Genomic DNA, 115343 nt, shown 5'->3' on the forward strand with positions numbered 1-115343 from the left:
ACCCTTTGCATGGATCCGCACCACTTGCAAGTGGTGCGGATCCATGCAAAGGGTGCGGCTGGGTTGGGTCAGCGGGTGGTGGCGGTGGTGTTCAGGGCTTCCACGGCCGAGACCAGGGGGGCCAGTTCGGGGTCCGCGGCGGCTTGGCGGAGTTCGGAGGACAGGGCGTCGTCGTGGGTGGGGCGGGCCTGTTCCAGGAGTGCCAGGCCGGTGGCGGTGACGTCGGTGTAGATGCCGCGCCGGTCGTCGGGGCACAGGTAGCGCTGGAGCAGGCCGCGGTCCTCGAGGCGGGTCACCAATCGGGTCGTCGCGCTCTGGCTCAGGGCCACCGACTCGGCGACCTGGTTCATCCGCAGATGCCCGCCCGGTCCGCTGTGCTGTCGGCTCAGCACCACCAGCAGCGAGAATTCGCGCACGCTCAAGCCGTGACCCGACTGTAGGGCGCGTTCGATGCGCGATTCGATGCGATCGTGCAGCACCGACAGGGCGTACCAGCCGTCGGCGAGGCCGGTGAGCGCGGCGTCCGCGGTCATGTGTTCCTCCTGCGTGGGGTCCGCCTCCAGGATAACCATCGCCCGAAACAACATGCGCTTGCATTTAACAAGCGTGTGCAACTATTGTCTACGCCTGTAATACTCGCACGCATTGCTTTGGGAGGCGCATCCATGCCGCTCGCACTGCTCGCCCTGACCGTCGGGGCGTTCGCCATCGGCACGACCGAATTCATCGTGGTCGGCCTGCTCCCGGGAATCGCCGACGGCTTCGGCGTCTCGATTCCGACCGCCGGGTGGCTGGTCAGCGGTTACGCGCTCGGCGTGCTGGCCGGCGCGCCCGTGATGACCGGACTCGGCACCCGCGTGTCCCGCAAGCGCATGCTGTTGATCAGCCTGAGCCTGCTCATCGGCGGTAACGCGCTCTCGGCGGCCGCACCGAGTTTCGGGCTGATGCTCACCGGGCGGATCGTGGCGTCGCTGGCGCACGGGGCGTTCTTCGGGATCGGATCGATCGTCGCGGGCGGTCTGGTCCGGCCGGATCGCCGGGCCGGGGCGATCGCGATGATGTTCACCGGTCTGACCGTGTCGGCGATCGTCGGCGTGCCGCTGAGCACGCTGCTGGGTCAGCACTTCGGCTGGCGGCTGGCGTTCGCGCTCGTCGCGGTGGTCGGGGCGATCGCCTTCGCCGGGGTGGCCGCGCTGGTTCCCGATCAACCCGCCCAGCCCGGGGCCCGGCTGCGGAAAGAGCTTGCGGTGCTACGTAATCCGCAGGTCGTCCTCGCCATGGCGATGACCGTGCTCGGCTTCGGCGGCGTCTTCGCGGCGCTCACCTATCTCGCGCCGATGATGACCGATGTGACCGGGTACGCGGAGAGTTCGGTCACCTGGATCATGGCCCTGTTCGGCGTCGGCTTCCTCATCGGCAATCTGCTCGGCGGCCGCTACGCCGACCGGCATCTCATGCCGATGCTCTACCTCACCCTGTCCGGCCTCGCGCTGGTGCTGGCCTTGTTCACCGTCACCGCGCACAACAAGTTCGCCGCGGCCGTCACCGTAATGCTCATCGGCGCACTGGGTTTCGCGACGGTTCCACCTCTACAGAAGCGGGTCCTCGACTACGCCGCCACCGCCCCCACCCTCGCCTCGGCCCTCAATATCGGCGCCTTCAACCTCGGCAACGCCCTGGCCGCCTGGCTCGGTGGCCTGGTCATCGACGCGGGCTTCGGCTACCCGGCCACCAATTGGGTCGGCGTCGCCCTCTCCGGCAGCGCCGTCATGCTGGCCGTCCTCTCGGGGCTGTTGGAGCGAGGCGAATCGCGCGAGCCTTCGAGCGAAGACCTTGTCGGCGTTGGCAATTGATCGGAGCGAGTAGGCCCTTGCCCGAAAGCGCTTCGGGCACAAGCGGTTAGCCGCCGAGCCGAGGCACACGGGGCGGGGCCAGGGCGGCAGCGGAGATCCGGCCGAGGGCACAGCGCAGGTCCAGACGACGAACCGTCAAGGGCGAGAAGAAGATCCGAGACGACGACAGGACCCAAGACCTAACGGGCGCGAAGCCAGCCCCTTACTCCACCGTCACAGACTTCGCCAAGTTGCGCGGCTTATCGATGTCATACCCCCGCGCCTGAGCCACCTCGGCGGCGAACACCTGCAACGGCACCGTCGACAACAACGGCTGATACAGCGTCGGCGCCGCCGGAATCTCGATCAGGTGATCGGCGAACGGCCGGACGGTGTCGTCGCCCTCCTCCGCGATCACGATCGTCCGCGCCCCCCGCGCCTGGATCTCGCGAATATTGCTGAGCAGCTTGGAGTGCAGCACCGCCCGGCCCTTCGGGGAGGGCATGACCACGATCACCGGGAGGCCCTCCTCGATCAGGGCGATCGGGCCGTGCTTGAGTTCGCCCGCGGCGAAGCCCTCGGCGTGCATGTACGCCAGTTCCTTGAGTTTGAGCGCGCCCTCGAGCGCGACGGGGTAGCCGACGTGGCGGCCGAGGAACAACACCGTGGACTGATGCGCGAACTGCCGCGCGATGGCCCGCACCTGGGGCGCGGTCTCGAGGACCCGCTCGACCAGCTTCGGCATCGCCTCCAGTTCGGCGAACTCGCGGGCCACCTCGTCGGGGTACTTCGTGCCGCGCGCCTGGGCCAGGGCCAGGCCCACCAGATAGTTCGCGGTGATCTGCGCGAGGAACGCCTTGGTCGAGGCGACGCCGATCTCCGGCCCGGTGCGGGTGTAGAGCACGGCGTCGGACTCGCGCGGGATCTGCGCGCCGTTGGTGTTGCAGATGGCCAGCACGCGGGCCTTCTGATCCTTGGCGTGCCGCACGGCCTCCAGCGTGTCGGCGGTCTCCCCGGACTGCGAGATCGCCACCACCAGCGTCGAACGGTCCAGAACCGGGTCCCGGTAACGGAATTCGCTGGCCAGTTCGACCTCGACCGGCAGCCGGGTCCAATGCTCGATCGCGTACTTGGCCAGCAGGCCCGCGTGATACGAACTGCCACAGGCGACCACGAAGACCTTGTCGAATTCGCGCAGCTCCTGATCGGCGAGCCGCTGCTCGTCCAGCACGATCCGGCCCTCGGCGAAATGCCCGATCAGGGTGTCGGCGACGCCGCCGGGCTGCTCCTCGATCTCCTTGAGCATGAAGTAGTCGTGCCCGCCCTTCTCGGCGGCGGCCAGATCCCAGTCGATGGTGAACGGCCGGGTCGACACGCCGTCCTCGCCGTGGAAGTCGGTGACGGTGTAGCTGTCGGCGGTGATCACGACGGCCTGGTCCTGACCCAGTTCGACGGCCTCGCGGGTGTGCTCGATGAACGCCGTCACATCCGAGGCGATGAACATCTCGCCCTGGCCGACCCCGACCACCAGCGGCGTCGAGCGCCGCGCGGCCACGATCGTGCCGGGATGATCGGCGTGCGTGAAGACCAGCGTGAACGCGCCCTCGAGCCGCCGCAGCACGGCCAGCGCGCTGCCCACGAAATCGCCCGCGGTCGGACCCGCCGCGTAGGCGCGCGCGACCAGATGCACCGCGACCTCGGTGTCGGTGTCGCTGCGCAACTCGACCCCGGCCTCCTCGAGTTCGCGCCGGAGCGGGACGAAGTTCTCGATGATGCCGTTGTGCACGACCGCGACCTTGCCGGTGGCGTCGCGATGCGGGTGGGCGTTGCGGTCGGTCGGCGCGCCGTGTGTGGCCCAGCGGGTGTGGCCCATGCCGGTGCTGCCCGCGAACGCCGCGGCGCCCGACGCGCCGAGTTCGGCCTCCAGATTGGCCAGGCGACCGGCCTTGCGCTCCACCGCGATGCCGCCCGAGCCGTCGAGGATCGCCACCCCCGCGGAGTCGTATCCTCGGTACTCCATGCGGCGCAGCGCGTCCACGACTACGCCCAGCGCGTCCCGGTAACCGACGTAGCCCACGATTCCGCACATGGGTACTCAGCGTACTGGGCGGCGGCGCGGACGCGCATCGGACGGCGACGCGCGGTGTGTGCCGGGGTGATCGGTTAAGTTCGAGTCCGTGTCGGCGTCTGTGAAATCGCTCCTGAGCTCTCTGGCCGGTCCCGGACCACACCGGGTCATGCGCGGCAACCTGGGCATCACCGGTCAGCCGGGGGTGGTGTTCACTCCCGAGAGCGGGCTGAACCTGCCCGCGGTCGTCTTCGGTCACGGCTGGCTGACCGGGGTCGGCAACTATCGCAAGCTGCTCGAGCACCTCGCGTCCTGGGGTTTCGTCGCGGCCGCCCCCGATACCGAGCGCGGGCCGATTCCGTCACATCTGAACCTCGCGACCGATCTGCTCACCACGCTCGACATCTGCAACGGAGTTCGCCTGGGCGACGGCAGGATCAGCGTCCACCCCGACCGCCTCGCCCTGGCCGGACACGGCATGGGCGCGGGAGCCGCCGTCATCGCGGCCGCCCAACGCAAGGTCGCCGCCGTCGCCGCCCTCTACCCCGCCCCCACCGCCCCCTCCGCCGAATCCCTCGCCCCCGACATCGACATCCCCGCCCTCATCGTCGCCGGAGCCGCCGACCTCGACTCCCTGAGCTGCAACGCCGTCCCCCTCGCCGCCGCCTGGGGCGGCCCCGCCATCCTCCGCACGATCGACAAGGCCTCCCACAACGGCATCATCGAGGGCCGCCGCGCCCTAGCCGCCCTCGGCGCCAGCAAACACGAACCCCGCACCGAACGCACCACCCGCGGTTTGCTGGTCGGCTACCTCATGCACCAACTCCTCGGCGACAAGACCTACAAGCCCTTCGCGGACCCGGAAGCGGTTGTGCCGCATACGGAATTGGTCGATCCGCACGCCGCGCCGGAGCCGGAGGTGGAGGCGCCGTCGAAACGGCAACTGTTGCAGGCTGTTCAGTTGTTGCGGAAGTAGGGGCGATTGCCTGGTGGGGGGTGGGGCGGTACGGTCAGGGCAGGTGAAGGGGGGCCGATCCGGTCGTCCTGTGCGACAGTCGAATCGAGAGGGTGCGATGAGCAGGTGGGGAAGTTCGATTCCCGGTGCGGTCGCGGCGGCCTTGGTCGTGACAGTGACCGGATGCGGATCGCACTCCGACGGTCCTCCGACGGCTGATTCCCCGCAGGCCTCCTCGACCAGGCTCGCGCCCGCGCCAACAGCATTCGATCCGTGCTCCATTCCGCAGTCCGTGCTCGACACGGAGCAGCTGCACAGCCGGATCAGCGCGAACTCCGATGGCAGCGGCGGTACTCAGTGGCGCGGTTGCCAGTGGGTTGTATCGGACGGCTATTCGACCTCCATCCGAACGACCAACATCACGTTGCAGATGATCCGCGAAAATCACGCATTCACCGTGGCGGAAGAACTCACGATCGGCGGGCGCCCGGCACTGACCTACCACGACAACGACGAGCCCGACACCAAGCACATCTGCATCCTCAACGTCGAGCTCAAGGGGGGGAGCGTGGAGTTCTCGCTGAACAACCCGGCCTCGAATCGGAAGACCGGGAACATGGACACCTGCGAACTGGGGAAGAACCTCGCCGGTAAGGTCGTGCCCCTGATCCCCGCATCCGCCTGAGGCGGCCGAGTTTGCGCCGCTCTGTCGCGGGAGGAGACCTGCAATGACCGATGACATTCCCTCGGCACCAACGCCGTTGGCCGCGCTGATCAAAGAGGCCGAGGCGGGTAACCTCAGGGTCCGATTCGACTCCGATGTGCGTTTGAACGCCGAGGAATTCGCCTACATCGATCGCGACTGCACGGCCTTCAAGGACTCGATCCGGCACCTGCAACAGGTCGCAAGAGACATTGCCCATCAAGAACATTGGGGGCTTGGCGAGGATCAGGACATTCTGACGTCGGCTCGCATTCTGGTCCAACGATTCCGAACGAAGGCGGGCCCCGTGAACGGGAAGAGCGACGCGGGCGGCAACAACTTGCAAGACATTCTGGAGCAGCACTACAAGATCGTCGACGACCTCCAGCAACTGCACCGCACGATCGCGCAGAAGTACATCGAAGCGGATCAAGAGTTCGCGGCCAGATACAACGAAGTGACCGCGAATATGCCGCCCAGCAAGATTCTTCCTGGCTTGGTACAAGGACCGATGCAGCAATCGGACGGTAAATGGCGATGACGATCCCGAACGAACCCCCACAGATATCCGGCGGCGAAAACCCGGACGCCCTCGAGCACTGGGCGATCTATCGAGCCTTCAGCCCACAGAACACGTCCGACGCCTACACCGCGGCCGGGAACTATCTCAGGCTCGCCACGACCTGGGAAGCCACCGTCACCGAATTCGCCACGCGCATACGCCGTTCCAGTGCCGCCGCTTGGGAAGGCCCCGCGGCCGAAGCGTCCCGCCAGGCCATCGACACCTACGCCCAACGAGCCCTCGACTTGGCCCCAGCCCTGAGTGCCTTGTCCCAAACGGTCACCACCGCCGTGACCGGCATAGACAACACCAAAGCCAACGTAGCCGAACCCCACAACTCCGTAGGCTGGCACTTCTGGAACCCCGACGGCTGGGGTAACGGCCCCCGCTCCCGCAAGTCCATCGACGCCGCCCGCGATCACGCCCGCGAGGCGATGCGCAACTACTACCTCACCGATTTCAAGACCGCCGACAGCCGGATCCCCGTGCTGCCGCAACCCGTCAGCCCCACCAACCCGCTGTACACGGCCGAGATCGGAGGGCGCAGCGGCGGCACCGACGACGGTGGGGGTAAGCCCAATTCGGGGCCGAATCCGGGGGAGAGCGGGGGTCATTCGGGTGACGGTCCCGTTCCGGGATTGGACGAGGTCGATCCCGGGCGGGACGCTCCGAATCCGTCCGGCGATCACGCGACGCCGACCGATCCCGCCTCGGTTCAGCCCGGCGGTACCGGCATCGATCCCGCGTCCGCGACGGGCTCGGATCATGGGGCCTCCACTCGGCCCGCCGGAATCGGTTCGGGCGCACCGGGTTCCGGTGGCGGGGGCGTGCCGGGTACCGGCGGCTTCCCCGGCGGGGGCGGGGGCTCGGGGGGCGGATCCTCGGTCAATGCGCCGGGCCGGAGCGTGCCCGGGGCGCCGGGAGTCGGCACACCGGCGGCGGCCGCGGCCGCGGCGCGGGCGGGGAACCCGGGGACGCCCGGGATGGGCCTCCCCGGAATGCCCGGCGGCAGAGGCAAATCCGAGGACGACGAGAACACGCACGACACCCCCGACTGGCTCAAGAACATGGACAACACCGAGGAGCTCCTCGGGAAGCCACCCCGGACCATCCCGGGCGGTGTGATCGGCGGCGACCACGATCAACCCGAACCACCGCAGCGGTAGCCGCACGACAGGACAAACACGAAATGCCCGAATGGGATTGGGACCCGGATGATTTCGCGGTCCTGTGGTACAGCGACGCGAACGATCGGTTTCCGCCGCTGATCTCCTACACCAGCCGATTCCCCAGCAACGACGAGGTGGCCGCGCATCGGACGGCGGTCCGCGCGCGCTACGACGCCGAGGAGACCGAACTCATCCGGCGCGCCTTCCACACGCTCACCAATTGCGAGCTGCGCGTCGAGATCCTCGGCAGCTCCACGACTCTCGGCAAGGGGGTGCCGCGCGAGTACCGCATCGTGGGCGCGCGCGACGCGAATCACGCGGTGCTGGTGACCCAGACCGCGGGCGACGACAGTCACGGCCGCATCCGCTGCCGCCTGTTCCCCACCGAGCAACTGGCCCCGCGGCTCGCGCACATCCTGCCGACGTTCCCGGCGGGGACCGCGCAACCTGCGACCTTCCACCTCGCGGACGCCACCGACGCCGCCGGATATCGGCGGCTGGCGAAGCGCCCGGCCGACGGCGGCGGGGCGGCGGGTCTGCTGGCCGGATACCTCCACAACGCCGCCGAGCCCTGGTACACCGCCCAGTGGATCGACGTCGCCGACGACGGCCGCTATCTCCAGCAGTGCACCCGCGAACATCTCACCGTCCGCCCCGCCGGCACCGCGGACCTGACCGCCCTGTTCTCCGGCTGGTTCGATCAGGCCCTGCGCCGGCTGCGCGACGACGCGGACGAACCGTGGTGAACGGCTACGCGGAAACCGTTGTGACGAGCGTGGATTCGACCGGCGTCGGCGCGGCGGTGAGATCCAGTACGGGGCAGTGCTTTTCGACGGCCCGATGCAGTTCGGCGTAGCGGTCCGCCGATTCGGGTCCGGTCACGCGCACGGTCAGCCGCACCTTCTGGAAACCCGGCCGCACCGCGTCGTCGAGTCCGAAGAAGCCGCGCACATCCAGATCGCCCTCGGCCTCGATCGCGAGATCGGCGACGGCGATGCCGAGCCGCTGCGCCCAGAACCGGTAGGTGACGGTGTGGCAGGCGATGAGCGCGGCGAGGTAGACCTCCACCGGATTGGCCGCGGTGTCCTCGCCGCCCAGGCTCGGCGGCTCGTCCACCCGCACGGTGTGCCGCCCGGCCGTGACCACGGTCCCGACCGCGCCCTCGGGCCGGCCCGACGCGGCGAACACGACCGCGGCGTTGCCCGGATCCTGCGCGACCGCCCGCGCGGTCGCCTCGGTGATGTCGTTGAGCGCGTTACCCGCATCTGTCGTCATCTCGGTGAGGCTAGGACGACGAGCCGGGCGCGAGGAGGGTTGTCGTCGCGCTGAGCGAAACGCGCTACTTGCCGATGTGGCCCTGATCGGTGCGCACCCACTCGGTGGTGCCGTCGGGGTTGTGATGGAATTCCCATGCGGCGTAATCGCCGTCGTCGTCGACGATCGAGACGTGGTCGGCGGTGCCGTCGTGGTCCATATCGGTCCAGACCTCCATGGCGTGCGCGCCGTGGACCGTCTCGGTGTCGGGGATGCCGTCACCGGTCAGGTCCTGCGTCGGATCGTGCAGTTCCACCGGGCCGAGGCCGCCGAGGTCGGAGTGCGCGTCGGCGTTCGGCAGATCAAGGCCCGGCAGATCGCCTGATGAGATCATGTGCGGCTCCTCGGGGACGTGCGTCGAGATGTCTGCCCATCCTATGCGAGCCGGGCCACCCTCAGTACTTCGGAATGATCACCCACAGCACGAGATACACGATGAACTGCGGCCCGGGCAGCAGGCACGACAGCACGAACAGCAGCCGCACGATGCCGGCGTTCCAGCCGAAGTACCGGGCGATGCCGCCGCAAACGCCCGCGATCCACTTGTCGTCCGGCGTCCGGGTGAGGCGGCGGGTGGGGACGGTCATCGAATTCTCCTTCTGTCGAGGTACTCCTCCACTGTGCGCGAGGGCCGCCCGACGCCGCATCGGGCAGGGGACCGATCGGCACCCTGATTTCCGGCGGCCCGGCCTCAGGGTCGCACCCCGACCCCGGCACACTGTCGAGGTGACCACTCTGCACGCACGCGGGCTGTCGGCCGGGCACGGCGAACGCACCCTGTTCACCGAGTTGGATCTCGTGCTGGCGCCCGGCGACGTGATCGGGCTGGTCGGCATGAACGGCGCGGGCAAGTCCACGCTGCTGCGCATGCTCGCCGGGCAGCGCCCGCCCACCGGCGAGATCGTCCTCAGCCCGCCCGACGCCACCATCGGCTATCTCGCGCAGGAACCCGAACGGGTCCCCGACGAGACCGTGCTGGGTTTCCTGTCCCGGCGCACGGGAGTCGCCGCGGCGCAACGGATCATGGACGCCGCCGCCGAACGGCTCGCCGACGGCGGCGCGGACGACTACTCCCCCGCGCTGGAACGCTGGCTGGCCCTGGGCGGCGCGGATCTCGAACAGCGCGCCGCGGAGGTGGCCGCCGACCTCGGCCTGATCGACAGCCTCCCGCACGGCCTGGACACCCCGATGACCGTGCTGTCCGGCGGTCAGGCCGCCCGCGCGGGACTGGCGTCGGTGTTGTTGTCGCGCTTCGACATCCTGCTGCTCGACGAGCCCACCAACGATCTCGATCTGGACGGCCTGGCACGGCTGGAACAGTTCGTCGCGGGGGTACGGGCGCCGCTGGTGATCGTCAGCCACGATCGAGAGTTCTTGGCGCGCACGGTGAATCGCGTCGTAGAGCTGGATCTCGCGCAGCAGCAGGTCGGCAGCTACGACGGCGGCTACGAGTCCTATCTGGCCGAACGCGAGATCGCCCGGCGGCACGCCCGGGAGGCGTACGAGGAGTACGCCGGCACCAAGGCAGCGCTGGAGAACCGCATGCAGACCCAGCGCAACTGGCTCGAACACGGCGTGCGCAACGCCCGGCGCAAGGCCCGGGACCCGCGAAAGGTGGACTCCGACAAGGCCGGTCGCAAGATGCGCGCCGAATCCACCGAGAAGCAGGCGTCGAAGGTGCGCCAGACCCAGCGCCGCATCGAACGCCTCGACGCGGTGGAGGAGCCGCGCAAGGAGTGGGAGCTGCGCATGTCCATCGCGGCCGCCCCGCGCAGCGGATCCGTGGTCGCGACGCTCACCGGCGCCACGGTGCGCCGCGGCGACTTCACGCTGGGACCCGTTACCGCGCAAGTGGATTGGGGCGACCGCATCGTGGTCACCGGCGCCAACGGCTCGGGCAAGTCGACGCTGCTGGGGTTGCTGCTGGGCCGGGTGCGCCCGGACGAGGGCACCGCCACCCTCGGTTCCGGCGTGGCGATCGGCGAGGTGGATCAGGCGCGCGGGCTGTTCCGCGGCCCGGCCACCCTCGCGGCGACCTTCGGCGCGCAGATCCCCGACTGGCCCGACGCCGAGGTCCGCACGCTGCTGGCGAAGTTCGGCCTGCGCGGCCCACATGTGTTGCGCCCCAACGAGTCCCTGTCGCCGGGCGAGCGCACCCGCGCGGCCCTCGCGCTGTTGCAGGCGCGCGGGGTCAACCTGCTGGTGCTCGACGAACCCACCAACCATCTCGACCTGCCCGCCATCGAACAGCTCGAGCAGGCCGTCGAATCCTTCCCCGGCACACTGTTACTGGTCACCCACGACCGCCGGATGCTGGACACCGTGCGCGCCACCCGCCGCTGGAACGTCGAGCACGGACGGTTGTCCGAGGAGCCCTGACCTCAGCCCGCCGCGATCGGGGTGCGGTTGGCGATGATGGTGAGGGTCCGCGAGTCCTGACCGCATCCGGCCGCGATATCCGCGATCAGGGTGCGGCCGCGATGGCCCTGGCGGTGAAGGTCTGCGAGTCCTGACTCTCAGCCCGCCGCGATATCCGCGATCAAGGTGCGGTTGGCGATGGTCCTGGTGGTGATGATCTGGGTGAAGGTCTGCGGTTGTTCGTCGGGCTTCTGCTGGGTCAGGCGGACCTCCCACTGGCCCTCGTCGCCCGCCCGGGTGATCTGCACGCAGTAGCGGGTGCCGACCGGAATCTGGTTGATGCCGCGCTGAATCTCCTCGGCGGTCCGCACTTTCGCGTCGTCGGCGACGACCGCGCGCGCCGCGAAACCGGACCGCTGTACGTAGTAGGCGCGTTCGAAGGCGAGGATGGTGTCGGGACCGCTGCCGGTGCCGCCCGGATCGGTGCCGGAGACGATATCGGCGGTGCGGCGCTGTTCGCAGCCGTCGGCCGCCACCGAACCCGCCGGGGCGGCCGAGGTGGGCGCGGCGGACGAGGCGGCCGGAGTCGACGTGTGCGCGGGGACCGGCCGGGTGACGGTGGCCGCGGGCTTGGCGCGCTTACCGGTGTGAATGACGGTGAGCAACACCGCGATCACGACCACGCCGAGCCCGATCATGACCATGGCCGCGATCAGTTTGTCGCCGCGCCGATTGTCCCGCCGGGGTCGGCGCGGGTGGCGCAGGCGCGGGCCCGGGTTGCCGCCCGAGCGGTCGATGAGGGTGGGGACCAGCGCGGACTTGTCGACCAGATCGTCCGGCGGATCGTAATCGTGGGAGCGCGGTCGCTCACGCGGATCGTGGTCCTCGTCGTCCTCCGGCGCGAGCGCGGCACGCCGGTCGTCGGGTCCCGAATCCAGCCACTGCTCCCAGTCGCCCGATTCGTAGGCCGACTCGTCGGCGATCGGAAGTGGTTCGGGCGCAGGCCCGTTCGGCTCCTCGCGGCGGCGGGGCGCCCGGCGGCCCGGACGCTTGCGTTTGCCGCCGCGCCGCGCGGGAGTGCGCAGCATCGGCAGTCCCAGGTCGAACGGATTGCCCTGCCCGGATTCGTGGTCGCCCGGATCAGATCGTGTCATCGCCGAAGTCGCCGATGACGGCGGCCGGAACCATCTCCTCCGCGACATTCGCGGGCACCGTCACGCCGAGCTGGCCGTCGCCGCGCGGCTTGTGTTCGGAGTCGTTGCCGGTGCTCGGCGGCATCGCCAGGCCGCCGGTGACACCGGGCTGACCGGACTGGCCGGGCTGACCCGAATCGGGCGACACCGGGGCCGGGGCGGCCACGGGCGGATCGGGATTCGGCATGGGCGCGGGCGCGGGTTCGCTCGCCGCGGCGGGCGGGGGCGCGGCCGGTTCGGGGTCGGGGGCGGGCACCGGTTTGGGCCCGGCGGGCTGACTCTGCGGCGGAGTCGGCGAGACCGGAAGCACCGCACCGGGATTGGCGGTGCTCGGGGTCGACTGCCCCGAGGAGGCGCCGCCGCCCGTGCCGCCGAAGTCGAACACCTTCGATCCGCCGTCGGAGGAGGACGACGCGGCCCCGGTCGAGCTGTCGCCGTTGGTCGTCGAGCCCGGATGGATGAGTTCGGGCACGGCCTTGTCGACCACCTTGTCGACCGACGCCGCGACGGTGTCCATCGCGTGCGTGCCGACCTCGGCGATCTTGTCGATCAGGTGGGTGCCGATGTCCACGCCCGCGTTGATCGCGGCCGTGCCCACCTGCACCCCGGCCTGAATCAGCTGCTGCTGCAACTGAAGTTGCGCGGCCTGGGCCGGATCCAGCGGCACGCGGTTCGGCGCGGCGCCGTACTGGGGCGTGTCGTACTCGTAGCCGGTGCCGCCGTCGCTGTAGGTGCTGGGCGTCGTGTAGGTCGGCGACGGGGACGACGAATCCGACAGCCCCGCGGGCTGGGTCACGGTCAGCGGACCCATGTCCGACAGGCGCTGGCTGTGCCCGTCCATCTCGGTGCGAGCGGACTGGACGGCCGAAATGGCGTCGCGCAGTGCCTGAGTCGCGCGGGTGATGACGGCGTCGGTGTCCGGCGCGGCGGTGGCATTGCCGAGGATCGTGCGGGCGTCGCGCCGGAAATCGGCGATGATCCGATCGACCTGCTGGGCCGCGCGGGCGCTGGTGGCGTGCGCGTCGGACAGCACGGCCAGATACGCCGGACCGCGATCGGAGATGTCGCCGATCTGGGTCTGGGTGGTGCGCAGGGCGGGCACCGCGGCGTCCGCGCCCGCGCCGACCCAGGTGGACTCGACCGCGTGCACGCCCTCGCGATGCGGGGCCTCGGTGTCGGCGGCCTGCGCCGAGGAGTTGGACAGGGCGGCGGCGATGGTCTCGTCGGGCGCGGCGCGGCCGGTGCCCAGCGAGGCGCGCAGCTGCAACAGCGGACGGACCAGGGTCGCCACGATCGGCGGATCGACGGTGGGATCGGTTGTGGTGGTGGGTGATTGGACGACCGTCTCGGTCGGCCGCCGCCGCAGCACGGACCTCATGCGATCACCTCACCGGTGTTCGCGATCGCGCCCGCGGAGGCGTCGTCGGTGCCCTGGGCGGCCGTGCTGCTCTCGCGCAACACCTGACCGTAGGCGGCGACGAGCTGGCTCGCGGTCGACAACGCCTGCGCGTGCTCGGAGACCGCGGCGGTGAAACGGGCCGCGAAATCCGCGCCCACCAAACCGAGGTCGGCCGACAACCGGCCCGGATTCACCGCCCCGGCCGCGGTCGCCGAGGCCGAGGCGAGTTGGCGCGAGACGGTATCCGCGATGGCGGTGTAGGTAGCCATTGCCGCCGGATCGAGCTTCAGCGTATTCACTGTTCCCCCTCACGGAACCCAAGCTTGCGCTGTCGCAGAGTGATTAGCGTCCACCATACTTCGTGGTAGGAGGCGGTGCTCCCGATCTCCTCCAGTGTCACCCACCACCGGCGAAAATTCCATTCCGGACTTTCGTCCGGTTACAGGGACGCCACCCGTTTGGCCAGGTCGTCGGCCAGCGAACGGGCGCGATCCTGGTCGGTGGCCTCGACCATCACCCGGACGAGTTGTTCGGTCCCGCTGGGCCGGAGCAGGACTCGGCCGGTCTCGCCGAGGACGCGTTCGGCCTCGGCCACCGCGTCGCGGATCTCGGGGGCGGACGCGACCGCGGTCTTGTCGGTGACGGGGACGTTCACCAGCACCTGCGGCACGGTCCGCAGCACGGACGCCAATTCGGCCAGGCTGCGGCCGGTTTCGGCCATGCGGGCCATGAGTTCGAGGCCGGTGAGGATGCCGTCGCCGGTGGTGCCGTAGCGCGGGAAGACCACGTGGCCGGACTGCTCACCGCCCAGGGTGAATCCGCCGCGGCGCAACTCCTCGAGCACGTAACGGTCGCCGACGGCCGTGGTGCGCACGGTGATTCCGGCCTCGCGCAGCGCCAGATGCAGGCCCAGGTTGCTCATCACGGTGGCCACCAGCGTGTCGTGCGCCAGCTCGCCCGCCTCGAACATGCCCAGCGCCAGGATCGCCATGATCGCGTCGCCGTCCACCACCGCGCCGGAGGCGTCCACGGCCAGGCAGCGGTCGGCGTCGCCGTCGTGGGCCAGACCCAGATCCGCGCCGTATTCGCGGACCGCGCGCGAGACCTGCTCGAGATGCGTGGAGCCGCAATTGTCGTTGATGTTCACGCCGTTCGGCTCGGCGTTGATCGCGATCACCCGGGCGCCCGCCTCGCGGTAGGCGGCCGGGCCCACGTCCGAGGCCGCGCCGTTGGCGCAGTCGACGACGACGGTCAGACCGTTCAGCTCGCGACCGGCGGCCTCCACGAGATGTTCGACGTAGCGTTCGTGCGTCCCGGCGAGGCTGTAGTGCGCGTCGACCCGGCCGTCCACGCCGGACCCGCCGAGCACCCGGCCGATGCCCGCGCCCGTGGGGCGGCGGAAGTCGCGCTCGCGCACCAGTTCCTCGATGCGGTCCTCGATCGCGTCGTCGAGTTTGTGGCCGCCCGCGGCGAAGATCTTGATGCCGTTGTCGGGCATGGGATTGTGCGAGGCGGAGATCATCACGCCCAGGCACGCGTCGTATTCGGCGGTCAGATAGGCCACCGCGGGCGTCGGGAGCACGCCCACCGAGAGCACGTTCACCCCGGCCGAGGTCAGGCCCGCCGTGACGGCGGCCTCGAGCATCTCGCCGCTGGCGCGCGGGTCGCGGCCCACCACGGCCACCGCCCGCCGCTCGCCCCGGCTGAGCACCTGCGCCGCCGCGGCCGAAACATGAAGTGCCAGTTCAGGACCCAGCGATTCGTTGGCAAGCCCGCGGACCCCGTCGGTGCCGAACAAACGTCGCATTCCCTCGCCCTCGCGTTGGTTTCGGTGTCGATACAGCACGAGAGCAGGCGCCCGACGATTCCGAAACATTCGGCGCGGGCGCCTGCTCTCGTACAGGTAACGGGACGACCGTACCCTTCCGGCACCGGCTGGGTGCCGGAAAGGGCCTTGCGCCCGTCGCAAGATCAGCGCTTCGAGTACTGCGGGGCCTTGCGGGCCTTCTTGAGGCCGTACTTCTTGCGCTCGGTCGCACGCGGGTCACGGGTGAGGAATCCGGCCCGCTTCAGGGCGGGACGATCCTCGGGGGTGACCTCGATCAGCGCGCGGGCGATGGCGAGGCGCAGCGCGCCGGCCTGACCGGACGGGCCGCCGCCGACCAGGCGGGCGTGCACGTCGAAGGTCTCGGTGCGCTCGACGGTGACCAGCGGGGACTTGACCAGCTGCTGGTGCACCTTGTTCGGGAAGTAGTTCTCCAGGGTGCGGCCGTTCAGGGTGAACTGACCGGAACCGGGGACCAGGCGGACCCGGACCACGGCCTCCTTGCGGCGGCCGACGGTCTGCACCGGGCGGTCGATGAGCACCGGGGCGGGGGCGAAGCCGGGCTCGGCGTCGGCCTCGTAGCCGTACTCCTCCTCGACGACCTCGGCGGTCGGCTCGGCGACGATCTCTTCGTTGAATTCCTCGGGAGCGGTCACTGGGCCACCTGCTTGATCTCGAACGGAACGGGCTGCTGAGCGGCGTGCGGATGCGTCGGGCCCGCGTAGACCTTCAGCTTGCCCGCGATCTGGTTGCCCAGCTTGTTCTTCGGGATCATGCCCTTGATGGCCTTCTCGACCACGCGCTCGGGGCGAGTCTCCATGAGCTGCCGGACCGACCGCGACTTCAAGCCGCCCGGGAAGCCGGAGTGCGTGTGGATGAACTTGCGATCGGCCTTGTTACCGGCGATCGCGATCTTGTCGGCGTTGATGATGATGACGAAGTCGCCACCATCCACATTGGGGGCGTAGGTCGGCTTGGTCTTGCCACGCAGCAGGTTGGCTGCCTGCACGGCAAGGCGTCCGAGCACTACGTCGGTGGCGTCGATGACGTACCACTTGCGGGTCACGTCACCGGCCTTCGGGCTGTACGTAGGCACAGTGCATCCCTTGTCTGTCGGTTCGGCTGCCGGCCGGGCGTGAGCGGTCGAGCGACCCCGGCGGCCGGTGGAGACCCGGGACTCGTACGACGGCACGATGGAACCGCGCCGTACCGCACGCCAGCGGATCACGATACCAGCGAGGCCGGTGTCCCCTGAAATCAGCCTGGTCGGGCTCGCGTGGACGGCCTGTGGGACGCCCGGGGACGGCCCTGGTCGGGCTCGCCTGGACGCCTGTGGGACGCCCGGGGACGGCCCTGGTCGGGCTCGCCTGGACGCCTGTGGGACGCGCGGGGACGGCCGCGTGCACGGGAATTCAGATGCGCGTGGGCGGGCCCTGATTGGTGACGCCCGGGACGGTCGGCACGAGGTAGCGCAGGTTGTCCACGCCCAGGTGGGCGCAGTCCTTGTCGCCGATGGCGTGCGGGCCGGTGTTCGGTCGGGCGTACGGGGTCAGCGCGCAGTCGGGGGTGCGGGGCGGGACCCGCGAGGCCCGCTGCACCGAGGGCCAAGCGCCGAAATCGGAGCGGATGTCGAAGGTCACGGACCGCGCGTCGAAGGCGGCGGCCCCGGCAGCGGTCGGGGCCGCCTCGACCGCCGCGCCGGTGCGGGTGTCGACGGCGGCCGTCGCGTCCACCGGATCGGCGAGGTGGTCGAGTTCACCGCCCGCGTGCAGGGCGACCGCGGCGAGCGCGACGACCCCGACGATGGCCGGGGTGCCGAACAGGTTGTCCCGCACCTTGCCCCAGAGCTTGCCCTTGCGATGTTCGTCGTCGTCCTCCGCGGGAGCGTCCGCGACCGGGTTCGGCGGCCGGGTGAACCGGCTCGCGTACGCGCCCAGTCCGCCCAGCTGCTCCCGATCGACCCGGGTCGTGGGCTCCTCCGCCGACTCCCGTGCCGCGTGCCGACCCTCGGCCGGGGGCGAATCCGCTTGCCGCCCAGCGCTTTCCGGAGTCCCGACGTGCCGGGGCCCCTGATCGAGCACCGGCCCCTGCGGCGCGCGCACACTGTGCCGCCCCGAAACCTGGCCCGGCACACCGGGATTCGCGACCTCGGGCCCGACCACGGCATGCCGCCCGCTGTCGGTCACGCCCGCCGCACCCGGAAACCCTCCGGTCGGCCCGGCACCCCCGTACCCGAATCCGGGAATCCCCGTCGCTCCGCCACCGGGGCTCCCGGCCGGACCCGTGAAGCCCTGCCCCGGGGGACCGACGACCCCGGGCCCGGGTGCGCTCGGCGGCGCGGTGGGACCGACGACCCCGGGGCCGGGTGCGCTCGGCGGCGCGGTGGCACCGCCGTAACCCTGCCCCGGCGCGGGGGCACCGGCACCGCCCGGACCCGTCGTTCCGTGTGGCGGAATCGGATTCGGCGGCGCGGGCGGATACGGGTTGTCCGGGGATTCGCTGTCGGTGACCAGCAGATGGGCCGAGCCGAGGGCGAGGGCGTGCATGGGATGGTCGGCGACGCGCAGGCGATGGCCCAGATGGTTCTGAAAGGCCAGGCGCAGCGCGTCGTTGAAGCACACGTTCCCGGTGAGCAGGACCGTGGACGTGTCCGCGCCGATCGACCGGGCCGCGGCCATGACCTCGATGACCAGGTTGTCGGCCGCGTGCGCCTCGCGCATGGCCTCGGGCGCGATGGGCACGCCGACCGATTCGGTGGGCTGCTCGTCGTCGCCGTGCACCGCGACCACCAGGCAGATCCGTCCGTCGGAGTAGACGCCGGTCGCGCCGATCGGGCGGCGGCCGGGCTCGGGCGGATGTACCAGGCCCAGCGCGCGCACGTACCCCGACAGCGCCACCGACTCCGGCAACGGCTCGGTGATCACGTCCAGCAGCTCGACCAACCGGCAGTACTCGTCGACCTTCTCGTCGGGCCAGTCGTCGGGATACGGCAGCGCCACCACCGCGGGCTTACCGCGCAGATACTTGCCCACCGCGGCCAGCGGGTTGTACAGCCGCGCCCGGAACACCAGTTCCACCGGCCAGGTCGCGCCCGCGATGCGAATCTGCTGATGGCCCAGCACGTCCCGCACATCGGAGACGGCGATGCCCAGATCCGAGCGCTGCAGATCCACACCGGCGGTGTGCAACCGGCCGGACGCGTCCGCCAGCAGGTACGCGGGTGGCGTATACGTGCCCTCCAACTGGACCGGGCGAATCGGTATGCCACCGCCCCCTGCTGCCACGGACACCACATCCCAGCCGAGATGCACTGCCCCAACTCGAGCCGTCACACGCACTAGTGTGCCTGCCGTTCGCGAGACGTGCGCGACGGGGCAGCCGGGCGGCCGGTCACGTCGCGGACTTCCGCAACCGCAGCCGCGACCAGGTGAGCAACGACAGGATCGTGGTCAGCACCAGCAACATCGCGATGTCGAGCAGCCAGAAGGCGGGCTTGTGCTGCCACAGCGCGTCCGGCTGCGCGCCCGCGAACAGGCCGCGCAGGTCCACCGTCGACGCGCCCGAGGCGAAGCCCCAGCGCGAGGGGAACAGATACGACAACTGCTCGAGCACGATCCGGTCGGTCACCGGGATCATGCCGCCCGCCATCACCAGCTGGCACATGATCACCACCACCAGCAACGGCATCACCTGCTCGTTGGACTTCGCGATCGTCGACAGCAACAGGCCGATCACCACACACGTCACGGCCGTGAACGCCAGATCGATGTAGAGCTCGACACTGCCCGAAGGCACGATCGCACCCTTGCCCGGCGGATTCTTGCCCGCCAGCACGATGCCCACGAGCACCGCCGACTGCACCAGCGCCGCCACCCCGAACACCATGATCTTGGCCATGAGATACGCCGACGGCAGCAACCCCACCGCCCGCTCGCGGTGGAAGATGGGCCGCTCACCCACCAGATCGCGCACGGTCAACGTCGAGCCCATGAAGCACGCCCCGAGGATGAGCACCACCAGCAACTGCTGGGTCTCCCCACCGCCGCTGGGCACCATCGATCCGTCCGGCAACGGCACCAACGGCCCCGGCGCGAACCCGTTCTTGCCCGGCACCACCAGCGACAGCACGCCCAGCACGAACGGCAGCACCACCAGGAACGCCAGATACCCCCGATCGGCGAGGATCAACCGCACCTGCCGCCGCGACAATGTCGAGAACTGTTTCCACGCACTGGATTTCGGTGGTTGCCCGGCCACCCCGCGCGGCGCGGCCGGTGGCGGCGGCGGCACCGCGGCGGCCTGCCGGGACCGGTAGTTGGCGAAGGCCCGATCCGGATCGGCCGCGACCCGTGCGAAGATCTCGGCCCAATCGCTGGTGCCGAGGAAGTGCCCCACCGCGCCCGGATGCCCGCAGAACGCGGTCTTCCCGCCCGGCGCGAGCAGCAGCACCTGATCGCACATGTCCAGGCACGCCACCGAGTGCGTGACCACGATGACCGTGCGCCCGGCGTCGGCCAATTCGCGCAGCATGGTCATCACCTGCCGGTCCAGCGCCGGATCCAGACCCGAGGTCGGCTCGTCGAGCAGCAGCAGCGCCGGACCGGTGAGCAGTTCCAGCGCCACCGACGCGCGCTTGCGCTGACCGCCGGAGAGCCGATCGACGCGGGTGTCGGCGTGCTCGGTGAGCGAGAGTTCCTTCAGCACACCGTCGATGACCCGCTGGCGATCGGCCTTGGTGGAGTCGGGCGGCAGCCGCAGTTCGGCGGCGAAGCCCAGCGCCTGGCGCACGGTGAGCTGGCGGTGCAGCACGTCGTCCTGCGGGACCATGCCGATGCGGCTGCGCATGGCCTCGTATTCGGCGTGCAGGTTGCGGCCCTCGAAGGTGACCACGCCCGCCGACGGATGGGTCGTTCCCGCAATGAGTTTCGACAGCGTCGACTTACCCGCGCCGGAGGGGCCGATGAGCGCGGTGAGGGTGCCACGCCCGGCGGCGAGGTTCACATCGACCAGCAGCTGTTTGTTGCCCTCGACCGCGAAGCCGACGCCGTGCACGTTCAGACCCTGTTCGGCGACCGGCTTCTTGCGGTGCACGAGTTTGCCGTCGGTGACGACGAAGTCGACATTGCCGATGGTGACGATGTCGCGCTCGCGCAGCGCGGTCCGCTGCTCGCGGCGGCCGTTGACGAAGGTGCCGTTGGCCGAGCCGACGTCCTCGATCACCAGGCCCTCGGCCGCCTTCACCAGCCGCGCGTGCTTGCGCGAGGCCAGCGGATCGTTGACGACGATCTGGTTGTCGCTGGTGCGGCCGATGGTGAGCCCGCCCGCCGGGATCTTGTCGGCCCGCGCGATCGGGGCCGTCGAGGCGCGCGCCCGCAGCGGCGGCAGCGCGGAGCTGTCGGCCTTGGCGGTCATGTTGAAATTCGGGATCGGCTGCGCGGTGGGCCGTTGCGGCGGAACACGATTCGGCGGCACGGGCTGCGGACGCTGTTCGGGCGGGGTGTGCGGGCGCGCCTGCGGCGGGACCGGGGTGCGCTGCGGCGGCGCGGGCCGTTGCGGCGCACCGGAATCCGGGCGGCCCACCGCGGCGGGCAGCAGATGCAGCAGCGGTCCGGAGATGGCGTCGCCCAGCCGGACCAGGGTGGGGCGGTCGATGGGGACCGGTCCGGTCAGCCGTCGCGCCTCCACGAACACGCCGTTGGTGCTTCCGTTGTCGGTGAGCACCCACCCAGTACCCTGCCAGGCGAGCGTCGCGTGCACGCGCGAGACCAACGGGCTGTCCACGAACAGCGTCACCTCCGGCGCGCGGCCCATGGTGACGCGTTGCGTGGAGTCGAAGACGCGGTCGATTCCCTCATGGCGCACGGTGATCTTCTGCGCCGCCGGTGATGCCATGTGGCGGACTATATTCGATACTCCTGACACAGGTGTGGGTCGTCGGTGCCCGCAATTATCCTGTCGGAAGTCCGAAACCCACATGTGACCGGCCCGGGGAGGGGTGGATGTTGGCGAGGAGCCAGACCATGGGTGTGCTCGCGATACTCGTGCTGGCGGCCGCCCTGCTCTCCGGCTGCACCCGCACGACGGACGGTCGCGCGGTCTCGATCTACGACGACCCGTTCCAGGTGGGCGGCCTGCCCACCACGAACGAGCCGAGCGGCCCGCGCCCGGGCGTCCCCGATTCCGCGCTCACCGCCACGGGCGCGGACAACGGCGAGTTCGACAAGCTGGCCCTCAACGCCATCGACGACATCCAAACCTATTGGCAGGGCGAATATCACAACGAGTTCGACGGTGAGTTCACCCCGGTCACCAAGTTCTTCTCCTGGACGGCCAAGGCGCCGCGCAGCCAGGAGACCCAGTTCTGCAAGGAGACCACCTATCACCTGGTGAACGCCGCGTACTGCCGCCTGGACAGCTCGATCGGCTGGGATCGCGGCGTGCTGCTGCCGATGATGCAGGACAGCTTCGGCAAGATGGCCGTGGTGATGGTGCTGGCCCACGAGTACGGCCACGCCATCCAGACCATGTCGCGCATCGTGTCGGCGAAGGATCCGGTGATCGTCAAGGAGCAGCAGGCCGACTGTTTCGCGGGCGCGTTCATTCGCCATGTGGCCGAGGGCAAATCGCGGCACTTCACCATCAACACCGCCGACGGCCTGAACAGCGTGCTGGCCGCCACGGTCGCGATCCGCGACGCCAACCCGGGCGATCCGGAGGCCGTGCACGGTTCGGCCTTCGAACGCGTCACCGCCGTGCAGATCGGGTTCACCGACGGACCCAAGGCGTGCAAGGCCATCGATATGAAGGACATCAACCGCCGCCGCAAGAATCTGCCCGAGGCCCTGGCCGCGGACACCGGCACCCAGGATCAGGCCGAGATCAGCAAGGACAATCTGGTCACGCTGAGTCGGCAGATGGCGGCCATCATGCCGGTCCCGCACGCGCCGACCTACGACTATCACGGCGCGAAACTGCACTGCGCCGACGGCGCCGACACGGTTCCGGTCACCTACTGCCCGGCCACCAACACCATCGGCACGGACATCCCCGCGCTCGCCGAACGCGGCACCGCGAGCACCTCCGACCAGGAGGGCTTCCCGACGCGGGTGACCGGCGACTACGACGCCTTCGTCGTGTTCGTCTCGCGCTATACCCTTGCGGTCCAAGGCAATGCGGGCCAACGGCTCACGGGCGCGAAGACGGGACTGCGCGCGGCCTGCCTGTCCGGGGTGATCACGGCCAAACTCTCCGACACCAACCACACCTTCAAACCCGGCGACCTGCGCCTGACCGCGGGCGATCTCGACAAGGCCGTCTCCGGCCTGCTCACCGACGGCCTGGCCGCCAGCGATGTCGAGGGCAAGACCGTGCCCAGCGGCTTCTCCCGCGTCGACGCGTTCCGCGCGGGCGTCCTCGGCACCCAGCAGACCTGCGAGGCCCGCTACACCTGAGTGGTGGGCACGCTCCCGCCGTACCCGTCACCCGAACGGCGGCGGCGCGGCGGGCTCGAAGCGCAAGACCCGGTTGCCGAGCATGATCTCCGCCCCGTGGGTCAGGGCCAGAGGTTGGTTGGGCTGCAAGCGAATCCAGTCGTGGTAGCCGGGCAGGCGGGCGCGGGTGCCGTTGGTGGAGCCGCGGTCGACGACCAGCACATCCCAGTTCACCAGGTGGACCTCGGCGTGCACGCGGGACATGCCGCCGGACACGTCATCGATCTTGAGCGGCATCAGGCCCCGCTGGGCGGCCTCGGAGGTCTCGGGCTCGCGACCGATCACGGCGTCGGCGGCCAGCATGTAGGTCATGCCGTCGTCGAGGACCAGCACGCCCAGCGGCGGCCGGACGACCTCGGCGGGCTGCTGGGTCTGATCCACCGGCATCCCGCACACCGTGCAGAACGCCGACCGCGGATCGCTGGGATGGGCTCGGGCGCATTTGAATCCGAGCACCTTGACCGTCAGCGAGGTGGCCTTGGCGGTCGCCTCCAGGCGGCGTTCGAGTTCGGGATCGGGCCGGGGCGCGGGATTGGTCCCGGCGTGCGCGCCGCCGGGATCGGGCTGGGTCTGCGGAACCGGCTGGCGCGGTTCGGGTTCGGGCCGCGGTTGCGGCTGGGAGCGATGCGCGTCGGGCATCGCCTCGGTGGGCAGTTCGGTGAACGACTGCTCGGGCGGTTCGGGACGGCGATGCGCGCCGCCGCTGTCGGCCGGACGGTGCCGCGCGCGCGGCCGCTCGGCCTCGAACCACACGACCGCGCCCGACGCGGTGGCCACGCCCTCGACCAGTGAGCCGATGCCGCGATCGGGCAGTTCCGGTACGCGCCCCTCCTCATCCACGAACAACGCGGCCGCGCGGTCGGGTTGCTCGGCGACCCGATCCACCGCGAAGGCCGCGTCCACGCCGCGGAAGTACTCGGTCCCGCGCGCGCCCGACAGCAGGGCACTCACGCCGCCGTGCAGGAAGATCGCGATCCCACCGGAGTCCGCCCGGGACAGGATGCCCAGCTCGATCGGCCGCCGCGGCGACAGCTGCTCGGCCTCGCGCATCAGCCAGCGGGTCACCTCACGCGCCACCAGCCGTCCCGGACCGCCCTCGGTCTGCTCGGACACCTCGGCGACGAGCCGGGCCAGCTCCTCGGCGGCCAGCACGGCCGTCGAATCCGCGTGCGCCGCACCGGGTTCGCGATGGGCCACCAGCACCAGCGCCCCGGCCACCCGGACCGCGACATGCGTGCCCGCGACGATCTCGACCTGCCGATCCATCAACGGAATCGGCTCCCGGGACACAGCTGCGGGGTCGTCGCCACACCGATAAGGTTAAGGCAATCGGCGATCGCCGGTGCTCGAGCGCCCGCGCTCCGGTAATTTGTGAGCGAGGCACCGCGAGGGACGGGGACTGGTCCATGGACCGCTGCAAGCGCACATCATTGTTCGTCGTCTGTCTGGCCGCGGCCGGGTTGCTCGCCGGATGCGGCATGAAGGGCACCCCGGCGGCGGGCGAGATCGACGTCCGGCATCTGGACGTCGGCTCCTATCCGGTCGATCGACATCGGTACGACCAGACCGCCAGCGGGAAGGGCGCATTGCTCGAGGGGATGCGGATGTCGCAGGCGGTGGTGCCGACCGTGCGCATCGATCCCTCGCTGTCGGTCGGCGAACAGGGCCGCGTGGTGCCCGACAGCGCCGACGCCACCGACCACTTCCTGGCCGGGGTGTCCAAACCCGTGCTCGACCGCCGCAACATGATCGTCGGCTACATCGCCGCGGGCGCGGACCGGCCCACGTCCGGCAACGGGCCCACGCCGGGCGCTACCACGGTCACCAATCTGGTCATGCGATTCCCCGATGCCGACGCCGCCCGCGCGGCCGCCCGCGAACTCGAGGATGTCGACTTCGCCGTCGCGCCTGACCTCAATCGCAAACTGCCGCTGCCGAAGTACCGCGACGCGTTCGTCCACTACCGGCCGGGCGTGGCGAACGTCGGAACCTTCATGGCCTACAAGGAATTCGTGATCTCGCTGTTCATCGAGCGCCCGCGCTCCGAGGAACAGGATCTGCTGGCGTGGGTGCAGAAGACGCTGGACGCCCAGGTGCCCGCGCTCGATCAGTTCACCCCGACGCCCAAGGACCGCCTCGACGCGCTGCCGGTGGATCCGGAGGGCATGCTCGCGCGCACCCTCGTGCGGGACCGGTCCGCGCGCACACCCGATCCGGACAAGTTCGCCGTCTACGGTTCGGCGGCCTTCGTGCAGATCGCGGCCGACGAGACCGCCCGGCAGCGGCTGGTCGACGACACCGGCATGGACGCGCTGTCGGTCGGCGACAACAACTCGGTGCTGCGCGTGCGCGACACGGCCGCGGGCCAGCGGCTGATCACCGGGCTCATCTCGGTCGCGGGCTCGGAATACGATCCGACCGACGCCCCCAAGGACGTCCCCGGCGCGAAGTGCGTGCAGCTCAACAGCACCGGCGATCTGCAACACGAGCCGAAGTTCCGCTGCTACGTGCCCTACAAGCGTTACGTCGCGGTGATCACCAGCAACGATCGCGCCGACGCCGATCAGCGGACCGCCGCCTCGTACGCCCTGCTGGCCAACAGTCTGTGAGCACGGTCGACGTCGTCCTGACCGAGACCCGCTTGTGGGCGCGCGGCGAGGCGACGCATTGGGACGGCGTGCCCTCGATCGTCCCGACCAGCGACCGCGCCGGTTTCGTGGTGGGCCCGCCGCTGCGTCCCGCCGACCCGGCCGTGTCCGTGGTCGGCCTGGCCACCGCGGACCGGATCGCGTTCGCCCCGATTCCGCCGACGACCACCGACGCCCTGGCCATGGTGCTCGGCGCGGTCCTCACCGACCTGCGCCTGCCCGGCCCCTGCGAACGCCTGACCCTCGCCATCCCCTCCGAATGGGGTATGCGGCGGCGGCACGCCCTCGAGACCGCCGCACTCCGACTCGCCGCAACCGTGACCCTCGAACCGCTGGCCGTGCGCGTGGCCGCGGCGAGCGGAAGCACCGGCCAGCAGCAGCGCATCGCGGTGCTCGAACCGGCCCCGCTGACCACGACGGTCAGCCTGGTCGGCCGGTCCGGACAACAGATCTGGCTGGAGTCCCGCGAATTCGAGCCCACCGTGGGCGCGGCGGACCTCGGCGAGGACCACGGACCGGATGCGATGGCGGCGGCGGTGGCCCGACTGCTCGCCGGTCGCGCGCCGAATTACGTTGCGGCACTGGGTATTCCGGACATCGAAACCCTGACCGCTTTGCGCGAGGCGGTCGCCCGGCAGTGCGGATTCGCCGTCGACGTCCGCGCGATCACCGGCGGTGATCTGCTCGCGGGCACGGGCTTCGATCGCGCCCGCGACGGTTTGCCCCCGCCCGTCGACCGACCCGGTTCGCTGCGCGAGCGGGCCGCTGCCGCACGGACACGAAGACGCGATTCGACACGCGCGGCGCGTGCGGGACACGACGCACCCCCCGAACGAGTGGGGCCTGACGACCACGGGCCGAGTGCGACGCCGCGGCAAGGCGATTCGCTGCGCGACGGGCCGCAGGGTACCGGACTGTCCTCCGACACCGGGCTGCCGCAACAGGATTCGTGGGCCGCTCGGCCGCCGCGACAGGTGGTCTCGCGCGAACGAGAGTCGGGTACGCGGCCGCAACGCGACTCGCTGCGCGATCGGGCACGGGCCGCGCGGTCGCCGCGGGAGCGTCGCTCGCTGTTGATCGTCGGTGTTCTGGTGGGCGCGGTGGTCGTGGCGGCGGCGGTGACGGCAGTGGCCTTGGGCGGCAAGCACACTCGCGAATCCGCCGCGCCGACGCCCTCACCGTCGACCGCGCCGACGGTTCCTCCCCCGACCGCGCAGCCCGTCCTGCACACGACCGGGCGGGTGCGGGTCGCGGTGCCGCCCGGCTGGCATGTCACCGCCGAATCCGAGTCCCGTACCGAACTGACGGCCGACGGGTCCACCCAGCGCGTCGTGCTCGTGCAGCAGGCGTTGGATCCGGCCTCGACCCTGGCCGATGTGCGCGCGGTGCTGGAAACCCAGATCCAGCGCCGCCCGCCGGGAACCTTCGGGCCGCTGCGCGAGGACGCGAGCGTTCCCGGGGTTCCGGCCCTCGCCTACGACGAATTCCCCAGCGACGGAACGACCGTCCACTGGCGGGTGATCGTCGGCTCGGCCCTCCAGGTCAGCGTCGGCTGCCGCACCGTGCCCGAGGCGTGGGCGGCGTTCGCGCCCACCTGCGATCGCCTGCTGCGCGATCTGCGAATTCTCGGCTGATCAGGCCGCGCGCAGGGTCAGCACCGTGATCTCGCTCGGGGCGAAGACGCGGAAGGGCGGTCCCCAGAAGCCGGTGCCGCGACTGGTGTAGAGCCGGGTGCGCCCGTGCTCGGACAATCCGGCCACGACGGGCTGATCGAGACGGACCAGATAGTGGAACGGCCAGATCTGGCCGCCGTGCGTGTGTCCCGAGATCTGAAGCGCCACACCGGCTTTCACCGCGTCGGTGATCTGCTTGGGCTGATGGGCCAGCAGGACCACCGGCAGGTCCGGCTCCGCGCCGGACAACGCGGCCGCCAGATCGGGACCGTGGCCGGGCACGGTCACCCCGGTCGGATCGTCGATACCCGCCATCACCAGCCGATCGCCGCCGCGCTCGACGACGCGATGCTCGTTGTGCAGCGGCTGCCAGCCCAGACCCGTCATGTACTCGATCCAGCCGGGCGCGTCGCCGTAGTACTCGTGATTGCCGGTGATGTAGAACCGGCCCAGATCCGCCTCCACCTTGCCGAGCGGATCGACCTGCGCGCGCCGCCGTTCCAGCGGACCGTCCGCGAGATCGCCCGCGTGCGCGACGATATCGGGCCGCTGCGCGTTCACCGCCTCGACCACGCGCTCCGACCAGCGCCGCCGATTCAGCGGCCCGTAATGGGTATCGGTGATCACCAGCAGCCGCAGACCGTCCAGTCCCGCACCGAGACCCGCGATCGGCACCGGCACGGTCCGGATCCGCGGCACCCGCCGCGCCTCCACCGCGCCCCAGCCCAGCAGCGCCGCCGCGATCGCCAGCACCGCCACCGCGACCACCCGCGAGCGCACCGGATCCTCGACGCCCGCCACGATCAGCACCGCGCGGGCGAGCGCCCCGAACACCGACCAGCTGAACAACACCCAGATCGTCCCCAGCAGCGTGTCGCCCACCACGGCCGCCGTGTCCGAATGAGTTCGCCCGTGCCCCAGGATCATCGAGCCCGGCAGCGCGAGGAAGGCGAGCAGGAACACCGCCGACCCGATCCACAACGACGAACCGCTGGTCGTGGTGTAGACGAGCAGCCACCACGGCACGGCGAACAACAGGGCGGGAATCGCCACGAACAGCGCTACACGCGGAACATATTTCACCGATCGACGATACCGATAGTCGAATCCGGCGAGCCGATCCGGACACATCGGTACGGTGGTAGGGCTCTCGCGCCGCGCGAAGGAGTCGCCCTGTGACCGGTTCGTCAGTCGTGGCGGGCGCCTTCGCCGCCGCCGAACGAGTGGTCGTCGTGTCCCCGCACTTCGGCGACGCCGCGCTCGCCCTCGGCGCGCTCATCGCCGCGCAGGCCGAATCCGGCCGGGAGGTGGAGGTTCTCACCGTCTTCACCGGCGGCCGCGACGACGCCCGGCACGACGGCCGCCGCGACGCCTTCGCCGATCTGGTCGTCCGGCGCGCCGAGGACGACCGCGCCCTGCGCATCCTGGGGGCCCGCACCCACCGATTGGGTCTGTTCGGCCGCATCTTCCGCGAGCCCCCGCCGCTGCGCCCGTTCGGCCTGTTCCACACCCCACGCGACATCCTCGCCTGTCCCGAGATCGCCGCCGTCCGCCACGGCCTCGAGGAGGCCCTCGCCCGCGGCTCGATCGTGCTGGCCCCCTTGGCAATCGGCAACCACGTGGACCACGTCCTGGTCGCCCTGGCCGCCCTCGCCCTGACCCCCTCCCCCCGACTCCTGTTCTACGAGGACTTCCCCGCCCTCTCCGAACGCTGCCGCCGCCGTCACCCCGTCACCCGCCTACACCCCTTCCGCCTCCGCGACACCCCCGGCTGGGCCAACCCCCGCCTCGCCTACCACCTCGCCACCCGCTCCCTCCTCCCCACCGGCCCCGACCCCCTCACCACCCTCCACCGCCCCGCCCACCCCGAAACCTGGTCCTGCACAACCCTCCCCACCACCCCCCACCACGAATCCACCCAATTCCGAGCCCTGACCGAACACCGCACCGACCTGACCCCCCTCGGCGGCCCCCACCGAGTACAAGCCCTCATCCACCGCTCCCACACCCGCCGCGGCGGCGACCTCATCTGGCACCACCACCCCCCTGCCCACTAACCCAGCCGCACCCCTTATTCGAATCCGCACCCCTTGCAGGGCCCCGAAACGGGTGCGGATCCGAATAAAGGGTGCGGCTGGGTTGCTGTACAACGTCTGGGCCGCTGCGGGTCTGGGGCGGGTGGGATTTGAATAGAGGGTGCGGCTGGGTTGCTGTGCACCGTCCTGCGGGTCTGGGGCTTGCGGATTCGAATAGAGAGGTGCGGCTGGGGTGGCGGGGTAACGTCTGGGCGGGTCCGGCGGGGCGGCCGTCGGAGGGTTGCGGAGGGAGGGTGGTCGTGGTCGGTCGGGTTCGTCTGGTGGTGGCGGGAGTCTTGGCGGTCGCCGCGCTCGTGTGGGGGGCGCCAGGGGCGACGGCCGAGGCCGAGCCGTGGTTCTATCGGCAGCGGGTGGAGTGGACGGCGTGCGGGGACCGGGCGCTCGATGACGCGGGCGCGCAGTGTGCGGGAATCGTTGTGCCGCTGGACTATTCGCGGCCGGACGGGCGCACGCTGACCGTCGGGATCTCCCGGCTGCCCGCGACCGACCCGGACCGGCGGGAGGGCATCCTGCTGTCCAATCCGGGCGGGCCGGGCGGGCCGGGGCTGCGGATGTGGCTGAACCTCGGTGCGAGCCTCTCCCCGGAGGTGCGGTCGCGATACGACCTCATCGGAATGGATCCGCGCGGCATCGGGCGATCCGATCGGGTGAACTGCGCGGTGCCGCTGCCGACCATGTTGTTCTCGGCGGGCTTCGACGTCTTCGGCTACGCCCGCGACACGACACTGGCCGCCGCCCTCGCCGGTTCGTGTCTCGCGCCGGATCCGGAGAAGGTCCGCTACATCACCACCCGCAACACCGCCCGCGACATCGATGTCATCCGCGGCGCGCTCGGCGAGCCGAGACTCAATTACCTGGGCGTCTCCTACGGCACCTATCTCGGCGCGGTCTACACCCAGCTGTTCCCCGAACACAGCGGCCGCATCGTGCTCGACAGCAATGTCGACCCGGATCGGTACTGGCTCGGCATGTTCCAGGACATGGGCCCGGCCAACGAAGCGGGACTGGACGATTGGGCCGCCTGGGCCGCCCGCCACGACGCCGACTACCACTTCGGCACGACCGGCCCGCGGGTCCGCGCGTTCGTCGAGGACGTCATCCGCCGCGCGGCGAGCCACCCCATCGCGTCCGACGGCTACCTCGTCGACGAACACACCGTCCCCATGATGCTGCTCGCGCTGCTGCTGAACCCGCGGCTGAATCCCGATCTGGCCGAGGTCGTCCGCATGGTCGCCGACGGCGTCTCCGGCCTGCCCCTCGACATGGAACGCCTCAAATCCAAGATCAGCGCCGCGGTCCCCCTCGAAACCTCCGGCATGGCCGCCGTCATGTGCGACGACCGCGCCGCCCCGCACGACCCCGCCTGGTACTACGCCAACATCGACCGCGCCCGCCCCACCCAGCCCGTCTTCGGCGCCTTCGCCAACAACATCACCGCCTGCGCCTTCTGGCCCGACCCGCTCGAACCACCCACCGACGTCCACAACGACGTCCCCGTCCTCATGCTCCAGGCCACCCGCGACACCCGCACCGCCTACGCGGAAGGTCTTGCCCTGCACCGCCGCCTGTCCGCCTCCCGCCTGATCACCGTGGCCGACACCAGAATCCACGGCACCTTCCGCGTCGGCCTCAGCCACTGCGTCAACGACCACGTCAACGCCTACCTGTCCACCGGCACCCTCCCCACCGCCGACACCACCTGCCAGCCGGACCCGTCCTACTTCCCCGACTAACCTGACGGCCCCCAACTCGCCCCCTGAACCCGTTCAACGGCTGAAGTAGTATGCCGCGAGACCTAACGAGAGGGGGAGGGCGTGCGGCCTGACAGGGAAAACGGGCGCCTCCGACGGCTGGCAGCGCGGGCGGTGATGTCCGCGGGGATGGTGGCGACGGTCGGGTTGTCGGCGTGCGGATCGGACAGTTCGGGGGCGGGGGTGAGTGATCCGGTGGTGGATCTGGGGCAGTTGGATGTGGGGAAGTACTCGACGCAGCCTCGGGATCTGGGGGTGCCGAACAACGAGGGACTTGCGCGGTTCATGGAGGCCGAGCGGCTGGGGAACGCGATGCCGCTGCCGTACGACATCGACCCCAATCTCAAATTCGGCGTACCCAACACGCACGCCTTTCTGGACACCGACAATTCCCACCTGAGCCCGATGTTCCACTGGCTGCACGAACAGGGATTCGCCGATGCCGCGAAGAACTACATCTCCGGCTTCTCGACGTTCAGCCAATCCGACGCCAACCGCGTCTGGTCCTACCAGTTGGTGAACACCGGGCTGCTGTTCAAGGACGAGAACTCGGCCCGCGACGCCGCGGCGGCGCTGTCGCAGACGGAGTTCTACGGCGACGGCCCGGTGGAGCCCGCGCCGCTCGACAAGCACCCCAATTCCGTTGCGCGCTGGCAACCTTCGTCACAGTCCCTCGCCGCGTGGACCGCCAGTGGACGCGTCGTCCTGGTGACCATCGTCTCGCACGTGGAGAATTCGATGATCGGCGCATCCGATCTGCCCTTCCTCACCGCCCTCGCGCAGAAGGCGATCGATACGACCACCGACCGCCTCCGCGACTATCGTCCGAATCCGCCCGACGCGCTGATGACCGTTCCGGTGGACTGGGACAATATGCGCGGCCGCGCATTGCGGCGACCCGACGGCGATTCCTTCGAGAACGTTCCTGGCGTCTACGACCAGCACGGCGCGCTGAACTTCGTCGACAACGCCGAGACCGCCGGAAACCTGTACCGCGAGTTCGGCGTGGACCGCGTCGCCTTCGACGGCACGATCCTCGTCCGGACCCGGGACGCGGACGCGGCCCGGAAGATGTTCGCGAAAACGGCGACGCCGGAACGGTTGTCGCGCTCGGCGGACGCCCCCAAGAATCTGCCGAACGCGAAATGCTTCCAGTACAAGGGCCCGGAGCCATACGCCCGATTCACCTGCTACGTCCGATACGACCGCTTCACGGCCACCGCCGTGTCCCAGCAGCTCCTGGACGCGCAGCAGCGCATCTCAGCCCAGTACGCCATTCTCGCCAGCAGCAAGTAGGACGCCGATATGCGATTTCTCCGAAGGGCCTCGTTCGCGGCGCTGGCATCGCTCGTCGCCATCACGGCGGCCGGATGCGGCAGTACCTCCGGCACCCCGAGGGCGGCCGAGATCGACGTGCGGAAACTCGATGTCGGCAAATACCCGACGGACCCGAACGACTTCCGCTACAAGTACTTTCCGGGCCTCGACTCCGGAAAGGAGCTCGCGGCCATGCGGCTCGCCGACAAGGTCGTCAACGGCGTCGACATCGACCCCAAGCTGACCAACGGGAACGCCGACGGCATCGTCCAATCGAGCGACTGGTATTCGTCCACCATCCGCGACAGCGTGGACCCCATCCTGGCGCGACACGACATGCTGTACGGCTTCGCCTCCTCCACCGCGGATCATCAGGATTCCAACCACGCGCGTGACGGCGATATCTCCGTCGACGTCCTCGTCCTGCAATTCCCGGACGACACCCACGCGACCGACGCCGCCAAGGAACTCGAGGCGGCCGATTTCGATGTCGCCCGGGACCTGAACCAGCCGGTGGCGTTGCCGAAATATCCCACCGCGACGTCACATTGGCGACCGGGCATCCGGACCATGGGCTCGTGGATCGCGCGCGGCTCGTATGTGGTGCAGATCTTCGTTCGCACTCCACGAACCGAAATATCCGACCTCGTAGCACTGGCCCAGCGCACCTACGACGTACAGTTGCCACTGTTGGATTCGCTGCCGCCGCTGTCAAAGCGCGATGTCCTGCGCATGCCCTACGACCCGGAGGGCATGCTGCGGCGGGCGTTCACCTCCACGGACGTGTACAGCCCGTCGATTCCCCTGACGATGGTCATCAGCGGCCGGGCGTTCCTGCATTTCGGCAACAGCGATATCAACGGCACGAAGAGCGATTTCGACAAGTTCGGGATCGATCTCATCGGCGTGATGCGCCGCGACTCGATCGTGACGCGCACCCGCGACGCCGCCGCCGCGCAGGGCTACGCGGACAAACTCAGGAGCGCCGTGACACTGCGGGTCGACGCCCCTCCCGGCGTCCCGGACGCCTTCTGCTCGGAGGATCCACAATCGAATCAATCGTCGGCCTCCGCCGAGGACCGCTTTCGCTGCATCGTGCACTATGGCCGCTATGTCGCGAAGGTGCAGAGCGCCCAGCTGCTGGATCTGCATCAACGCGCCGCGGCCCAGTACGCCATGCTCGCGAACAGCTGGTGAGGACAGGAGATTGTCAGAATGGCGATGAGCCCCGGCACCGTCATCGGTGGCTATCTCATCCAGAGCGTGCTCGGCGCGGGCGGGATGGGCACGGTCTATCTGGCCAAGCACCCGAGCCTGCCGCGGATGGACGCGCTGAAGGTCCTGAGTCCGCACCTCGGCCAGGACAACGAGTTTCGCGGCCGCTTCGAGCGAGAGGCCAATCTCGCCGCGGGACTGGACCATCCGAACATCGTCTCGGTCTACAACCGGGGCGAGGAGAACGGTCAGCTGTGGATCGCCATGCAGTACGTGCGGGGCACCGACGCGTCCGCGGTCCTCGCCCGCAATCCCGCCTCGATGACACCGCTGCGCGCGCTGCGCATCGTCACCGAGGTCGGTAAGGGCCTGGACTACGCCCATCGCAAGGGGCTGCTGCACCGGGATGTGAAGCCCGCCAACTTCCTGCTCTCCGAGGGCGAGGATGAGGAACGTGTGCTGCTCACCGATTTCGGTGTTGCCAAATCGTCCGAGGACGCGACCGAACTCACCCAGACCGGCAGCTTCGTCGCCACCATCGCCTACGCCGCCCCGGAGCAGCTGTCCGGCGAGCGGCTGGACCATCGCGCCGACGTCTACAGTCTGGCGTGCTCGTTCTACAAGCTGCTGACGGGCCAGAACCCTTATCCCGCAACGCAACCCGCGATGGTCATGATGGGTCACCTGCATCAGCCGCCGCCGCGGGCGACCGCGGTGAATCCGGCGCTGCCACCGGCGATCGATCAGGTGTTCCAGCGGGCCCTGGCCAAGAATCCCGCCGACCGGTACAACTCGTGCCGCGAGTTCACCGACGCGTCTGCCCAGGCCCTTCTACACGGCATCGCGCCGACCTCCGAACCCAGCTGGCCGCGCTACGCCGTCCCCACTACTTCGTCACGGGCCCCATCCGGCCCGGTGGATCCGATTGCGCCGGAGCCTGTTCCGCTCACCGTCGAACCCCCGAAGCGGAGACGACGGACGGCCGCCCTCGCCGCCGCGGCCCTGGTGGTCGCGGTGGCGGTCGGCGGCGGGGTCTGGGCGTGGGGTGGTCAGGGCTCGAACCCGTCCACCAACGCCACCGCGACGACACTGGCCCCGATGGACCAGGCGCGCAAGGACAATCCGGCCTTCGAGGGCACGACCGTCACCGCGGTCGATCTCACCGGCGCTGACTCCTACAACAACCAGGTCAAGGTCTACCTGAATCCGTCCGACCAGATCGGTTTCTTGCAGCACCTCGGGTTCAACTACAACTCCACCTACAGCCGAACCGGAGACGAGCCGACGCCTCGCGAAATCGACAAGTTCTCCTTCTCCGGGACCGTGACCACCGGCTACATGCTGTTGTTCCGCAGCGACGCCAACGCCGGTGGCGGCGGCTTCACCGGATTGCCGTCGGCCATCTCCAACAGCCGGGCCACGATCATCGTCATCGACGACCCCGCCACGGTGAACGCGTTCCGCAACTGGAACGCGGATTCGGAGAAGGTCATGCTGGACAAACTGCTGCCGATACTCCACTCGCGCATCAAGTGAGAAACGTTCGGCCGCACCGGGTTACGGTACGGCCGAACGCGTGGGAGATCTCAGCCGAGCAGCAGCTTGGCGGCGAGGATATCCGTATCCTGCATGCCCGCACCGGAATCGACGGTCTTGGTGCCGAGCTGCGCGAGGGTCATCATGAGTTCGTCGGACTGCTGACGCCAGTTGCTCTGCACCTGGTCGAACGCCGCGGCGGCGTCGCTACCGGTCCAGTGCGACGTCACGAAGTCGCGGAACTTCTTCTCCATGTCCTCCAAGGAGGACATGATGTTCATCGCCTCGGCCTTCAGGCCCGTACCAGCGTCATTGATCGCGCTGAAGTCGTAGGAAATTTCGCCGAAATCCATTTCGAATCCTCCAAGTAAAGTTCAGATTGTCCGGCCTGCGGTATCGACTACGTCATGCGCAGGATGCCGGGCCCGGGGGCGGCATCCGGAACGTTGCTGCCGACGCCGCTCAGCTGGCTCAGGCTCTGCTGCTCGATCTGCGAGTACTGTTCGCCGACCTTCTTCAGATTGTCGGCGTTCTGCAAGAGGGTCTCGTTCATCTTGTTCGCCGCCGTGAGGAAGCGCTCGAAAGTGGCCTGGAACGCGCTTCCGGCACCACCCTGGAACGCTGCCCCGTTGAGGGTGTGAGCATGGACCGAAGATTTGTTGATCATCGTCGCGATCGCGTTGTGCTGCGTGTTCATCTCCTGGACGAACCGCTCCAACTCCGCGGCTTCGGCATGGAATGGCATGTGGTGACTCCTTCGAATCGCTCACCGCGGGATGCGGTGGGCAAGTGGTCGAGTTCTTCTGATCCTTGGACGCATGGGTCGCGTCTCTGGTTCCCTCCGTCGTATTCCGGTCACCCCTGACCGCGAACGAAGGGCTCGCATGACCTCGGGCATGCGGTACGGATGTCGTGTCACGTCCCCCTCTCACATGTCGATAGCCGATCGACTTGGTCTAGAGCGTGCCATCTCCCTCGGAAAACCGCCAGCGTGTTCATGGTGCGGCGGTCCATGCCGTCTGGATGAGGTGGTTGCCCGAGCGTGTCACAAAAGTTCCACGGCCGGGCGGCATTTCGCTGGGTCGGACGGTGCTGAGCAGCATGCCCTCGTCGCGGTTGCCGCTCATGATCAGGCCCGCGGTGCCGACGTCCTTCATCCGGGAGATCAGGGGTTCGTACATCGCGCGCGAGGCGCCGCCCGAGCGGCGGGCGATGATCAGGTGGAAGCCGATGTCCTTGGCCTGGGCCAGATATTCGGTGAGAACCGACAAGGGGTTGCCCTGCGAGGTGACGACCAGATCGTAATCGTCGACGATGACGTAGATCTCGGGGCCGGACCACCAGGACCGATCGCGCAGCTGCTGCTGGGTCACGTCCGGGCCGGGCAGGCGCTGGCGCAGGATCGCGACCAGCTCGCCCATCATCGTCTCGAGCATCTGGGCCGACGGCGCGTATCCGGCGACGTGCCTGCCCTCGACCACGCCGAGCAGGGTGCGCCGGTAGTCGCCGATGATCAGTTTCGCGTTGTCGGCGGTGTTCTGCTCGACGATGCCGCGAATCACGGTGCGCAACAGGTTCGTCTTGCCGCATTCGCTGTCGCCGAACACGAGGAAATGCGGTTGCTCGACCAGGTTGAGGAACACCGGCGCGAGTTCGGCCTCGTTGATGCCGATCGGGATCTGGAGGTTCTTCACCCGCGGATCGAGGCCGTTGGGCCAGCCGCCGAGGAAGTGCAGCAGCTGTTCGCGCGGCAACTGCTCGGGCAGCATGCGCACCGCCGGCGCGCGGCGGCCCGGGGTCGTGCGCGCGATCGCCTCGACCGCTTGGGCCACACCGGAACTCAGCGAGTTCGGATCGGAATTGCCGTCGACCCGCGGCAGCGCCGTGAGCATGTGCAGGGTCTCGGGCGTCATACCCCGACCGGGTCGGCCGATCGGCACCAGCGAGGCGTTCTTGCGGCCCAGATCGGAATCCATCGGATCGCCGAGCCGCAACTCGATGCGGGTGCCGATCTGATCCTTCATCGCGGGCCGCGCGTCGGCCCAGCGGCTCAACGAAAGCACCAGGTGCACACCGTAGGACAGGCCCTGCACGGCCAGCGCCTGGATGGCGGGCTCGAGGGTGTCGAAATCCTGCCGGATGCTGAGGAATCCGTCGATCACCAGGAACACGTCGCCGAACGGATCCTCGTGCACGCCCGCCGCGGCCGGACTGCTCGCCGGATCGCTCGCGCGCAGCCGGCGGAACTCGACCATCGACTCGATCCCCAGCTGCCGGAACCGCATCTCGCGCTGCCGCAGCACCGAGGTGATCTCCTGCACCGTGCGACTCACCTTGTCGCGGTCCAACCGACCGGCCACCGAACCCACGTGCGGCAACCCCTCCAGGCTGCCGAGCGTGCCGCCGCCGAAGTCCAGGCAGTAGAACTGCACCTGCTCGGCGGTGTGGGTCATCGACATCGCCATGATCAGGCTGCGCAGCGCGGTCGACTTACCCGACTGCGGACCGCCGACGACCGCCACATTGCCGCGGCTACCGGACAGGTCCACGACCAGCGGGTCGCGCCGCTGATCGAACGGCCGGTCCACGATGCCGATCGGCGCGGACAGGGTGGCGACGAGATTGTGCTCGCCGGTGAGGACCGACCGCGGAATGAGCTGGTCCAGCGTCGACGGCTCGTCGAGCGGCGGCAGCCAGATCTCGTGCGCGGGACGGCCGTGGCCCCGGATCCGCGAGACCAGCATCTCCAGATTGGAGGTCTTCTCGCCGTCGTCCGCGGCCTCGGTGATCACGATCTGATCCGGCACCGGAATGCGGTCGCTGGGCCGGAACGGCACCTGGTTGGCGGTGAAACTGCGTGCGTTGATATCGATCTCGCCCCCGGCGATGCCCGCCTGGGTGACCTCGCGCTGCGAACCGCCGCCGATGTAGGGGCCGGACACGTAGGCCGCTTGGAAGCGGACGATCTCCCCGGCGTCGGTCTTGAGATATCCGCCGCCGGGATTGTTGGGCAGGTTGTAGGCGTCGGGCACGCCCAGCACCTGACGAGATTCGTTGGCGGAGAACGTCTTCAGGCCGATGCGGTAGGACAGATGCGTTTCCAGCCCCTTGAGCCTGCCCTCCTCCAACCGCTGCGAGGCCAGCAGCAGATGCACGTGCAGCGACCGGCCCAGGCGGCCGATCATCACGAACAGGTCGGCGAAATCGGGGTGCTGGGCGAGCAGTTCGGAGAACTCGTCGAGCACCACGAACAGCGCGGGCAGCGGGTCGAGATCCGCGCCGGCGGCCCGCGCCTCCTCGTATTCGGAGACGTTCTTGAAGTTGCCGAACTTACGCAGCATGTCCTGGCGGCGGTTCATCTCGCCGCGCAGGGCGTCGGCCATACGGTCGACGAGATCGGCCTCCTCCTCGAGGTTGGTGATGACCGCCGCGACGTGCGGCACCCCCTCGAGCCCCAGGAAGGTCGCACCACCCTTGAAGTCGACCAGCACCAGATTCAGCTGATCCGGCGAATGCGTCGCCAACAGCGAGAGCACCAGCGTCCGAAGGAATTCCGACTTACCGGAACCCGTCGCGCCGATGCACAGGCCGTGCGGGCCCATACCGCCCTCGGCGGCCTCCTTGATGTCCAGATACACCGGCAATCCGTCGGTGCCGACGCCGAACGGCACCCGCAGCCGATCGCGGCCGTAGCACGGCTTCCAGGCGTTCTCCGGATTGAACGTGCCGATATCGCCCAGGCTCATCAGCTGCGCCCACGACGAGATGACCTCGGCCTCCTCGGCGACCGCGGTGTCACCCCCGCGTTGCAGCGCCACCCGGAACGGCGCGAGCCGCCGGGCCACCTGTTCGGCCTGCCGCGCGCTGATCCGATCGATCAACGCGAACCGCTCCATGTTCCCGGTGGCGCCGCGGCCGACGCACTCACCGTTCTCGACCACCATCTGAATCCCGCGCGAAACCGCCAGGCGCGGAGCGTAATTGCACAGATCGATGATCGTGACGCCCTCGTACCCGGATTCGCGCAGATGGTCCTCCTCGGCCTCGAGCAGGCCGCCGTCGACCACGATGACGATGTGCACCAGATTCTGGTTCGCGGGCTGGTTCCGCGAATACCGAACGCGGTTGTGCAGCAACGGGTTCAGCCCCGCGGCCAGGGCGCGCACCGAACCGTAGACCATGCGCTGGGCGCCGACGCCGTCCTGCGCCTCCGGATGCTGGTTGTGCGGCAGCCATTTGGTCCACTCCCACTCGCGCGAGGTGTCGGCGCCGCAGACCACCGCGACCAGCACCTGGTCGGGGGCCTGAAACATGCACAGCTGCAACAACATCGCCCGGGTCATGTCCCGGGCCTGGGTCCGGTCGCCGTTGAGCTGGATGGTGGCGAACCCCTTGACCGCGATGGCGGTCGGCAGATCCGGCACCGTGGAATGGGTGCGCACGAAGCGCCGCAACGACACCGCCGCGATCGGCTCGAGCTCCTCGACCGGCCCGGTCTCGGGCGCGACCAGCCGGGTCGCCAAACGCTGCCCGCCCAAACCGATTCGGGCGTGGCAGAAGTCCTTGTCGCCGGGGCGGCGCTCCCACATGCGGCTGGTGCCCGCGAGCATCCAGATCAGGCCGGGCTCGGGATGACTCCACTCGACGGCCGCGCGCTGCTGGGCGGCGGTCTCGTCGACATCCTTGCGCACCTGGTCGAGGTAACGCAGATAGTCCTTGCGATCCTCGTTGGCCTCGGCCGCCTTCTGCCCCTTCCCGCCCTGACCGGCGAACATGCCGACCATCGAGAAGATCATCATCATCGGGAACATCATCGACATCGGATTCGACGCGATACCACCGCCGCGGGTGAACATCAGCGCCATCATCCCGACCATGCCCACCACCATGACGACGGGCATGAGCTTGCCGAACAGGCTGCCGGGTACCGCGCGGGGGATCTCGGGAGGCGGCTGCAGCGTCACCTCACCGCCCGGAGAGCGCGGAACCTCCCGGCGTTGGCGGCGCTGGAACCGGACTGTGCTCATCGACTGAAGTTCCCCCTTCGGCGACTGTACTGCGGCCTCAGTGTAGAGGGCGCCGCCGACATGTCGTACAGTTCGGGCAGCATTCTGCACGGACGGACCGCGCCTCCGCAAACCGGTGCGCTTGCGGAAACACGAGGTAGAGACGAGGTTGGGGGAAGCGTGACGCACGCGCGACTGGATCACATCGAGGAAGATGCGAGCCGCGGCATCGTCCGCGCGCCGGACCTGGCCCGCGTCACCATTCTCGCCAAACACACTCAGGTCGATATGGCCATTCCGGTGGATGTGCCCGTCGCACTTGTCATTCCGAGCGTCGTCGACATGGTCGCCCAGCACAGTCGCACCAACGAATTCGACAACACCGGCGAACAATTCGAACCCGCGGAATGGGTGCTCGCGCGGATCGGTCAACCGCCCTTTTCCAATTCGCTGAGTCTGGGCGAACACGGTGTGCGCGACGGCGAGTTGCTGATGTTGGAAAGCGCCGATCATGTCGCGCCCACACCGCTTTTCGACGACATCATGTACAACGTCGCGATCGCCGACACCGACCATTTCCGATCGTGGTCGCCGACGATCGCGCGCGTCACCGGTTCGGTGATCGCGGTGGCGACGATGCTCGTCGGCTGCACCGGCCTGCTGGCCGCACCCGACGCGCTGCCCGGCTGGATTCCCGGTTCGGTGGCGGCGGTCATCACGATTCTGCTGGTCGTCGCGGGCACCGTGCTCAGCCGCATGTACGGCGACAAGGCGACGGCCCTGGTGCTGGGCGGCTGCGCGCTGCCGACCGCGTTCACCGCGGGCATGTTGATCGTGCCCGACCATTACGGCTGGGCGAATCTGCTGCTCGGCTGGGTGCTGGTGGGCGCGACCGCGGTGCTCGCGTGGCGGGTCAGCGGCGTGGGCCTGGCGTTGTTCATCGGCGTTACCACGTTGTCGGTCTTCGCGATTCCGGCGAGCCTGGTGGGTCTGCTCACCGCGCAGCCGAACAAGGCCATCGGCGCGGTCGCGGCGGCGGTGGCCCTCGGCGCGCTCTCGCTCGCGCCGCGGGTGTCGATGCTGCTGGCCAAGCTGCCGCTGCCCCCGGTGCCCGCCCCCGGCACCCCGATCGATCCGACCGAGGACGATCCCGACGACCATCGCGCACTGCCGTCGATGGAGGCGCTGCGCGCGAAATCCGAACGCGCCCGGATGTATCTGGCCGGTCTGGTCGCCGCCACCACCCTGGTCACGGCGGTCGGCGCCCTGGCCGCCACGGACCCCAAGGCCGCCGACCCCTACTGGCCCGGCATCGCCCTGGCCCTGGTGTGCGCGGCCGTGCTCATGTTCCGCAGCCGCACCTACGCCGGCGCCGAACAGGCCGTCGTCCTGATCGCCGGGGGCGCGGCGATCCTGCTGCTCATGATGATCGGCGCCGCCGTCACCCTCGACCAACCCCTCGCCGTCTTCGGCGCCGCGATGGTCATGCTCGTCGGCGCCCTCGTCCTCGGCATCATCGTCCCCAACCAACAGGCCACACCCCCGATGCGCCGCGCGGTCGAACTTTTGGAGTACGGCTTCGTGGCCGCCGTTGTGCCGCTGGTGTTCTGGGTGGCGGAACTGTACGCGATCGTGCGCGCGCTCTAGATCGGGGTCGAAGATGTTCGGGGGCAGCGGAATTCGAACCGGTCAGCGGGTCGCGGCAGGGGTTCTCGCCGCGACGGTCGTGGGTCTGTCCGCCGGGGTCGGCGCTCCCGTCGCCGCTGCCGGCGGACCTCGGCCCATCGACCCGGGCGCGCTACCGCCGGACGGCCGCCCCGCACCGCCGAAACCGTCCGAGCCCACCGATTCCTGCGTCACCACCTTCACGACGACATCTCCCGGCGTCCCGCCCGCTCAGGCGTACCTCGGCCTCGACGCGGCGTGGCAGTTCACCCGGGGCGAGGGACAGACGGTCGCCGTGATCGATACCGGCGTCGCCCGGCATCCGCGCCTGCCCAATCTCGACGCGGGCGGCGACTACGTCGGAACCGGCGACGGCACCGAGGATTGCGACGGCCACGGGACGGTCGTCGCCGGGCTGATCGCCGGTCAGCCCGCCGCGGGCGACGGATTTTCCGGAATCGCGCCCGCGGCGCGAATCATCACCCTGCGCCAGACGAGCGCCTACTACCGCGAAAAGGGCGCAGCGCCACAGGATCCGGACAATCCGAAGATCGGCAACTACGGCGATACCGAAACACTCGCGATGGCCGTTCGGCACGCCGCCGACGCGGGCGCCACCGTGATCAATATCAGTGAAGTGGCGTGTACCGCGGCGACCACAGACAGCGCGAAACTGGGTGCCGCCGTTCAATACGCGGCGCAAGTGCGCGACGTCGTGATCGTCGCCGCCGCCGGAAACGACGACAATCAGACCTGCAAGGGCAATACCGGGATCGACCCGTTACGGCCGACGGCCGACCCCTGGGACAACATCTCCAAGGCCGTGACGCCCGCGTGGTACGACCGCTTCGGCTATGTGCTCGCCGTCGGATCGGTCGATCTCAACGGCCAGCCGTCCTCGTTCACCATTCCCGGGCCGTGGGTCGGCGTCGCCGCGCCCGGCGAGGAGATCGTGGGGCTGGACGCCAATTCCGCCGGCCTCACCAATCAGGAACGCGGACGCAACGGCTCGCCGAACCCGTTGCGCGGCACCAGCTTCGCCGCACCCTACGTCGCGGGATTGGCCGCACTCGTCCGCGCCCGCTTCCCGTATCTGTCGGCGCCGGAAGTGATCAAACGCATCGAGGCGACCGCCCACCGCCCGCCTGACGGCTGGAATCCCTGGATCGGCTTCGGCATCATCGATCCCGTTGCCGCCCTCACCGATCAGGTCGACACCAGCAGGGTCATAGAGAAGAAGCCGAGCAGCATCACCGGCCGCTCCGTACAACTCCCCGTCCCCCCGAACCCACCCCCACCGGACAACACCTCCCGCAACGTCGCCCTGATCGGCACCGCGGTCATCGCCGTGCTCGGCGTGCTCGGCTACCTGGCCTCGTTCCCGATCCGCCGCAGGCTGGGCGTGCGCGACGATCTCTGAGCCGGAAACGACCGTGGCCCGTCTCGCGACGGGCCACAAGCGTTTTCGGCGTTCGCGCGGCTAGGCGTTGCTCCGCACGAACAGCCCCCAGGACTTCGTCTCCACCCACTCGTACGGCTCGCAGTAGTAGGTCAGGCCCGGGGCGGTGGAATCGGCGTGATCGCGGCGGTATTCCGCGTTCTTCTGGGCCGCGGCCTGGTCGCAGGCCTGCGGGGTGCCGTATTTGGCGATGGGGGCCGCGGATGCGACGCCCGCGTTGGCGGCGCAGATCCCCCCGATGACGGCGGCCGACGCGGCGAACGTGGCCAGGGCCGAGATCCTCTTGCTCATGCACACTCCTTGTTCGGTGGCGGGCCCGGATCGGCTCGAAAAGCCTTGGCCCGTCACTTGTTTGGACGCGCGGGCGGATCGTTCGGTTCCGTCGAATTGTCGGCGGCTGCGCGCCGGGCCTCGTCGTCGATCTCCTCGAGGCGCAGCCGGACCGAGCGGATCGCGGTGGCGTGGTCGGCGGCGATCTTCTCCATGCGTTCGGCCCAGTTCATCGCTGAATCGTCTCGTAGTGGAATTCGTCGGGGTCCATGGCGAGAGCGCTCGTGGTGTAGTTGACCTTGGAGCGGTGTTCGGTCTCGTCGTCGGCGGAGACCGACGCGAGGGACGGGCCGATGACCGGACCGTTCGAGGGTGCCGGGGCGGGGGTCGTACCCGGATGCGCTGGCGTCTCCACCGGCGGCGCGGAATGGGTCGAGATCACCGGCTGGGCCGGATTCGGCTGCGCCGGTGCGGAATTCGTCGGCGGGTTCTGCTGCCCGGACTTGTCGGTCGGCGGGTTCTCGACGGGTTTCGCGGTGGCATCGGTCCCGGTCTCGCGGCCGGTATCGATGTTCTGTCCGGGCGTGGCGGGTTCAGTGGTGTCGGCGGGATTCGCGTGGTGCTCGACGATCTTGTCGATGCGCTCCGCGGCGTCGACGCCCTCCTTCACCAGACCGGTGATGCCGTCGCTCCCGACGACATCCTTGAACGCCTCGCCGAAACTCTTGGCGGCATTGCCGAAACTCTCCGCGGTGGATCCGACCGCCTTGAGGGGATCGCCCAGGTGGGTGAGGATGTCGGGCACATTGCCCGTGATCTGACTCGCCGCGGTGATGGCATTGGTGATGTCGCCGGGCCGCCACACCCCCTGCTGACCCATGTCGCCGGTGACCGTGGTGGTCAGCGTGCTCGCCGTACCCGTCGGGGTGCTCGGCGTCGCGGGCTCCGTCGGGGTGCCGGGCGTGGCCGGGGTGTTCGGCGCGGGAGTCTGCCCCTCTCCGGCGCTCGACGTCTTCGAACCCTGGTCCTGCGCACCGGAACCCGTCTTGTCCCCGGTCGCCGCATCCGCCGGAGCCGCCGTGGTCGCGGCCACGGGTGTCGCCGCCACCGGGTCGCCGCTGAGCCGCTGCCCGCTGTACAACGCGTCCGCCGCGTTCGTTCCGAGATCCGTTGTGGCGGAGGGTGTTCCGTCCGGCGAACGGTACACCTCCGACCCGACGCTCTCCAACGCCCCCGCCAGCTGCTCGTACAACCCGCCCACCGCGGTGTGCGTGGCGTCGTTGAGCCCCACATAGGCGCTCACCGTGTTGTCGACGGCGGGCACGAAGACCGCGTTCATCCATTGCCCGCAGAACGCTTGCGGGTCACCGGAAACGAACTCCGGCAGCACCTGCCGCACCAGTTCGGCCCGCGCGTCGTCGTCGGTGGCGGTGCCGAAATTCCCGCGCGCGTAGGCCGCGATGCTCGCGACCTGCTCGCCCGACTTGCCCGCGACCGTCTTGGTGGTGAGGTCGGTGCGCACGGCGTCGGCCTTGGTGCGCACGATCTCCTCCAGCGTGTCGGCCGCGGTCGAGACGGCCTGGGCCACCACACCGAGGGTCTCGTGATCCTGCCCGATCTGATTCCCGACCCGCCGCACGTATTGCGCCGCGTTGTCCGCGGCGGCCGAATCGGTCCAGCGGGCGGGCAATTCCGCGAAACGGGACTGCTGCGTTCCGACGTGATCGCCGACGGATTCGGTGAGAATTCCGCTGAGCACACCCGCGAACGCGCGCAGCGGTTCGACGTCCATTCCGCGCTGCTGGTCGTACCGGGCGAGGAGGGCGTTCTCGTCGAGTCCGGCGGGATCGCGGCCCGTCCAGTCGCGATAGCGCGGCACGTAGTCGGTGAAGAACCGCAGCCCCGCGCGCCCGGTCTCCAGGATCTTGTCGACGCCGGTCGCGGCGCCCTGCTCGCCGGTCACACCCGCACCTCGCCGCTCGGGCCCAGTTCGGCGGCCGAGTCCCGATCGGTCGCGGTGTGGGCGCTCACGACCGTGCCGAGCACGCCGCCGGTGTCGTTGACGCAGTTGGCCCACGCGAACAGGCGTTGCGACACCCCCGCCAGGGCCTGCGCCACCCGGGCGCCCTGAGCCGTGTAGTCCCGGCCCGCGTGGGTCGGGTCGAATCCCTGTGCGGCCGTGGCCACCCGGCGCGCGGCGTCGTTGACCGCCTGTGCCGACCTCGTCAGATCACCGGCGATGCCCTGCATCGCCGGGACGTCCATCCGCATGGGCCCTCCCCCGTTCGCGCGCCGAACCATGGATTTCGAAATCGAAAATTCCACAGGGAGGTTTCCTTGTCAAGGCATGAGATTCGTTCGGCGCGAATACAATTCACGCCGGATGATCCGCATCACAGCGGGGAACCGAATGCGAATGCGGCGCGTCCAAAGCGATAAGCGTCGAATTCGAGCATTTCCGCCGACCGGGCTCTAATCGAATCGCCAGCGCGTCGCACCGCCCGGTTCGACCGTCTGCAATGCCGTCGCGCCGCGCACGATGATGCGGAAGACGTGCCACGGCGGCGGTCCGGCCGAGGGCGCGCTGAACTCGGCGGTCAGCGCCTGTCCCGACGCGTCGACGCGGCACGGCCAGCCCTCCCCCGCCCACCGCCGCGCCAGCTCCGCGACCCGGTCCGGATCGGTGACGCGCTCGGCCACACCATCCACCACCAGGTCGTATTCGTGCATGGACAGGCTGACCGCACAGCGCGGATCGCGAAGCACATTGCGCGCCTTGCGGGTTCGCTCGCCGGTCTCGAAGTAGAACGCGCCGTCGACCCACAGCATCCCGAGCGCGGCCAGATGCGGGCTGCCGTCCGGATTGATCGTGCTCAGCCAGCAGGTGTGCCGATCGGGGCCGCCCGCGCCCGGCGCCTGCGGGAAGCCGCGCTCCAGCCGGGCGGTGACGTCGGACCAGGTCAGCGGCGGCAGCTCGTACAGATCGGCGAGGTTCTTCGTCTCCATATTCCAATGGACGCGTAAAGGATCGGAAATTCATCGCTCGACACGCCGCGCGCGGACGGAAATCGGCGCAGAATTTCTACCGTCGTGGCCGCGAGCGGAGGTGGACCGATGTCAACTGCACCAACCCGGCGACTCGACGCCGATCAGCGCAATGCCTTCATCGCCGCGCAACTCGGCTGGACCATGGACGCCTTCGACTTCTTCCTCGTGGTGTTCGTCTACGCCGACATCGCGAAGAGCTTCCACATGGCCAAGGCCGACGTCGCCTTCATCACCACCGCCACCCTGATCATGCGTCCGGTCGGGGCGCTGCTGTTCGGGCTGTGGGCCGACCGTATCGGGCGGCGCATCCCGCTCATGGTCGACGTGGCGTTCTACGCGGTCGTCGGATTCGCCTGCGCCTTTGCCCCGAACTTCACGGTGCTGCTCCTGCTGCGGCTGCTCTACGGGATCGGTATGGGCGGCGAATGGGGGCTCGGTGCGGCGCTGGCGATGGAGAAGATCCCCGTCGAGCGGCGTGGCTTCTTCTCCGGCCTGCTACAGGAGGGCTATTCCTTCGGCTACCTGCTGGCCTCGCTCGCCTCGCTGCTGGTGATGAACTGGCTGGGCCTGTCGTGGCGGTGGCTGTTCGCGCTGTCGATCATTCCCGCGCTGATCATCCTGATCATCCGCACCCGGGTCGGCGAATCGGAGGTGTGGGAGAAGTCCCGGGAGCGAATGCGGGTGACGCGCACAAGCTTTCGCGACATCCTCACCAGCCCGCTGGTCGTGCGGCGGTTCGTCTACCTGGTGCTGCTCATGACCGCCTTCAACTGGATGAGCCACGGCACCCAGGACGTCTACCCGACCTTCCTGTCCGCCACCGAGCACGGCGGCGCGGGACTGTCCACGGCGACGGCGAAGTGGATCGCGGTCGTCTACAACATCGGCGCGATCATCGGCGGCCTCGTCTTCGGCACCCTGTCCCAGCGCTACGGCCGCCGCTACACCATCGTGTTCTGCGCGCTGCTCGGCCTGCCGATCGTGCCGCTGTTCGCCTATTCGCGGGCCGCGGCCCTGCTGTGCCTGGGCTCGTTCCTCATGCAGGTGATGGTGCAGGGCGCGTGGGGCGTCATCCCGGCGCATCTGACCGAGATGTCACCCGACGCCATCCGCGGCTTCTATCCCGGCGTCACCTATCAGCTGGGCAATCTGCTCGCCTCGCTGAATCTGCCGATCCAGGAACGGCTCGCGACCGGCCACGGCTATCCGTTCGCGCTGGCCGCCACCATCGTGCCGGTGCTGCTCGTCGTCGCGACGCTCACGCTGATCGGCAAGGAGGCCAAGGGAATTCGATTCGGCACCGGCGAAAGCTCGTTGCCGCGTGGCGATTCCGGCTGATCAATTCTGCGGGGTCTGCGAATCCTTGGGCTTCACCAGCTGTTTGGCCGGATTCGCGTCCGGGGCGACACCGTCGTGGGCGACCATCGCCTCCTCCCGCCCCAGCGCGGGACCGGGCGCGAGCAGACCGACGATCGGGTACGGCGCGGGTTCGGGTTTGGCGTGGTCGGAATCCATGCCGAGCGCCTTGGCCGCCTCGCCGTCCTTGATGCCGTAGCGCACGCCGGTGTCGGAGACGAAGAACATGGCGTCCTTGCGCTGGCTGTCCGGTTCGATGCCGGTGGTCTGCACGAACGCCCCCGAACCGGGCGTCTTGTAGAAGGCGCTCACACCCTGACCGGCGTCGGCCTGGGCGAGCCGAACCGGTTGCGCCCCATCGGGAATCGGCAGCGAACGCCCGGTGACCACGGACAGTTCGGCGCGCTTGCTGCCGTCGGACTTGTCGGCGGCGCCGGACAACGGCCGCCACGACAGGCAGTCCACCGGTTGATCCTTGGCGGCGACGATGGTCGGCGCGGTGTCCGGATAGTGCTCCACCCGAAGGGTGTTGATGTGCGGCGGGCCGCCCTGGGAGGTCTCGTACTGGCCGACCTCCTGATTCGGGCTCGACGACGGATTCGAGTACCGGATGATGTCGGCGGTCAGCGGCGAGATCTGCTGGATGCCGTCGCGCAGCAGCACGAAGTACTCGTCCTTGGTCGCCACGTGCACGACGTCACCGATGCGGTGGTCGCCGAGGGCGTAGCGGGCCGGGAGGCCGCCCGGATCGTCGATGGTCGGCGGTTTGATCTCGAGGACCTCCGGGACCGCGTTGAGCAGGCCCTCGCTGATCGGGCGCGGGGTGATGCCGCGGATCTTCAGGGCGTCGAGGACCGCGGCGTCCTTGAGGTTCACCCGGGCCCGCTTGTTGTCGTAGATGAGGTACGCGGCGTCGCGGCCCTGCACGAGCAGCCCGGCGCCGCGGCCCATCCCCGACGCCTTGTCGCCGAGCGAAAGATCGCCCGCCACAACGGTTGTGGTGACCGAATTACTGCCGTCGTTCTTCAACTCGTCGCAGATGGTCCAGGCACGGCCCCTACCGCTGGTGTCGAAGTTCATCGAGGCGGGCGCGCCGGGAATGCCGATCAGCGCGCCGAGCGGCTTCTTGGACAGCTCGGATTCCTTGATGGACACCGGTTTCGCCGGCTCCCCGGTCGCCAGGCGCGCCGAGGCCAGGTTCAGCGCCGGATGCACCACGCCGTCGACGACCGCGTACACCGCGCCGGACTCCTTGCCGACCAGGATCTTGTTGTCGCCGATGGCGCCCTGCGGGCGCAGCAGCGCCAGCACCCCGCAGCCCGCGAGCACCAGCACACCCAGCACGATCCCCGCGGTGTAGGCGCGCGATTGGGAGCGCATCGGGTCGTGCAGCATGCGCACGTCCCGCCGGACCAGGGCATGCTCCATCCGACGGACCAGGAAGCGGTAGCCGCTGATCTGCCATCGGGTGGTGGGTTTTGAAGGCATGTGTCCTCCCCCGAACAGTGCTCGCGTTCGCCTGACACAGTACAGTTCACCAGGACCGAAGTTCAGCTCGGCCGCCGAATCACAGGCCGACACGGGGTACTTGGGGGACGACGACGATGGCCGCATCAGGAGGGCCCGGCAACCGGCCGCTGTTCGGGCGGATCTCGCTGCCCAATCTACTGGCGGCGCAGCTGCTGGGGCTCGTCGTCGCGTTGATCGTGCTGGCCGTGGGCCTGCCGTGGTGGTACGCGCTGGCCGCCGCGCTCGTGGCGGGGCTGCTGCTGGTGATCCCGCTGGGCAAGCGGACCGTCGCCGACTGGCTCGCCACCTGCTGGCGGTTCTCCTCGCGCGGGGGCTACGAGATCGGCGACACCGTGGATTTCCGTGGGCCGGACGGTCGTTCGCTCGGTCTGTACTGGGAGGGCAGCCGCGTCGTCGCCGTGGTCGAGGTGCTGCCGCCGCGCGGCGGGCTGACCCGGATCGATCGCAGCACCGTGCACGCCTCGCATCTGCTGCCGCTGCCCGAACTCGCGCAGTGCCTGACCCAGCACGACATCCTGCTCAGCGGCATCGACATCATCAGCCACGGGCACCGCAGCCGGTCCGGGACGCCCGCCGGGCCGATCTACGAATCGCTGCTGGGCCCGTTGCCCGCGACCGCGCATCGCACGGTGTGGCTGGCGATCGCGTTCGACATGCTGGCCTGTCCGGAAGCGGCGGATCGGCGCGGCGGCGGCACCGAGGGCGCGTCGCGCGCGGTCACCATCGCCACCCAGCGCATCGTGCGGGCGTTGGAGGACGCCGACTGCGCCTCGCGCATTCTGACCGCGCCCGAATTGCGCACGGCCGTCTATCAGATCACCGCGGGCAACGCTCCGCGCACGATCAAGCACAAGTGGCGCTACGCGGAACTCGGCAACAGCGTGAACATCGGCGCCGCGATCGATCCCGCGCAGTTGGACTCCGAACTGCTGGCCCAGCTGTGGGTCGCGCCGTCGCGCGGCACGACCGTGGGCGTGCGGCTGCGGCCCGGCCGGACCCCGGGTACGGTGCGCGTGGGCGCGGCCTGGCGGCTGACCGCGCGCGAGTTGCCCGAGAAGACCAAGCGCAAGCACATGGTCTCGATGAACGGCCGGCACCGCGAGGGCCTGCTCGCCCACTTCCCGCTGGCCTCCCCGTCGGTGGAGAACGTGATGCCGTTGGCGGAGTACCCGATCGAGATCATCGACGCGCTGCGCCTGCCGTCCTCCGGCTGCGGTCAGCTGATCGGCTCCGACGACGAGGGCAACGGCGTCGCGATCCGCCTTGTCGGCCAAGGCATTTCGACCGTCTACGTGGCGGGCGAACTCTATCTGGCCCAGCAACTGGTCTTCCGCGCCCTCGCCGTGGGCGAGCGCATCCTCATCCGCACCGACCGCCCCCAGGCCTGGGACCAACTCGTCACCACCATCGGCAACCCCCAACGCCTCGCCATCGCCGTCGAAACCCACCAGAGCGACGCCGATTTCACCGCCGCCGTGGTCGACGGCGTCCTCGCTCCCCCACCCCACGCGGGCGTGACCACCATCTACGTCTCCGGCGACCCCATGGGCTGGCCCGCCCAACGCCCCGACCTCGCCATCCACCAACCCGGCGCGATCGGCAACCACGTAGTCCTCCGCACCGGCACCGCCCAGGTAGACCTCAACCTGGTCTCCATCCCCCGAGAAACCACCTACATAGGCCACCCCCGAGGCCGCCGAGCCCTGGCCCCCCAATAACCCACCACCACCTCCAAAGGACCGGCAACCCAGCCGCACCCTTTATTCGGATCCGCACCCGTTTCATAGCCCTACAACGGGTGCGGATTCGAATAAAGGGTGCGGCTGGGGTTGGTATGCGTTGGGACGCCCGGGCTTTGGGGGAGCCGGTCAGGTGGGGTAGGGGTCGGTGGTGCGGGCGGTGCGGAGGTGGGTTGCCCACCAGGCGAGTTGGGTGAGGAGGCGGGTGGCGGCGTCGGTGGCGGCGGGGTCGTGGGGGGTGCCGTGGGCGTCGAATTTGCGTTTGGCCTCGTGGAAGCTGACGGATTCGCGGGTGGAGACCATGTGGATCTCGGCCACCACCTGGCGGAGTTGTTCGATGGCGCGCAGGCCGCCGGAGAGGCCGCCGTAGCCGACGAAACCTATGGGCTTGGCGCGCCATTCGTGTTTGGCGGAGTCCAGGGCGGTCTTCAGGGACGCGGGATAGCCGTGGTTGTACTCGGAGGTGACGGCGACGAAGGCGTCGGCCGCGGCGAGGCGCTCGCGGAACGCGTCGCTTTCGGGCGTGGCGGTCAGATCGATCGGCAAGGGGGTGTGCAGCAGATCGATGACGCCGACGTCGAAGCGCGGATCCGCGCGGGCGACGCCCACGAACCAGTCGGCGACCACGGGCGCGAACCGTTGGGGCCGCACGCTGGCGACGATGACCTCGAGCCGCAGCGGATTGTCCATGGAGCGAGCCTAATCGGGCCGGGGCGCGTCGGATTCACGCCGGGGCGCCGCGTACTCGGCCAACCCCTCGGCCGGAGCGATCCGCGCACTGAAACCCAAAGCGGCGCGCGCCCTTTCGGGATGCGCGACGATATGCCGCACATCGGTGAGCCGGTACTGTCCGCTCACCACCGGCTCCCGCCCGCCGCACGCGCGCGCCATGAGCGAGGCCGCCCGCCACAGCGTGATCGGATGACCGGACGCGATGTTCAACGGAACGAATCCGGGCAGCGCCCGCTCCACCGCGAGCACCGTCGCCGCGGCCGCGTCGCGCACGTGCAGGAAATCCCGGACCTGCCCACCGTCCTCGAACACGAAAGGCGCCCTCCCGGAACGCAATTCGTCCCGGAACCGGGCGATCACCCCGGAATCGGCCGCCCCCACCGACTCCCCGTACACATGATGGAACCGCAACACCGTCACCCCCGCCCCGGTCCCCATCCCCCACGCCAGCGCGTAATGCTCCTGCGCGGCTCTGCTCGCCGCCCGAGCGGTCCGCGGCCGCAGCGCGGCGTCCTCGGTGATCGGCTCCCAGGTCAGAATCTCCCCCGTCCGCGGCGCCCGATGATCGAACATCCCCCGATCCAGATCCGCCCGCCGCCGCACCCCGGGAAAGTACGGCCCACCGCGCGTCCCGCGATACCGCCCCTCCCCGTACACCGCCACCGACGACGCCAGCACCAACCGGCGCACCCCGGCCCGCTCCATGGCCGCCAGCAAGACGGCGGTACCGACATCGTCGCGCTCGGCGAATACGGGAGCGTCCTGGATATCGGTCCGCCGCGAATCCCGTTGTCCCCGTGGCGTTTCGGCAGTCGGTCGCGTGGTCGGCTCGGTCCCCCGCTCGCCGTCGGACTCCTCGTCCCCGCCGGGCTCGGCCCGCACGACCGGCACCGTGGCGTCGAAACGACACACCACCTCGACCCCGCGCAGCACCGGATCCAGCGCCCGCCGATCCCGCACGTCGACCACCGCGACATCCTCCGGCCCGGCCACCGCGTCGATCGCGACGACATCGTGACCGGCGGCCCGCAGCGCCCGACGCGCCTGCGCACCGACGAACCCGGCCGCGCCGGTCACCAACACCCGCATCGCATCAGGGTAGATCGAACGGCAGCGCCACTCCGGCGTGAACGCGGCAACGCTCACACGTCTCGGTCCCCTCGATCGCCGCGATCGATCCCCGCACCAATGTCTTGAACGGCACCAGATTCCGCTCGAACTCCGCGAACACCGCCGCGGCGCTGACGCCCTCGCCCGATTCCAGCCCGGCGTCGAGATCGGTCACCAGAGCGATTGCCGCGTAACACATCTCGAGTTCCCGGGCGAGCACCGACTCCGGGTACCCGGTCATGTTCACCAACTCCCACCCCTGCGCGGCGAACCAACGGCTCTCCGCGCGGGTGGAGAACCGCGGCCCCTCCACCACGACCATGGTCCCGCTCGGCTTCATCGGCAGTTCCTCGACGGCCGACGCGATCGCGGCCCCGCGCAGTTCGTCGCAGTAGGGATCGGCGAAGGACACGTGGATGCCGCCGTTGTCGAAGTAGGTCGCCCCGCGGCCCGAGGTACGGTCCACCAACTGATCGGGTACGGCCACGGTGCCCGGCCCCCAGTCGGCGCGCAGGCTGCCGACCGCGCAGGGCGCGAGGATCCGGCGGACGCCGATCGACCGCAGCGCCCACAGATTGGCCCGGTAGGGCACGGTGTGCGGGGAGTACTCGTGCTTGCGCCCGTGCCGCGGCAGGAAGGCGACCTGGCGGCCGTCGACATCGCCGACGGTGATCGGGGCGCTCGGGGAACCGTAGGGAGTGTCGATGTCCAGGGTGGTCGCGTCGTCGCCGAAGAAATCGTAGAAGCCGCTGCCACCGATGATGGCCAGCGCGGGCCGGGGAACCGAGGTCATGCCCGAATTCTCGCCTACCGTCGTTTCCCCGGGCCAATCGGCGCAGGCCAACCCTGACATCGCACCCCGACTGCTGTACCCTAGGGGGGTATTTGGCAGAGCGGACGGCAGGAGCACCCGTGACCGAGGACCACACCATCACGGCGGACCAGTCCGGCCACGACCACGCCGGCCACGGCTACATCACCGCCAAGGACGACTACCTCAAGCGCCTGCGCCGCATCGAGGGTCAGGCCCGCGGCCTGCAGCGCATGGTCGAGGAGGAAAAGTACTGCATCGACATCCTCACCCAGGTGTCGGCCATGACCAAGGCGCTACAGGCCGTCGCGATGGGCCTGCTCGAGGACCACATCAGCCACTGCGTCGTCGACGCCGCCGTCCAGGGCGGCCCCGAGGCGGAGGCCAAGATCAAGGAGGCCACCGAGGCGATCGCCCGCCTGGTGCGCTCCTGATCCGTCAGACCCGTTCGGCGAGAACCGGAGCCAGCGCGCGCAGGGTCGGCAGGAACTCCTGCGACGCGACCTGGACCGCGATCTGATCCGCGCCCGCGGACAGATGGGCGACCAGGCCCTGGGCCACCTCGTCGGCGTTGCCGTGCAGGGCGAGGGCATCGATCAGACGATCGCTGCCGGGAGGGGTGACGTCCTCGTCACTGAAGCCGAGACGCTTCAGGTTCGAGACGTAGTTGCGCAGGTTCAGATAGAACTCCACGCGCGGGCGCGCGGTCTGCCGGGCACGGACCGGATCCTCGTCGAGGACCACCTTGTGCTCGGCGACCAGCAGCTTGTCCGGGCCGAGGATCTCGCGGGCGCGGCGGGTGTGTTCGGCGGTCGCCAGATACGGCAGGGCGCCGGCGCTGCGATCGCGGGCCAGTTCCAGCACGCGCGGGCCGAGGGCGGCGACGGCCCGGCGTTCGACGGGCACACCGGCCTCGTCGAGCGCGTCGAGATAGTCCGCCAGGGCGTCGTAGGGCTTGCGGAACTCGCTGGTGTGCTCGGGATGACCGACGCCGACACCGAGGATGAACCGGCCCGGGAACCGCTGCTCGATGCGATGAAAGGATTCCGCGACCTCCTTCGCGGGCGCGGACCAGATATTGACGATGCTGGTGCCGACGAGGATGTTCTCGCTCGCCTCGAGCAGCGGATCCACCTCCGCCAGCGCCGCGGCGGGCGAGCCGCCCAACCACAACGCCGTGTATCCGAGTTCCTCCAGCTCACGCACGCCCTCCGCGGTGAACGCCGAGGAGTGTGCCCACACGCCGTACTTTCCGAGACCCTGAATCGTCATGTTCGGTCCGAACCCCGGTGTGCCGGTGCCTATTCCGACACGCGCAGGATCTGGCACTCTCAAGAGGAGAGTGCTAAATTGGGTATCGGAAAAGCTCACGGCGACCGCCGCCGGGGTGGTCGCCACCACGAATCTGGAGGTGATTCCCAGTGCTGAGGTTCGATCCGTTCCACGACATCGATACCGTCGCCCGCCAGCTCCTCGGCGAGTCCGCAGGCTCAGCACGCGCGCCGCGCTTCATGCCGATGGACCTGTTCAAGACGGGCGACCACTACGTCCTGAACGCCGACCTGCCGGGCGTGGACCCGGGTTCGGTCGAGGTCAGCGTCGACAACGGCACCCTCACCCTCAAGGCCCAGCGCAGCCTGCCCAGCGACCAGAACGTCCAGTGGGTCGCCTCGGAACGCTTCGCGGGCACCTACATGCGCCAGCTGTCCCTCGGCGAGGGCATCGACACCGAGAACATCTCGGCCACCTACAACGACGGCGTCCTCTCGGTCACCCTCCCCATCGCCGAGAAGGCCAAGCCGCGCCGCATCGAGATCAGCGGAATGAACCAGGGCCCCAGGACGATCGAGGCCAGCTCGCATCAGAGCTGAATCCCCGCAACCCGATTCGAAGGAGGTGGTGGCCACCCGGTGATGACCTCGACAACAGAAGTAATGACCGTGCAATGATCAACCGGGGCCGCGTATTTCACGCGGCCCCCTTCCCGTCAGCTCCAGATGCGCCGGGCCTCCGAATGCGCCTCCAGCGGCTCCGGACGCACCTCACCGTCCTCGATCCGGTAGGGCTCCAGCACACTCAGCGCGACCCCTTCCGCGTGCTCGAGAAAGACGTCGACTCCGTCGCCGCCCGTTTCGGGCAACCGGACATCCACGACCACCGCGGCCGCCCGGATCCGCGAACGCATACCCCGCACCGCGCGAAAAGCGTTGTCCCGCGCGCGATCCGACGGACCGAACGGCAACGACACCACATCGGTCCCCCCGGTCGACGCCGCGACCACGAGACCGAACGGATGGAAGACGCCCTCGGCGCCGAGCCGCTCCTCGGCCATGGTCAGGGCGGTATCGAGCAACCCGTCCAGATCATTCTGAGCGGACTCCGACACCCGGTCCCGCCAAGTCGCCACGAGTTCACCCCCTGAGTCCGGCCCGGCCGAGAGGTTGTCGGCCACGCGAGGCCCAGGATAACCTACCGACATTCGGGCGCTCGACCAGCAACGATGAGCCGCCCGTTCGGGAGGGAGCGACAATTGAATGCGGACGACGCGACCGGGGGCGGCGCCGAATTCGTCGTGGCGCCAGCGGAATTGGCGGCGACCGCGCGGGCCGTGAAGAGTCTCCTCGGCAATATCTCCTCCGGCTTCAGCGCCCTCAACAGCGATGTGTCCACCCTGCTCGACACCTGGATCGGGCCCGCCGGAAGCGATTTCGCGGACGGCTGGAAGGAGATCCGCGGCGGGGTCAAGGATCTGCTCGACAGCATCGCCGCGATGGAGTCCAACCTGAACTCGGTCGCGCAGGCGTATCTGGCCCGAGAGGGTGTCTCCGCGGAGGCGATCACCGCCACCGAAAAGGTCCTCGACCTATGACCCGCCACACCATCGATCTGGAACTGCTGGATTCGATCATCGCCCGGCTCAAGGGTTTCGAGGGCTACTTCGACGATCAGCTCACGGCACTGGACGACTCGGTGAAGAAACTCGCCGGTGTCTGGAAAGGCGACGGCGCGACCGCGCAGCGCGAAACCCATGATCGGTTGATGGCCTCGGCGCGGGAGATCCACGAGGGCATCAAGGATATGCGGCGGGCGGCGGAGACCGCGCACGCCAACTACTCCGGGGCGATCGAGGCGAATCTGCGGATGTGGCGGGGCGGTGGCCGGTGACGCTCGTCGATGTCGATCCCGAACTGTTCTATGAGGCTTGTGCGGCGTATGACCAGGCCAGTCGGGATGCGTCGAAAGCGCTTCGGGCGCTGGACAATGCGCTGCGGCAGGCCAAGAATATGACCGGCAGCGACGACGGCGGCAAGAAATGGGGTTCGAATTACTTCATCGCGGCCGTGGAGGCGTCCGTTACCGCGGGCATGGCGATCGACGTCCTCGTACGCATGGCGGCGTTGTTGCGTCAAACCGGCGTTTCCCATGACCAGTCCGAAGAAGCATCGCGGATGAACGGCCCGAATCCCGAACAGCTTCCGCCCAGTGATCCTGGTGGGGAAACGTACACCATGCGTCCTCCGAAAGATCCATCCGGCGGATCGCGGCCGGAGCCCCCGGGATGGGCCGTGGTCATGCCGAAAACGCAATGGATCGACGGGGACGTCGGACAGCTGAATACCACGGCAGGGGCCTGGACAGCGGCGTCGAGCGCCTACCGCGCACTCGACGATCACATCAAGCCCAAGATGAAGCAGCTGTCGAACTCGACGAAAACTCCCGAACTCGCTGATATCGAAACGGACAACGCGACAGTTCTCGACGCATTGAGCGTGTTGGCGGACGCGCTCACCCAGCAGGCTGGCGCGACCAGCGGGTACGCCGACAACCTGGATGCCGCCCAGAAGGGCATCGAATGGGAACTGCAATTGCAGACAGTTACTCAAGCGATCAATACGGTGAATGCCGCCACCATCGGCAGACCCATCGCCGAAGCGATCTTAAAAGCGGCGGAACTGGAAATTCAGTATTCGCACGATCGCATTCAGAAGATGTTGGACGGGCTGGAACAAGCCCGTGCCCTGACCATCACCGTCCTCAAGGGTGTCGCCACCACCGTCACCGCCGATCTCAATACGAAGATCAACCCCATCCTGCAAAAATTGCCGAAGGAACAACCGGCCACGAAGTCCGAGCAGATGCGGGAGAATCGACTCCGAGGCGCTCGAGCGGAGGCCAGAGCGGGAATAGATCCGACGAAGCAGAAAGAATCAATTCCTTCGATGTCGGCGACCGCGCGGAATCGAATCCCCGATGATCTGGATAAGACGAACAAGAAGCTTACCGAGGTGAAGAACGTCGATTATCAGGCGTACACCGATCAGATCAATGACTTCGTCTTGTATACTCAGGCCCGCGGTTTCACCTTCGATCTCGTGGTGGACAACAGCACCAAACTGGATCCGAAAATCGAGGATCTGGCTCGCCAAGGGAAGATCAACATCGTCAGATTGGATTTCACCAGTTGACCGAGCCGTCGAGCATCGCAGCAGAACTCCTCAACGATTACCGGTCGGCCGGAGGCCACGGCCGAACGCTGTCCGATATCTCGGGGCATCGACGGCAGCCGAAGAAGGCGATTCCCGTTCTCGCGCAATGGCTTCGCGAGCTGGAAACACGCTGGGAGGGCGGGGATCCCGCGGAGCGAGAACTGGCCAGGGAGTTGCTGATTCGGGGCCTCAACGTTCCCGAATCACGCAACTCTCCCGCGATCCCAGCGCTGCTCTCCCAGTTCGACCGGGTCAAGGCCATCGACGAACTCGTCCGCTGGGCCGCGGGCAATTCTCTCTACGAAATCCCCGCCGACGACTCGTATTTCGATGAGTTGGTCGCGATCGCACTCGACCGGAGCTGGGGCATGAGTCGTCAGATGGTCGTCAACTGGCTCGGCCGATCCCAACGCAAGGACGAAGCCGCCGAAGCCGCACTCAGCCTCCTCGATGATGAAACGGTCCAAGGCCACGCCCTGGAAGCACTCGCCAGACTCCGCACCCAGGGCATCCGCGACGTGATCGAACCCTTCACCAAATCCAAGAACCGCTGGCACCGCCGCACCGCGACCCGAATCCTCAACCACCTCGTGGAGGACTGACCTACCCCGGATGAGCGTGCACCGGAGCCGGTTTCGGGAGCGTGGGCAGCGCACGCAGCCGCGCGCGCAGGACCACATCCGTCACCTCGTACGGGATATCGTCCTCCTCCGGCTGCGGCGGTTCGATGCCCAGCTCGATGACCTCGCGGTCGTGGGATTCCCGGACATCCAGGGCCGATTCGACCAGCCAGCGGAATTCCTCGGGCGCCATGGGAGATTCGGACGCCGACTCCTCCTCGTTGGTCATGCGCCGGGCCTCGGCCAGCGCCTCGGCGCTGACGAAGGGGGCGAGATCGTTGGCCGAGCCGCAGTCCGAATCGTCCACGAACAGCAGGAACCCGTCGGTGCGGCCCGCGCGATGGAAGCTCCCGTACAGGACCGCGCCCGCGCCGTCGTCCTCCGACCAGCGGAAGTACTCCCCGGCGGTGGTCGGCTCGGCGAGCTCGTCCACCCAGGCGGGAGCCGAAATACCCTGTGCCGCAAGGCGTTCGGCCGCCTCGGTGGCGATCCCGGCGATCGGATCATCGGTCAGCGCGGCGACGCAGCGCAGGAAGGCCAGGCCGCCGGGGGCGGCGAAGTCCTCCGCCTCGGCGATGAACAGGCGGGCGAAGGTCTCCGTGCCCTCGGGGCCGGTGCCGTAGCCGACGGCGAGCAGGGAGGCGGCGAGGTATTCGCCGTCCAGGGGATCGTCCACGCGCTCGAAGTCGGCGAGGGCGGCCACGACGTTGTCGAGCATCTCCCGGACCGCGGGGTGGTCGGGATCCAGTTCCTCCCGCGGCTCCGCCCGCTCGGGCTCCCGCTTCTTGTTCTTGCGACCTCGGCTCACCGGACTCATGACAAGCGAGTCTGCCATCATGTGAGCCGCGATTCCCGTCGCCACGCGCCTCAATCGCCGCAGCAGCCCGAACCCGTCGGCGCGGTGCGCGTCTCCCGGGTCTGGGCGTTGCGCGCGGCGAGTTCGGCGTCGGGCGGATAGTCGACCCGGACCAGGCTCAGCCCGTGCGCGGGGGCCACGGTGACCGAGCTGGACCGCTCCCGCTCGTCGAGCAGCGTGGCCACCCACTCCGACGTCCGGCGGCCCTCCCCCACGGCCAGGATCGCCCCGACCAGGCTGCGCACCATCGACCAGCAGAAGGCGTCCGCGCTGACGTGCGCGGTCAGCAGGACACCGTCGCGCTCCCAGTCGAACCGTTGCAGTTCCCGTACCGTGGTCGCGCCCGCGCGCCGACGGCAGAACGCCGCGAAATCGTGCAGCCCCAACAACTTTCGCGACGCCGACCGCATCGCGTCGAGATCCACCTCGGTCCGGCACGGCACCACACTGCGCGCCCGTAGCGGATCCGCACCGTAGGGCGCGGTGGTCAGCCGGTAGACGTAGTGGCGGCGGATCGCCGAGAAGCGGGCGTCGAAGTCGGGTGGCGCGAGGCGAATCCCGGTGACCCGCACGTCTTTCGGAAGGAATCGGGCCAGCCGGTGCAGCAGTCTCGGCCCGTCGATGTCCGCGGTCGCGTCGAAATGGGCCACCTGCCCCTCGGCGTGCACTCCGGCGTCGGTGCGTCCGGCGACGGTGAGCTGGATCGGTTCGCGCAGCACCGTGCTCAGCGACTCCTCGAGCACGCCCTGCACGGTGCGCAGGCCGGGCTGACGGGCCCACCCGATGAAATCGGTTCCGTCGTAGGCGATGTCGAGCCGTACCCGAACCACAGCCACCTCTCCGGTCGAGATACGGGCGAGCCCGCCGCCCCGGGGAGGGACGACGGGCTCGCCCATCGAGTGCGAAGCGAACTACTCGCTCTTGTCCTCGGCTGCCTTCTCCTCGGCGGCCGGGGCCTCGGTCGCCTCGGCCTCGGTCGCCTCGGCGGCCGGAGCCTCGGCGGCGGGCGCCTCGGTCTTCTTCTGCGACGCGGCCACCCGGCGAGCGCGCTCGGCCTCGTTGGTCACGGTCTTCTCCCGGACCAGCTCGATGATGGCCATCGGCGCGTTGTCGCCCTTGCGGGGCACGGTCTTGATGATCCGGGTGTAGCCACCCTCGCGGCCCTCGAACGACGGTCCGATGTTGGCGAAGAGTTCGTGGACGACATCCTTGTTGCGGATCACCTTGAGCACCTCGCGGCGGTCGGCCAGCGTGCCGGCCTTGGCCTTGGTGACGAGCTTCTCGGCGTAGGGGCGCAGCGCCTTGGCCTTGGCCTCGGTGGTCGTGATCCGACCGTGCTCGAACAGCGCCGTCGCCAGATTGGCGAAGATCGCCTTCTGGTGCGACGCCGACCCGCCGAAGCGAGCACCCTTCTTGGGCTTGGGCATTGGTTGTTCTCCTTGGGGAAAGGCCAACGGGGCTGCGCCCCGGCGGCCTAGAGCTGTTCGGTCTCGGCGTAATCCTGTTCGCCGCTGTCGGTGTCGCTGAACGAGCCGCTGTCGCTCCAGGTCCCGGTGGAGGAGTCGTAACCCACCACGCTCGACGGGTCGAAGGAGGCCGGGCTGTCCTTGAGCGACAGGCCCAGCGAATGCAGCTTCACCTTGACCTCGTCGATGGACTTCTGCCCGAAGTTGCGGATGTCCAGCAGATCCGATTCGGTGCGGGCGACCAGCTCGCCGACGGTGTGCACGCCCTCGCGCTTGAGGCAGTTGTACGACCGCACGGTGAGGTCCAGGTCCTCGATCGGCAGCGCGAACGAGGCGATGTGATCCGCCTCGGCCGGGCTGGGCCCGATCTCGATACCCTCGGCCTCCACGTTCAGCTCGCGCGCCAGGCCGAACAGCTCGACCAGGGTCTTACCGGCCGACGCCAGCGCATCCCGCGGGGAGATCGAGTTCTTGGTCTCGACGTCCAGGATGAGCCGGTCGAAGTCGGTGCGCTGCTCGACACGGGTGGCCTCGACCTTGTAGGTCACCTTCAGCACCGGGGAGTAGATCGAATCCACCGGGATCCGGCCGATCTCCGCGCCCGAGGCCTTGTTCTGCACGGCCGGGACGTAGCCGCGACCGCGCTCGACGACGAGCTCGATCTCCAGCTTGCCCTTGTCGTTCAGGGTGGCGATGTGCATGTCCGGGTTGTGGACGGTCACACCGGCCGGGGGCACGATGTCCCCGGCGATGACCGCGCCCGGGCCACTCTTGCGGACGTACATGGTGACCGGCTCGTCCTCCTCGGACGACACGACCAGGCCCTTGAGGTTCAGGATGATGTCGGTGACATCCTCCTTCACGCCCGGGACGGTGGTGAACTCGTGCAGCACGCCGTCGATGCGGATGCTCGTCACAGCCGCGCCCGGAATGGACGACAGCAGCGTGCGGCGCAGCGAGTTGCCGAGGGTGTAACCGAAGCCCGGCTCGAGCGGTTCGATGGTGAACCGCGACCGGTTCTCGGTCACGACCTCTTCGGTCAGCGTCGGTCGCTGTGAAATCAGCATGGGTGAGATCCTCCTTCGGGGCGCCCGCTATTTGACGCCCGTTGCTGGGAGCGGAGCGGCCGGGAGGCCGCCCCCTGTCAGCGGTACTCGCTAACGCTTACTTCGAGTAGTACTCGACGATGAGCTGCTCGTTGATCGGCACATCGATCTGAGCGCGCTCGGGCAGCTGGTGCACCAGGATTCGCAGCCGGTTCGGCACGACCTGCAGCCAGCCCGGGATCGGGCGGTCGCCGTAGGTCTCGCGCGCCACCTGGAACGGCAGCGTCGGCAGGCTCTTGTCCTTGACGTCGATGATGTCGTACTGCGACACCTGATAGCTCGGGACGTTCACCTTGATGCCGTTGACCAGGAAGTGGCCGTGCGAGACGAGCTGACGGGCCTGCCGACGGGTCCGGGCCAGTCCGGCGCGGTACACGACGTTGTCCAGCCGGGTCTCGAGCAGCTGCAACATGTTGTGGCCGGTCTGGCCCTTGCGGCGGTTCGCCTCTTCGTAGTAGCGGCGGAACTGCTTCTCCATGACGCCGTAGGTGAAGCGAGCCTTCTGCTTCTCCTGCAGCTGGACCAGGTACTCGCTCTCCTTGATCCGCGCGCGGCCGTGCTGGCCGGGCGGGTAGGGGCGACGCTCGAACGCCTGGTCACCGCCGACGAGGTCGACGCGGAGACGACGCGACTTGCGGGTGATGGGGCCGGTATAACGAGCCATGATTCTCTACCTTCCTTCCCGCTTAGACGCGACGCCGCTTGGGCGGACGGCAACCGTTGTGCGGCTGCGGGGTGACATCGGAGATCGTGCCCACCTCGAGGCCGGCGGCCTGCAGCGAGCGGATCGCGGTCTCACGGCCCGAACCCGGGCCCTTGACGAACACGTCGACCTTCTTGACGCCGTGCTCCTGCGCCTTGCGGGCCGCGTTCTCGGCGGCGAGCTGGGCGGCGAAGGGGGTCGACTTACGCGAACCCTTGAAGCCGACGTGGCCCGAGGACGCCCAGGAGATGACGTTGCCCTGCGGGTCGGTGATCGACACGATCGTGTTGTTGAACGTGGACTTGATGTGCGCGTTGCCGTGCGGAACGTTCTTCTTGTCCCGGCGACGCGACTTCTGGGTCTTCTTGGGGCCGGAGGCCCGACTCTTCGGAGGCATCGGTTATCCCTACTTCTTCTTGCCGGCGACGGTCTTCTTCGGACCCTTGCGCGTGCGCGCGTTGGTCTTGGTCCGCTGACCACGCACCGGGAGGTGGCGACGGTGGCGGATGCCCTGGTAGCAGCCGATCTCGATCTTGCGACGGATATCGGCCTGCACCTCGCGGCGCAGGTCACCCTCGACCTTGAAGTCCGACGCCTCGATGAAGTCACGCAGCTTGGTGACGTCGTCGTCGGTCAGATCCCGCACCCGGATGTCGGGGCTGACACCGGTGTTGTCCAGGATCTCCTTGGCCCGGGTACGGCCGATGCCGAAAATGTAGGTCAGTGCGATCTCCATGCGCTTCTCGCGCGGGAGATCGACGCCCATCAGACGTGCCATGGTGGCTTTCCTTAATAGTTGCGGAGGTCTGCTCCCTGTCCGTCCCCTCGTGTGGGGCCCCGGCCTCCGTACCGGGGGTGGGTGGCCGCCCGCCCTCGCGGGCTCGTCGACGACCAGTGGCGCTGGGAGGTCTTCTTCGTTCTGTCAAGCAGAACTGCGATCGTGCTGTGGGAACTAGCCCTGGCGCTGCTTGTGGCGCAGGTTGTCGCAGATCACCATGACCCGCCCGTTACGGCGGATCACCTTGCACTTCTCGCAGATCTTCTTGACGCTCGGCTGAACCTTCACGTCCGTCCAATCTGGTTGCGGTTCACGGGGTGTGAACACAGGTTTTCCCCGGCCATGTGACCGGGGAAGTCTTCTGGCTCCGAACTCGGAACCTCACTTGTAGCGGTAGACGATCCGCCCGCGGGTCAAATCGTAGGGCGACAGCTCCACGACCACTCGGTCCTCGGGCAGGATGCGAATGTAGTGCTGGCGCATCTTGCCGCTGATGTGCGCGAGAACCTTGTGGCCGTTCTCCAGCTCGATCCGGAACATCGCATTGGGCAACGGCTCGATAACTCGGCCCTCGACCTCGATGGCCCCTTCCTTCTTCGCCATATCCTCCGCGATCCCGCCTGTGGCCGAGCCTGGTTGGCTCGACTTTCGGCTAGCTGTCACTACAGTTCGTCGTGCACGTCTGTCGACCGGGTGCCATACTCACGGAAGCGACATGCGGACATGACACGACCGACGGTAGGCGCACCGCCGGTCAAGCTTACCCGCGAGCGTCGGCTTCGGCCAAATGGGGTCGATCACGCGTTCGTCCCGGGCGATTCTACCCGCTCCCGAGCTCGCGATATTCCGGCAAACGCCCCCGCGTCGCCGTGGCCGCTCGACCGGGCGGCAGGTCCGTCATGGCCGATTTCGCTCGCGTAAACTACCGGCTGTCCAGGTAATCCGGTACCAGCAGATCCAGGGGGATCCGTGAGAGCGCAGCGAGCGAGAGCTGAGCGCGGCGCCCTCGGGCACCGCGGAGCCGAGCTCGAGCGTCTGCGAGGTGCGTTGTGAGTCGTAATGACGACGGCCTGCCGATGCTGCCGCCGTGGCTGTCCGAAAGCGACGTCACGCAGGTCGGATACGAGGCCCCGGTCCAGAACCTGCCGCACGAGGAGCTCATCGCCGACGAGCCCGCGTCGCGCCGCAAGGGCCGCCGCAAACAGGACGAGTCCGAGCCCGGCCGAAAGCGCCGCCTCGGCTGGCGCCGCGACCGCCCCGAAACCGACGACCCCGACCCGGCCCCACCCGTCACCCCCGCGCCCCCGGAACCGCCGCAACAACTCCCGCCCCTCCCCCAGCGAACGGGCGGCGAATTCCAGCTGCCCTACCAGAGTGGCCGCACCCCCCAGGGCGAACCAACCCGCACCAACGGCGGCGACCTCCCCCGCCCCGGCGCACACAAGTTCACGACGCCCCCGCAACACGACCCCGCACCCCAGCGGAACGGCCAACCCCCCGCCCCGCCGACGACATGGCAGTCGCTTGCCGCGCAAGCGAACCCGAACGCACTCGACGACCCCGCCCAGCAGAACAGCCAACCACCCGCCGCGCCGACGGCATGGCAGTCGCCTGTCCCACAAGCCAACCCGAGCGCACTCGACGACCCCGCCGCGCGAGAGAGCGGCCAGCCACCCGCCGCGCCGACAGCGTGGCAGTCGCCTGTCCCGCCGACGAATGAGCCCGAGGACCCCGCCGCCCGGCAGGGCAGCGAGCCACCCGCCGCGCCGACGGCATGGCAGTCGCCTGTCCCACAAGGGAATCCGGGCACGCCCGACGAGGCCACCACTCGCCACAGCGGCCGCCCCGATCTGCCTCCGCCGCCGAGCACGCCGAATCGGCCGCCGCTGCCGGAGCCGCCGAGTTCGGCCGATCGTCCCGCGCCCGAACGGCTGCCCGATCTGTCCCGCGCCGAGGGCCCGGCTCGCCTGCCGGATCTGCCGGGGTCCGGTCCGGCCAATGGGTCGTCGGCTCCCGCCGCGTGGAGCCTGCCCGCCGAGCCGCGCAACGGGACCTCCCTTCCCAGCGGGGGCCGCCACCATGTCCTGGAAACCCCGGTTCCGACCCAGCCGGGCCCCGACGGTTCCGCGACACCCCTGGTCCACCCGCACGGCGGCCCCGGACCGCACGCGCCGCTGTCCGCCGCTCCCGGCGAAACCGACACGGCCCCAACGGGTTTCACCGCGAGCGACCCCCAGGCACCCGCGCCCGGCGAAGGCCAGCGGCTCCCGGCTCCGCCCGCGAGGTCCTTCGACTCGGCACCACCGGCCGCCGAAACCCCGTACCGGTCCCCCGGTTTCGACCCCCGTACCGAGCCGTCCTCCGCCCCCGCGAACGGCGAGCACCCGTACCCCTCCCCGACCTTCGACCCGCGAGCGCAGACACCACCCCTCGCACCCCCGAACGCCGCGCGCCCGACAACGGGCGAACACCCGTACCCGGCAGCACCTTTCGGCACCCAGCCCACGGCACCCGAATCTCCGAACGGCCCGGCAACCGGACGGCCGACAACCGGCGAGAATCCCTACGCCACTCCATCTTTCGGCCCCCAGCCCGAAACCTCGAACGCCGCAACAACCGGGCGACCCACCACCGGCGAAAACCCTTACGCCAGCCCGTCTTTCCCCCAGGCTCCCGAAACCAACGCCGCACAGCCGGTGACCGGGTGGCCCACCACCGGGGAACCTCCCTACTCCACCCCGCCGCTCGCACCCCCAGCCCAAGGCTTCCAGCCGAGCAACCCCCACCTCCCCCAACAACCCCCACCCGAGGCCCCCAGCCAGTACCACCAAACCCCCCAGGCCCCAGCGCCTTTCGCGGGCCAGCAATACATGGCCCCGACCTGGCACCAGCCGGGCCAGTGGGGAACGTCGCCGCAGCACGGCCAGCCCGCGCCGTCGCTCGACAACGTCCCCGTCCGGCGCGCGCAGAAGCCGCCGGGGTCGGGGTGGCGGCGGGCCGTGCATCACATGTCGGGCGGTGCCATCAATCCGGGTATGTCGGCCGAGGAACGGCGGCTACAGGAGTTGGTGGCGCGGATTCGGCAGCCGGTGCGCGGTGACTATCGGATCGCGGTGCTCTCGCTGAAGGGCGGGGTCGGCAAGACGACGACCACCATGGGGATCGGCTCGATCTTCGCCTCCATCCGCGGGGACCGGGTGATCGCGGTGGACGCCAATCCGGACTTCGGCACGCTGTCGCAGCGGGTGCCGTTGCAGACCCGCTCGACCGTGCGGGATCTGTTGCTGGACCAGGCCATTCGGTCCTACTCCGACGTCCGGCGGCACACCTCGCAGGCGACCAGCCGCCTGGAAGTGCTTGCCAGCGAACGTGATCCGGCCGCGTCGGAGGCGTTCAGCGAGGACGAGTACCGGCAGGTCGCGCGGATTCTGCAGCGGTTCTACAACATCATCCTCACCGACTGCGGTACGGGGCTGATGCATTCGGCGATGGCGGGCGTGCTGGAGCTGGCGCATTCGCTGGTGCTGATCTCGTCCTCGGCGATCGACGGCGCCCGCAGCGCGGCGGCCACGCTGGACTGGCTGTCGCTGCACGGCCACGATCACCTGGTGCGCAACGCCGTCGTGGTGATCAACCTGCCGCGGCCGGGCTCCCCGAACGTGGGCATCCAGCAGCTGCGCGAGTACTTCCTGTCGCGCTGCCGCGCCGTCCACATCATCCCCTACGACGCGCACCTGTCCGAGGGCGCCGAGATCGATCTGGCCCGGCTGCACAAGAACACCAAACGCGCCCTGGTCGAACTGGCCGCCACGGTCGCCGACGATTTCGCCACCGACCACCGGCCCTACTCGGTCTGATCCCCGCGCCCCCGAACGCCCCTCGGCGGCGCACAGGAGCGACCGGGCTCAAGCCTCGGCGACGAAGGAACCACTCGGCCAGCCGCGGCGATGCCGGTGGCCCCCGGCGACAGCGAACGGAACTACCAGGCCGGAAGCCGACGCCGCCCCGCGAGCACCTCGTCGACGAGATCGTCGTACCCGTCGGCCAATTCGGCGAGGTGATGCCACGCGCCGTGCAGGATCTCGTCATTGGCGTCGAGGGTCATCAGCGCGTGATGGGCGCGCACGGACGCCTCGGCGAGCCGGTCGACGACCGACCCGATGGTCTCGGTGTGCAGCGTCGCGCCGAGCCGGTGCTGCGGAATCGTGCGAACGATCCAGTCGTCGATCGCCATCACCAATTCCGTTCGGCGCCGCTCGATTTCGACGATGGTGGCGGGATCGTTGTCGGGGATCGAACCGCCCCGGCCGATCAACCGCCGTTCGTGCAGCACCGCCAGATCGCGCGCGAACCACAACATGGGCCCGCCGATCACGCGGTGACCGCGACACGCGCGGAGCAGTAGATCCGAGCTCGGCAGCAGACCTGCCGTCAGGGATTGGACCGCGGTTGAGCTGTGCGGTGTGTCGGGCACTGCCACGACCACCGTCTGAGATGTCTCCGAACCCGCCACGTTGCCTCGCCGTCATCGCCGTTACAACACCCGTTCAGGACTTCATTACAATAAACCTCTGAAGGCCTGTGTCAAGGGTCACACGCCCGCTGGGCCGGCAGAGTAAAATCCATTCCCCGAGGCACAACCGAGGAGCGCAATGGCGGCGGACGGTCCGAGGTACCAGCGGATCGCAGACATCCTTCGCGAGGAGATTCGGGTCGGTACCTGGAAACCCGGCGACCGATTACCCAGCCACTCCGAACTCGCGGAGCGCATGCAGGTGTCGATCACCACCGCCCGCAATGCGATTCAGGTCCTGGTGACCGAAAACCTGCTCTACACAGCGACTTCCCGGGGCACGATCGTGCGCAGCCGGGAGGTCCTGGAATCGGTTGTGACCAACCATATCCGGCCGGATCGGCCCAATTCGACGCAGGACATCTTCTCCGAGATCGCCCGGGCGGCCGGTCGCGAACCGTCGAAACAGTTCACCGCGCGGATGGAACCGGCGGGCGCGGAGGTGGCGCTCTGGCTCGGTGTGCCGCAGAATTCTTGGGTGGTGTCTCGAACGGTCGTCCAGTACCTGGACAACGAGCCCTGGTCGTGGGAAGTGAGTTTCTATCCACGGGACTTGGCAGAGGCCACCGGCGTGGACGCCCCGCACGACATCCCGCAGGGCACGACGCGGCGGCTGGCCGAGCGCGGCTACGGCGAGATCGCCCATCGCGACACGGTGGTGGCCCGGCCCGCGAGCGCCGAGGAGGCCGCGGTCCTCGGTGTCGGCATCGGCACGATGCTGCTCGACCATCTGCGGATCGGCGCGACGGCCGACCGCATCACGCGCGTCACGCGCACCCGCTCGATCGCCGCGCGCAACCGGCTCGCCTACGAACTGGGCGACGACGCGGGCACCGAGACCATCCGCCGGGTGCTGGGAGCGCCGCAGCCGCCGGGCAATTCGCATTCCTTCGGTAACTCGTTGGTGCCGGGGCCGCCATGACCGTCCGCATCCGCCAGGCCCGTATGGCCGATCTCGGCACCATCTGTCGACTTCGTCTCCAGCGAACGGCCTGGCTTGCGGAACGAGGCTCGGATCAGTGGACACGGCAGGGACGGGGACTGCCCATCGAACGGTTTGCCCGCCAGGTGGGTCGGGCGGTGCGCGCCGGGGAGACCTGGATGGCCGAGGTCGACGGCGAACCGGCAGGCACCGTCACGATCAACGACCGCGCCGACGAAGGACTATGGGCCCCAGGCGAATTGGCGGACGCGGTGATCGTCCACTACATGATCGTCGACGTCGCCCACTCCGGCCACGGCGTCGGCTCGGCCCTGCTCTCCCACGCCGCCGCCCAGGCGCGGGCCACCCACCGCACCTGGGTCCGCCTCGACGCCTGGACCACCAACACCGACCTGCACGCCTACTACCACCGCGCCGGATTCCGCCTCGCCCGCATCGCGGGCCCCGAGGCCGACGGCCCCTCCACCGCCCTCTTCGAACGCCGAGCCGACGCCTGGCTGCACCCCCCACTGGTGACCACCACCCCCAGCCGCACCCTTTATCCGGATCCGCACCTCTTGTAAGGCCATGTAGGGGGTGCGGATTCGAATAAGGGGTGCGGCTGGGGTGGCTAGAGCGGGGGGAGGTAGGCGATTTGGACCATTTCCTGGCCTCGGCTGCGGGAGACGAGGATGCCGCGGCCGGGGGGGAGTTTGGTGGGGCGGACGTCGCCGATGAGTTTGCCCTCGTCTCGGGGGCCGCTCATGATGAGGGTGTCGACGGACATGTTCTTCATGCCGCCGAGGATGGGGTCGTAGAGGGCGCGGGAGACGCCGCCGATGCGGCGGGTGACGATCATGTGCAGGCCGATGTCGCGAGCCTGGGGCAGGTACTCCAACAACGGGGCGAAGGGGTTGTTGCTGGCCGCGACCACCATGTCGTAGTCGTCGACGAGGATGTAGATCTCCGGGCCGCTCCACCAGCTGCGTTCGCGCAGCTGCTGCGGGGTGATGTTCGCGTCGGGAATGCGCTTGGACAGGTAGGCGGCGACCTCGGCGATCATCGGGCCGCAGGTCTGCGACGAGGTGGAGTAACCCGCGAGCTGATCGCCCTCGACCACGCCGAGCATGGTGCGGCGGTAGTCGATCATGATGATGCGCGCCTGCTCGGGGGTGGCGCTCTCGACCAGTCCCATGGCGATGTTGCGCAGCAGTGTGGTCTTGCCGGATTCGACGTCGGCGAACGCCATGAGATGCGGTTCGGCGCCGAAATCCAGGATCAGCGGCTCCAATTCGCTCTCGCCGAGACCCACGACGACCCGGGTCGGGGTCTGCACGATGCCGCGTTCGGCGGCCAGCGCGAGCAGCGCCTCGCGCGGGTACTGGCCGGGCAGCATGCGCACCTCGGGCGCCCGCCGCGGCCCCCACAGCTGGGTCAACTGCTCGCGGGAGACGGCCACGCCCTCGGACATGGTCGTCGCGTCCGTGCTGGAGTCCAGCCGCGGCAGCGCCATCAACATGTGCAGCTGATCGGGCGTCAGACCGCGACCGGGCCGCCCCACCGGCACCAGAGCCGCTGTGCGCCGGTTCATTTCGGAGTCCGACGGATCGCCCAGGCGCAGCTCGAGCCGGGTGCCGATCTGATCCTTGACCACCGGCCGGATCTCCGCCCACCGCGCCGCGCCGATCATGAGGTGGACGCCGTACGAAAGCCCTTGTCCCGCAATGGCGTTGATCTGCGGTTCGAGCGTGTCCATCTCCTCGCGGATGGTCGCCCAGCCGTCGATCACCAGGAACACGTCGCCGAAGCGGTCCTCCGCCAGCGGATCCTCCGCGGGCAGCGTGCCGTCCGGGCGCATCTTGGCGAACTTGCGCCGCCGGAACTCGGCCATCGATTCGATGCCCAGCTCGGCGAACCGCTCCTCGCGCTGCCGCATCAGGCTGGTGAGCTCCGCGATGGTCCGCCGCACCCGATCGGTGTCGAGGCGGCCCGCCACCGAACCCACGTGCGGCAGCCCGACCAGACCGGCCATCGAACCGCCACCGAAGTCCAGGCAGTAGAACTGCACCTGCTCGGGCGTGTGCGTGGCCGCCGCGGCCATGATGATCGTGCGCAGCGCGGTCGACTTGCCGGACTGCGGGCCACCCACCACCGCGACATGCCCTTGCGCGCCGGACAATTGGATCGTCAGCACGTCGCGGCGCTGCTCGTAGGGCTTGTCGATGATGCCGATCGGCATCCACAGCTGCCCGTGCCGGTTGACCGGCGACCGCCAATCCGGATCCGGCAGCAGCATGTCCACCGACGGCGATTCGTCGAGCGGCGGCAGCCACACCTCGTGCGCGGGCCGACCGTGCCCGGTCAACCGGCTCACCACGACCTCGAGCAACGACTTCGGAATGCCCTCCTCCGCGGTCGGTTGCGGCGGCGGCTCCGGCAGCGCGAGCGGATCGAAGGGCGCCTCGTCCTGCTCCGGTGACTCGAGCGCCTCGACCGGCGCGGCCGTGAACACCGTGGGACGACCGCCCGCGACCCGCCCGTCCAGTCCGACCTGCCCCGCGCCGCGCGGCGACTCGTAGGGCCCGGAGACGTAGGTCGCGTTGAACCGCAACGGATCCGCCGCGTCGGTCTTCAGATAGCCCGAACCCGGGATGCTGGGCAGGTGATAGGCGTCGGTGATGCCCAGCACCGCGCGGGACTCGTTGGCCGAGAACGTCCGCAACCCGATCCGATACGACAGATGCGAGTCCAGCCCGCGCAGCTTGTTCTCCTCCAACCGCTGCGAGGCCAGCAGCAGATGCACGTGCAGCGACCGGCCCAACCGGCCGATCATCACGAACAGATCCGCGAAATCCGGCTTCTGCGAGAGCAATTCGGAGAACTCGTCGACCACGATGAACAGCGCGGGCAGCGGATCCAGCGGGGCCCCGGCCGCGCGCGCCTTCTCGTAGTCGGTCACATTGGCGAAGTTGCCCGCCGACCGCAGCAGCTCCTGCCGCCGGTTCATCTCACCGGCCAGGGCGTCGCGCATGCGGTCGACCATGGACAGTTCGGCTTCCAGGTTGGTGATGACCGCCGCGACGTGCGGCAGCGGATCCAGCCCCAGGAAGGTCGCGCCGCCCTTGAAGTCGACCAGGACCAGGTTCAGCGCGTCCGGGGAATGCGTGGTCACCATGGACAGCACCAGCGTGCGCAGGAATTCCGATTTACCCGAACCCGTTGCGCCGATGCACAATCCGTGCGGGCCCATGCCGTATTCGGCGGACTCCTTGATGTCCAGTTCCACCGGTGTGCCGTCCGGCGTCACGCCGATCGGCACCCGCAGCCGCTCGCGCGGGGTGCGCGGCCGCCACACCTTCGCCGGTTCGATCTGCGCCGCGTCCGGAATCTTCAGCAGCGCCATCAGTCCGGGATCGGTACGGGTCTCGTCGCCGAGGCTGACGATCTGCGCGGCGGTGGCGATCCGGTACCGCGCGAGCGTGCGCGCGAACGTCTCGGCCTCCGCGATGCTCACGTCGTCGGCGGTGGCGAAGCGCTCGACACCGGCGGCGCTGCGCGCGCTCACCGCGCTCCCGTTGACGACCAGTTGCAGGCCGCGCCGGGCGGCCAGGCCGTTCTCCGGCGCGGTGAGGTCGAGCACGGTCACCGAGTCCAGACCGGACTCGCTGACCAGCCGTTCGGAGCCGTTGACATAGCCGTCGTCGATGACGACCAGCAGATGCGTACGCCCTTGTGTCGGTTGCGGATTGCGCATGAACCGACCGCGTTCCATCAGCTCGGCCTGGAGGGCGGTCTCGAGTTCGCCCAGCGAGCCGTACATCATGCGCGCCGAGCCGAGCCCGTCGCGCATGGTCGGATGTTGCAGGTGCGGAAGCCATTTCGCCCACGCCCAGGCCGGGCCGTCCGGATTCGCGCACACGATCGCCACGGCGACGTGATCCGGTCCGTGAAAAGCGGTGAACGACATGATCATCGCGCGCACCAGCATCCGCGCGTCCTCGGCCGGACCCTCGATGTTGATGGCCGGGAAGGCCCGCAGCGACACCGCCGTCGGCAGCCCGTGCACCACCGAATGCGTGCGCACGAACCGGCGCAACGCCACGGTCGAGACCGGTTCCAGATCCTCGAGCGGCCCGGTCTCCGGCCGGGCCAGCTTGGTGGCCAGGCGATGACTGCCGACCCCGACCCGGACGTGGCCGAAATCGGGATCGTTGGGCCGCCGCTCCCACATCCGCCGCGTGCCCACCACCGATTCCAGGTCCGCGGGTTCGGGATGGCTCCACGACAGGGCCTCGAGCTGTTTCTGCCCGGTGCGGCGCACATCCCGGCGCACCTGGTCGAGATAGCGGAAGTAGTCCTTGCGTTCCTCGTTGAGTTCGGCCGCCGACTTCGGGCCGCCCGCCCGGCCGAAGCCCATCATCATGCCGACCATCGACATGAGCATCATCATCGGGAACATCATCATGAAGGGGTTGGCCAGCAGCGACTTCCCCATCATCACGAACATGGCGAGCATGCCGACCACGGCCACGACCATCACCACCGGCATCAGCCGGGCCAGCAGCGGGGCGGGCATCGGGCGGCTGATCTCCGGAGGCGGGCTCAGCGTCACCTCACCGCCGGGCGCCCGCGGCGGGGCGATCCGGGGGCGGCGCACATAACCTTCGGTAACCATGGCTCCTCTGGTGCTACAGCTGGGTGTCGGGCTCGTCGTCGCGCCGGCGGCGGTACGGAACCGCCACGGCCAGACCGATTCCCAACGCGGCCAGGCAGGTGATCGATCCGATGATCGCGTAGCGGCGCGGGCGCGGGTCCGGCGGCGGCGGCGCGTAGGGCGCGGCGATGGCCCGGGGCTTGTCGGCGTCGGCGTCCACCGGGCGCGCGGGCAACTGGGCGGTCAGCGCGGCCAGCGGATCGATCATGCCGTGCCCGACGCCGTCGTCGCGACCGCGACCCGGACCGTGCGAGGTGCGCACGATCCGATCGATGACCTGTCCGGCGTTCAACTCGGGGAAGCGCGCCCGCACGAGCGCGGCCAGCCCGGCCACGTACGGGGCCGCGAAACTGGTGCCCTCGATGGGCCGGATGCCGTCGCTGGTCTGCACGCCGTTGACCAGGCCCGCGCCGCCGGGCTTGCTGTCGAGCGAGGTGATCTGGCGGCCCACCGCCGACACGCCGATCCACGGTCCGCGCAACGTGAGTTCCGAGGGGCTGCCGTCCGGATCGACCGAGGCGACGGTCAGCACGTACTTGTCGAACCAGGCGGGACTCGGAATGGTCTGTACCCCAGCCCATCCCGTCGATTCGTTCTGCGTCTTACAGGGCCCGTCGGACTGTAGATTGCCCGCGGCCGCCACGACGACCACATTGTGATCGTAGGCGTATTGCACCGCCGCGCCGAGCGCGCCGTCCGCGGTGTCGGTCCCGGCGGGCGAACAGGCGACCTCGGAGATGTTGATGACCGAGGCGCCCATGTCGGTGGCCCGCACCACCGCCGCGGCGAGGGTGAGCACATTGCCGTAGCCGGAATCGGTGATGGCGCCGGGGGTTTGGCCGCCGCCGCGGTTCTTCGGCTGATACGCCAGGCTCAGCTGGCGGATGCTGAGGATCTCCGCGTCGGGAGCGACCCCGGCGAATCCGTCCTCGGGAGCGGGTCTCGCGGCGATGATCCCGGCGACGATCGTGCCGTGCCCGTCGCAGTCGACGGTCCCGTCGGTGTCGGCCACGTAGTCGCCGCCGGACTGCAACGCGGCCAGCCGCGGATGCCGGTTCACACCGGTGTCGATGACCGCCACTTTCTGCCCCGCGCCCCGGCTGAACTGCCACGCGGCCGGAAGATCAAGCACGCGTTGGGCGATCGGCGGTTCCTGCGGCGGCCCGCCCACCAGAATCGGCTCGGCGCAGATGAGCCGCTGCTCGGTCGGTTCGAGCGGGGCGGGCCGTCCGCTCAGGCCCAGCGCGGGGCCGAGCGCGCCGGGATCCACCGCCGGGGGCGCGACCGCGACCGCCGGATTCGGTGAGCCGAGCAACGCGACCGCGAGAACCGCTGCCGCACAGCCGATCCTCCCCCAACCGCGGACCGGCACGGTCATATGTTGCGGGCCATCGCGTACACGCCCATGATCCACAGCACCAGCGGGATCACCAGGATGATCAGGAAGTACTCGAACAGCTCCCCGGCGCGGCGCTGCACGGGCGAGATCTCGATGTGCGGTCCCACCACACCGAAGAACACCACCGCGGCCGCGAACGCGAGCAGCACCGCCGCCGCGGGCACCAGCATGCGCGAGTCACCGAGCGCGATCCCGGTGAACACCCCCGCGAAAGTGACCGCGCCCCCGGCGATCAGCGTGCCCGCCTGGGTGAGATCGGCGAATGCGCGCCCGCGCAGCGCGAGGATGATCGCGGTGATGACGGCCAGCGCGACGCCCTGCCAGCGGGCCTCGCCCAGCGGATCGGCCGCGCCGACGGCCCCGACGACGGCCGCCACGGTCGCGCCGGCGAGGATGCCCGACTGGAATCGGTTGGCGGCCTCCGCACGTCGGCCCAGGCCGACCGCCGACGGCAGCGCGGTGGCGCCGATCGCGCCGATGCCCTCGATGGTCGGACGCGGTTCGTGGTCGGCCGGATCGATGGCCGCGCCCGCGGTCGGCACCGGCGGCACGGGCAGCCGGGCGAGCACCGCGGCCAGCCGCGGCACCGACGAGATCACGATGAGCGCGCCGACCAACAGCCCGGCCGCGATGCGCGGGAACGCGGGCTCCCAGATCATCCGGACCGCCGCGGCCACCGCGCCGAACACCGATCCGGTGACGGCCATCGCGAACAGCGTCGCGCCCACCCCGGTCGCGCGGTAACCCACCACCCCCGCGACCAGCAGCACCGAAAAGCCCAGCAGCAGATGCGGACTGCCCAACGCCCCGGGCGCGAACAATCCGCCGCCCGCGAACAGCAGCACCAGCGCGGCGAGCGCGAGCCAGGTGCCGGTGAGCGCATCGGCGTAGCGCCGGGCGGCGATCGCGGCCGCGACCATCGCGCCGATGCCGACGCCCGCGGCCAGCAACGCCGGAACCAGTTCCTGGCCGTCCCCGCGGCTCGCCGCCAGCAGCAGCACCGCCAGCACGGCCGCGACCACCGCGGCCACCAGGCCGGTCCACCGCGCCGACGCGGGCGACCAGCCGCGGAACGAATCGGAGGTCAGCCGCGACACCGCGTCGATGACGTCGTCGAACAGCGCGGGAGATTCCTTGGCCGACACCGACCGCAGCACCAGCAGCTCACCGTCGTAGACCTCGGCCTCGGTCAGGGTGCGGTGCGGGGGAATCGGTTCGCGGCCAAGCCGGGCCAGCGTCCAGTGCTCGGTCCGCAGCGTCGCCGAGTCCTCCTCGGCCTCGGTGGGATCGGGATTGCGCGAATCGATCAGCGCGACAAGCTCACCGATGAATGTGGCAATCGGCACCGACGCGGGCAAACCGACATCGAGCTGGGTATTCCCACCGATGACGGAAACTCGGCACAATTCGGGTTCGACGGCGGCCCGGCCGCCGATGGCTGGCGTGGTCAATTCCGCGCCAACTCCGGAGTCTCGACCGACCCTTGTCGTGCGCTGAACGATCTCCGTACCGGCAGAATCACTTTCACCCCGTCGACGATCTCACATTGCCACCCTCCGGCCGCGAAAACTACTGTATCGGACAGCCCGGACCTGCGCTATCGGTAGGCTGGTCGGTAGGTGTAGGAATCGTTCCGACAACAGAAAAATTCGGGGATCGACAGCAATGACCGGCAACCGCCAAGCACAACGCGCCTTCGACGCGGGAGTCCTGTCGCTGGGTCTGGCCATCGACGGGCAGGAGTCGACGCGCGATCTCGACTACGCGAAGCTCGCCTTCCAACGGGCGACCGAATGGGATCCCACGATGTGCGACGCCTGGCTCGGCCGGGCGGCGGCCGGTGAGGTAACCAGGGAGGTGCTGGGCAACCTCTTCCGCACCAGCGGCTCGTCGCTGTACCGCGAGCAGCGCCGCCTCGGGCTGCGCCCGCGAGAGTTGGCCGGGCGCTTCATGACCGGGCTCTACATCGACTACCCGCTGTCCAACTACACCGAGATCTGGGTCGCGCAGGCCGCGCAGCTGATCGCGGACAAGGAATACGACGAGGCCGTGCGGGTCCTCGACGAGCTGGCCGAGTACCAGCGCCGGGCGGGCGGCGGGGCCGACGCGGTCGCCGACGGCCGCATCGCCGCGTACGTGCGCGGCGTGCTGCACTACAACACCCAGCGCTGGCCCGACGTGATGAGCGTGCTGTCGGGTTCGGCCGACTGGGACGATCCCTACATGGCGGCGGGCGCGCACGTCATGGTCGGCTCGGCCTGCGCGCAGCTGGGCCTGTTCGCCGAGGCCATCCGCCGCATGGAACTGGCCGAGCAGGGCCCGATTCCGGCGGCGCGCACCACGGCCATGTTCTGCCGCGGCCTGTGCCTGCGCGAGATGGGCAACGAGGACGAGGCGCAGCGACTGTTCGAGAAGGTGTACTCGCAGGCGCCGGACTTCGCCGCGAACACCGAGGCCATGCGCGACCGGACCTACCGCTTGACCGTCACCACCAAGGAGTCGATCGAATCCCGCACCGACCGTTGGGATCCCGCGTCCGCGCCGTCGCTCGAGTCGATCGAACAGGCCGAGACCCAGGACCGCGCCAAGCGCATCCTCGAGGAGGCCCGCGCCGAACTCGACCGGCAGATCGGCCTGCAAGCGGTGAAAACCCAGGTGGCCAAGCTGCAATCGTCGGCGACGCTGGCGAAGATCCGCGCCGAGAAGGGGTTGGCCAGCGCGCCGCGCGGCCAGCACCTGGCGTTCACCGGCCCGCCCGGTACCGGTAAGACCACCATCGCCCGCATCGTCGCCAAGATCTACTGCGGCGTGGGCCTGCTCAAGACCGACAAGGTCGTCGAGGCCAAGCGCATGGACTTCGTCGGCGAGCACCTGGGCAGCACGGCCATCAAGACCGACAAGCTCATCGACAGCGCCATCGACGGCGTGCTGTTCATCGACGAGGCGTACACGCTGATCCAGACCGGCCTCTCCGGCGGGGACGCGTTCGGCCGCGAGGCCGTCGACACCCTGCTGGCCCGGATGGAGAACGACCGCGACCGCCTGGTGGTGATCATCGCCGGATACGACGGCGAGATCGATCGCCTGCTGGCCGCCAACGACGGTCTGGCGTCCCGCTTTTCGAAGCGCCTGCAATTCCCCTCCTACACCGCCGAGGAGCTGGGCCGGATCGGTCAGGTCATCGCGAAGGCCCGCGACTCGGAGCTGTCCGCCGAGGCCCAATCGGCCCTCGTCGAGGTCTGCTCCCGCCTCTACGCGATGGAGAGCACCGACCAGAGCGGCCAGCCCCGTCGCGGCGTCGACCTCGCGGGCAACGGCCGCTTCGTCCGCAACGTCATCGAGGCCGCCGAGGAGGAACGCGAATTCCGCCTGGCCAACGACGAATCCCTCGACCTGAGTCAGGTCGACGAATCCGTCCTCATGCGCATCGAGGAGCCCGATATGCGCACGGCCCTCGAAACCGTCCTCACCTCTTTGGGTTTGGGGAACCGGTCCTGAACCGGGCTTCGCCCGGTCCAGGACCAGAAGGAGCGGCCCAGGGACCAGAAGGAGCGGCCCAGGGACCAGGAGGGGGCGGTCCAGGGGGCGGGTAGGCCCTCAGCGGCTCGCGGGCAGGGTGTCGTAGCTGGTCAACGCGTCCTGGGGGGACAGGGTGGGGCCCGGGACGAGTTGGCCGACGATGGCCCACGGGGCCAGGTGCGGGCTGGTGCCCAGACCGAGGACCTGGGCGGTCTTCATGTCGGGGATGCCGTAGCGGACGCCGTTGTCGCCGATGTAGAACAGGCTGTCGCGGCGGACGCTGCCCGACTCCATGCCCGTGGTCTGCACGAATTCGCCGGTGGACGGGCGGATGTAGACGTTGTCGACGTGCTCGCCGGAACCGGAGGACGAGGCCAGCTCGACCGGCTTGGCCGAATCCGGCAGCGGCAGACGCGAACCCACGAGCAGGCGCACCTCCGCGCGATCGGTCGGATCGGCGGTCTGCGCCTGCGGCGAGACCGTGCCCGCGCTCTTGCCCCAGGCCACACACGCCACGGGCGCCTCCTCGGCCGTGATCACCTTGGGGACCTCGGTCGGGAAGTGGGCGATCGGCAGGTCGGAGATCGTGGGCACCCCGTCGAGCGCGTCCGGCGGCACCGTCTTGATCTCGCTCATCCCGTGCGAGTCGGCGTTGCGGAGCAGCTGCGCGGTGAACGGCCCGACACGCTGCACCCCGCCGGCCAGCACCACGAACAAATCAGGACGCCCGCCGCCCTCGACCGCGGCCACCGAAATGACCCCGCCGACAGGCACATTCGACAACTTGCCCGGCCCCGGCTCCCCGGCCCGGGGGATCGCGGGCGGCGCGATCGGCGGCACCGCGACCGCCGCGTCGAGCAGCCCCGTGCCGCCCGGCCGGGCCGCCCGCGCGCCCAGGTTCAGCGTGCGGGCCACCACCGAGTTGGCGGTGTCGATCTCGGCCCGCTTGCCGTCGTAGACCAGATAGGTCTTGTCGTTGTGGCGCACCAGCACCGCCTCGCCCGGATTCGCCGCGCGCGAGCGCTGACCCAACTTTGGCGATCCCGCCAGCACCGTCGTGGTGGTGCCCGCGCCGCTGGTGAGCGTCCCGGTCGCCGACAGCTTCACCGATTCGCACAGCGTCCAGTCCGATCGCGTGCCCTGCCCGGAACCCGGAAGTGCCACGGGCGCACCGGGAATGCCGAGCAGCGGGCCGCGCGCCAGCGAACCGAGCTTGTTGTCCTTCACCGAGGTCGGCGATTCGTTGCTGCCGCTGATCAATCGCGCCGAGGCCAGATTGAGCACCGGATGCAGCGTGGTGTTGCCGCTCTTGTCCTTGATGACGACGTAGAGCGCGCCGCTGTCCTTGCCCATCACGATGTGCGCGTCGCCGATCGCACCCTGCGGGCGCAGGAATGCCAGGATCGCCGCGCCCGCCACCACGAGCAGGCCCAGGATCGCGCCGATGATCAGGGAACGGGAATGGGACCGCATCGGGTCGTGCAACATGCGCACATCCCGGCGGACCAGAGCGTGATCGAGCCGTCGCAACAGGAAACGGTAGCCGTTGACCTGCTGACGAGTGGTCAACTGTGCGGGCACGGGATCAGACTATGTGGTCCCGGAGTCACCCCGCCACCCGCGGCGGGAACGGGTAACGTATTCGCGAACCCTCTGAACGACACTGTGAAAGACCGGTAACCGTGGTCGAAGAAGCGATCGTGTACACCGGCCCGCGCGCCGCAGATCCCATTCCCCCCGCCGGATCGCCCGAGGGCCCGGGTCGCGCCGCACGATCACAGGCGGCGTTGCGCGACGAGGATTTCTGGCTGTTCCGCGACTTCCCGCTGCACGTGGTGCTGCCGGTGCTGCTGCTGGCGGCCCTGGCCACCTGGGTGGCAACGGTTTTCGACCTGCCGCTGTGGGCGATCGCCGCGATCGGCGTCGTGGTGGTGGCGCTGGGCCTGGTTCCGGTGCGCCGCAAGGCCCCTCGGTCGCTGGCCGGAATGGTGGCCGCCGCCTTGGCCTTCCGCTGGTACCGGCTGCAACACGATCCGGGCGCCGAACCGGCCCCGGCCTTCGACGTGCCGCTGCCCGAGGGCGGCAGCTACGGCGTGCGCTGGGACGGCGACCACGTGGTGACCATGCTGCGCATCGAGCCGCCGCCGGACACCATGACGTTCCTGCGGCCCGGTTCGCTGGGCACCGAGCAGATGCTGCCGCTCACCGAGATCGCCGGCAGCCTCACCCAATTCGACATCACGCTGTCGTCGATCGACATCATCAGCACCGGCGCGCGGACCGCGAGCAACGGCCCGGTGGCCTGGCTCTACGACCGCATCCTCGGCCCGCTGCCCGCCGTCGCCCGGCGCACGGTGTGGCTGGTGCTGCGGCTGGACCCGCTCGCCAACGCCGAGGCCGTGGACAACCGCGGCGGGGGCGGCGGCGGGGCGCTGCGCACGGCCATCATCGCGACCCGCCGCGTCGCCAACCGGCTGGCCGCTCGCGACATCACCACCGCGGTCCTGACCGCGGGCGAGATCAACTCCGCGGTGCGCCAGATGACCCGCGCGGTCGCGCTGGACCGGCTCACCGAGACCCCGGGCTCATTGCGTTCGGAGGGAATGCATCTCACCAGCTACGCCATCGGCAAGGAGCTGATCACCTCGCGGGGCTTCGCCGAGATCTGGGCGACCCCGAGCCTGTCGACCACGATCACGTTGCGGCTGCGGCCGATCGAGCCGCGGCCCGGCCACCGCGAGGACGAGCGCACCCTGATCGCCCTCACCGCCGTGGTCCGCTTCGACACCGTGGCCGCCCCGGACGGCCCGCCGCTGCCGGGCCTGCGCCGCCTGCCCGGCCAACAGCTGCGCGCCCTGCTGGACACGCTGCCCACCGGCACCCCGAGCCGCGCCCAGGGCGACGAGAACCGCGGTCCCCTGGACGCGCTCGCCGACATCACCGTGCCCACCGCGGGCTGCGGCCAGCTCATCGGCGCCGACCAGACCGGTCGCGCCATCGCGGTGCCGCTGATCGGTGAGGGCACCCGCCACCTGGAGGTCGTCGGCGCGCTGGACCTCGCGCAGCAGGTGGTGCTGCGGGCGATCGCGCTGGGCGCCACCACCGTCGTGCACACCGTGCGTCCCGAGGCGTGGCACACCATGGTCTCGGGAGTGGCCGCGCCGCACGCCCTTTCGATCGCGCCGCGCTCGGCGGCGGCGAGCCAGCGCCCGCCCACCCCGCCCGCGCAGCCCGGTTCGCCCTATCCGCAGACCACGGTGGTGGTGTTCGACGGGATCGCGCCCACCGCCCTGCCCGGCGGCGCGACGATCCTCTACGTGCGCGGCCCGCACGACGCCGCCGCCCCGTTCGAGGCGGATGTGACGCTGACCCAGGACGCGGCCACGCCGAACCTCATCACCGTGCGCACCCCCGCCGCGGCCGCGACCGTCTACATGGTCACCACGCCCGACGAGATGCAGTACATCGGCGAATCCTTGGTTGCCACACGGTAACCCGGGAACGACAGCGGCCCGGCCGGAGTCTCCTCCGACCGGGCCGCCGAGTGGTTCGGCGAACTCAGAAACCGGCGAAGCCGTCACCGACCTTGCCGTCGGCCTCGAGCGCGCGGTGCAGCGCGTTCTCGACCGCGGCGGCCAGCCGGTCCAGCTTGTCCAGGGTGTCGCCCAACTCCGTCGACGTGTTCTTGTGCGCCGTGTTGAAGTTCTCGATGGCGTTGTCACCCTGCAGGTTCGCGCGGAAATCGTTGGCGGCGCCCTCGAGCGCGTCGATCTCGCCGCGCATCTTGCCGCCGTGGTTCTGCAGGTCGCTGAACAGCTCGTTCATCGCGCCCGGATCGTAGAGAATCGTCATGCTCAGTTCCTTCTGTCGATGGTTGACCGAACCGCTACCGGGGCAGCGATTTACAGGTTGGTGTAGCCGCCGCCGCTGCTGGCCCCGGCGCCGCTGAGGCCCTGCTGGTCCATGCTGACGATGGTGTTCTTGCCCGAGTTGACCGCGTCCTGCAGCTGGTCGAGCTTCTTGTTCAGCGCCTCGGCCTCGTCGTGCCAGTCCGCCGAAACCTTCATGAACTCGTCGTTGGCGTCGCCCTTCCAGCCACGCCGAACCGCCTGAGCGGCGTCGTCGATCGCCTTCACCGAGGTGCGAAGGTTGTTGATCGAGGACTCCATATTGCTGACGACTTTGTCTACGCCACCAGCTTCTACACCTACTGCGCCTGCCATTTTTCAGACCCTTTCGTCATGGATGTACTTTTCGAATGGTCGGTGCGTTTCCACCGAATCGGGGAAATCACGTCTGGATTCGCGACAATTACGGTTGCAGCCACCTCCCCCCGGGCAGCATTTCGATCAGGGCCGAAATCGCCTGCGCGATCCGGTGATCCGTGCCCGGTGTGACGGTGGACCAGATCCGCTGATCCGGAGCCAGCCCCGGGGCGGCGACGATCCGGCCGCGGTCGGTGTCGTACACCGCGACCGCGCCGGAGGATCCGGTGGCGATACCGTCGTCGTGGGCGTAGGCCACGATCTCGGCGAAGGCGTGACACGACGCGAAGGCCGAACCCAGCACGGTGGCGTCGCGGTCGGGCACGCCGAGGGCGTAGAACGTGTCGGCGTAGTCGCTCGCTGTCGCCGCGGCGTCGAGCCGCTCGCTCAGTTCGTCGGCGGGCGCGCTGAAGTTGGCCACCTCGGCGGGGGCGCACGCGCCCAGCGCGGTCAGGATCGGCCGGGCCAGCGCGGCGCCGGATCCGTCCGCCCACACCGGCTCGATGGCGAAGCTGTCGCCGGTGCGCACCGCGAACGCGTGCTGTTCCCCGCGCCGCACCACGCACACCCGCACGACCCGGGCGGGTTCGCCGGAGTCGTTGCCCGCGAGGAAGATTCGCGCGACCAGCTCCCGCTCGGGCTGGGTCAGCGCGTGCAGGGCGAGGGCCAGATCGGATTCGACCTCACCGTAGGAGTCGAACACCCCGGTGTCGGTCAGCGTGGTCACGGCCCGCTCCTGCGCGGCGGTCCAGTCGTCGAACGATTCGTGCGCGGGCGCGACGGCCAGCACCAGCGGCAGGGTCTGCACCCCGAGCCGCTGGGCCACCGCGAACAGTTCGTCGTTGGTCAGGGTCGCCATCAGGCCGCCCCCGTTCCGGTCGCGCGCGGCGCGGCGGTGTCGGTGGCGGGCGCGCCCAATACCGCCGGGGCGCTGACGATTCCGCCCTCGAGGCCGATCTCGTCCGCGCCCTCGAGCGCGAGTCCGGCGCGGTGTTCCTCCTCGCCCTGCGCGGGCGCGGCGGCCCCGGCGGGACCGCCCATCGCGCCGGGCATGGTGGACGAATACGGCGAGGATGTCGAAACCTGTTGGGTGACAGGAACTTCGGTGGTCTCGACCGCCTGCACCGGCAGCGGGGCGCGGTAGGCGGTCTTGATCGGCGCGGGCATCGCGAAGCCGCCCGCGGGAAAGCCGCCGGTGGGCAGCGTCGGCATACCGCTCATGCCGGTGATCGCGGCGGGCCCGGCGGCGGGGGCGCCCGCCTGTTCGGCGGCGAGCGAGGTGCCCGCGGTCAGTTCCGGCGGATCGACGTGCGTCCACGGCGTCGCGAGCGGTTCGGTGGCGGCCTCGTAGGTGCGCATCACGCGGGAGGCGGTCGCCTTGGCCGCGTCGGCCTCGGTGTCGGTCGCCGCCGCCACGGCCTTGATCGGCGCGCCCATCGCCGTGCCGATCTGCTCGATCGAGCGCTGCACCGCCTCGAGCGCGGCGATCTCCCCGGCGTTGGGCATGGTCAGCCGCGCGAGTTCGTAGGCCGCGGCCTGCGCCTCGGCGCGCGCCGAATTGTTCGCGGCCGCACCGGCCGTGTCGCCCAGCCAGTCCCGCAGGGTCGTGATGCGTTCGTGCACCGCGTCACTCGCGCTGGACTGCCAGGCCCCGCGCAACGCCGTGAGGATCACCTCGTATTCGACCACCGCCGCGCCGAAGGCCGCGGCCAGGCGGGCCCACGCCGCACCCGCCTCGGCCATGGGCACCGGGCCGGGGCCGGTCGTGAGGTCGGTGGCCAGTTTCCCGGCCTCGCGCGCCTCCCAGACCACCCCGGTGAATCCGGGCTTCGGTGGTTCGATCATGTCGATTGTCCCGGGCTCGCTCAGGCCGATCGCGTGCCGCCGACGGCGGCGGCGGTGTCGCTCTCGACGCGGCCGACGTGGTTCACCTGGGCCCGCAGCGACGCGGCCAGCTTGCGCAGTTCGAGGATGCCCGCGCTCACGCTCTCGGTGAACGAGTCCGCGACCCCGTTCATCGTCTGCGCGGCGCGCCCGGACACCTCGTCGGCGCCGGCGGCCGGAACCGTCAGCGCCGTCTGGTTCTGCCGCAGTTCGTCTTCCAGCCGTTGCGCCAGGGCGTCCAGGCGGGCGGCCGCATCGGTAGCCGCCGCCGGGTCGAAGTACACGCCCGCGAAGTTCGCCGTCTCGGCCATGACAACCTCACTAATCCATTCGAGCCATCGCTACAGCGTCAGTTCCTTGTCGGGCGGCGGTTCGCTCGCCTGCCCGGCCGCCCCGACCACGGGCACCGAGACGCCCTCGATCGGACCGACGACCTCGTCCCCGTGCGCGCCGGTGACCAGGTTCGCTTGGTGTTCCACATCCGAACTCGTTGCGCGCGAGCCCATTCCGGCCGCACCGGCCGCGCCCGCGCCCATCGGCATCATCCCCGGACCGCCCGCGGCGGTGGACGCCGCCGAGGTGGGGGTGATCGACACGGGAGCGCCGGTGCCCGAGGCGGTTCCGAAGCCGCCGACGGTGCCGGACAGCGGCCCGACGCCGCTGGCGACGCGGGTTCCGGTGAAGGGACTCAACGGCGTCGCGCCGCCGCCGATTCCACCGATTCCGCCGCCGATGCCACCGCCACCCCCGGCGCCGCCGCCACCGCCGTGCGCGGCCGAAAGATGTTCCAGCGCGGCCTTGTCGGTGATCGGCGTGGCCGCGGTGGGGGCGCTCAGGGCGCTGGCCGCCGGACCCAGCTTGCTCGCGGCCTGCGCGCCCGCGCTGGCGGCCTGGGCCAGCGGCTGGATCAGCTGCATCAACTGCTGGAGGCCCTCGGTGGACTTGACGCCCGTGGGGGCGTTGGTCACCGGAACCTTGGCCCCGGCGCGCGTCATGTTGACCGAGTGGACCGTCATCTCACCGCGCGTCTTGGCCGTCACGGCCAGCGCCTCGGTGATGCTCTCGATGGCCGCCTCGGTCAGGAAGGCCGCCCCGGGCGGGGTGCCCAAAAACGGCGCGGTGAGCGCGGCCGTGGTGGTGAACTTGCCGATGATCCCCGTCATCAGCGCGCCGCCGATGGCGACCGAGGTGGCGCCCTGACCGAGGATCAGCTTCTGCTGCCCGCTCTGCTCGGCCAGTTTGCCCGCATCCCCTTGCGCCGCGGTCTGTTTCGCGGCGGCGGAGTCCGCGCCCATGCCCTGCCACAGCGTCATCGCCAGTTGCACCGCGGACATGCCGAGCTGCATCACGGTCTGCATCCCCGTGGACACGGCCTGCATGACCTGGGTCGGGTCCACCGGTGGCGGGGCCGGGGCGGCGGCGTTCTGCTGGCCGCCCGGCGCGTTCTGCGGGGCCGGCGCCGCGGCGGGCGCTGCGGCACTGGGGAATTGGCCCGTGCCGAAGGCCGCGGCCAGATCGGTCAGCGGTTTCGCCAGCGCCGCGATGTCGATGACCGGCATGGGTGGCATACCGGGCAGCGGTGGCGCGGGCGGGATCTGCGGGAGCGCGGGAACGCCCATGTCGCTGAGGATCTGGCCGATCGGCTTGTCCAGCATGGGCGCCATGGCGCTGCCGCGCAGCAGATCCATGATCGACGGATCGAGCGGACCGGTCATGGCTGGTCGTTCGTCGCCGCGCCCAGATTCGACGCCGAGGCGTCGTCGGTGGATTGGTAGGTGGCGGCGCCCTCGTAGGCGGTCAACGCCGTGCCCGCGTGCACGGCGGCCAGTTCGGCGACCGAGCTCAGGTGGGTGGCCTGCGCACCCGCGAAGGCGAGCAGGAAGTCCTGCCCGATCAGACCGAACACCGGAACCGCCGCCGCGACCGACGCGGCCTGATCGACTCCCGCCAGGGTCGCCACGGTGGTGGCCATCGCCGCCGAGGTATCGCCGTATCGACGAATCGCGTCAGGCGACGCTGCTAGCACGTCCATCGAAATCCCCGATCCATTCAGGCAATTGATCCTGCCTTATCGTAGGCAGACCCACCGACATCCCGCTACGCGTAGCGCCCCCCGAGAACCGTGGGCAAGGCTTAAGGCAATGTAAATTTACGTCCCGCTCATCTCTTCGTTGAACTCGTTGATGAGATCCGCCCGTTCCGTGAACGCCCGACGGGCCGCCGCCATGACGACCTCCACCAGCGCCGATTCGAATTCGGCCGGGGACAGCCGGGAAATCGACTCCGACAGTTCGAGATTCAGTAACGCCCCGTTTCCGTCCACTTCAGCGGAGATCATCTCGTCGGGCGAGGTCTCCCGGGCGCGCACGGCGGCCATCCGATCGCCGAGATCGCGCATCCGGTACAACCGGCGGCGCACGCTGTCTTCCAGCTCGTCCATCGTTTCGTACACGGGCGCAACACCTTTCACACCGACCGCAGCCAGCTCTCCGGCTCGGTCTCGTACTCCTCCTGCTCGGCCTGTTCGGCCAGCGCCACCTCCTCGGGGGTGGGCAGTCCCATCAGCCGCAACATGGCCGGATCCACCCCGGCCTGCTCGAACTCCCGCCGCCGCGCGAGCGCCGCCCGATTGGCCGCCTGGCGGCACAGCCGCACGATGTCGGCCGCCAGCTCCCGGGGGTTGCGCCGCAGCTCGCCCGGCTCCACCGAAACACCCAGCGGCAGGCCCTGTTCGGTGGTCCGCACGGTGATCGACCCACTGCGCGAACTGGCACTCCACTCGACCGGCGCGGCCGGTTCGTCACTCATCGGATCACCCGTGTCCTTCCGCTCCCCGATACCTGTCGGACAACTCAGGGTACTCGGGACGGTGCGGCCGGAGCGTACGATGACGGAACGAGATCCGGCAGGCGGCCACGGGTTTCGGTGGCTGACGACCGACCGGAATCTGTGTCAGGATGACCGTGATGGGACGACCAGCGCCGGCTCGCGCCGGTCGCGCGTGGGGCGACAGCCGACTACGGCGGGGGCCTTCGCGGGCGTCGAATCGATGAGGAGACTTCGCGGTGGGTGACGAGAATCCGGACCTGGGCCAGGTGTTGAGCGGGTACGGCTCGATGGAGAACGGCGGCAAGCGGCTGGTCCTGCCCGACGGCCAGGGAAACATGCTGGCGGGCATGGTCGCCGACATCCTCGCCCTGATCAAGGACATCCGCACCGACGCCAACAACAACCACCTCAGCTCGCCCTACGACCTCAGCAGCCTGCCCCAGAGCAAGCTGCTGACCCAGAAATTCGCCCGGCGCGGTAAGGAATTGGACGACATCCTGAGCAATCAGGAGAAGGCACTCACCGATCTGGGCAAGGCCTTCGTCCTCGTGGACAAAACATACAAGGGCACCGACGGCGATTCCGCCGACAGATTCAAGGGTTTCGTCGACAAGGGCAGCGCGAGCAAGTACCACATCGATCCGAAGAAGTTCAAATACGGCCCGCTCGATATCGATAAGGGCCGCAACTGGCAGGATCCGTACCTCGGCGACAACCCGCACAACAAGGATCTCAAGGTCGAAGACAAATATCTCGACAAGCCGCCGAACTCGGATCAGATCTCGCAATATCGACAGCAGGGATTTCAGCCCGACGCCGTGGCGATCTCGCCCGAACCCGGAATGTCCATCGGGTGGAAGGACGAGATGCGCGGATTCGCCACCAGCGCTTACGATGCCGCACCCAAGAACATGTTCATCGCGTGGACCTGGTGTCGGCTGTCCACGGAACTGACCCGCGCGTTCGGCGATCTGTCCAGTCAGATGTCGGCGCTGAGCAAGAGCTGGGAAGGCACGGGTAAAGAGGCGGCCGAGGCGGCGACCACCAATTACGCGGCGAGCACACAGCCGCTCACGCAGTACATGGACGCCGTCGGCAAGACCCTGAGCTGGGCATGCGGCCAACTCGGCACGGCAGCGCAGAAGGTCCAGTCCGCCGTCAACAACGTCGACCCGGCACACCCGTCGAGCAACGGGGACACCCTCGACAAGGTCAACGACGACACCGCCCGGGCCGTGGCGGCGTCGATCATGGACTCGCTCTACAGCCCCACGCTGACCACCGCCGCCTCCTCGATGTTCTCGCTACCCGACCCGACGAAGCCGCTGAAGGCGTTGCCGCCGGGCGGAGATCCCCGCAAGACCGGCGATCCCACCGGCAATCCGACCGGCAGCAACCCGCCCGGCGGACATCCCACGGGCAGCAGCCCGACCGGCTCGAGCCCGACGGGCAGTTCGCCGACCGGAAGCCATCCGACCGGATCCCCCACCGCCCAGAACACCGCGGCCGCGCAACAGCAGCAGCGCAAACTCGAAGAGCAGCAACAAAAGGCGCAGGAGAAGTACCAGAAGGAGCTGGAACAGCAGCAGAAGGCCGCGCTCGAACAGCAGCGGAAGGAACAGGCCCAGCAGGTCGCGGCGAACAAGGCGCAGCAGGAGGCCCAGGCGAAAGCCCAGCAGCAGGCGGAGCGGGCGGCGCAGCAACAGCAGGCCCAGCAGACGATGTCGCAGGTGCAGCAGGCGCTTTCGCAGGGGATGTCCGCCGCCCAGCAGGCACTGCAACAGGGCATGCAGGCCGCGCAGCAGGCGTTCTCGCAGGCGCAACAGGAGGAGGCCAAACGCGCTGCGACGGCCGGGCTTTCGTCGCTGGCCGGGTTGCCCGAGGACGCTCTCGAGGCGGCCAAGAACGCCGCCGGGGGCGGCGGGGGCGGTCTCGGCAAGGGCGGTGGCGGCGCCGGTGGTGGTGTCGGCGGCCTCGGGACACCCAAACCCCAGGAGGTGTTGCAGGCGTCGAGGTTGTTCCCCCGTGCCGCGGTGGCGGCCGACGCGCAGGGCCTCACCGCCGCTCGATCCGGAATCGCCGCGGGCACAGGCGGAATGGGCGCGCCGGGCGGCATGGGCCCCATGGGCCACGGCGCCGCCGGGCAGCAGGGCGCCAAGGACCGCAAGCGCGCCGATTACCTGGATTCGGTCGAGCACCTCGACGAAGCCCTCGGCGATGCGCCGGTCGTCGCGAAACCCGTTGTGGAGCGATGACACGTACCTGGCAGTTCACCGACATGGAGTTCCTCGTGCTGTGGGAATCCGTGCAGAACGATTTCCTCCCGATTCCGCTGTCCTACGTGGCTCCCCGGACCGAGGACCAACTCGATCACGCGAAACACCGTGCCGGGGAACGATTGTTCGCCGATCCGGACCACGAATTCCAGGAGGTGCTGGAGACGCTCGCGGATCCGGACCTCAAGGTGACCGTGCGCGCGCTCGACGAGCGGGAACCGGATAATCCGGAGCACAGCGTGCGACTGTACGGGGCCCGCAAGGGCGACCGGGGTTTCGTGGTCCGGCAGCTGCCGGGTGAGACGATCTGGCACAGCGCCGGTTTCGTCATCACCGAATGCGAGGCGATCGCCTTGGCCAACGCGGTGGTCCGCGAATTGCCCGAGGCCCCCGCCGCGGGGTTCGCGGATCTGGTGCTCACCGCGACCAACGGCGCCCGGAACGGCGACGACTACGAATATGTCCAATCGGCAGTATTCGACACCTTCGACGACACGGTGGACCGCAAATCCGCCCGTTTTCTCGCGCTGCCGTTCAGCACCATCGGCCTGATCCAAATCGTGCAGGGGCATTCGAGATTCGGCCCGCGCGGTGTGCTGCGACGGCAACTGGAGTTGCGGGACCTGATCGACGACGGCCGCTGCGTGATCAACTTCGACCATCCGCGCATCGCCCGGGGCGTCGACTCCGACAGACTGGTCGATCTCATCAACGCCGAGATCGCCGAGGTGGTCCGGGCGATCAAGGATGAGCGGGTCTGACGACGCTCACCGCACCGGGGAATCCGCGGCGGCACTCGTCTGCCGCTGGTGGAACCGCTGTTCGAACCCCTCGGCGTAGATCGACGGCGCGACCGACGAGGACGACTGCTCGATCACGCCGTCGTCGGCGATGTAGAAGATCGCGCGGCCGATGGCGATCTCGCCCGGCGCGGTCGGCACGAACACCATCCAGCCGACGCTGAGGCGTTCGGCGACCAGTTCGTCCACCGGGTAACGGGAGGTGTCGATGTCGAGGCCGCGGATGTGCTCGCGGACCCGGCTGATCGCGCGCTCCTCGGAGATCGGTTCGGGCACCGAGGTGACCAGACCGGCCAGCGACAGCTGGTAGAGCGCGCCGTCGATATCGTCGGAGGGATCGGTGAACAGTGCGGTCAGGGTGTCGCGGGTGACCACGCCCGCCTCGGCGGCGGCCACGAGATTGCTTGCCGCGCTCCGCAATTCGTCGCTCGGATCGTTGCTGAGCAGTCCGCACACCACATCGGCGACGGTGTCGGCGGTCCACACGCCGGGCACGGCGGCGCTGATGTGTTCCGAGCTCGGGGAGTCGCCGCGATACCAGGCGCCGCGCTCCCACCAGTAGCAGAACGACAGCACGCCGCGCGCCGCGCGCGGATTGAGCACCTGGTTGGCGACCCAGTCCGGCGCGCCCGCGTACAGGTCGGGCAGCGCGGCGCCCTGGTTGTAGGCGGCGTCGAGTTCGGGGGCGTTCCAAACGCCGCCCGAGAGCACCGCGCGGCCGCCGGGCAGCACGTACAGGGTCGAGCCGCTGCGCGAGGAACCCTCGAAGACGCCCAGCGCCGGAAGGATTCGCGGACCCCATTCCGAGCCGACGGCGACGAAGGCCGCCGCGATCGTCGCCCACCGCGCCCACAGCACCGGCAGCACCGGGAAGTCGTTCTCGGAGCGCACCGGCGCGCGGTTCGAATCCCGGTCCGCGCGAGCCTGTTTCGCGGCGTCCTGCGGGGAGCGCCACTGCCGGTTCCCGTGCCCGATGTAGGCGGCCAGCCAGACCGGCAGGTGGCGGCGCGGGTACGCCTCGAGATCGGCGCGATACGCCTCGGGGATGAGCATCTGCTCGTCCGGGAAGGGGTCGTCGCCGTAGTCGTAGTCGGCCTCGAGTTGCCCGGTGACGGTGAGCCGCAACACGAGTCGCCACCACGGCCCGTCACCGAGCCCGGCGGAGACGTCGCGCAGCTGCCGCACGTGCTCGATCACCTCGTCGGACGGATCGGCCCGCACCACCCGGTCGTCGTCGTCGAAATACAGCACGTAGGTGACGCCGCCCGCGACCGTCATCGAGAACACCGCCTCGAGCCGCGCCCAGCCCTCGGGTCCGGCGACCGCGAGTTCCCGCGCGACCTGGTGGGTGAGTTCGGTGGCCCGCTCCTCGACCGACTGCTCCGGAGCCGCTTCGGTCTCGGCGGACGCCCCGTCCGGTGCGGGAGTGTCCGGCGACGCCGCATCCGAGGGACCGTCCGAGCCGCCCGGCTGCATCCGGAAGGTCACATCCGGCGCCTCGTCGGTTCCCTCGGGCTTGTCCTGCTGCGGATCGTTCATACGGTTCGGCCCTTCCTCATCGCTACGGCGCGCGACACACGGATATCCGCAATAGTGCCGTGGCCGCCCATCCGACGCCAGACGACTGTATCCGGGTCCCCACCACCCGTCATCGGAAGATCCCCGCCCGCCGCTCGGGATCCACCACGATCTGCTCGACCACCCGCCCGAAGTCCAACTCCGCCCCCGGGAACGGGTACCGCGCATCGAAAACGCACACCCCCGACACGCCCACCTGGAACCACGCGTGCGTGGCATCCGACCGCCCCCAATACACCCGCACAGCCTCGTCCTCCAGATCGATCCCCCGCCCGTCGACCCACAACTGCAACCGCCCACCCCACCGATAGAGCACACCCGTCGTCTCCCCGAACCGGCCATAGATCCCCGCGACCGGTCCCACCGTGGCGGCAAGCCCGTGCAGCCGCCCCGTGGCGGTATCGAACGCGGCCGGCCCGCCACTCCCGTCGGCGGACTGCACCACCAATCGCTCAGCAGCGGAACGTCTTTCGGGCTTCCACCGCCCCGAGTCCCCACCCGAGGCCCCCGCGGCCGACGGCACCGGCGGCGGCATCATCCCCGGCGGCATCATCCCCGGCGGCGGCAGCACCGGCGGCGGTGCAACCGGCGGCGCCTGCCCCTGCCCACCATCCCCCTGCCACTGCCCCGGCCCATACGAAATCCCCTCCTGCCGCCACGGCTGCAACCCGCCCCCGTCCTGCTGCCACGCCTGATACCCGGACCCCCCGTCCCCGTCCCCACCGGTCTCCAACCAAGGCGGCGCGGCAGGCATGGGCCCCCGTGGCACCGGCTGCGAATCACCATACGGCCCAGCAGGATTCGGCATCACAGATGGCGGGGCCGCCCCACCATTCGGACTCCACCCTGCCGATTGTTGTTGCGCCCCAGCCCCACCATTCGCCGCACTCCCCAGCCCCTGCGACCCCCCAGGCCAACCAGCCGCCTCCGAATGCTGCGACGGCTGCGACCAACCAGGCGCACCCTTCACCCCGGAATCCCGCGGCGATTCGAAAGCACCCGGCACGTCCGAAGATCCAGGGAGGCCCAAACCATCAGGAAGCTGCGAGTGCCCCGACCAACCAGCCATACCGGGGACGCGCGGAAGCCGCGACCCGTCGAGAACGCTTGGGGTGTCAGAAGCTCCAGGGAGATCCAAACCCTCAGGAAGCTGCGACGGCTCCGACCAACCACCGCCACCCGGCACGCGCGGAAGCCGCGGCACATCGGGAGCGCTCGGCACGTCCGAAGGCCCAGGGAGGCCCGAACCCTCTGGAAGCTGCGACGACTCCGACCAACCAGGGTGACCGGGGACGCGGGGAAGCCGCGGCACGTCGGGAGCGCTCGGCGGGTCCGAAGGTCCCGGCCAGCCTGGCACCTCGGGTAGCCGCAGCCGGTCCGGCCAACCCGGATCACCATGGGCCCGTGGTGCGTCGGAAGTACCCGGAACCCCTGAAGATCCCGGTGCTTCGGGCGTTTGGTGTGGGTCCGGCCAACCAGTCGGGCCAGGCCCCTGTGGCACATCGGGAGTACCCGGCGTACCCGAGAGCTCCGGCAGGTCTGGAAGATGCGATGGACTCGGCCAACCGGACGCGCCGGGCACCCGTGGTGCGCCGGGAATGACGGGCGACTCCGGAGAGCCTGGGAGGCCGGGCATCTGGGGCAGGTGCGGTTGGCTCGGGTGACCAGAGGTGCCCGGAAGCCGCGGCGGCTCTGGGAGACTCGGCGGTTCCGGAAGCTGCGGCAGCTGGGGCCGACCAGGCGCACCTGGGGGCTTGGGCAGACCCGGGTCCTCCGGAAGGTTGGGCGGGTGGGGCCATCCAGCGCCCGGAACCTGGGGTGGCTCGGGCAGGTCCGGGACTTCCGGTAGGTGCGGCACATGAGGCCATCCGGGAGTGCCCGGAACCTGAGGTGGTTCAGGCAGATTCGGGACTTCCGGAAGGTGCGGGGCGTGAGGCCATCCGGGGGTGCCCGGAACCTGGGGTGGCTCGGGCAGATTCGGCACTTCCGGAAGATGCGGCACATGAGGCCATCCGGGAGTGCCCGGAACCTGAGGGGGTCCAGGCAGATTCGGCACTTCCGGAAGATGAGGCGCGTGAGGCCATTCGGGGATGCCCGGAACCTGGGGTGGCTCGGGCAGATTCGGGGCTTCCGGGAGGTGGGGAGGATTCGGGAGGTGGGGTGGGGTGGGCTCCTGGGGAGGCTTCGGGAGGGTTGGGGGTGTGGGGGTATGTGGAGGCTGAGTTGGGTTGGGCGTTTGCGAGGGGTCCGGGCATGCCGGGGCGCTGGGGTGCTCGGGGGTTCGAGCGGATGTGTGCGTGGGTGTGTGGGGAGACGGGGTGTGGGGAGCGGGGGGCTCGGGCTGCGAAGGTTGTTGGGGGACATCGATGTCGGGGGCTACGAGGGTGGGCACGTCCCATTCGTCGTCGGGCATTTCGACGTCGAAGAAGTGCGGGGGGTGCGGGATTCGGGACATCACGTACAGCTCGGGTTGACCGTCCTGGCCGGGTGCGGCCGGGCGGCGGCGGTGACGGCCGTTGGCGGGGTCCGTCTCGCCGGGTTGACGGGAGGCATCGTCGTCGGCGGAGCGCGTCCCGCGTGCTCGAACACGCGATTCGCCCTCTCGTCCCGAGTCGTCCCCGGAGCGCGAACGCTCGTGATCACCGGCACCGGGCTGCTGAACCGACTCGCTATCCCCTTCTCCGCCTTCGGCTTTCCGATCCGAACCGTCGCCGACGTCCGAGGAACCGGCCTCGCCGTCCCCGGCCCAGCGCACACCCATCTCCCACGAGCCCCCATCCTGGTCCACGGGCCGTCTCGTACCCCCATCGGTATCGCCCTCGCCAGTCCCCTCGGTCCGGCCTGCCGTCACCCCGCCATCCCGCTCGCCACCGCCCGGCGACACCTCGATCTCTCCGGACTCCCGCGCCACGCCGCTCCGGTCGCGCCCCTCGGCACCGACCTCCTCAGCCGCATGATCGCCGTCCCCGTCGTCGCGGGACACCCCAACCTCTCGCATCTCCTCGCTCCGCCCGGACTCGGCACTCCCCTCCCCGGAACCACCCGGCTCGGCCCTGTCACCGGAAGCGCTGGCCCCCTGGAGCTTTGCCTCCGTGTCGCCGTCGCGCGCCTCGTCCGCGGGCTCACCCGGACGTGTCGGCCCGGACTCCGGAACCACATGCGTCCCCGGCCGACTGAATCGAACCGAAGCTCCCGTGTTCTCCCCCAGCGGCCCCTCGAGCTGCTGGACCGTGACCTCCGTGAACCCGAACTCCGCCGCCAGCCGACCGGTGAAGGTGTTGCGGGCGGCCTCTTCCGGGGTGAGGAGGAGTTCCTGGATGCCCGCGTTGAAGGAGTCGAGGTTGTCCGAGAGCCGGGGGCCCGCGTTCCAGGTGTCGTCGATGTGGATGATGTGGGGGGCGATGGCGCGCATCATGTCGCGGAACATGGTGCCGCCGTCGGGAGTGTGCGGGCCGACGCGGATTTCGATCTGGGCGATGCCGGAGCGGCTGACCCAGGCGTGGATGCCGTGTTCGTTGCCGCCGCCGTAACGGTGTTCGTAGAAGACGCCGAGTTCGCTCTCGACGATCTCCGGGCCGAAGCGGGCCTCGAGCCGGTGCAGGTGCTGTTCGAGGTCGGCGACGGCGTCGCGGGCGCGCAGGTATTCGCGGGCGGCGTCCTCGAGGGCGCGGGCGCGCTCCTCCCAGAGGTCGAGGGTGGGCAGTTCGCGGGTGCGGGCGCGCACCTCGTCCATCCAGCCGGGAAGCTGGTCCTCGTCGCGCAGCTCCGCGCGAGGGTCGACGGGGAAGTACCGCGCGGCGTCGTCCACGGCGTGTTCGGCGCGCGCCAACCGCGCGCGTTCGGCCTCGAGCCGCTCGCGCACCAGCGCGGTCTCCTCCTGCGGCGACGGCAGCGAATCCCGCTGCGGCTCGGCGCTTTCCAGCTCGTGATCGGATCGCTCCGCACCCGGCTCGGTGCGCCGCAATGCCTCCTCCAGCCGATCCAGATGATCGTCGGCGTCGACGTAGTCGCGCACCGCCCGCTCGAGCGCGTCCACCCGCTCCCCCGAATCCGTCTGCGCCGCACGCAGATTCGCGAACCACTCGTCCCCGCCGAACTCCCGCCCGATGAGCGCGGCCACCGGATCGAGTCCCAGCGCCTCGGCCGCGCTCTCCAGTTCCGCCGACGCCGACCGCCACCGCTCCCGCGCGGCGGGCAACTCGTTGCGATACCGGTCTCGCGGCAGGAACGACGACAGCTCGTGCCGCCCCTGGTACAGCGCCGATCCCTCCAGCCCGGCCCGCACCCGATCCAGGTGCGCGTCAGCCTCCACCCGCTCGCGGGCCGCCCGTTCCAGCGCATCGACCCGCTCGACCGAATCCGGATGCGCCGCACGCAGATCCGCGAACCACCGCTCCCGATCCGCGGACCGGTACGCGGCCACCGCGGCGTCCGGGTCGACGCCCACCGCCCGCGCGGCGGCCGCCACGGCCTCGGCCGCCCGCTCGGCCCGTTCCTGCGCCCGCGGCAGTTCGAGCAACTCGGCGAGATAGGAGTTGTACTCCAGATCCCGGCGCCAGCCCGTGAACGGCGGCCGGTCCGCGTCCCAGTGGTAGCCCTCGCCGACCGCGTGGGCGTTGGCGTCGTACCAGGTCTTGCCCGCGCGCTGATGGGCCGGATTCCGCTCGTACTCCGATTCGGCCAGCGCGTCGTGCAACAACACGATGTCCTGTTGCAACGGCCGCCGCAGTCGCGGAATCACCCTCTCCGGCAACGGTTCCACGGTCAGCAGCCGGTTGATCGCCTCGGCGACGTCGGCCACCTGATCCATCCGCCGCCGCACGAAACGCCCGGCCGGATCGTAGGGGTCGCGAACCAGATGCTCGTCGACCATGAGGTGGTCGAGGATCTGCCGGATCTGCTCGCGGGTGAACGTCGGCGGCGCGAATTCGTCCGCGCCGGTCATGTAGTCCGCCCGCAGCGGCGGATGCCCGTCGGCCAGTTCCTCGGCGATCCGATGGATGTCCCGGTCGCTGATCCGCCCGTTCTCCTGCATCCGCAGCAGCCGCTCGCGCAGCTCGAACACGGTGTCGCGCACCAGGTTCCGATCCTCGGTGTCGAACGCGTCGCCGAGCTTGCGCTGTTCGGTGTCGGAGTACTTGTCGATGTAGTTCTCGAGGTAGCGCTCCAGCCGTTCCCCCGCGTCGGCGCGGGTCAGCTCGTGGGGCACACCCTCGATCAGTTCGGCCCGGATCCGGCCCAGGATCTCGCGGGCCGCGAGCACCCGCTGATTACGACGATGCCGTTCGAGCCCCTCGAAGATCTTGTCGGCGAGCTGCGGATCGGCGCGGAACCGCTCGTACTCCCGATCGGTCCACGACAGCAGCCGCCACTGATCCAGCACCGGATCACCGCTCGCGTGATCGCTGCGCATATGCGGCGCGAGTTCGGTCACGATCGCGTCGATATCGGCGTCGGCGATGCGGCCCCGGTCCTGGAGTTCCAGCAGCCGGTGCTGGATATCGGCGACCGTATCACGCACGGCCCGTGGGTCATTCGCGTGGAAGGCGTCGGCCAGGCGACCCGCCAGATCGTCGATGTGGGCGTCGATGCGCCGCACCTGCTCGGGCACGTCTCCGCGGGTCGGATCGATCCGCGACCCGCCGTCGACCAGTTCGCGGCGGATCCGGGCCACCACGTCCTCGGCGGCGCGCCGCCGCTGTTCGTCGCGGAACCCGTCCAGGTTCTCGCGGGTGCGATCGATCAGCCGTTGCAGGTGATCGGGCAGTTCCGCGCGATCGGGGGCCAGGGTGTGGTCGGCCGGATCACGGCGCGGGAACATCTGCTGCACGTCGTACTGCGAGCGCTGATGCCACTCCAACCCGGACCACATGGTCGAGAACGGCGGCACCTTCTTCAGTCCCGGGTGGGCGTCGAGGAAGTCGCCGATCCCGGGATGCCGCTGGATCCACGCCTCCACGCGCGGATGTTGCAGCGCCATCATGAGATTGCGCAGATTGCGCTGCACGGCGTTGATCTCGCCGCCGATGTGCAGACTGAGGATGTCCTCGTCGGGGATGTCGCCGCGGAAGAACTTGCCCTCCACGCCGAGCGCGTTGAACGGCAGCAGGTCCAGCGGAATCTTGCCCGGCGGGATATCGGTGAACGGCAGCGCGAGCGTGTTGATGTAGTGGACCAGCCCGCCCCACCAGTCCGGATTGCCCGGATCGTAGGGGTCGGGGACGGTCTGGTCGCGGTTCGTGCGCCACTGCGGACGCGTCGGATCCACGTAGCGCCATTGGCCCTCGCCGTCGCGCCAGCGGGTGACGCGCATACCGGGTTCGCCGCGGAACCAGCCGGTTTCCATGACCTCCACGCGCGGCGGGGGCAGCGGCTCGGATCGCACGTCCCACAGTCCGCCCATCATCTGCCGGTATTCGATCTCCGGCCGCAGCGTCATGAGGTGCGCGATCTCCGCGTGGGTGAGGATCGCCTCGGCCAGCGCCCGATCATGGTCGGCGGTGGGATGATCCAGATCCGCGCGCGGCCCGAGCACGATGAGCCGCGGCGGCTCCCCGTCCACGACGGCGACCAGATCGGTCACCATGCGCGCGCCCTCCTCGGTGAGGAGATCGTGCCACCGTCCGGCGACCCGCCCGGCCTCGTCGTCGAGGCGGCCCATGGCGTTGTCGACCCGGATCACGTCGTGGGCGGCGTCCCCGAGATTGTCCAGCCAGCGCAGCAGCCGGTCGCGGGTCTCGGGGTCGTCGAATTCGGCTGCGCGCGTGCGGGCTTCGGCCAGGACGCGATCCACCGTGGCGGGGTCCGGGCCGAGATCCTCCGCGCGCACCGGGACGCCGTGCTCGGTCAGCCGTTCCGCCAGGTCCTCCAGCATGGAGCGGCGGGCCTTGTTGAACTGCTCGCGGAACAGTTCGGCGCGTTCGGCGCCCAGCCGCAGGATCTCCCGGGTCACCTCGGGCGAGAGCGGACGGCCCTCGCCGACACCGGCGTCGCGCAGTTCGGTCAGTCGCGCCTCGACGTCCGCCACCGCCTGATCGATGCGGTTGAACGCCTCCACGGTCTCGACGAGTTTACGAATCCCCCTGCGCCGCAACGCCACTTCGGACGGCGCCATCTGCTGGTGCACGATCCGTTCGGGCGTGTCGAGGGTGGCCGGGATGCGGATGGACCGGGCCTGGGTCTTCTCGAACAGCTCGAGGACCCTGCGCTCCAGCGCTTCTCCGGTGAGCCCGGCCGCGTCGCGCAGTTCGGCGCGCTCGTCGCGTTTGACGCGCAGGAATTCGCGTTCGCGGGTGAGTTCGTGCCAGCGCTCGACCAGCCGCTCGTATTCGGCCCGCGGGGATTCGTCGCGGCGCACCGCGCGGATCTCGCTCTCCAGCCAGCCCAGATCCTCGTCGGTGCCGCTGATCCGCTCGACCACGCGAATGAGCTCCACGACGTGCTCGAGTTCGTCGGTGTCCTGCACGCCGTGCCGTTCGCGCACCTCCTGCAAGGTGTCGCCGAGGCGTTCCGGTCGCAGCGCGGCCCAGTTGTCCGCGTCGGGGATGCCGAGGCCGACGGCCAGGGCGTTGCGGCGGCGCACCATCGTCTCGCGGTCGCGGATCAGGTCCTGGCGTTGTTCGTTGAGTTCCTCGAGCCGCTGCTGGAGCTCCTCGTGCGCGGCGCGGGCGGCCGAGGCATCGGGTGAATCACCCTGGCCCGGTTCGCCTTCCCGGTCCGGTGTCGCCGCGGGCTCGTCGGGCCGGGCGGCGGGCGCGGGGTGCTCCGGTGGGCGCAGATCGACGACGCTCGCGTGGCCCGCCTCGTCGACGCGGGTCTGCCGGTAGACGACCTCGATCCCCTGTTGCGCCAACGACTCTCGCAGATCGCGGCCGAGCAGGTGATCGGGCTCGCTCGCGGGCGAGACGACCAGGATGCGGGTCGGTTCGCCGGGCAGGTAGGCGACCAGATCGTTGCCGCGCACCGGGGTGGCGTGCTCGGCCGCGATCACGTCCAAGGCGGCGACGGTGGCCGCCTCACCGCGCAGCGCCGCCACCTCGGCCGCGGCCGCGTGGTATTCGCCGAGCACCCGCGCCACCTGCCGCGCGTGCCCGCTGACCTCCTCGAAACGCTCTTGCGCCGCACGCAGTTCGTCGAAGTGGGTGACCAGCTCCGGACCCGTCACCGAACGCCCGTTCAACTCCTCGATCCGCGTCCGATGGGCATCGCGAATCTCCTGAACCCGGCGATCCAGATCCTCGCCCCCGAGCTCACCGCGAATCCCCAACGCCTCGGCCAACTCCCGCGCCCGCCCGAGCAGCCGATCGCGCTCGGCGACCCGCTCGGCGATCCGTGCCGTGAGTTCGGCGAACCGCCCGGACTGGCTGGTGGGCTCGAACGGTCGCGGCTCACCCCGGGTGGTCCAACGGTCCGACGGCGGCTCACCGCCCGTCGGCGGAGCGGGCGGCCGCCCACCGTCATCCCCGGAACCACCCCGATCCCCCGCACCCCCGCGACCATCGGCACCACGCTCACCGGCGCCGCCACGGTCACCCAGACCGCCGCGACCCTCAGCATCACGAGCACCAGTGCCGCCACGGTCATCCATACCACCGCGATCACCGGCACCACGATCACTGGTGCCGCCGGTGCCCTCCGGGGCGAATTCGCCTTCGCCGGAGGCGGTTTCGCCCGGCGGTCGCTGCGCGCCGCCACCGGAGCTGGGCTCGTCGGGTTCGGGGCGCGGCGCGGAACCGGCGGGGGGTTCGGGGTCGGGCGGGTCCTCGCGGCGGACGACGATGGTGCCGTCCTCGTCGACGGACAGCCGCAGGATCACCACGTTGTCGCGGTTCGGTCCCGCGATCTCGCCGATCTCCGGGTGCAGCGTGGCGGCGTTGTCGAGAATGCCGTGCGGACCCTCCTCCTCGCCCCACACCACGACCGCGACGCGGCGCGGATGGCCCTCGATGATTCCGGCGCGGTGCTCGCCCAACAGGACGTGCGCGCCCGCCTCGGTCAGAGCGTCGTGCTCGATCGTGCGCGCCATCGCGGCATCGGCGCGGGCCAGATCGTCGACGGCGTCGCGGTGGTCGGCGGCCGCGTCCTCCAACTCGTCGAACGCGGCCAGGCGGCGGCGCGCCTCGTCCCCGTGGGCCATGGTCTGATTACGCAGGCGCTCGAGCAGTTCCGCCAGCCGATCGGGATCGGTGACCGCGTCCCAGTCGAGGGTCTCGCGGGAGACGCGGTCGCCGCGGCGCTGGGCGTCGCCCTCCACGCGATCCACCTCGTCGATGGCGGCCCGCAACCGCTCCTCGGCCTCGGTCCGTGCGCGGGCGGCCGCGAGCAGTTCGTCGCGGCGGTCGTCGGCGCTGGCGCGGCGATGCTCGTCGAGCAGCGCGCCGAGTTCGTTCAGCGCGGCGGCGCGGTCGCGCACCTCGCCGCGCAGTTCGGAATGCACCTCGGCGAGTTCCTCGGCGGAGAGCCGCTCGTGGTCCTCGATGACGCCGTCGCGGAAGGCGTCGTAGGCCTTGATGTACTTCTCCATCCGCTCCCGCAGATCGGCGCGCAGTTCGGCGTCGAGCGCCTCCCGCTCCTCGGCGGTCAGGTCGCGGTGTTCCTCGCTCGTGCCCGCACGGAACTCCTCGTATCGGCCCATGTGCTCGGCGAGTTCCTCGCCCGCCGCGTCCACGCCGATGATGCGCGCCCAGTCGCGGTTCACGCCGTTCTCCGCGGGCAGGCCCACACGGCCGTCGAGCAGATCCGCGAAGCCCACCAGATCGCCCACGACCTCGCGCAGATGCGCCACCGCCGCGTCGTCGCGGATGGGATGTTCGGCGCGGGCGGCGAGCCGACCGGCGTCGGGGTGCCGGGCCGGGGCCGGTTCGGCGGCCACGATCGCGCGGACGAACGCGGCCAGGGGCTCGGTGAGATGAGCGACGTCGGCCGGGCCGTCGGCGCGGCGGACCAGTTTGTCGATGGCGCGCTTCAGTTTTCGGGTGCCGATGCCGCGCGGATCGTCGGTCCGCCGGAAGTCGTTGTCCAGGCGGCTGCCGTACAGGTCGCGCGCCTTCAGTCCCAGCTCTCGCGCCAACCGGTCCCGCGCGACGAGCGCCGCCCCGCGATCGGCGTAGCGCATCTCGTGGAAGCAGTCGGTCAGCGCGTCGATCAGCCGGTTGCGCCGCGTCCGGGTGAGCGTGCGGTCGAGCAGCACGGTCGTCAACCGTTCGGCGGCCAGCTCGTGCGTGCCGGTCACCTCGGACAGGATCGCGCGCAGTTCGGTGAAGGCGGTCTCGCTGCGGGTCGGCGAACCCGCGCCGACCAGTCGCGGATCCGCGGTGCGATCGCCCTCCCAGACCCGCTGGGTGGGGTCGCGGTCGATCAGGGTGCGCGCGAATTCGTCCAGGGCCGTGCGCAATCGGGTCTCGGCGTCGCCGCCCGTGCGGTGCGCGACGTTCGCGATCGCGCGGGACAGCTTCTTCGGATCGAGGCCGTCCGGGTCGGGTTCGAGTTTGCGCAGATCGTCGTCGAACTTGCGGGGATGCAACTCGCCCGGCTCGACGCCCAGGCGACGGGCGAGCCGGTCGCGGGCGGCGTCGACGGCGTCGGCGTCGATGCCGCGGATCTGCGCGGCGTAGTCGGTGAGCGCCTTGACGATTCGGTTGCGGCGGGTGGCGCCCAGGTGCGGGTCGGCCAAGGTCTCGGCCAGCCGTTCCCCGGTGAGGTCGCGCGCGGGGATCTCGAGTCGCCGGGCCAGCATCCCGCGCGCCAGGCCGACATTGTTGAACTCCTCGATCGCTCCGGCGCTGCGGACATAGTCGACGAGGGCCTCGATCTGCGCCGCCCGCACCGCGTTTCGCAGGCGCTCCTCGGCGAGCAGGCCGGTACCGGGACGGTCGAGCAGCCGATCGGCGTCCAGGCCGAGCCTGTCCGCCAAGGCGCGAATGTCGTTTTCGACGTCGGTGCGGGGCCGGGGCGGCGAAACCGGTTCGGGCGCGGCGTGTTCCGGCACGGACGGCGCGTCGGGTTCGGTGGTCGGCTGGACCGGTCGCCACGGACCCTCGCCGTCGCGGAGCAGGGTCACGCGCACCGGCCGGCCGTCGATCTCGTCCTCGAAGAACCGCGCCTGCGGCTCGTCCAGCCGGGCGATGCGGACATTGCCGTCGGGGTCCACCCAGCCGATGCGGTAGTCGGGCACCAGGTCGCCGCGATTCACGGCGTCGGCGCGTTCGGGGTGCGCGGCCAGGGTTCGGGCCAGCATCTCGTCGTGCCCGAGGCCGGTGTCCACGATCACCAGGCGCGCGGGTTGCCCGTCGACGTGCCAGACGCCCGGTTCGACGCGCTGGCCGCCCTCGCCGTGTCGGAGCCATTCGGTGGCGGCGAGATCGACCAGGGTTTCCCCGGTTTCGCGATACCGCTCGTCGAGATCCCGGTAGTCGGCGGCCAGCTCGCGCAGCCGCCGCAGGGCGTTCATCCGGTCCTCGGTGCCGCTGCGCAGCCCCTCGATCGTCTCCGCCAGCCGTGCCGGATCGCGGGAGATGTCGTCGGGCAGCAGATCTTCCCAGGTGGCGCGCTGTTCGCGAATCTGCTCGCGGCGCAACGCCTCCTCGAAGTAGAGCCGCAGCCCGCCCTCGCGGGGGCGGCCCTGATCGTCGAAGAGTTCGGTCCACACCGGCGGCGGGGTGGCGGTCTTGTTCTTGATGCCGCCCCAGTTCAGGAAGTTGGCGTCGCCCTCGTTCGCGATGACCAGTTCCTGGAGGAAACGGTTCAGCGGATCGTTGGTGAGGGAGTCGATCTCGTGGCTGTACGGGATCAGCGCGTCCTCGGCGTTGTACCACCGGGTCGCGCCGAGCAGGCCCTCGATCGCGGCCCCCCGCCGCGCGATCTGATACTCCAGGTGTTCGATCGCGCGGCGGACCGATTCGTGGCCGAGGTCGGGCAGATCCAGACCGTAGTTGCGGGCCAGCGCCACGATCGTCGCGGCAACGTCGGCCCGCTGCTGATGCAGGGCGTCGACCTCGTCGAGCCAGTCCCGCAGGGCCCGACTTTCGGAATCGTCGGGGCGGTATTCGTCGCCCGCGGCGGGTCGTTCGAAAGGTTCGGGGGGCGTGGGGTTCTCGGGTGGGCGGTGTGGTGCGGCGTTGTCGTCTTCGCGGGGTCCGCCCCAGCGGGCGGCCTGTTCCGGGCTGAGTTCGACCTGCCGCAGCAGTTTCGGATCGGCCTGTTCGCGCCAGTACTCGTATTCGGCGCTGTCGGTGCGGTAGGCCGCGGGCAATTCGCTCTCGTGGTGGCGGTGGAACAGGAAGTCGCCCAGCTTTTCCCGGTTCTGATAGAAGGTGATCAGCTCGACCGCCAGGCCGATGGGCAGCTTCTTGAGCACCTCCGAGGCGCCCGACAGGCCCTGGATGAAGTCGGCGACGTCGTACCCGGCCCCGTGCGCGGGCGGATGCGCCGGTGTCGCCGGAGCGTTCGACTCGCTGCTCGGCTGCGCCAGCGCCGACCCGGAACCCGAAGGCGCGGGCGGTGTTTCGCGCAGCTGCGGTTCCCGCAACCGATCCAGGATCCGCCGCCACAGCGACTTCTTCGGCTCGGCCTCCGGGGCCTCCTCCGGCGACTCGTCCGGCCGCCGCACCCGCTCGTCACCGACGACCCGCCAGCCGCCCTCGCCATCGGCCTCCGCCCGCAGATGCACCCGATCCGCACCGATCTGCACCACCAGATCGTGCCCACCGGCCGCGGGCGACTCCCGATCCGCGGCGGTCAGCGCGGCCAGATCGGCGATATCGTGCGCCTCCCGCAGCACCTCGGCCCGCAACCGCGCCAGCTCCCGAGCGGCCCCCTCCGGCGTGCTCAGCTCCGCGGGATCCACACCGAGCATCCGCGCCCAGCCATCGCGCGTCGCCTCGACCTGCCCCCGATGCCGAGGATCGGCAACCTCCGCAACCCGCCCGATATGCTCCGCCAGCGCCTCAACGGCCCCCGCCCGCACCGCATTCCGCAACCGCTGTTCCTGCAACACCCGATCGCGATCGCCCCCGGTGAGCTGCTCCTCCCGCACACCGAACCGCCGCAGCAACCGCTCGCGCAGTTCGTCATCGGAGATACGTTGTGGCGCCGCGTTTTCCGGCTGGGCCGAATCCCGCTGTCCGGCAGAGCTTTCGTCGCGCCCGGCAGTATCCGGTCGTGGAGCGGAACCCGTCCGATCACTCGAGCCCTCGCCCGGCTCGGGAGGTGTCTCCGGGCCGGACTCCTTGTCCGTTCGCCCGGCTCGCTCGGGTGACGAGTCCGGGGAGGTCGCGGCGGGGTCCGTCCCGGCATCGGATCGAGTCGCCGCCTCCGGACCAGACTGCCTGTTCGGTTCTCCGGCTCTCGATTCCGGGGGAGTTGTGGAATCGGGCCGAGTTCCCGTGGGGTCGGTCCTCGGGTCGGAATCGGGACGGGTGCTCGTGGGGTCGGTCGTCGAGTCGGAACCGGAATGCCTGTTCGGTTCTGGGGCTTGGATGTCCGGGGAGGCGGGCTCCGGGTGCGGCGGCGCTTCGGGAAGGGCGGCCGGGGGGCGGGGTGGGGTGAGTTCGGGGGTGGTGTCGGGGTTGGGTTCGAGGAGCCAGTACTCCTCGTCGCCGTATGCCTCGTCGAGGGTGAGGGGGGTCAGGTCCTCCGGGTAGCGCATGGGGCGTGGTTGTTCGCCGGGGGTGTCGCCGACGAAGCCTCGGGCGCGGGCTGCTTCGGCGAGTTCCTGGAGGGCCGAGAGGGGGTCGGGGTGGCCGGTGAGGGCCTCGTCGAGGCGGAGGACCTCGATCAGTTCGCGGGCGTAGGCGTCGAGTTCCTCCGGGTGCCGGGGGGCGGGGTCGTCGCGATGGGCGGTCGCGTGGTCGGCCAGGAACTTGCGGACCTGGTCCAACGGCCGCCGCACGTGGGCCTCCGCGTCCCCGCCGGGCGTCTCCCCCGAAACATGTTGCGGCACGATCCCGGAGCCGGTCTCCGCCCCCTCCTCCGGGACACCCGCCTGTTCCCGCAACCAATCCGCCATCTCACCGTGCTGCCGCGCGGTCCACTCCGCCTGCTCCGCCAACCGCTGCTTCAGCCAATCCCCCGGATCGGCATCCGCCACGCCCCGCGCCCGCTCGGCCCGCTCCCGCGCCTCCCGGGCAATCCCCTCGACCCGCTCCAACTGCTCCCGAGCCGCCTGCCGCCCAACGCTTTCCGCTTCCCCAACGCGACGCTCCGCTTCGCCGTCCCCTCCCCGTGTCTCCGCCGACTCGGACCGCCCGGTAGCACGCGCACCCGAAGGCCGCCCGGCCTCCTCCGGCGACCCCTCGGCCTCGCGCGTCCCCGTTTCGGTGACGATCTCTCCGTCGTCGCCGCTCCGAGTTCCCTCGGAATCTCCTGTCTCCGAAAGCCCCTCGCCCTCGAGCGTCCTCGGTTCCGAGGCGTCCTCTCCTTCGTTGCCGCCTCGAGTTCCCTCGGGAACTCTTGTCTCCGAGGGGCCCTCGGCCTCGCGCGTCCTCGCTGCGGAGGCGTCCTCTCCTTCCTCAGCGACCCGAGCCTCTTCGGAATCTCCTGCCTTAGAGGGCAACTCGCCATCGGACACGTCTTCGCGCGTCCCGGGCGCGGTAGGCTGCCGGTCCTCGGCGGGAACATTTCCGCTCTCGCGTGTCTCGGGCTCGGAGGTTCCTTCCCCCTCGGCGGGCCTCTCGCCGTCGGAAGTCTCGGAGGGCGCTTCTTCGTCCGGGGTCCGCACACCCGGTGCGTCTTCGGAATCAAGGCGCGACTCCATCGAATCCCTGAGCCACGCAGCCATTTCGGCGTGTTGGCGCGCGACCCATTCCTCGTGGTCCGCGAGTTGACGGGTGAACCAGTCGTCGATTTCGGTCGCGGCGCGGCGGCGGAGGGCTTCGGCGCGTTCGTGGGCCAGGTGGGCCTCGCGGAGGATTCGGTCGTAGCGTCGGCGGGTCGGGTCGGTGTCGGGGTGGGCGGTCAGGTCGTGCAGCCAGTCGGCGAGGTCGGTGTGTTGGCGGGCGGTCCATTCGGCCTGGACGGCCAGTTCGCGTTTGAACCAGTTGCCGGGGTCGGCGTCGGATTCGCGGCGGAGCCGGTCGGCGCGTTCGCGGGCCTCGCGGGCGGTGCGGTCGGCGGGATGTTCGTCGCGGGACTGGCCGATGGTTCGGTCGCGGTCGGGGCGCGCGAGGTCGGCGGCGGCCTCGGCGGCGAGGCGGGCGCGGGTGGCGTCGTCGACTCGGGAGAGCGGGCGGCCCTCGTGGTCGAACAGGATCGCCTCGGTGCTGTGCACATCGCTCGGCAGGCGGGACAGATCCTCGTGCACCTCACCGGTGGCGGCATCGCGGACCACGACGCGCCCGCCGCCCTCGTGGACCAGCACATACGCGTGGCCGCCCACGCCGTACCGATCCGACGGCCCGCGGTACATGTCCACGACCAGGGCCGCCGCCCCGGGCTTCAACCCGCGCAGATGATCCGCGAGCGCCCGATGGTCGGCGAATTCGCGCAACTGCCCACCCGCTGCGGCGACCAGTTCACCCCGGGTCATGCCCTCGACGCCGACCGTGCGCTCCGGCAACCGGATTCCCGAATCCGGCCCGAACAGCCGGACCAGCTCACGCAGGGACAGCTCCCCGCAGCGGCCGCGGTTCAGCTCGTCGAGCAGGGCCGTCGCCTCCGGTGTCAGCAGCCGCTCGAGCAGCGCGTCCGCCGAATCCCGCAGCGTCGCGTCGTCATGCGCCGACCATTGCGGGTCGGGAGCGCGGAACTTGGGGCCCCGGCCGCTCTCGGAACCACGCGCGCCACCCGTGTCCCCTTCGGACCGCGCGTGCGCTTCGTCCCAGGCCCGCCGGTAGAACTCGGCATGCGAAACGCCTTGGACCACATGATCTCTCACGATCGGCCGCAACGCGTCCATCGCCGCGTCGTTCGCGGTGCGGTCGATCACCGGCGTGAGGTCCGGCGGAACCGGACGATCCCCGTACCCGGCGTCGCGCCGCGCCCGCGCCCGCGCCTCCTCGAACGCCGCGGTGTACTCCCGGGCGCCCACCGGCTCCGGAACCTCGTGCCCCGCCGCCCGAAGTTGCCGCGCCGCAACGATTTCCATCGCGTGCGCCCGCGTCTCCTCGTCCAGCATCCGATCCACATAGGACTCGCGGTCCAGCCGCATCAGCTCCCCGGCACTGCCGCGCGCCTCCCGCGCCCGCGCCGCCTCGACGTGAATGGCGTGATGCACCAGCGCCGACATCTGCTCGGCATCGGACAATCCGATGTCGAGCACCAGCCGATCCCGATACGGCCGATAGCCGTGCTCGGCCGGATCGGCGGTGTGCGCGATCTCGGTGCCGCGCAGAATGCCGGTCGCCCATTCACCGACCGGGGTCGCCGCCAGCGCCTCGGTGATCTCGCGCAGTCGCGCGTTCGATGCCGACGAGGCCAGATCCACCGCGAACATGCTCTGCGCCCGACCGAGGGGTTCGTCCGGTTCCGCTACGGTTTCGGTCCGGATCCGGCCGATCCCGTCCACGTCGACATTGACGAACTCCACGTGATCGCGCCCGAGATCCTCGACCTCCGCGGCGATTTCGGGCCGCCGCAGCAGTTCGTGATGATCACCGCGCAGCGCCGGAACGATCAGCCGCTCCTGACCACCGGGCCCCGGTACCAGCACCGCGCGGCCGTCCACGAGTTCGGCGCGCGGATTGTCGCGCAGCAGCGTGTCGAGCACATCCCGGACCGCGATGCTGTGCACCGCGTCGTTGATGAAATACAGTCCGGCACGGCGGTTCTCGAACTCCATCCGCCGGTCCACCAGTTCCCGGAGTTCGTGCTGGGCACGACGGATCTCGGCGGCGCGTTCCGGGGTGGTACGGGGGTCGCGCAGTTCGGCGTCCAGTTCCGCGATCCGCTCGGCCACCTCGTGCCGCATCGTGAATTGGTCACGGCCGGAATCGATGTCGTGTCGCTGGGCCATCGCGTCGATCGCGGCGGCCAGCGACCGCGACCGCAGACCTTCGGAATGCCGGTGCATCGCCTCGAGGCGCAGCCGTTCGGCGACGGTCGGATCCTCCGGCCGGTATCCCGCGTCCGAACCCTCGATGTGCGTGTGGTCCCACATCTCCCGCGCGATGTCGACATAGGTCTTGCCCGCCGGATCCCGATAAGTCTTGACGATGTCGCGCACCGCGCGCGTGGCGGCGGTCTCCGCTTGTTCGCGCGCCTGGTCGGGGGTCAAGGACGGATCGTCGCGGAAGAACTCCAGCGCCCGCTCGTAGCGTTCGCTGAACACGCGCTCCACCTCGACCGGCGTGGACTCGATATCGAAGCCGAGTTCCCGAAGCTCGCGCACGAGCTTCGCCTCCTGCGCGAAGGCGGCCGTCTCCTCGTCGAGCACCGCGCGCACGAACGATCGGCGGTCCAGTTCCAGGATCCGGTCCTCGAGCATCGCGGTGCGGCCGTCGAGGAACCAGCGGCCGTGGATGGCCTCGTGCGCGAGCGCCAGCGCCTGTTCGAGATGGTTCCGCCCGCGCGTGTAGACGGTGGCGGTCATGTCGGCGGACTCGAATTCGCCGTACACCTCGTCGTTCGCCGAGGCGTCCAGCCGCTGCCGGATCAGCCTGTCGTCGAACACGCGCAGGATGTCGCGCCCGGTTTCGGTGCGCGACAACAGGTCTCGCAGCTGGTCGGGCACCGGGTCCAAGGCACGGCCGATCCGGGGGCCGTCGCCCGGATCGTAGGCGTCCGAGGTGTCGTCGGGCCGGGCGTGGGCGGCGATGTCGTCGAACCGGCGCATCAGCACGTCGTGCCAGTCCTCGCGACCGCGGGCGGCGAACTCGGGGCGCAGCGCCTCGAGCTGGCGGCGGGTGTCGATCAGCTGCGTCGGATCCAGGTCGTGGTCGCGGAATTCGACACCGCCGTCGGCGCCGACCCGGAGGAATCGTTCGGCGAACTCGCTGACCGTGTCGCGGGTGAGGACCGGATCGAAGGCACGGGTCGTCAGCGCGCCGATGATGCGGCCCCCGTCCGGGTCGATCACCCACCGTTCCGAGCCCCGCGCGGGCGCGCCCACCAGCGCGTCGTGCAGGCCGAGACTGCGTGCCGTCCACTCGTCCTCGTGCATGTCCGCGACGGTCCCGGGCGGGAGCCGTCGCAGGTAGACCACGTCGCCGTGGACGTACGCCTCGGAGATGTCGCGCCCGAAGACGCGGCCGACCAGAGCGGACAGTGCGATGGCGTCCGCGGTCCGCGCGTCGCGCACGGTGACCTCGATCAGGCTGGCGCCGTTGACGTGACCGACGATCGCCATCTTCGCCACACCCGGCGGCAGCTCCCGCCCGGGCACCGCCAGGTCGGTGACGTCCCGGACGGCGGCGAGCCGGGCCACCAGCACCTCTTCGCGGAAGGTCTGCACGGCGTGCGCCCTGTCCCAGGCGGCGCCGTAGCTCTCGGCGTAGGTCTCCCCGTGCGGGGCGTAGTTCTCGACCTCCGGGCGCAGCGCCGCGATCCCGGCCTCGACGCCGATGCGCGGCAGGTCCGCGGCGGGCACGCCACGCTCGCGGGCCGCCTCGACCGCGGTGTCGTAGGCGTCCCGGAACGCGTGCTCCCCCAACACTTCCGGAACCTCGAGGCCCGCGCGGCGCAGCTGCGCCACGGAGATGATCTCCATCGCGTGCGCCCTGGTCTCCTCCGAGACCATGAGGTCGACGTACTCCCAGCGACGCCAGGTCGAGCGTTCCAGCGCCGCGCCCGGCGTCTCCCGGGCGCGCGCGACCTCGATGTGGATGGCGTGATGGATGAGCGCGGCGGCCTGCTCGCCGTCGGTGAGGCCGATGTCGAGCAGCACGCGGCGCTGGGACGGGCGGTAGCCCTGCTCGTCCGGATCGGCGGTGTGCCGCACCTCCACGCCCTCGTCGGACAGGACGCGGGAGACCCATTCGCCCACGGGGGTGGCGTCGAGGGTTTCCCGGATACGGGTCAAGCGTTCGCGGCTGGCGGTGTCGGCCAGATATCGCGGGGACACCTTGCTCGGCGCGGGGAACGGTATGGGTGGTTCGGGGGCGTCGACCTCGCGGACGTAGACATTGCCCTCGGCGTCGACCGTGACGGTCCGGTAGTCGACATCGTCCGCGCCCACTCGGGCCAGCGCCGCGGCGATGTCCGGATGCGCCAGCGCGATCTCGTGGCCGCCGGGTTCGGCGGCGACGATCAAGCGTTCGGGGTGGCCGGGAAGCAGAATCGCTCTGTCGCCCAACGGGATAGAGCCCGGATGATCTCGACGCACCGCCGCGAGCACATCGGCGGCGGCCAGCTCGTGGGCCGCGCGCATGTGCTGATCGAGGCGATACTCGTAGTCCGCGCGCCGATCCAGCGCGTCGGACAATTCGCGCAGGGTGTGTTCCTCGCGGTGGAGGTGGGCGGCGGTCTCCGGGTCGATGCCGGGTTCCGACAGCCGTTCGCCCACCTCGGCGAGCCGATCGGTGACGGTGCGGCGCGCCTCGGCCTCGGGCAGATACGGTTCGGCGCCGAGGAGTTCGGACAGGCGGGCGACCTCGGCATAGGCGTCCTGGGATCGGCGCACGTCCAGGCCCCAACGCAGGCCATGGGTGCGCAGGCGCTCGGCGGCCTCGGGGGTCGTCGCCTCGTGCGGCGGACGCGTCTGGTGTTGTCCCGCAAAGGGATTGGCCTGGTCCCAGGCCTTGCCGTAGTAGTCGTGGTAGTTGGTCTCGCCGTGGCCCCAGTCGACGAATTCGATGACCTCGCGCGCCTCCGCGCGGGCCGCGGCGTCGGCTCGATCGTGGATCTCATCGGGGGACAACGCCGGATCGGTGCGGAGCCGGTCGGATTCGACGCGGTAGCGCCGTGTGTACGCGTTCTCGTAGGCGGTCGACGGGACCACGTGGCCCTCGTCGAGCGCGCGCAGTTCCCGGGTGAACAGCATCTCGGTGTGGAAGCAGGCGGCCTCCTCGTCCACCCGGTCCCGGATGAACTCGTCGCGACCGAGCGTCCTGGCGTCACCCGCGCGTCCCGCCACGAATCGGGAGGCGTGGACCAGTTCGTGCACCATCGTCATGGCCTGCTGCACATGGTCGTTGCCCGCCGTGTACACGGTGGCCGTGTGGTCCTCACCGCTGAACGTGCCGGCCACGTGGAGGGTCGGGTGCACGAGTTCGAACCGCTCCTCGATGGGCATCCGTTCGCGCAGTTCGAGCATGGCGCGCCCGGTCTCGGTGCGCCGCACCAATTCCCGCACCTGATCGGGATAGGCGTCGAGCGACCGGCCCACGCCCACCCAGTCCGCTTGCCCCAACCGCGCGGCGCCCGACTCGGCCAACGCGTCGCGCGTGTCCTCGTCGATGCGGTCCACCGGGTTGCCGTCGCGGTCGAAGACGATCGCCTCCGTACCTCGCACATCGCGAGCCAGCCGCGCCAGATCCTCGTGCGCGGCCCGCGTCGAAGGATCGCGAACCACGATGTGCCCGTTCTCGTTCACCAGCAGATAGGCGTGCGCACCAACCCCATACCGATCGGCCGGCCCCCGATAGGTGTCCACCACCAGCGCCGCCGCGCCATCGCCCAATTCCGACAGCCGGTCCGCCACCGCCGCGTGATCGGCGAACTCCCGCAGCCGCCCACCCGCGGCCGCCATCAACTCCTCCCGCGCCATCCCCTCGACGCCGATCAGCCGCTCGGGCAGCCGAATCCCACTGTCGCGTCCGAACATTCGCCGCAGCTCGTGCAGGGAGAGTTCACCGCAGTGCCCGCGAGTATCGACGAATGTATCGGAGCGCCCATGATCCGCCCGCGGTCCGGCGGCCTCCGCCGTCGGTGTGGGCGAGACGGTGCCGCGCGCCGGCCGGGACACCGACTCGGCATCCGCGGACCTCGCCTCGACGGGCCGCGACCCATCGACCACACCCTCCCGCGCCGCACGCCCGCTCCCGTCCGAAACACCCCGCGCCGCATCCCACACCCGGCTGTGCGGCGCCTCCCCGACGGCCCCCAACGACTCCCCCAAAGCCCGCACCCCGACCCCATGCTCCCGAGGCGGCGCGAACAACGGCCGAGCATCATCCCTACCCCGCCGCGGCAACCCCTCACCCGCACTCGAATCCCCGAGTGAGACAGACCCGTCCCCGCGCGGCACATCCCGTCCGCTCGGCCGAACCGCTGACCCCTCGGAGAGATCCCGCCGCGTCTGCACGGTGGGCGAGTCCTCCGACTCCGACGGCGCGAAACGGCGGCGCGTCGGAGTCGTCGGCGAATCCTCCAGCTCACCCAAATCTTTACGCGACGAGGGTTCCTCGGTCCCCGGCTGCGCGGTCCGCCGAGTCGGCCGCGTGGGCGGATCCGCCAATTCATCCGACTCCCGCATCGACGGCTGATCGGACTCCGGCTGCGCGGAGCGGCGACGGATCGGGGTCGTGGACGGATCCTCCAGCTCCTCCGAATCCCGCCGGGCCGAGGGATGCTCGGACTCCGGCTGCGCAGAACGGCGGCGCGTCGGCGTCGTGGGTGTGTCCTCCAGCTCCTCCGAATCTCGCCTGGCCGAAGGCTGTTCGGAGTCCGGCTGCGTGGATCGGCGACGGATCGGGGTCGTGGACGGATCCTCCGGCTCCTCCGAATCCCGCCTGGCCGAGGGATGCTCGGACTCCGGCTGCGCGGAACGGCGACGGATCGGGGTCGTGGGTGGATCCTCCGGCTCGTCCGAATCTCGCCGAGCCACGGGGTCCTCGGACTCCGGCTGCGCAGAGCGGCGGCGGGTCGGCGTCGTGGGTGGGTCCTCCAGGTCCTCCGAATCTCGCCGGGGCGGGCGCTGTTCGGACTCCGGCTGGGTGGGGCGGCGGGGGGTCGGGCGGGTTGGCGGGTCTTCCGAGTCGCCCAGGTCTTTGCGGGACGTGGGCTCGTCGGTCGGGGGGCGGCGGGTGTGGGCTTCGAGTTGGGTGAAGCGGTCCATGACCAGGTCGTGCCAGGACTCGCGGCCGTGGGCGGCGAATTCGGGGCGGAGGCGTTCCAGGGCGGGGCGGTACCGGGCGAGTTGGTCGGGGGTCAGGGTGTGGGGGATGAAGTCGACGCCACCGTCGGGGCGGACGCGGAGGAAACGTTCGGCGTAGGGGGTGACGGTTTCGCGGGTGAGGATGCGGGATTCGAAGGCTCGGTGGTGGTTGTGCCAGCTGGTCTTGCCGTCGGGTTCGACGACCATGCGAACGGCGTCGCGCGGCAGACCGGCGAGCGCGTCGTGCAGGGCCGCGGCCACCGAGTCGAAGTCCGGACGGCCCAATTCCATTCGCAGAGCGTGGGTTTCGTGTTGCAGGTAGACGACGTTGCCGTCGACGACCGCGTGGGGAGCCGGGAACCCGACCGCCCGGGCCAGCGCCGAGGACAGCGCCTCGGCCTCGGCGTACCGAGCGTTGAGCATGGTCTTGCGGACGTACTGCTCACCATTGCCGAACGTGACCAGTTCGGCCTTGCGCACCCCGGGCACCCGCACCTCGTTGCCCAGGAGCCGCACCGAGCGTTCGCCGAGCAGCATGGCCGCCTGGAGCCGCTCCGCCACCGGACGGGCCCCGTTCGCCCGATCCCAGGCCGCGCCGTACTCCTCCCGATACGAACGCCCGTCCGGCGCATGGTTTTCCACCTCGGGCCGCAACGCCGCCAGACCGGCGTCGTTGGCGATCCGGTCCAGCTCCCCCGCGATCCGCGTGGGCACGGGTTCGGTCAGCCCGAGTTCCCGCAGCCGCTCGTGCCGCGCCCGTTCGTACGCCTC

Annotated in this window: 85 protein-coding genes and 1 pseudogene (1 of these 86 running past the window's edge); 32 read left to right on the top strand and 54 right to left on the bottom strand. The window is 69.8% G+C overall.

All coding sequences use genetic code 11. The features are described 5' to 3' along the window. Window positions 1–68 precede the first annotated feature (68 nt). Window positions 69–533, bottom strand: coding sequence for a MarR family winged helix-turn-helix transcriptional regulator (locus ACWDSJ_RS05575; protein WP_387362669.1), 465 nt, complete (start codon window positions 531–533; stop codon window positions 69–71). Window positions 534–665: 132 nt separating this feature from the next. On the opposite strand from ACWDSJ_RS05575, the gene ACWDSJ_RS05580 reads away from it, so the two are divergent. Beyond that, the gene (locus tag ACWDSJ_RS05580; RefSeq protein WP_450029462.1) at window positions 666–1853 is read left to right on the top strand and encodes an MFS transporter; all 1188 of its coding nucleotides are present in this window, start codon (window positions 666–668) and stop codon (window positions 1851–1853) included. Window positions 1854–2055: 202 nt separating this feature from the next. On the opposite strand, the gene glmS is transcribed toward ACWDSJ_RS05580, so the two are convergent. Next, entirely contained in the window at window positions 2056–3921 is a 1866-nt protein-coding gene (gene glmS, locus ACWDSJ_RS05585; RefSeq protein WP_387362673.1) for a glutamine--fructose-6-phosphate transaminase (isomerizing), read from the bottom strand. An 88-nt stretch (window positions 3922–4009) separates the two neighbouring features. Between glmS and ACWDSJ_RS05590 the strand changes: the two genes are divergently transcribed. The 5 genes from ACWDSJ_RS05590 to ACWDSJ_RS05610 all read left to right on the top strand — a co-directional run bounded on the left by ACWDSJ_RS05590 (window position 4010) and on the right by ACWDSJ_RS05610 (window position 8035). Beyond that, window positions 4010–4876: a dienelactone hydrolase family protein gene (locus tag ACWDSJ_RS05590; protein ID WP_450029464.1), complete on the top strand. Its 867-nt coding sequence runs from the start codon at window positions 4010–4012 to the stop codon at window positions 4874–4876. Between the two features lie 97 nt (window positions 4877–4973). Next, the gene (locus ACWDSJ_RS05595; RefSeq protein ID WP_450029466.1) at window positions 4974–5540 is read left to right on the top strand and encodes a DUF3558 domain-containing protein; all 567 of its coding nucleotides are present in this window, start codon (window positions 4974–4976) and stop codon (window positions 5538–5540) included. A gap of 43 nt (window positions 5541–5583) precedes the next feature. Next, window positions 5584–6099 (top strand): hypothetical protein, encoded by a 516-nt coding sequence (locus ACWDSJ_RS05600; protein WP_450029468.1) that lies wholly within the window; start codon window positions 5584–5586, stop codon window positions 6097–6099. Next, window positions 6096–7286 (top strand): WXG100 family type VII secretion target, encoded by a 1191-nt coding sequence (locus ACWDSJ_RS05605; protein WP_450029470.1) that lies wholly within the window; start codon window positions 6096–6098, stop codon window positions 7284–7286. The genes ACWDSJ_RS05600 and ACWDSJ_RS05605 overlap by 4 nt, the downstream gene beginning before the upstream one ends. A gap of 23 nt (window positions 7287–7309) precedes the next feature. Then, the gene (locus ACWDSJ_RS05610; RefSeq protein WP_450029472.1) at window positions 7310–8035 is read left to right on the top strand and encodes an ESX secretion-associated protein EspG; all 726 of its coding nucleotides are present in this window, start codon (window positions 7310–7312) and stop codon (window positions 8033–8035) included. Between the two features lie 4 nt (window positions 8036–8039). Here the strand turns inward: ACWDSJ_RS05610 and ACWDSJ_RS05615 are convergent, their stop codons facing one another. From ACWDSJ_RS05615 to ACWDSJ_RS05625, 3 genes are all read right to left on the bottom strand, one after another. Then, on the bottom strand, window positions 8040–8564 hold the full coding sequence (locus tag ACWDSJ_RS05615) for an OsmC family protein (RefSeq protein WP_450029474.1): 525 nt from the start codon (window positions 8562–8564) through the stop codon (window positions 8040–8042). 64 nt (window positions 8565–8628) lie between these two features. Then, window positions 8629–8937 (bottom strand): DUF6802 family protein, encoded by a 309-nt coding sequence (locus tag ACWDSJ_RS05620; protein ID WP_387362686.1) that lies wholly within the window; start codon window positions 8935–8937, stop codon window positions 8629–8631. Window positions 8938–8998: 61 nt separating this feature from the next. Continuing rightward, complete coding sequence (locus tag ACWDSJ_RS05625) at window positions 8999–9190, bottom strand: PspC domain-containing protein (protein ID WP_387362688.1); 192 nt, start codon at window positions 9188–9190, stop codon at window positions 8999–9001. Window positions 9191–9329: 139 nt separating this feature from the next. Between ACWDSJ_RS05625 and ACWDSJ_RS05630 the strand changes: the two genes are divergently transcribed. Continuing rightward, window positions 9330–10982 carry an ABC-F family ATP-binding cassette domain-containing protein gene (locus ACWDSJ_RS05630; RefSeq protein WP_450029477.1) on the top strand — a complete coding sequence of 551 codons (1653 nt, stop codon included), beginning with the start codon at window positions 9330–9332 and terminating at the stop codon, window positions 10980–10982. 137 nt (window positions 10983–11119) lie between these two features. Here the strand turns inward: ACWDSJ_RS05630 and ACWDSJ_RS05635 are convergent, their stop codons facing one another. The 8 genes from ACWDSJ_RS05635 to ACWDSJ_RS05670 all read right to left on the bottom strand — a co-directional run bounded on the left by ACWDSJ_RS05635 (window position 11120) and on the right by ACWDSJ_RS05670 (window position 21270). Beyond that, complete coding sequence (locus ACWDSJ_RS05635) at window positions 11120–12115, bottom strand: hypothetical protein (RefSeq protein ID WP_450029479.1); 996 nt, start codon at window positions 12113–12115, stop codon at window positions 11120–11122. Continuing rightward, window positions 12102–13532: a hypothetical protein gene (locus ACWDSJ_RS05640; RefSeq protein WP_450029481.1), complete on the bottom strand. Its 1431-nt coding sequence runs from the start codon at window positions 13530–13532 to the stop codon at window positions 12102–12104. Before ACWDSJ_RS05640 ends, ACWDSJ_RS05635 begins: the two co-directional genes overlap by 14 nt. Then, window positions 13529–13852: a hypothetical protein gene (locus tag ACWDSJ_RS05645; protein ID WP_450029483.1), complete on the bottom strand. Its 324-nt coding sequence runs from the start codon at window positions 13850–13852 to the stop codon at window positions 13529–13531. The genes ACWDSJ_RS05640 and ACWDSJ_RS05645 overlap by 4 nt, the downstream gene beginning before the upstream one ends. Before the next feature lie 140 nt (window positions 13853–13992). After that, window positions 13993–15360 (bottom strand): phosphoglucosamine mutase, encoded by a 1368-nt coding sequence (gene glmM / locus ACWDSJ_RS05650; protein ID WP_450029485.1) that lies wholly within the window; start codon window positions 15358–15360, stop codon window positions 13993–13995. Window positions 15361–15524: 164 nt separating this feature from the next. Further along, window positions 15525–16034 carry a 30S ribosomal protein S9 gene (rpsI, locus tag ACWDSJ_RS05655; protein WP_387362700.1) on the bottom strand — a complete coding sequence of 170 codons (510 nt, stop codon included), beginning with the start codon at window positions 16032–16034 and terminating at the stop codon, window positions 15525–15527. Further along, window positions 16031–16474, bottom strand: a complete 444-nt coding sequence (rplM, locus tag ACWDSJ_RS05660) for a 50S ribosomal protein L13 (RefSeq protein WP_387362702.1) — start codon at window positions 16472–16474, stop codon at window positions 16031–16033. The genes rpsI and rplM overlap by 4 nt, the downstream gene beginning before the upstream one ends. Before the next feature lie 316 nt (window positions 16475–16790). Then, window positions 16791–18710 carry a hypothetical protein gene (locus ACWDSJ_RS05665; RefSeq protein ID WP_450029488.1) on the bottom strand — a complete coding sequence of 640 codons (1920 nt, stop codon included), beginning with the start codon at window positions 18708–18710 and terminating at the stop codon, window positions 16791–16793. 58 nt (window positions 18711–18768) lie between these two features. Further along, window positions 18769–21270: an ATP-binding cassette domain-containing protein gene (locus ACWDSJ_RS05670; protein WP_450029490.1), complete on the bottom strand. Its 2502-nt coding sequence runs from the start codon at window positions 21268–21270 to the stop codon at window positions 18769–18771. Window positions 21271–21377: 107 nt separating this feature from the next. On the opposite strand from ACWDSJ_RS05670, the gene ACWDSJ_RS05675 reads away from it, so the two are divergent. Beyond that, window positions 21378–22829 (top strand): metallopeptidase, encoded by a 1452-nt coding sequence (locus ACWDSJ_RS05675; RefSeq protein ID WP_450029492.1) that lies wholly within the window; start codon window positions 21378–21380, stop codon window positions 22827–22829. A 27-nt stretch (window positions 22830–22856) separates the two neighbouring features. Here the strand turns inward: ACWDSJ_RS05675 and ACWDSJ_RS05680 are convergent, their stop codons facing one another. After that, on the bottom strand, window positions 22857–24134 hold the full coding sequence (locus ACWDSJ_RS05680; protein WP_387362710.1) for an FHA domain-containing protein: 1278 nt from the start codon (window positions 24132–24134) through the stop codon (window positions 22857–22859). A 140-nt stretch (window positions 24135–24274) separates the two neighbouring features. Between ACWDSJ_RS05680 and ACWDSJ_RS05685 the strand changes: the two genes are divergently transcribed. Together ACWDSJ_RS05685 and ACWDSJ_RS05690 are read left to right on the top strand one after the other, a co-directional pair. Further along, on the top strand, window positions 24275–25477 hold the full coding sequence (locus ACWDSJ_RS05685; protein WP_450029494.1) for a DUF7373 family lipoprotein: 1203 nt from the start codon (window positions 24275–24277) through the stop codon (window positions 25475–25477). Continuing rightward, window positions 25474–27150 (top strand): type VII secretion-associated protein, encoded by a 1677-nt coding sequence (locus ACWDSJ_RS05690; RefSeq protein ID WP_450029496.1) that lies wholly within the window; start codon window positions 25474–25476, stop codon window positions 27148–27150. The genes ACWDSJ_RS05685 and ACWDSJ_RS05690 overlap by 4 nt, the downstream gene beginning before the upstream one ends. Here the strand turns inward: ACWDSJ_RS05690 and ACWDSJ_RS05695 are convergent, their stop codons facing one another. Next, entirely contained in the window at window positions 27151–28272 is a 1122-nt protein-coding gene (locus tag ACWDSJ_RS05695; RefSeq protein WP_450029498.1) for a metallophosphoesterase, read from the bottom strand. A 92-nt stretch (window positions 28273–28364) separates the two neighbouring features. Here ACWDSJ_RS05695 and ACWDSJ_RS05700 point away from each other — a divergent pair, with 92 nt between their 5' ends. The 5 genes from ACWDSJ_RS05700 to ACWDSJ_RS05720 all read left to right on the top strand — a co-directional run bounded on the left by ACWDSJ_RS05700 (window position 28365) and on the right by ACWDSJ_RS05720 (window position 35104). Then, entirely contained in the window at window positions 28365–29246 is an 882-nt protein-coding gene (locus ACWDSJ_RS05700; RefSeq protein WP_450029500.1) for a PIG-L family deacetylase, read from the top strand. A 278-nt stretch (window positions 29247–29524) separates the two neighbouring features. After that, the gene (locus ACWDSJ_RS05705; RefSeq protein ID WP_450029502.1) at window positions 29525–31018 is read left to right on the top strand and encodes an alpha/beta hydrolase; all 1494 of its coding nucleotides are present in this window, start codon (window positions 29525–29527) and stop codon (window positions 31016–31018) included. Window positions 31019–31153: 135 nt separating this feature from the next. After that, window positions 31154–32332 carry a DUF7373 family lipoprotein gene (locus ACWDSJ_RS05710; RefSeq protein WP_450029504.1) on the top strand — a complete coding sequence of 393 codons (1179 nt, stop codon included), beginning with the start codon at window positions 31154–31156 and terminating at the stop codon, window positions 32330–32332. Between the two features lie 9 nt (window positions 32333–32341). Further along, on the top strand, window positions 32342–33550 hold the full coding sequence (locus ACWDSJ_RS05715; RefSeq protein ID WP_450029506.1) for a DUF7373 family lipoprotein: 1209 nt from the start codon (window positions 32342–32344) through the stop codon (window positions 33548–33550). A gap of 18 nt (window positions 33551–33568) precedes the next feature. Continuing rightward, complete coding sequence (locus ACWDSJ_RS05720; RefSeq protein ID WP_450029508.1) at window positions 33569–35104, top strand: serine/threonine-protein kinase; 1536 nt, start codon at window positions 33569–33571, stop codon at window positions 35102–35104. A gap of 50 nt (window positions 35105–35154) precedes the next feature. On the opposite strand, the gene ACWDSJ_RS05725 is transcribed toward ACWDSJ_RS05720, so the two are convergent. From ACWDSJ_RS05725 to eccCa (ACWDSJ_RS05735), 3 genes are all read right to left on the bottom strand, one after another. Further along, window positions 35155–35457, bottom strand: a complete 303-nt coding sequence (locus tag ACWDSJ_RS05725) for a WXG100 family type VII secretion target (RefSeq protein ID WP_450029510.1) — start codon at window positions 35455–35457, stop codon at window positions 35155–35157. Between the two features lie 47 nt (window positions 35458–35504). Further along, window positions 35505–35849: a WXG100 family type VII secretion target gene (locus ACWDSJ_RS05730; protein WP_450029512.1), complete on the bottom strand. Its 345-nt coding sequence runs from the start codon at window positions 35847–35849 to the stop codon at window positions 35505–35507. A 250-nt stretch (window positions 35850–36099) separates the two neighbouring features. Beyond that, entirely contained in the window at window positions 36100–40131 is a 4032-nt protein-coding gene (eccCa, locus tag ACWDSJ_RS05735; protein WP_450029514.1) for a type VII secretion protein EccCa, read from the bottom strand. A 159-nt stretch (window positions 40132–40290) separates the two neighbouring features. On the opposite strand from eccCa (ACWDSJ_RS05735), the gene eccD (ACWDSJ_RS05740) reads away from it, so the two are divergent. Both eccD (ACWDSJ_RS05740) and mycP (ACWDSJ_RS05745) read left to right on the top strand, forming a co-directional pair. Continuing rightward, on the top strand, window positions 40291–41757 hold the full coding sequence (gene eccD, locus ACWDSJ_RS05740; RefSeq protein ID WP_450029516.1) for a type VII secretion integral membrane protein EccD: 1467 nt from the start codon (window positions 40291–40293) through the stop codon (window positions 41755–41757). A gap of 13 nt (window positions 41758–41770) precedes the next feature. Next, on the top strand, window positions 41771–43195 hold the full coding sequence (gene mycP / locus ACWDSJ_RS05745) for a type VII secretion-associated serine protease mycosin (protein ID WP_450029518.1): 1425 nt from the start codon (window positions 41771–41773) through the stop codon (window positions 43193–43195). Between the two features lie 60 nt (window positions 43196–43255). Here mycP (ACWDSJ_RS05745) and ACWDSJ_RS05750 read toward each other — a convergent pair whose 3' ends face one another. The 5 genes from ACWDSJ_RS05750 to ACWDSJ_RS05770 all read right to left on the bottom strand — a co-directional run bounded on the left by ACWDSJ_RS05750 (window position 43256) and on the right by ACWDSJ_RS05770 (window position 46510). After that, window positions 43256–43525, bottom strand: a complete 270-nt coding sequence (locus tag ACWDSJ_RS05750; protein WP_387362737.1) for a hypothetical protein — start codon at window positions 43523–43525, stop codon at window positions 43256–43258. A 53-nt stretch (window positions 43526–43578) separates the two neighbouring features. Beyond that, complete coding sequence (locus ACWDSJ_RS05755; protein ID WP_450029521.1) at window positions 43579–43737, bottom strand: hypothetical protein; 159 nt, start codon at window positions 43735–43737, stop codon at window positions 43579–43581. Continuing rightward, window positions 43734–45467 carry a hypothetical protein gene (locus tag ACWDSJ_RS05760; RefSeq protein ID WP_450029523.1) on the bottom strand — a complete coding sequence of 578 codons (1734 nt, stop codon included), beginning with the start codon at window positions 45465–45467 and terminating at the stop codon, window positions 43734–43736. The genes ACWDSJ_RS05755 and ACWDSJ_RS05760 overlap by 4 nt, the downstream gene beginning before the upstream one ends. After that, window positions 45464–45775, bottom strand: coding sequence for a hypothetical protein (locus ACWDSJ_RS05765; protein ID WP_387362742.1), 312 nt, complete (start codon window positions 45773–45775; stop codon window positions 45464–45466). The genes ACWDSJ_RS05760 and ACWDSJ_RS05765 overlap by 4 nt, the downstream gene beginning before the upstream one ends. Before the next feature lie 201 nt (window positions 45776–45976). After that, on the bottom strand, window positions 45977–46510 hold the full coding sequence (locus tag ACWDSJ_RS05770) for a pyridoxamine 5'-phosphate oxidase family protein (protein ID WP_450029525.1): 534 nt from the start codon (window positions 46508–46510) through the stop codon (window positions 45977–45979). A gap of 108 nt (window positions 46511–46618) precedes the next feature. Between ACWDSJ_RS05770 and ACWDSJ_RS05775 the strand changes: the two genes are divergently transcribed. Next, the gene (locus tag ACWDSJ_RS05775; RefSeq protein ID WP_450029527.1) at window positions 46619–47890 is read left to right on the top strand and encodes an MFS transporter; all 1272 of its coding nucleotides are present in this window, start codon (window positions 46619–46621) and stop codon (window positions 47888–47890) included. Here ACWDSJ_RS05775 and eccB (ACWDSJ_RS05780) read toward each other — a convergent pair whose 3' ends face one another. Next, the gene (eccB, locus tag ACWDSJ_RS05780) at window positions 47891–49396 is read right to left on the bottom strand and encodes a type VII secretion protein EccB (RefSeq protein ID WP_450029529.1); all 1506 of its coding nucleotides are present in this window, start codon (window positions 49394–49396) and stop codon (window positions 47891–47893) included. 116 nt (window positions 49397–49512) lie between these two features. Here eccB (ACWDSJ_RS05780) and eccE (ACWDSJ_RS05785) point away from each other — a divergent pair, with 116 nt between their 5' ends. Further along, window positions 49513–51156, top strand: coding sequence for a type VII secretion protein EccE (gene eccE / locus ACWDSJ_RS05785; RefSeq protein ID WP_450029531.1), 1644 nt, complete (start codon window positions 49513–49515; stop codon window positions 51154–51156). Between the two features lie 150 nt (window positions 51157–51306). On the opposite strand, the gene ACWDSJ_RS05790 is transcribed toward eccE (ACWDSJ_RS05785), so the two are convergent. The 3 genes from ACWDSJ_RS05790 to ACWDSJ_RS05800 are packed head-to-tail and all read right to left on the bottom strand — an operon-like array spanning window position 51307 to window position 53812. Next, a complete protein-coding gene (locus ACWDSJ_RS05790) occupies window positions 51307–51867 on the bottom strand; it encodes an NADPH-dependent FMN reductase (protein ID WP_387362751.1) in 561 nt (186 codons plus the stop codon). Between the two features lie 9 nt (window positions 51868–51876). After that, the gene (locus ACWDSJ_RS05795) at window positions 51877–52998 is read right to left on the bottom strand and encodes an NAD-dependent epimerase/dehydratase family protein (RefSeq protein ID WP_450029533.1); all 1122 of its coding nucleotides are present in this window, start codon (window positions 52996–52998) and stop codon (window positions 51877–51879) included. Window positions 52999–53002: 4 nt separating this feature from the next. After that, window positions 53003–53812, bottom strand: a complete 810-nt coding sequence (locus tag ACWDSJ_RS05800) for an S-methyl-5'-thioadenosine phosphorylase (RefSeq protein WP_450029535.1) — start codon at window positions 53810–53812, stop codon at window positions 53003–53005. Window positions 53813–53931: 119 nt separating this feature from the next. Between ACWDSJ_RS05800 and ACWDSJ_RS05805 the strand changes: the two genes are divergently transcribed. Next, on the top strand, window positions 53932–54264 hold the full coding sequence (locus tag ACWDSJ_RS05805) for a metal-sensitive transcriptional regulator (protein ID WP_387362756.1): 333 nt from the start codon (window positions 53932–53934) through the stop codon (window positions 54262–54264). Window positions 54265–54268: 4 nt separating this feature from the next. Here ACWDSJ_RS05805 and ACWDSJ_RS05810 read toward each other — a convergent pair whose 3' ends face one another. Continuing rightward, complete coding sequence (locus ACWDSJ_RS05810) at window positions 54269–55102, bottom strand: LLM class F420-dependent oxidoreductase (RefSeq protein ID WP_387362758.1); 834 nt, start codon at window positions 55100–55102, stop codon at window positions 54269–54271. Between the two features lie 149 nt (window positions 55103–55251). Between ACWDSJ_RS05810 and ACWDSJ_RS05815 the strand changes: the two genes are divergently transcribed. Continuing rightward, window positions 55252–55701, top strand: coding sequence for an Hsp20/alpha crystallin family protein (locus ACWDSJ_RS05815; protein ID WP_387362760.1), 450 nt, complete (start codon window positions 55252–55254; stop codon window positions 55699–55701). Window positions 55702–55817: 116 nt separating this feature from the next. Here ACWDSJ_RS05815 and ACWDSJ_RS05820 read toward each other — a convergent pair whose 3' ends face one another. Next, window positions 55818–56282 carry a hypothetical protein gene (locus ACWDSJ_RS05820; protein ID WP_450029538.1) on the bottom strand — a complete coding sequence of 155 codons (465 nt, stop codon included), beginning with the start codon at window positions 56280–56282 and terminating at the stop codon, window positions 55818–55820. A gap of 78 nt (window positions 56283–56360) precedes the next feature. Here ACWDSJ_RS05820 and ACWDSJ_RS05825 point away from each other — a divergent pair, with 78 nt between their 5' ends. From ACWDSJ_RS05825 to ACWDSJ_RS05840, 4 genes are read left to right on the top strand one after another with little or no spacing between them, the layout of a single operon-like run. Continuing rightward, window positions 56361–56699 carry a WXG100 family type VII secretion target gene (locus ACWDSJ_RS05825; protein ID WP_450029540.1) on the top strand — a complete coding sequence of 113 codons (339 nt, stop codon included), beginning with the start codon at window positions 56361–56363 and terminating at the stop codon, window positions 56697–56699. After that, the gene (locus ACWDSJ_RS05830; RefSeq protein ID WP_450029542.1) at window positions 56696–56995 is read left to right on the top strand and encodes a WXG100 family type VII secretion target; all 300 of its coding nucleotides are present in this window, start codon (window positions 56696–56698) and stop codon (window positions 56993–56995) included. Before ACWDSJ_RS05825 ends, ACWDSJ_RS05830 begins: the two co-directional genes overlap by 4 nt. Beyond that, window positions 56992–58296, top strand: coding sequence for a putative toxin (locus ACWDSJ_RS05835; protein WP_450029544.1), 1305 nt, complete (start codon window positions 56992–56994; stop codon window positions 58294–58296). The genes ACWDSJ_RS05830 and ACWDSJ_RS05835 overlap by 4 nt, the downstream gene beginning before the upstream one ends. Beyond that, window positions 58293–58919 (top strand): HEAT repeat domain-containing protein, encoded by a 627-nt coding sequence (locus ACWDSJ_RS05840; RefSeq protein ID WP_450029546.1) that lies wholly within the window; start codon window positions 58293–58295, stop codon window positions 58917–58919. Before ACWDSJ_RS05835 ends, ACWDSJ_RS05840 begins: the two co-directional genes overlap by 4 nt. A 1-nt stretch (window position 58920) precedes the next feature. On the opposite strand, the gene ACWDSJ_RS05845 is transcribed toward ACWDSJ_RS05840, so the two are convergent. From ACWDSJ_RS05845 to infA, 9 genes are all read right to left on the bottom strand, one after another. Next, complete coding sequence (locus ACWDSJ_RS05845; RefSeq protein WP_450029548.1) at window positions 58921–59754, bottom strand: hypothetical protein; 834 nt, start codon at window positions 59752–59754, stop codon at window positions 58921–58923. Between the two features lie 50 nt (window positions 59755–59804). After that, complete coding sequence (gene truA, locus ACWDSJ_RS05850) at window positions 59805–60689, bottom strand: tRNA pseudouridine(38-40) synthase TruA (protein ID WP_450029550.1); 885 nt, start codon at window positions 60687–60689, stop codon at window positions 59805–59807. A gap of 15 nt (window positions 60690–60704) precedes the next feature. Further along, window positions 60705–61220, bottom strand: coding sequence for a 50S ribosomal protein L17 (gene rplQ, locus ACWDSJ_RS05855; protein ID WP_387362768.1), 516 nt, complete (start codon window positions 61218–61220; stop codon window positions 60705–60707). Between the two features lie 47 nt (window positions 61221–61267). Next, a complete protein-coding gene (locus ACWDSJ_RS05860; RefSeq protein WP_387362770.1) occupies window positions 61268–62326 on the bottom strand; it encodes a DNA-directed RNA polymerase subunit alpha in 1059 nt (352 codons plus the stop codon). A gap of 97 nt (window positions 62327–62423) precedes the next feature. Further along, window positions 62424–63029, bottom strand: coding sequence for a 30S ribosomal protein S4 (rpsD, locus tag ACWDSJ_RS05865; RefSeq protein ID WP_387362772.1), 606 nt, complete (start codon window positions 63027–63029; stop codon window positions 62424–62426). A gap of 22 nt (window positions 63030–63051) precedes the next feature. Further along, window positions 63052–63465: a 30S ribosomal protein S11 gene (gene rpsK, locus ACWDSJ_RS05870; protein WP_019929497.1), complete on the bottom strand. Its 414-nt coding sequence runs from the start codon at window positions 63463–63465 to the stop codon at window positions 63052–63054. Between the two features lie 9 nt (window positions 63466–63474). Next, the gene (gene rpsM, locus ACWDSJ_RS05875; protein ID WP_387362774.1) at window positions 63475–63846 is read right to left on the bottom strand and encodes a 30S ribosomal protein S13; all 372 of its coding nucleotides are present in this window, start codon (window positions 63844–63846) and stop codon (window positions 63475–63477) included. Between the two features lie 174 nt (window positions 63847–64020). Then, on the bottom strand, window positions 64021–64134 hold the full coding sequence (gene rpmJ / locus ACWDSJ_RS05880) for a 50S ribosomal protein L36 (RefSeq protein WP_025347279.1): 114 nt from the start codon (window positions 64132–64134) through the stop codon (window positions 64021–64023). Window positions 64135–64227: 93 nt separating this feature from the next. After that, a complete protein-coding gene (gene infA / locus ACWDSJ_RS05885; protein ID WP_040804562.1) occupies window positions 64228–64449 on the bottom strand; it encodes a translation initiation factor IF-1 in 222 nt (73 codons plus the stop codon). Between the two features lie 2135 nt (window positions 64450–66584). On the opposite strand from infA, the pseudogene ACWDSJ_RS05890 reads away from it, so the two are divergent. Further along, a pseudogene (locus ACWDSJ_RS05890) lies at window positions 66585–67703 on the top strand (nucleotide-binding protein); the annotation flags it as partial. 122 nt (window positions 67704–67825) lie between these two features. On the opposite strand, the gene ACWDSJ_RS05895 reads toward ACWDSJ_RS05890, so the two are convergent. Beyond that, window positions 67826–68221: a DUF4254 domain-containing protein gene (locus ACWDSJ_RS05895; RefSeq protein WP_450029554.1), complete on the bottom strand. Its 396-nt coding sequence runs from the start codon at window positions 68219–68221 to the stop codon at window positions 67826–67828. A 277-nt stretch (window positions 68222–68498) separates the two neighbouring features. Here ACWDSJ_RS05895 and ACWDSJ_RS05900 point away from each other — a divergent pair, with 277 nt between their 5' ends. Both ACWDSJ_RS05900 and ACWDSJ_RS05905 read left to right on the top strand, forming a co-directional pair. Next, a complete protein-coding gene (locus tag ACWDSJ_RS05900) occupies window positions 68499–69341 on the top strand; it encodes a GntR family transcriptional regulator (RefSeq protein ID WP_387362780.1) in 843 nt (280 codons plus the stop codon). Window positions 69342–69364: 23 nt separating this feature from the next. Beyond that, complete coding sequence (locus ACWDSJ_RS05905) at window positions 69365–69925, top strand: GNAT family N-acetyltransferase (RefSeq protein ID WP_387363094.1); 561 nt, start codon at window positions 69365–69367, stop codon at window positions 69923–69925. Between the two features lie 47 nt (window positions 69926–69972). On the opposite strand, the gene eccCa (ACWDSJ_RS05910) is transcribed toward ACWDSJ_RS05905, so the two are convergent. The 3 genes from eccCa (ACWDSJ_RS05910) to eccD (ACWDSJ_RS05920) are packed head-to-tail and all read right to left on the bottom strand — an operon-like array spanning window position 69973 to window position 76905. Continuing rightward, complete coding sequence (eccCa, locus tag ACWDSJ_RS05910; RefSeq protein ID WP_450029556.1) at window positions 69973–74016, bottom strand: type VII secretion protein EccCa; 4044 nt, start codon at window positions 74014–74016, stop codon at window positions 69973–69975. Window positions 74017–74029: 13 nt separating this feature from the next. Beyond that, window positions 74030–75433, bottom strand: a complete 1404-nt coding sequence (gene mycP / locus ACWDSJ_RS05915; RefSeq protein WP_450029558.1) for a type VII secretion-associated serine protease mycosin — start codon at window positions 75431–75433, stop codon at window positions 74030–74032. After that, window positions 75430–76905, bottom strand: a complete 1476-nt coding sequence (eccD, locus tag ACWDSJ_RS05920) for a type VII secretion integral membrane protein EccD (protein WP_450029560.1) — start codon at window positions 76903–76905, stop codon at window positions 75430–75432. The genes mycP (ACWDSJ_RS05915) and eccD (ACWDSJ_RS05920) overlap by 4 nt, the downstream gene beginning before the upstream one ends. Before the next feature lie 214 nt (window positions 76906–77119). On the opposite strand from eccD (ACWDSJ_RS05920), the gene eccA reads away from it, so the two are divergent. Further along, on the top strand, window positions 77120–78952 hold the full coding sequence (gene eccA / locus ACWDSJ_RS05925) for a type VII secretion AAA-ATPase EccA (protein ID WP_387362788.1): 1833 nt from the start codon (window positions 77120–77122) through the stop codon (window positions 78950–78952). Between the two features lie 99 nt (window positions 78953–79051). Here eccA and eccB (ACWDSJ_RS05930) read toward each other — a convergent pair whose 3' ends face one another. Continuing rightward, window positions 79052–80554: a type VII secretion protein EccB gene (gene eccB, locus ACWDSJ_RS05930; protein WP_450029562.1), complete on the bottom strand. Its 1503-nt coding sequence runs from the start codon at window positions 80552–80554 to the stop codon at window positions 79052–79054. A 101-nt stretch (window positions 80555–80655) separates the two neighbouring features. Between eccB (ACWDSJ_RS05930) and eccE (ACWDSJ_RS05935) the strand changes: the two genes are divergently transcribed. Beyond that, window positions 80656–82467 carry a type VII secretion protein EccE gene (gene eccE, locus ACWDSJ_RS05935; protein ID WP_450029564.1) on the top strand — a complete coding sequence of 604 codons (1812 nt, stop codon included), beginning with the start codon at window positions 80656–80658 and terminating at the stop codon, window positions 82465–82467. 64 nt (window positions 82468–82531) lie between these two features. On the opposite strand, the gene ACWDSJ_RS05940 is transcribed toward eccE (ACWDSJ_RS05935), so the two are convergent. The 9 genes from ACWDSJ_RS05940 to ACWDSJ_RS05980 all read right to left on the bottom strand — a co-directional run bounded on the left by ACWDSJ_RS05940 (window position 82532) and on the right by ACWDSJ_RS05980 (window position 87930). Continuing rightward, window positions 82532–82825, bottom strand: coding sequence for a WXG100 family type VII secretion target (locus ACWDSJ_RS05940; RefSeq protein WP_387362793.1), 294 nt, complete (start codon window positions 82823–82825; stop codon window positions 82532–82534). Window positions 82826–82875: 50 nt separating this feature from the next. Next, window positions 82876–83196 carry a WXG100 family type VII secretion target gene (locus ACWDSJ_RS05945; RefSeq protein WP_387362795.1) on the bottom strand — a complete coding sequence of 107 codons (321 nt, stop codon included), beginning with the start codon at window positions 83194–83196 and terminating at the stop codon, window positions 82876–82878. An 88-nt stretch (window positions 83197–83284) separates the two neighbouring features. Continuing rightward, window positions 83285–84097, bottom strand: coding sequence for an ESX secretion-associated protein EspG (locus ACWDSJ_RS05950; protein ID WP_387362797.1), 813 nt, complete (start codon window positions 84095–84097; stop codon window positions 83285–83287). After that, window positions 84097–85083: a PPE domain-containing protein gene (locus tag ACWDSJ_RS05955; protein WP_450029568.1), complete on the bottom strand. Its 987-nt coding sequence runs from the start codon at window positions 85081–85083 to the stop codon at window positions 84097–84099. Before ACWDSJ_RS05955 ends, ACWDSJ_RS05950 begins: the two co-directional genes overlap by 1 nt. A gap of 20 nt (window positions 85084–85103) precedes the next feature. Continuing rightward, a complete protein-coding gene (locus tag ACWDSJ_RS05960) occupies window positions 85104–85433 on the bottom strand; it encodes a PE domain-containing protein (protein WP_450029570.1) in 330 nt (109 codons plus the stop codon). A 30-nt stretch (window positions 85434–85463) separates the two neighbouring features. Continuing rightward, window positions 85464–86837: a hypothetical protein gene (locus tag ACWDSJ_RS05965; RefSeq protein ID WP_450029572.1), complete on the bottom strand. Its 1374-nt coding sequence runs from the start codon at window positions 86835–86837 to the stop codon at window positions 85464–85466. Then, the gene (locus ACWDSJ_RS05970; RefSeq protein ID WP_387362804.1) at window positions 86834–87154 is read right to left on the bottom strand and encodes a type VII secretion target; all 321 of its coding nucleotides are present in this window, start codon (window positions 87152–87154) and stop codon (window positions 86834–86836) included. Before ACWDSJ_RS05970 ends, ACWDSJ_RS05965 begins: the two co-directional genes overlap by 4 nt. A gap of 117 nt (window positions 87155–87271) precedes the next feature. Beyond that, window positions 87272–87574 carry a YbaB/EbfC family nucleoid-associated protein gene (locus ACWDSJ_RS05975; RefSeq protein ID WP_387362806.1) on the bottom strand — a complete coding sequence of 101 codons (303 nt, stop codon included), beginning with the start codon at window positions 87572–87574 and terminating at the stop codon, window positions 87272–87274. A gap of 14 nt (window positions 87575–87588) precedes the next feature. Further along, window positions 87589–87930 carry a hypothetical protein gene (locus ACWDSJ_RS05980; protein WP_387362808.1) on the bottom strand — a complete coding sequence of 114 codons (342 nt, stop codon included), beginning with the start codon at window positions 87928–87930 and terminating at the stop codon, window positions 87589–87591. Between the two features lie 257 nt (window positions 87931–88187). On the opposite strand from ACWDSJ_RS05980, the gene ACWDSJ_RS05985 reads away from it, so the two are divergent. Further along, a complete protein-coding gene (locus tag ACWDSJ_RS05985; protein ID WP_450029576.1) occupies window positions 88188–90206 on the top strand; it encodes a hypothetical protein in 2019 nt (672 codons plus the stop codon). Continuing rightward, window positions 90203–90988, top strand: a complete 786-nt coding sequence (locus tag ACWDSJ_RS05990) for an ESX secretion-associated protein EspG (RefSeq protein ID WP_450029578.1) — start codon at window positions 90203–90205, stop codon at window positions 90986–90988. Before ACWDSJ_RS05985 ends, ACWDSJ_RS05990 begins: the two co-directional genes overlap by 4 nt. Before the next feature lie 6 nt (window positions 90989–90994). Here ACWDSJ_RS05990 and ACWDSJ_RS05995 read toward each other — a convergent pair whose 3' ends face one another. Continuing rightward, window positions 90995–92566 carry a hypothetical protein gene (locus tag ACWDSJ_RS05995; protein WP_450029580.1) on the bottom strand — a complete coding sequence of 524 codons (1572 nt, stop codon included), beginning with the start codon at window positions 92564–92566 and terminating at the stop codon, window positions 90995–90997. Between the two features lie 109 nt (window positions 92567–92675). Continuing rightward, on the bottom strand, window positions 92676–115343 hold the 3' portion of the coding sequence (locus ACWDSJ_RS06000) for a WXG100-like domain-containing protein (RefSeq protein ID WP_450029582.1). It continues 9603 nt past the right edge of the window; only the last 22668 of its 32271 coding nucleotides appear in the window; its start codon lies off the right edge, out of view; the stop codon is at window positions 92676–92678.

It is taken from the genome of Nocardia sp. NPDC003482, assembly GCF_053588115.1.

What these genes read in the sequence shown, in the direction of transcription:
- ACWDSJ_RS05965 (WP_450029572.1), bottom strand. Translation starts at nt 86,837, where the DNA reads ATGACCGGTCCGCTCGATCCGTCGATCATGGATCTGCTGCGCGGCAGC.
- ACWDSJ_RS05770 (WP_450029525.1), bottom strand. Translation starts at nt 46,510, where the DNA reads ATGGAGACGAAGAACCTCGCCGATCTGTACGAGCTGCCGCCGCTGACC.
- ACWDSJ_RS05955 (WP_450029568.1), bottom strand. Translation starts at nt 85,083, where the DNA reads ATGATCGAACCACCGAAGCCCGGATTCACCGGGGTGGTCTGGGAGGCG.
- ACWDSJ_RS05710 (WP_450029504.1), top strand. Translation starts at nt 31,154, where the DNA reads ATGTCCGCGGGGATGGTGGCGACGGTCGGGTTGTCGGCGTGCGGATCG.
- ACWDSJ_RS05625 (WP_387362688.1), bottom strand. Translation starts at nt 9,190, where the DNA reads ATGACCGTCCCCACCCGCCGCCTCACCCGGACGCCGGACGACAAGTGG.
- ACWDSJ_RS05900 (WP_387362780.1), top strand. Translation starts at nt 68,499, where the DNA reads ATGGCGGCGGACGGTCCGAGGTACCAGCGGATCGCAGACATCCTTCGC.
- ACWDSJ_RS05580 (WP_450029462.1), top strand. Translation starts at nt 666, where the DNA reads ATGCCGCTCGCACTGCTCGCCCTGACCGTCGGGGCGTTCGCCATCGGC.
- ACWDSJ_RS05575 (WP_387362669.1), bottom strand. Translation starts at nt 533, where the DNA reads ATGACCGCGGACGCCGCGCTCACCGGCCTCGCCGACGGCTGGTACGCC.
- ACWDSJ_RS05725 (WP_450029510.1), bottom strand. Translation starts at nt 35,457, where the DNA reads ATGGATTTCGGCGAAATTTCCTACGACTTCAGCGCGATCAATGACGCT.
- glmM (WP_450029485.1), bottom strand. Translation starts at nt 15,360, where the DNA reads ATGCGACGTTTGTTCGGCACCGACGGGGTCCGCGGGCTTGCCAACGAA.
- ACWDSJ_RS05800 (WP_450029535.1), bottom strand. Translation starts at nt 53,812, where the DNA reads ATGACCTCGGTTCCCCGGCCCGCGCTGGCCATCATCGGTGGCAGCGGC.
- ACWDSJ_RS05810 (WP_387362758.1), bottom strand. Translation starts at nt 55,102, where the DNA reads ATGACGATTCAGGGTCTCGGAAAGTACGGCGTGTGGGCACACTCCTCG.
- rplQ (WP_387362768.1), bottom strand. Translation starts at nt 61,220, where the DNA reads ATGCCCAAGCCCAAGAAGGGTGCTCGCTTCGGCGGGTCGGCGTCGCAC.
- eccA (WP_387362788.1), top strand. Translation starts at nt 77,120, where the DNA reads ATGACCGGCAACCGCCAAGCACAACGCGCCTTCGACGCGGGAGTCCTG.
- ACWDSJ_RS05610 (WP_450029472.1), top strand. Translation starts at nt 7,310, where the DNA reads ATGCCCGAATGGGATTGGGACCCGGATGATTTCGCGGTCCTGTGGTAC.
- ACWDSJ_RS05995 (WP_450029580.1), bottom strand. Translation starts at nt 92,566, where the DNA reads ATGAACGATCCGCAGCAGGACAAGCCCGAGGGAACCGACGAGGCGCCG.
- rpsM (WP_387362774.1), bottom strand. Translation starts at nt 63,846, where the DNA reads ATGGCACGTCTGATGGGCGTCGATCTCCCGCGCGAGAAGCGCATGGAG.
- ACWDSJ_RS05950 (WP_387362797.1), bottom strand. Translation starts at nt 84,097, where the DNA reads ATGGCGACCCTGACCAACGACGAACTGTTCGCGGTGGCCCAGCGGCTC.
- eccE (WP_450029531.1), top strand. Translation starts at nt 49,513, where the DNA reads ATGGCCGCATCAGGAGGGCCCGGCAACCGGCCGCTGTTCGGGCGGATC.
- ACWDSJ_RS05715 (WP_450029506.1), top strand. Translation starts at nt 32,342, where the DNA reads ATGCGATTTCTCCGAAGGGCCTCGTTCGCGGCGCTGGCATCGCTCGTC.
- ACWDSJ_RS05680 (WP_387362710.1), bottom strand. Translation starts at nt 24,134, where the DNA reads ATGGATCGGCAGGTCGAGATCGTCGCGGGCACGCATGTCGCGGTCCGG.
- ACWDSJ_RS05945 (WP_387362795.1), bottom strand. Translation starts at nt 83,196, where the DNA reads ATGGCAGGCGCAGTAGGTGTAGAAGCTGGTGGCGTAGACAAAGTCGTC.
- ACWDSJ_RS05990 (WP_450029578.1), top strand. Translation starts at nt 90,203, where the DNA reads ATGACACGTACCTGGCAGTTCACCGACATGGAGTTCCTCGTGCTGTGG.
- ACWDSJ_RS05830 (WP_450029542.1), top strand. Translation starts at nt 56,696, where the DNA reads ATGACCCGCCACACCATCGATCTGGAACTGCTGGATTCGATCATCGCC.
- rpsK (WP_019929497.1), bottom strand. Translation starts at nt 63,465, where the DNA reads ATGCCTCCGAAGAGTCGGGCCTCCGGCCCCAAGAAGACCCAGAAGTCG.
- rpsD (WP_387362772.1), bottom strand. Translation starts at nt 63,029, where the DNA reads ATGGCTCGTTATACCGGCCCCATCACCCGCAAGTCGCGTCGTCTCCGC.
- ACWDSJ_RS05845 (WP_450029548.1), bottom strand. Translation starts at nt 59,754, where the DNA reads ATGAGTCCGGTGAGCCGAGGTCGCAAGAACAAGAAGCGGGAGCCCGAG.
- ACWDSJ_RS05675 (WP_450029492.1), top strand. Translation starts at nt 21,378, where the DNA reads ATGTTGGCGAGGAGCCAGACCATGGGTGTGCTCGCGATACTCGTGCTG.
- ACWDSJ_RS05640 (WP_450029481.1), bottom strand. Translation starts at nt 13,532, where the DNA reads ATGAGGTCCGTGCTGCGGCGGCGGCCGACCGAGACGGTCGTCCAATCA.
- ACWDSJ_RS05970 (WP_387362804.1), bottom strand. Translation starts at nt 87,154, where the DNA reads ATGGACGTGCTAGCAGCGTCGCCTGACGCGATTCGTCGATACGGCGAT.
- glmS (WP_387362673.1), bottom strand. Translation starts at nt 3,921, where the DNA reads ATGTGCGGAATCGTGGGCTACGTCGGTTACCGGGACGCGCTGGGCGTA.
- infA (WP_040804562.1), bottom strand. Translation starts at nt 64,449, where the DNA reads ATGGCGAAGAAGGAAGGGGCCATCGAGGTCGAGGGCCGAGTTATCGAG.
- ACWDSJ_RS05600 (WP_450029468.1), top strand. Translation starts at nt 5,584, where the DNA reads ATGACCGATGACATTCCCTCGGCACCAACGCCGTTGGCCGCGCTGATC.
- eccCa (WP_450029556.1), bottom strand. Translation starts at nt 74,016, where the DNA reads ATGGTTACCGAAGGTTATGTGCGCCGCCCCCGGATCGCCCCGCCGCGG.
- ACWDSJ_RS05790 (WP_387362751.1), bottom strand. Translation starts at nt 51,867, where the DNA reads ATGGACAATCCGCTGCGGCTCGAGGTCATCGTCGCCAGCGTGCGGCCC.
- ACWDSJ_RS05685 (WP_450029494.1), top strand. Translation starts at nt 24,275, where the DNA reads ATGGACCGCTGCAAGCGCACATCATTGTTCGTCGTCTGTCTGGCCGCG.
- mycP (WP_450029518.1), top strand. Translation starts at nt 41,771, where the DNA reads ATGTTCGGGGGCAGCGGAATTCGAACCGGTCAGCGGGTCGCGGCAGGG.
- ACWDSJ_RS05795 (WP_450029533.1), bottom strand. Translation starts at nt 52,998, where the DNA reads ATGCGGGTGTTGGTGACCGGCGCGGCCGGGTTCGTCGGTGCGCAGGCG.
- ACWDSJ_RS05720 (WP_450029508.1), top strand. Translation starts at nt 33,569, where the DNA reads ATGGCGATGAGCCCCGGCACCGTCATCGGTGGCTATCTCATCCAGAGC.
- ACWDSJ_RS05605 (WP_450029470.1), top strand. Translation starts at nt 6,096, where the DNA reads ATGACGATCCCGAACGAACCCCCACAGATATCCGGCGGCGAAAACCCG.
- ACWDSJ_RS05960 (WP_450029570.1), bottom strand. Translation starts at nt 85,433, where the DNA reads ATGGCCGAGACGGCGAACTTCGCGGGCGTGTACTTCGACCCGGCGGCG.
- ACWDSJ_RS05670 (WP_450029490.1), bottom strand. Translation starts at nt 21,270, where the DNA reads ATGGCATCACCGGCGGCGCAGAAGATCACCGTGCGCCATGAGGGAATC.
- ACWDSJ_RS05905 (WP_387363094.1), top strand. Translation starts at nt 69,365, where the DNA reads ATGGCCGATCTCGGCACCATCTGTCGACTTCGTCTCCAGCGAACGGCC.
- ACWDSJ_RS05730 (WP_450029512.1), bottom strand. Translation starts at nt 35,849, where the DNA reads ATGCCATTCCATGCCGAAGCCGCGGAGTTGGAGCGGTTCGTCCAGGAG.
- ACWDSJ_RS05940 (WP_387362793.1), bottom strand. Translation starts at nt 82,825, where the DNA reads ATGACGATTCTCTACGATCCGGGCGCGATGAACGAGCTGTTCAGCGAC.
- ACWDSJ_RS05860 (WP_387362770.1), bottom strand. Translation starts at nt 62,326, where the DNA reads ATGCTGATTTCACAGCGACCGACGCTGACCGAAGAGGTCGTGACCGAG.
- ACWDSJ_RS05980 (WP_387362808.1), bottom strand. Translation starts at nt 87,930, where the DNA reads ATGAGTGACGAACCGGCCGCGCCGGTCGAGTGGAGTGCCAGTTCGCGC.
- ACWDSJ_RS05595 (WP_450029466.1), top strand. Translation starts at nt 4,974, where the DNA reads ATGAGCAGGTGGGGAAGTTCGATTCCCGGTGCGGTCGCGGCGGCCTTG.
- ACWDSJ_RS05750 (WP_387362737.1), bottom strand. Translation starts at nt 43,525, where the DNA reads ATGAGCAAGAGGATCTCGGCCCTGGCCACGTTCGCCGCGTCGGCCGCC.
- ACWDSJ_RS05765 (WP_387362742.1), bottom strand. Translation starts at nt 45,775, where the DNA reads ATGCGGATGGACGTCCCGGCGATGCAGGGCATCGCCGGTGATCTGACG.
- eccB (WP_450029529.1), bottom strand. Translation starts at nt 49,396, where the DNA reads ATGCCTTCAAAACCCACCACCCGATGGCAGATCAGCGGCTACCGCTTC.
- mycP (WP_450029558.1), bottom strand. Translation starts at nt 75,433, where the DNA reads ATGACCGTGCCGGTCCGCGGTTGGGGGAGGATCGGCTGTGCGGCAGCG.
- ACWDSJ_RS05615 (WP_450029474.1), bottom strand. Translation starts at nt 8,564, where the DNA reads ATGACGACAGATGCGGGTAACGCGCTCAACGACATCACCGAGGCGACC.
- ACWDSJ_RS05635 (WP_450029479.1), bottom strand. Translation starts at nt 12,115, where the DNA reads ATGACACGATCTGATCCGGGCGACCACGAATCCGGGCAGGGCAATCCG.
- ACWDSJ_RS05775 (WP_450029527.1), top strand. Translation starts at nt 46,619, where the DNA reads ATGTCAACTGCACCAACCCGGCGACTCGACGCCGATCAGCGCAATGCC.
- ACWDSJ_RS05755 (WP_450029521.1), bottom strand. Translation starts at nt 43,737, where the DNA reads ATGAACTGGGCCGAACGCATGGAGAAGATCGCCGCCGACCACGCCACC.
- truA (WP_450029550.1), bottom strand. Translation starts at nt 60,689, where the DNA reads ATGGGCGAGCCCGTCGTCCCTCCCCGGGGCGGCGGGCTCGCCCGTATC.
- eccCa (WP_450029514.1), bottom strand. Translation starts at nt 40,131, where the DNA reads ATGAGCACAGTCCGGTTCCAGCGCCGCCAACGCCGGGAGGTTCCGCGC.
- ACWDSJ_RS05620 (WP_387362686.1), bottom strand. Translation starts at nt 8,937, where the DNA reads ATGATCTCATCAGGCGATCTGCCGGGCCTTGATCTGCCGAACGCCGAC.